This window comes from Dyella soli (genome assembly GCF_054482295.1).
Genome location: NZ_JBTFFU010000002.1, coordinates 337704 through 450830 on the forward strand (window position 1 = coordinate 337704; position 113127 = coordinate 450830).

A 113127-nucleotide genomic window follows, 5' to 3' on the forward strand; every position below is an offset into this window, starting at 1 on the left:
CTGTTCGAGATGGTTGCGCGAGCGCTCGGCCTGGGCGTAGAGCCGCTGCTCGATGTCGCCAAGGCAGAGCCGGATGGGTGCCTCCAGCCAGCTGGCGCACAACGCGTGTGCCTCTTCGATCAGGCGTCGCGCACGCGGCGGCCAGCCTGCATTGTCAGGGCGAACGCCTTGATCGGATGCAAGCGATTGACGTCGACCCTGCTGTTCGACATCCATGACAGACCTTGTGTGTTCCCCCCGGATGAACAGAGTCTAAGCCGACACGGGGCCCGCCCGCCATCGGCTGTACGGTGGAGTCAGTCAAGGAAGCTGGCGATCACATCATTGAGGAAGCGCTGGCCCAATGGCGTAGTCCGCAGGAAGGGGGGCGCATCGGCCAGCCAGCCGCGCTCGCGGGCGGTGGCCAGTGCGGCGGCAATCCGCTCGGCCGGCAGGCCGGTGCGCTGGCTGAAGTCGGCCAGGGGCACGCCGTCGATCAGGCGCAGGGCGTTGAGCATGTATTCGAACGGCAGCTCGTCGGCGGCCACCGGGCCGTCCCCGCCGATGCGATCGCTGCCGCCAGGCGACGCCAGGTAGGCCTTGGGGTGGCGGGTCTTCCAGCGACGCCGCACGGTGCCGCTGTCGACGTCGCTGAGCTTGCCGTGGGCACCCGCGCCGATGCCGAGGTAGTCGCCGAAGCGCCAGTAGTTGAGGTTGTGTTCGCAGCGGCGGTCGGGCTGCGCATAGGCCGACACTTCGTACTGGCCATAGCCGGCCTCGCCCAGCCGCTGCTCGCAGGCCTCCTGCATGGCCCAGGCATGGTCGTCATCGGGCAACGGCGGCGGGTTGGCCGCGAACGCCGTATTGGGCTCCAGCGTCAGCTGGTAGTGCGACACGTGGGTGGGCTGCAGGGCAACCGCACGCGCGACATCGGCCAGTGCACCTTCCAGCGATTGCTGCGGCAGGGCGTACATCAGGTCCAGGTTGATGTTGGCGTAACCCGCGTCCTGGGCCGACTTGACCGCCGCCTCGGCCTCGCTGGCCGAATGGATGCGACCGAGCCGGCGCAGCTTGTCGTCATCGAAACTCTGGATGCCGAACGACAGGCGATTCACGCCAGCGGCGAGATAGCCGTCGAATCGCCCGTGCTCGACCGTGCCGGGGTTCGTCTCCAGCGTGATCTCGGCCTGCTCGGCCACGGCCACGCGCGAACGCACGCCGTCGAGGAAGCGGTCGATCAGGTCCGGCGCAAACAGGCTGGGCGTGCCGCCGCCGAAGAAGATGCTGTGCACGGTGCGCCCGGAGACGGCGGCGCCGAAATCCCGCAGATCGGCATCGAGGTCGGCGAGCAGGGCGTGCACGTAGTCCGCATACGCCGGCGGCTCGCCGCGCAGGCCGTGCGAGTTGAAGTCGCAGTAGGGACACTTCTTCACGCACCACGGCATGTGGACGTAGAGCGACAGAGGCGGCGCGATCAGGGACATGGTCAGGGATGTGGCATGTCCAGGCGGTGGCGCAACTGCGCCAGCGCCCGGCCGCGATGGCTGATGCGGTTCTTCAGGCCCGGCGGCAGTTCGGCGGCGCTCACCGTCTCGCCGTCGGGAAGAAACAGAGGGTCGTAGCCAAAGCCATGCGTGCCGCGTTGCTCGGTCAGCACGCGACCGTACCAGCGCCCCTCCGCAATCAGCGGGGCCGGGTCGTCGGCGTGTTGCAGGAGCACCAGCACGCACATGAAGAACGCGCCGCGCTGTTCGCCCGGCACGCCGTCCAGTTCACGCAGCAGCCTGGCGTTGTTGGCCGCGCTGTCGCCGTGGCCGCCGCTGTATCGCGCCGAGTAGAGACCGGGAGCGCCGTGCAGGTGGTCCACGCACAGCCCGGAGTCGTCGGCCAGCGCGGGCAGGCCGCTGATGCGGGCAGCATGGCGTGCCTTGAGCAAGGCGTTCTCCACGAAGCTGAGGCCAGTCTCTTCCACGTCCTCTACATCGTACGCCGACTGCGCCACGAAACTGCGCCCGCTGTCGGCGAGCAGGTGGTTGAACTCGGCCAGTTTGCCGGGATTGCTGCTGGCCAGGACGATGCGCGACATGCGTGGCTTCCGGGTGCGTTCAAGGCAGTTCCAGCGCGGTGCGCTGGGCGGCGACGAGTTCAGCGATGCCCTTTTCCGCCAGGGCGAGCAGGGCGTCCATCTCATCGCGGCGGAATGCATGGCCTTCGGCCGTGCCCTGCACTTCGATGAAGCCGCCGCCGTCGTTCATCACCACGTTCATGTCGGTGTCACAGTTGGAATCTTCGGCGTAGTCCAGGTCCAGCACCGGCACACCCTGGTAAATGCCCACGGAGACCGCGGCCACAGCGCCGACCACCGGATTGCGCCGGAGGTTCTCGCGCTTCATCAGCAGCCGTACAGCGTCGACCAGCGCGATGTAGGCGCCGGTGATGGCGGCAGTACGGGTGCCGCCGTCGGCCTGGATCACGTCGCAATCGAGCGTGATCACGCGCTCGCCCAGCGCCTGGCGGTCCACGCAGGCACGCAGGCTGCGCCCGATGAGACGCTGGATTTCCATGGTGCGGCCGCCCTGGCCGCCGCGCGCGGCCTCACGCTGCATGCGGGTGTGGGTGGCGCGCGGCAGCATGCCGTACTCGGCCGTGACCCAGCCTTCGCCCTTGCCGCGCAGCCACGGTGGCACGCGGTCCTCGATGCTGGCGGTGCACAGGACCCGCGTGTCGCCGAAGCTGATCAGGACGGAACCTTCGGCATGGCGGGTGAAATGGCGTTCGATGGTGATGGTGCGCAGCTGATCGCTGGCGCGGCCACTGGGGCGGCTTTGGGAGCTCATGGGATGCGTGGCCTTAGGAATTGGGCAAGGCAGGGCGGGAGAGTTTACCATTGCGCCTTTCCCAGCATTCGCAGGCCCTCGATGATCCGCAGCATGACGGCTTATGCCTCCGCCGAGTCCACCGGCCCCGCCGGCACGCTAAGCTGCGAACTGCGCACGGTCAACCACCGCTATCTCGAGCTCAGCCCGCGCCTGCCCGACGAGCTGCGCGTGTTCGAGTCGGCGCTGCGCGAACGCACGGCCGCCCGCCTTTCGCGCGGCAAGGTGGATATCACGGTGCGCCTGCGCGGCGATTCACGCGGCGATTCGCTGCAGCTCAATGCGGGCATGCTGGCACGGCTGTCCGACGTGGCGCTGGACCTGGAGGCCCGCTTTCCGCGCATGGCCATCGAATTCACCGAACTGCTGCGCTTCCCGGGCGTGCTGCAGCAGGCGGAGATCGACCAGGACACGCTGCAGGCTGCGCTGCTGGAGGTGCTCGATCGCGCGCTCGATGCACTGACCGCCACCCGCGAACGCGAAGGCGCCAAGCTGGGCGAATTGCTGAAGGATCGCCTGGACGCCATCGAGCGCATCGTGGCCGATGTGCGCACCTGGATGCCGCAGATCCGCGAGGGCCTGCGCGCACGCCTGGAATCGCGCCTGGCGGATATCAAGCAGCCCGCCGATCCGGGGCGCCTGGAGCAGGAACTCGTGCTGCAGATCACCCGCAGCGACGTCGACGAAGAGCTGGACCGGCTGGCCACGCACATCGCCGAGACACGTCGCGTGCTTGGCATGAAGGAGCCGGTCGGCCGCCGCCTCGATTTCCTGATGCAGGAATTCAACCGCGAGGCCAATACGCTCGGCTCCAAGGCAGTCGACGCGCGCAGCACCAACGCGGCGGTGGAACTGAAGGTGCTGATCGAGCAGATGCGCGAACAGGTGCAGAACATCGAATGAGCGCGAGCACGCCAGCCCGGCCCGAAGGCACCCTGTTCGTGGTGGCCGCGCCCTCCGGCGCGGGCAAGTCCACCCTCGTCAATGCCTTGCTGGAGCGCGAGCCGGCGATCTCGCTGTCGATCTCGCACACCACGCGCCCGCCGCGACCGGGCGAGGAGTACGGCCGTCATTACTATTTCGTGGAGCGGGCGGAATTCGAGCGTGAAGTCGCCGAGGGCATTTTCCTCGAGCACGCGGAAGTCCACGGCAACCTCTACGGCACGTCGCGCACCACGGTGAACACGCTGCTGGAGCAGCGCCGCGACGTGCTGCTGGAGATCGACTGGCAGGGTGCCCGGCAGATCCGCCGGAGCAAGCCCGATTGCGTCAGCGTGTTCATCCTGCCGCCGTCGCGCGTCGAGCTGGAACGGCGCCTGCGTGGGCGTGGCTCGGACAGTGCCGAGGTGATCGCGCGCCGCCTGCACAACTCGCGCGAGGAAATCGCGCATGCGCACGAGTTCGACTACATCATCGTCAACGACCGCTTCGAGGACGCCCTGGGCGACCTGCAGGCGATCGTGCGCGCGGTGCGCCTGCGCACCGGCCTGCCGTGGCAGCGCCACGAGTCGCTGATTGCCGAGTTGCTGGCCTAGGTGACCGGGCCTGGGCGACCGGCCAGGGCGACCGGCCAGGGCGGCAGGGCCGTCGCCCGGCGCGGGCAGCGCCACCCATTCCTTCCCTGGGCGCCGGATGCGGCTGCCGGGCAGGAGAGACCGCAAGTCCTTGTTTCGTTAGCGCTGGCTGAGCGCCAAGGGGTTCGGTGCATGGCCTTCAATGGCGTATTCAGCTAACGTGGCCGCTTTCCCAAGCGCAGCCTGCCCATGACCGACCCCGTTAGTGCCAAGCCCGACGACAACGCCCTGGTGCGTGTCCGTGGCCTGACCACGGTCCTCAATGGCAAGAAGGTGTTCGACGCGCTGGACATGGACATTCCGCGCGGCAAGATCACCGCGATCATGGGTCCCAGCGGCACCGGCAAGACCACGCTGCTCAAGCACATCACCGGCCAGATGCGCGGGAACGCGGGCGAGGTGTGGGTGGACGGGCAGAGCGTCTCGGCGCTGTCGCGCGAGAAGCTGTTCGAATTGCGCGAACGCATCGGCTACCTGTTCCAGAATTCCGCGCTGCTCACCGATTTCGACGTGTTCGAGAACGTGGCGTTCCCGCTGCGCCAGCACACCCGGCTGCCCGAAGTGCTGATCCGCAACATCGTGCTGACCAAGCTGCAGGCGGTAGGCCTGCGCGGCGCCGCCGCCCTGATGCCGTCCGAGCTTTCCGGCGGCATGGCGCGTCGCGTCGCGCTGGCCCGTGCGATCGTGTTCGATCCGATGCTGATCCTGTACGACGAACCCTTCGTCGGCCTCGACCCGATCGCGCTGAACCAGGTGCTCAAGCTGATCCGCACGCTCAACCAGACGCTGGGCATCACCAGCGTGCTGGTCGCCCATGAGCTCGAAGCGATCAAGCAGGTGGCCGACCACGTCTATCTCATCGCCAACGGCAAGGTGGTCGCGCAGGGCGACCCCCGGACCATCGCCAACGACGGATCGCCGTGGACGCGGCAGTTCTTCGGCGGCGAGGCGGACGGCCCGGTGCCGTTCCAGTATCCGGCGGGCGACTACGCCACGTCGCTCGGCTTTCCGGGGAGTGGCGCATGAGCGCTTCGATGAGTCGCGAAAACATCGTGTTGCGGTCGCTGTCCCAGATCGGCGATTGCGGCCTGTTCCTGCTGCGCATCCTGGCGGCAGTTCCCCGCAGCATGCGGCATGTCCGCGAGACGGTGAGACAGTTGTGGTTCGTCGGCGCGATGAGCCTGATCATCATCATGGTCTGCGGCCTGTTCGTGGGCATGGTGCTTGGCCTGCAGCTGTACGACGTGCTGTCGATCTTCGGCGGTACCTCGGCCACCGGTACCGTGGTGGCGCTGGCGATCTATCGCGAGCTTGGCCCGGTGGTGACGGCGCTGCTGTTCGCCGGTCGTGCGGGCACCTCGGTGACGGCCGAGATTGGCCTGATGCGCGCGACCGACCAGATCGCCGCGATGGAGATGATGGCCGTCGACCCGATTGCCTACGTGGTCGCGCCCCGCTTCCTCGCCGGCGTCATCGCCATGCCCCTGCTGTGCTGCGTGTTCTGCGCGCTGGGCATTTTCGGTGGCCACCTGGTGGGCGTGAGCTGGCTCGGCATCGACAACGGCACCTTCTGGTCGAACATGACCGCCACCGTCGAACTGGTGAAGGATGTGATCAACGGCGTGCTGTGGAAGAGCGTGGTGTTCGGCATCGTGGTGTCGCTGATCGCCGTCTTCCAGGGTTACACCACGCCGCCGACCAGCGAGGGCGTGGCCTATGCCACGACCCGTACCGTGGTGGCTTCGTCCATTGCCATCCTGGCGCTCGACTTCGTGCTCACCGCGTTCCTGATGTGAGCACCGACATGCGCGCCGCCCTGACCGTTTCCACCACCTATTCATTGAGGATCGTGCCGTGAGCCAGAGACAATCCTATGCCGTCGGCACCGGCCTGTTCATCGTGCTCGGCTTCGCCGCGCTCGGCTATCTCGCCACCCAGACCACCTCGGTGGCCAATACCAGCCGCGGTCCGAGCTACACGATCGAGGCGCACTTCGCCAACATCGGCCAGCTCAAGGAGCGCGCGCCCGTGAAGGTGGCAGGCGTGCGCATCGGCCAGGTGCAGTCGATCATGCTCGATCCGGGCAAGGAGACGGCCGACGTGAAGCTGTCCATCGACAACCGCTACAACCAGATTCCCGACAACTCGGTGGCCACGATCTTCACCAGTGGCTTGCTGGGTGACCAGTACGTGGGCGTCCAGTACGGCAATTCGAAGAAACTCGTGGCCGACGGCGGCACGCTGGCGCTGACGCGCCCGGCGCAGCAGCTGGAGGAGATGCTTGGCAAGTTCTTCGGCGCCGGCAGTGCGGCGGACAACCTCTCCGGCAGCTACGTGGTCAAGGCCCGTTTCACCAACGTGGGCGCCTTGTCGGCGGGCTCGCCGGTCAAGATGGCGGGCGTGGCGATCGGCAGCGTGCAGTCCGTGCAGGCCGACCCGGTCAAGCTCGACGCCGAAGTGACGCTCGCCATTGACAAGAAGTACGACCAGATTCCCGACGACTCGGCCGCCGCCGTGTTCACCAGTGGTTTGATCGGCACCCAGTACGTTGCCATCCAGCCCGGTGGCTCGCCCGACATGCTGAAGAATGGCGACGAACTGGTGCTGACCCAGTCGGCGCTGCAGATCGAGGATCTCATTGGCAAGTTCCTGGTCAATGGTTCGCCTGGCGACAAGAAGGGCACCGACAGCGGCAAGGCCGGCGACGGCGGCAAGCATTGATTTGTCGCGTCGCGTACCGATATTCCCCACCGATCCATTGCAGGAGTTTCCCCATGTTGCGTAGCCTGGCCCTTGCCACCGCCATCGCCTTCGGTGGTGTGCTCGCCGCCCCCGCTTTCGCCCAGAGCGCCCCGGCCGCGGCGGACGCCCAGCAGTCGCCCGTGCAGGTCGTGCAGTCCATTTCCGACCAGCTGGGCAACGCCATCGACGGCCACCAGCAGCAGCTGAAGAACGATCACGAGAAGCTGATCTCGGTGATCGACGACATCTTCCTGCCGCACTTTGACATCGACTACGCCTCGATCCTGGTGCTGGGGCAGCATGCCCGCGATGCGACGCCGGAACAGCGCGCCCGTTTCGCCAAGGCGTTCTACAACTCGATCACCCATCGCTATGCCGAAGGCCTGCTCAACTACACGCGGGGCCGCGTGAAGGTGCTGCCGTTCAGTGGCGACCTCAACGACAAGCGCACCATCGTGCGCACGCAGGTGGTGCTCGACGACGGCAAGACCGTGGCCGTCGACTACGCCTTCCGCAAGAGCCGCGACGGCAGCTGGAAGGCCTACGACGTGATCATCGAAGGCATCTCCTACGTCACCAACTACCGCAACCAGGTTGACGCGGAGATCCGCAAGGCCGGCATCGACCAGCTCATCTCGAACCTGGAGACCCAGGGCGAGAAGGCGCTGGAGACGATGGAGAAGGACACCAAGGCCACCAAGTGATGACAGCCCAGGCCACGCCGCTGCAGATCGACGACAGCGCGCCCGACAGCGTGCACGTGTCGGGCGCCCTGACGTTCGCGAATGCAGCGTCGGCGCTGGATGCCATGACAGCGGCGGTGGCGCGCGACGGGCGCCAGGCGATCGACCTGGCGGGCGTCACGCGCAGCGACAGCGCCGGCCTGGCCTGCCTGCTGGCCGTGCTGGCCGGGGCAGCCACGCAGGGCCGGAAGCTCACGGTGCGCAACATGCCGGCCGGCATGCACCTGCTGGCCAGTGTCTGCGAAGTGGAAGCGTTGATGCGTTGAGCACGCGCGCAAGCGCGGCGACAAGCAACAAAAAGGGGCCTTGCGGCCCCTTTTTGTTGCGCGGGTTGGTTGCGTCACTTCTTTTCCGGCGGCGGATTCTGCTTCGGCTGGTCGGACTGCTTGTTTTCCCAGGTGTGCTGCTCTTCCAGCAGCTCGTCCGGGTCGAAGTTCTTTTCCTTCAGGCCCTGCATCTGCTCGATGATGTCCGCCGGCGGATTGCCGTCGTAAATCTGGTACAGGCGCTGCTGCCGGTAGGCGTCGCGCAGGAACACGTAGGGGTCGTAGGCCGACTGCAGGAAACCTTCCGCATCGATGCCGCGCGAGCGCAGCGTAACGAGGTAGAACACTTCCGGCAGGTATTCCGCGTTGTACTGGAAGTCGTGGTTGCGCGAGTAGTAGCTCAGCGGATCGAAGAAATAGCTGTCCACCGGCAGGCGCCAGACATCGCGCACGGTGGTGGGGCCAACGAACGGCAGCACCAGGTAGCCGCCTTCCGGAACACCCCAGCGGGCCAGGGTGATGCCGAAGTCGGTGTCCTGCAGCGGAATGCCCAACTGGCTGGCCGGATCAAAGAAGCCGCCGATGCCGATGGTCAGGTTGACCAGGAAGCGTCCGCTGCTCTGGGCCGCCTGCAGGGGACGGGCCTGCAGCAGGTCGTTGGCGACCGTGATGGGCAAGCGGATGTTGGTGTAGAAGTCGCTGAATGCGCGGCGCACCATCGGACTGGTCACCTTCCGGTAGCCCACAGCCACCGGCCGGATCACGGCCTTGTCCAGCGAGTCGTTGAAACTGTAGACGTCCCGGTTGAACTTCTCATAGGGATCGTCGGTGCGGGGCTTGGCGATGCTGCAGCCGGCCAAGAGGGCCAGTGCGACCAGCGGCAGGCATCGCACGAGGAGTGAGCGGAGGGCGGACGGCATCGGTGGCAACAGTCCTTTGGAGGGCAAGCACAATATTGTACTTGCTGGTTTTATATTGTGTATAGCCCTGCAATTCTCTGGAAGCTGCACTGCAGGCTGGCTGAACCACGCATCATAAGCGTTGCTGCATTGCCAGCAAAGCGCCCTCTGGCTACACTGACCCACGATAAGTCGCTTTATTCTTTAAGGATTTCAGATGGCCCGCATTACTGTGGAAGACTGCCTGCAGGTGGTCGACAACCGCTTCGAACTGGTGCTGATGGCGACCAAGCGCGCCCGCCAGCTCTCCAAGGGTGCCGAGCCGGCAGTCAACCCCGACCATGACAAGCCTACCGTGCTTGCCCTGCGTGAAATCGCCGACCGCCGCATCGACCAGGCCACCATCGACGAGATCGACAAGGCCGAGCGCGAGCGCGCCGAGCGCGAGGCGCTGGAATGGGCCGCCGCCGAAGTGGACGACGACCTCTCCAAGGGTGGGGACGACTGATGGAAGGCGGCGGCTGTAGACAGCAAGCGACACGGTCCGGCAATTCCGGACTGGCCTGCTTGCACCTTCGTGCCGCCAACCTCGCCACCGTCAAACCCGGCGAGGCGGTCGCCTGAGCGGGGACCGAACATCCATGCCGGCCGTCACGGATTCCTCGCCCCTGGATTCCTCGACGCTGCCGCCGTACGTGCTAGCCCTGAAGGAACGCGTGGCCTACCTGCCCGAAGCGCAGGTGGCGCGCGTGATCCGCGCCTACGACGTGGGCGCGCGGGCGCACGAGGGCCAGGCCCGCAAGAGCGGCGAGCCCTACATCACTCATCCGGTAGCCGTCGCCGGCATCCTGGCCGAACTGGGCCTGGACGCCGAGACCATCATTGCGGCGATCCTGCACGACACGCTCGAGGACACCGAGCTCAGCCGCGTCGAGCTTGCCGGCGAATTCGGTGAGACGGTGGCCGAGCTGGTCGACGGCGTCACCAAGCTGGACAAGATGAGCTTCAGCAGCCGCCAGGAGGCGGACGCGGAGAGCTTCCGCAAGATGCTGCTGGCGATGGCGCGCGACCTGCGCGTGATCCTGATCAAGCTGGCCGACCGCCTGCACAACATGCGCACCCTCGGTGCCAAGGACGGGGCGTCACGCCGCCGCATCGCGCGCGAGACGCTGGAAATCTACGCGCCGATCGCCCAGCGCCTGGGCATGAACAAGTTCAAGGCGGAGCTGCAGGACCTTGGCTTCCGCGCCTTGTATCCCGATCGTTATCGGGTGATCAGCGAACGCATCCGCGCCGCGCTGGGCAACCGGCGCGAGGCGATGGGCAAGATCGAGACCGCGCTGTCCGCGCGCCTGACCGCCGAGCACCTCGCGGCGCGCGTGGTCGGTCGCATCAAGTCGCCGTGGAGCATCTATTCGAAGATGCGCAGCGAGCACAAGAGCTTCGCGCAGCTGATGGATGTCTACGGCTTCCGCGTCGTGGTCGAATCGGCCATGAGCTGCTACATGGCGCTGGGCGCCGTGCACAGCCTGTACAAGCCGGTGGACCGCCGCTTCAAGGATTTCATCGCGATTCCCAAGGCCAACGGCTACCAGTCGCTGCACACCGTCCTGCTCGGGCCCTTCGGCGCGCCCATCGAGGTGCAGGTGCGCACGGCGGAAATGGACTCGGTGGCGGAACGCGGCGTGGCGGCCCATTGGGCCTACAAGACCGATTCGGGTCCCGCCAACAGCGCGCAGGCGCGGGCACGCGAGTGGCTTTCCTCACTGGCCGACAGCCAGGCCAACACGGCGTCGTCGTCGGAATTCATCGAGAACGTCAAGATCGACCTGTTCCCGGACGAGGTCTATCTGTTCACCCCGCGCGGCGACATCCTCGCGCTGCCGCGCAACGCGACGGCGCTGGATTTCGCCTACGCCGTGCACACCGACGTGGGCGACCATGCGGTGGCCGCGCGCGTGGACAAGAAACTGCTGCCGCTGCGCACGCGGCTGGAATCGGGCCAGCTGGTGGAGATCATCACCGCGCCGTCGGCGGTGCCCAATCCGGCCTGGCTGGAATCGGTGGTCACCGGCAAGGCGCGCACCGCCATCCGCCAGTACCTCAAGCATCTGCAGCACGAGGACGCCGTGGACTTCGGCCATCGCATGCTGGATCGCGCGCTCGATGCGCTCGGCACCAGCCTCGATGCGATTCCGCCGGCCGTGCTCGATCGCTTCCTGGAGACGTCCAAGCTCAAGCGTCTCGAGGAGCTGCTTTCCGACATCGCGCTGGGCAATCGCATGCCGCACCTGGTGGCCAGCCAGCTGGTGGCGGCGCGCGGCAAGAAGTCCTCCGAAGTGCACTCGGCGCCCCATGCCGCCGAGAAGATCCGCATCACCGGCGCCGAGCGCGGCGTGCTCAGCTTCGGCAACTGCTGCCACCCGTTGCCGGGCGACGAGATCATCGGTTATCTGTCGTCGGGCAAGGGCATCGTGGTGCACCGGGTCGAATGCCCCAACGTGGTCGAGCTGCGCAAGTCGCCCGAGCGCTGCGTGGCCATCGAGTGGGACCACGACGTGCAGGGCGACTATCGCGCGGAGCTGCGCATCGAGGTGATCAACCGCCCGGGCGTGCTCGCCACGGTGGCGGCGGCCATCGCGGCGGCCAATTCGAACATCGAGAACGTGGAATACGTGGAGCGTGACGCCGCGGCGGCCACGCTGCTGTTTGCGCTCGAAGTGAAGAACCGCAAGCACCTGGCCGAGGTGATCCGCCGCGTGCGGCGCACCGGCGTGGTCAGCGGCGCGTACCGCTATCCGCTCTAGGCGGCAGCGGGACAGCGCGTCCCTCCTCATCCCTCGCGTCTCGCTCTAGACTGTCGGGCCTGTGCAACCACGAGGCCACCCCATGTCCCGCAGCATCATCGCCACCGACAAGGCGCCGGCCGCCATTGGCCCTTATTCGCAGGCCGTGCGCGCCGGCAACACCGTGTACTTCTCCGGGCAGATCCCCCTCGATCCGGCCACTGGCCAGATGGTGGAAGGGGACATCACCACGCAGACCCGCCGCGTGTTCAACAACCTCAAGGCCGTCGTCGAGGCAGCCGGTGGTTCCATGGACAAGATCGTGCGCGTGGGCATCTACGTGACCAACCTGGGCCACTTCGCGTCCGTCAACGAGGTGATGGGCGAGTATTTCCAGGCGCCATTCCCCGCGCGTTCCACCATCGAGGTATCCGCGTTGCCGAAGCTCGCCGACGTCGAGGTCGATGCGGTCATGGTGCTCGACTGATCCCTCGCATGCGCGTGCACCGACAGACGGCCGGCTGCCGCCCGCTGCGCAGCGGGCGCTTGCTCGGGTAGGCTTCGCCGATGCCGCCCAGCAGCGTACGTACCGTGAGCAAGCCGATGTCCGATCCCGGCGCCACGCCGGTATCGGCGCTGCCCGGCGTCGGCCCCGCGCTGGCCGAAACGCTCGCGCGGCTGGGGCTTGAGCGGGTGCAGGACCTGTGGTTCCACCTGCCGCTGCGCTACGAGGACAAGACACGCGTCACCGCCATCGCTGACCTGAGGCCCGGTGAGCGGGCGCAGGTGGAGGGTGTAGTGGAGGCCGTCGAGCGTGGCTTTCGCTACCGCCCCCAGCTCCGGGTGGCCATCACCGACGATTCGCGCCAGACGCTGGTGCTGCGTTTTTTCCATTTCCGGCGCAGCCAGTCCGACCAGCTCCAGCCAGGCACCCGGCTGCTGTGCTACGGCGAAGTGCGGCAGGGCACGCAAGGGCTGGAGATGGTGCATCCCCAGTACCAGCGACTGAGCGGCGACGAGCCGGCGGCGGTGGACGAACTGCTCAGTCCGGTCTATCCGACCACCGAGGGACTCGGCCAGAAGCGGCTGGCCGGCGTCATCGCCAAGGCGCTCGCGCTGTTGCCGCCCGACGCGCAGCTCGAACTGATTCCGCCCGCGCTGTGCGTCGAGCACGGGCTTACCTCGTTGCGCGAGGCGCTGCTCTACGTGCACCGGCCGCCGCCGGATGCACACCTGGGCCAGCTGACCACGGGGCGCCACCCGTCGCAGCAGCGCCTGGCGTTCGAGGAACTGCTCACCCAGCACCTCAGCCTCAAGCGCATGCGCGAAGCCGTGCGTCGCCGCCATGCGCCGAGCCTGCGGGGCACGGGCGAGCTGCGTGATCGCCTGCTGGCGAACCTGCCATTCGGGCTCACCGGGGCGCAGCAGCGCGTCACCGCCGAGATCGCGGGCGACATCGCCCAGGCCAGTCCGATGCTGCGCCTGGTGCAAGGCGATGTCGGCAGCGGCAAGACCATCGTCGCGGCGCTGGCGGCGCTGGCGGCGGTGGAATCGGGACAGCAGGTGGCGCTGATGGCGCCTACCGAACTGCTGGCCGAACAGCACCTGCAGCACTTCCGCCATTGGCTCACGCCGCTGGGCATCGAGGTGGCGTGGCTGGCCGGCAAGCTGACCGGCAAGGCGCGTCAGCAGGCCTTGCAGCGCGTGGCTGGCGGCGCGCACGTGGTCATCGGCACGCATGCACTGATGCAGGAGGGCGTGGCGTTCGCCCAGCTGGGACTGGTGATCGTGGACGAACAGCACCGCTTCGGCGTGCAACAGCGCCTGGCGCTGCGCGACAAGGGCGCCGACCACGGCAGCGGCCTCGTGCCGCACCAGCTCGTGCTTACCGCCACGCCGATTCCGCGCACGCTGGCGATGAGCGCGTACGCCGACCTCGATGTTTCCGCCATCGACGAACTGCCGCCCGGGCGCACACCGGTGCAGACGATCGCCATTTCCAGTGCGCGACGGGTCGAGGTGATCGAGCGCATCCACGCGGCGTGCCTCGAAGGCCGGCAGGTCTATTGGGTCTGCACGCTGATCGAGGAATCCGAACAACTGCGCGCGCAGGCTGCCGAGGTCGCGCACGCCGAACTGTCGGCATCGCTGGCCGACTGCAAGATCGGCCTGGTCCACGGCCGCATGAAGCCCAGGGACAAGCAGGCCGTGATGGATGCCTTCAAGGCGGGCGAGCTTTCGGTCCTGGTGGCGACCACGGTCATCGAGGTCGGCGTCGACGTGCCCAACGCAAGCCTGATGGTGATCGAGAACAGCGAGCGCCTGGGCCTGGCCCAGTTGCACCAGTTGCGCGGGCGCGTGGGGCGTGGCGCCGTGGCGTCCAATTGCGTGCTGCTGTACCAGCCGCCGCTCGGGCAGCTGGCGCGCGAGCGGCTGCAGGTGATGCGCGAAACCAACGACGGCTTCCGCATCGCCGAAAAGGACCTGGAGCTGCGTGGCCCGGGTGAGGTGCTCGGCACGCGCCAGACAGGGCAGTTGAGCTTCCGCATCGCCGACCTGTCGCGGGACGCGCACCTGCTGCCTGCCGTGCAGGAAGTGGGCGCGTCCCTGCTGTCGAAGCATCCCCAGCAGGCGGAGCAGCTCATCACGCGCTGGATCGGTGGTGCGGCCCGTTTCGCCCACGCCTGAAGCGCGCGTGGTTTGCGCGATGGCACCGCGCTTCCTAAGCTAACCGGCTCCGTCCCATCGACAACTCCCCATGAGCAAGCCGCTGCTGCTGATCGATACCGACCCCGGCGTGGACGACGCGCTGGCCATTCTCATGGCGCACGCCAAGGCCGACGTGGCAGGGCTCACGGTCGCCGCGGGCAATGTCGGACTGGGCCATACCGTGCGCAACGCGCGCACGCTGGTCGACCTGGTGGGTGCGGCCACGCCGGTCTTCCCGGGCTGTCCGACGCCGCTGGTGCGCATGCCCGACGAGGATGCCGTGCACGTGCATGGCGTCGATGGCCTGGGTGACGTCGGCTTCCCGGAACCCAGGGCGCAGGCGTCGGACGAGCATGCCGTACAGGCCATCCTGCGCCTGAGTCGCGAACACCCGGGCCTGACCCTGGTGGCACTCGGCCCGCTAACCAATCTGGCGCTCGCCGTGCGGCTCGATCCGAGCCTGCCGCAGCGGGTGGCGCGGCTGGTGATCATGGGCGGCGCGGTCACCGGCCAGGGCAACACCGGCAAGATCCCCGCCGAGTTCAACATCGGCTTCGATCCGGAGGCGGCGCATGTCGTGTTCGAGGCCTTTCCGGCCTTCGACCTGGTCGACTGGGAGGCGGTGTTGCGACATGCGTTTACCGAAGAGGAGTTCGACGGCTGGCTGGCCGCGGGCGACCGGCGCGCACGTTTCTTCGAGCAGGTGTTCCGCACCGCGCGCACATTCAACCTCAAGCGTGGCCGTCGCGGCGTCATCGTGGCCGATGCGCTGGCCATGGCGGTGGCGATCGACGCGTCCATCGTCACCCGCAGTGAGACACGCCACGTGGCGGTCGAAATGGATGGGCGCCTGACCCGGGGTGCCACCGTGGTGGACTGGTCCGCACGCCTGGGACACCCCGCCAATGCGCGGATCGTGATGGAGGTGGATCAGGCCCGCTTTGGCGCCATGGTGCGGCTCGCGCTGGGCGCATGAGCGGCCCGGCGGCATGCCCGGCCAGGCCAAGTCCCTGAGCGACTTGCCAATGGTCGGTTCTGTGGTTAAAATGCCGCTCTTTTCACCCACCGCTTTGAGTCAGTCATGAAGCCCGATACCCATCCGAATTATCGCCCGGTGGTGTTCCAGGACCTGTCGTCCGAGTTCGCGTTCCTCACGCGTTCGACGATCTCCACCAAGGAAACCGTCAAGTGGGAAGACGGCAACGAGTACCCGCTGATCAAGGTGGATATCTCCAGCCATTCCCATCCGTTCTACACCGGCAAGCAGAAGACGCTGGACACCGGCGGCCGCGTCGACAAGTTCCGTCGCCGCTACGCGCAGAAGTAAGAGCGCGGGCAAGGCTTGCTGTAACGCCTCGGTGACGGGGCGTTGACATGCACATCGCACGGGGCGAGCCCAGGCTCGCCCCGTGTTTTTTTGTGCCTGCCATCCGACCATCCGCTAGGGCATGTGCGCGGAACCTTGTGCGATAATGCGCGCTGAGGTGTCGCAGTTTTCTCCCCAGGGCGGCATCAACCCTACCTCGTCGGCTGTCGCGCTAACGCGATATGTCGGCGACGACATTTTTGTGAAGGAGGTTTTCCGTGTCCGATTCCAAGATCGTCAAGTTGGTGGATGAGTCGACCAGCCGCAGCAGCGAATTGCCCCTGCTCAGCGGCACGCTCGGTCCCGCATGCATCGACATCGGAACGCTGTACAAGGACACGGGCCACTTCACCTACGACCCGGGCTACGGCAGCACCGCCAGCACCAAGAGCGCGATTACCTACATCGACGGCGACGAAGGCGTGCTGCTGTACCGCGGCTACCCGATCGAGCAGCTGGCCGAAAAGTCGAGCTTCCTCGAGGTAGCCTACCTGCTGCTCAACGGCGAGCTGCCGAAGAAGGAAGAGTTCTCCGCCTTCGAGCACCAGATCACGCATCACACGATGATGCACGAGTCCCTGAAGGACTTCTTCAAGGGCTTCCACCATGACGCGCACCCGATGGCCATGCTGGCCGCTTCGGTGGCTTCGCTGTCGGCGTTCTACCATGACGACATCGACGTCGATAACGCGGAAGACCGCAAGCTTGCCGCGATCCGCCTGATCGCCAAGATGCCGACCATCGCCGCCGCGTGCTTCCGCTACTCCATCGGCTGGCCGTTCCGCTATCCGCGCAACAACCTCGAGTACGTCGACCGCTTCCTGCACATGATGTTCGAGGTGCCGAGCGAGCCGCTGGAACTGAGCCCGGTCGCCGCCAAGGCGCTGGACCTGCTGTTCATCCTGCACGCCGACCACGAGCAGAACGCGTCGACTTCGACGGTGCGCCTGGTGGGTTCCACCGGTGCCAACCCGTACGCGTCGATCGCCGCCGGCATCACCGCGCTGTGGGGCCCGGCACACGGCGGCGCCAACGAGGCGGTGCTGAAGATGCTCGAGGAAATCGGCTCGGCGGACAAGGTCGAGACCGCCGTCAAGCGCGCCAAGGACAAGAACGACAACTTCCGCCTGATGGGCTTCGGCCATCGCGTGTACAAGAACTTCGACCCGCGCGCCAAGATCATCCGCGAGATGACCCACAAGGTGCTCAATGAGCTGGGCATCAACGACCCGCTGCTCGACGTGGCGATGAAGCTGGAAGAGGCGGCGCTGAAGGACGATTACTTCGTCGAGCGCAAGCTGTACCCGAACGTCGATTTCTACTCGGGCATCATCTACAAGGCGCTCAACATCCCGACCGAGATGTTCACCGTGATGTTCGCCATCGCCCGTACGGCCGGCTGGATCGCCCACTGGATCGAACAGCACGAAACCCCGGGTGCGCGCATCGGCCGTCCGCGCCAGATCTACACCGGTGCCGACGTGCGCAACTACATGCCGGTGGACAAGCGCTAAGCGCAGTCTGGCGGATGGCAAGACGAAAACGCCCCGGCATGCCGGGGCGTTTTTTGTTGGGCGTCCTCAACGGCGCGACAGGCCGTCCGGGAACTGCCTAGCGCAGTGCCGAGGACAGCATCCGCTCGAACTCGTCCTCGTCCTCCCCGGACGCCAGCAGTTCCTCGACCATGGCCAGCGAGGCACGGCGCATGGGTTTCTCGTCGATGCGATCGAGCGGCGGTTGGCGCAGGGCATCGCGTGGCAGCACGGTGATGTCGAACGGCACGCCGTCGGCGGCAAACAGCAGTACCGGATATTCCTCCTGCTCGTCGCGCGTGGTGCGCAGGCGCCGCGTCTGCTGGGTCAGCGGCACGCCGCGCTCGTGCAGGAACAGCACGACCGACTCGGGTGTATCGCTGAACAGGTGCAGGCAGACGGCCGAATGGGCGTCCGCGGTGCCGTCCAGCACGGCGCCCACCAGTCGTGGTTCGAAACGTTCCAGGAAGCGCATGGCCTCGACGGCGGCCTCGCGGCGCTCCTGCAGCAGCTGCGGCTGGCTGTCTGCATGGAAAATGCGCTGGTGCTCGCGCAATGCCTCTTCGATCTCGTTGTTGCGCGGCAGCGCCTGCGCATCGAGGATGCCAAGCCGCTCGGCGGCCTTGACCTTGGCGTGGTGGAAGTCGCGGATGCCGTGCTCGCTCATCAGTCGCGCCGCCTCTTGCGCGACGCGCCGGCGGTTGCGCTGAAGACGGTCCTGCGCGTGGATGCGATGGTGTTCGCCTCGTGCCATGCCTCATTCCTCCGTGGGACGGGCGCTCGTCGCAACGAGCGCGGGCGGCGCGGCGGGCTGCCTGGCGGATTCCCGCTGCCGACGATCAGAAGATGTCGTAGGCGTGCTGCTGGTCCTGATCCTCCTGCTGTTGGCTGGCCTGGTTGCGCAGGCGGTCCACGTCTTCCACCTTGAAGTACTCGGACATGCCATTCGGGTCGCCGGCACCGGCCGGCAAACCGTTGGCGCGGTCGATTTGCACCGTACTGATACCGGGCGGCATCGGCAAGATGGCCGACGGCTGGTCCTTCAGCGCCGTGCCCATGTAGGTCATCCAGATCGGCAGCGCCGCCTTGGCGCCGAACTCGCCCTTGCCGAGGGAGCTGAAGTCGTCGAAGCCCACCCACACGGTGGTCACCAGGTTGCCGTTGAAGCCGGAGAACCATGCGTCGCGATGCTCATTGGTGGAGCCGGTCTTGCCGGCCAGGTCATCGCGACCCAGTGCCATCGCGGCCGCGCCGGTGCCGCGCTTGATCACATCCTGCATCAACGAGGTGAGCAGATAGTCGTTGCGGACATCGATGACCCGCGGGGCCAGCACCGGCGGGTGCGAGCCGTTGCCGTGGGCGTCCGCTGGCAGGACGGCCTCGCCCACGCCGGTGACGCTGCCCGAGGCGGCCGGTGCGCCGGCCGAGCCGGCAACGGCCATGGCCATGCCGGGTGCCGCCGCGGTGGCTGCCGGCGGCGGGCCGGGCGGGCGCGTATCGAGCAGGCGTTCGGCGCAGGTGCGGCAGGCGCGGGCCGGGTTGGCGGCGTACACGGGCTTGCCGTCGCGATCGTCGATTTCGCTGATGAAGTAGGGCGTGACCAGGTAGCCGCCGTTGGCGAACACGGCATAGCCGCGCGCCATGCTCATTGGCGACACCGAGGCGGTGCCCAGTGCCATCGACAGGTTGCTGGGCAGGGAGTCCAGCGAGAAACCGAAGCGGGTGGCGTAGTCGCGCGCGAAACGCACGCCGATGGCGTCGAGCAGGCGGACCGAAACGAGGTTCTTGGACTGGACCAGCGCCTCGCGCAGGCGGATCGGGCCGTCGAACTTGTCGTCGTCGTTGGACGGCGTCCACAGGCCGCCCGGGCGCGACGGATCGGGCAGGGCCAGCGGCGCGTCATTGACGATGGAAGCCGGGGTGAAGCCGCGCTCGAACGCCGCCGAATAGATGAAGGGCTTGAAGCTCGAGCCGGGCTGGCGGGCCGCCATCACCGCGCGGTTGAACTTGCTGCGCAGGAAGTTGAAGCCGCCGACCAGCGCCTGCAGGGAGCCGTCTTCCGGGTTGATCGAGGTCAGCGCCGCCTGGGCAGCGGGGATCTGGGTCAGCTGCCACTGGCCCTTTTCGTCGCGGGCCAGGCGCACCACGTCGCCGCGCTTGAGCACCGCCGAGACGCTCTTGGGGGTCGCGCCGACGCGGGTATCGTCGATGCGCGGACGGGCCCACTCCACGGCATCCAGGCCCAGCTTCACTTCCTCGCGGGTGCCGAGGTAGATGCTGGCCTCGCTTGCCGTGGCGGCGGTGACGATGCCCGGCTCCATGCCGGAGATGTCCGTATAGCCGGCCAGCGCGCGGTCCAGGTCCTCGTTGCTGGCCTCGGCGGCCAGTTCCTGGTGGGCCTCCGGCCCGCGCCAGCCATGGCGGTGGTCATACTCGACCAGGCCCGAACGCACGGCGTCCACGGCCGCCTGCTGGCGGGCGCCCTGGATCGTGGTCTTGACCACGTAGCCTTCCGTCAGCGCGTCGTTGCCCAGGCGGTCGAGCACCTGCAGGCGCACCATTTCGGCCAGGTAGGGGGCATCCACCTCGATCGGCGGCTCATGCGGGGAGGCGTTGTTGGGCTCGGCCAGGGCTTGGTCGTACTCGGCCTTGCTGATGTAGTGGTTCTCCAGCATCTGGCCCAGCACCCAGTTGCGACGGGCCACCATGCGCCTGGGGTTGTTCAGCGGATTGACCACCGAGGGCAGCTGGAAGGTCGAGGCCAGGGTGGCGCTTTCGGCCACGCTGAGCTGGTCCAGGGTCTTGCCGTAGTAGAAGGAGGCGGCCGCGGCCACGCCATACGAGCGATGGCCCAGGAACATCTTGTTGAGGTAGAGCTCGAGGATCTGGTCCTTGCTCAGCTCGCTCTCCATGCGCAGGGCGATGAAGATCTCGGTCAGCTTGCGCGAGTAGAGCTTCTCCGGGCTCAGGAAGAAGTTGCGCGCCACCTGCTGGGTGATGGTCGAGCCGCCCGGGCCCTTGTCGCCGCCGGAAACCACGACGTGCCAGCCGGCGCGGGCGATGCCGTGCCAGTCCACCCCGGGGTGCTGGTAGAAACTGGCGTCCTCGGCGGCCAGCACGGCGTGCTTGAGCCGGTCGGGCACGTTGCCGATGGCCACCGGGATGCGCCGGGTCTCGCCGAAGCTGGCAATCAGCTTGCCGTCGGCGGTCAGCACCCGCAGCGGCACCTGCATGTGGTAATCCTTGAGGACGGCAACCGAGGGCAGGCGAGGGGAAATAAGCCAGTAAGCGACGCCTACGGCTGCCACGCCCAGCAATAACCCGGTGAAAGCGAGAATCAGGATCCAGCGCAGCAACCGCTTGAGAATTTGCATGATTTGGGTGTTTGCGAGACGTGAGTCAAAACAATACAGAGTATAGATGTTGCAGTATCCACGGCATGAACCGAGCGCGTCACAGCAAGAAACAGGCCATCGGCCGCATTGGCCCAACTGTGCATGCCGTCACGCGAATCGTTCGAGAAAAAGCTCGTAGGCCGTTGCCAATACATTAATTTTTGGTTTTAATGCCGATGCGCACTTGCCAGTCACTGGTACAGGCGCACAGGGGCAAGGGGGAAAATCGTGGGGCTCTTTACACCCAAGAAGCCGCCGCTTGTTGGCGTCGACATCAGTTCGACCGCCGTCAAGCTGCTGCAGCTCAGTCAGGCCGGTGGCCGCTATCGCGTGGAACATTACGCGGTCGAGCCACTGCCCCCCAACGCGGTGGTCGAAAAGAACATCGTCGAAGTCGAGGCGGTGGGCGAGGCCATCCGGCGCGCATTGGCGCGATCGGGGTCCAAGCTCAAGCACGCGTCGGCGGCGGTGGCCGGATCGGCCGTCATCACCCGCGTCATTCCGATGCCGAGTGAGCTGTCCGACGACGACCTCGAAGGCCAGATCCAGGTCGAGGCCAACCAGTACATCCCGTATCCGATCGAGGAAGTCAGCCTCGACTACGAGGTACTCGGCCCGGTCCGCGACAACCCGGAAATGAACAACGTGCTGCTCGCTGCCTCGCGCACCGAGAACGTCGACATGCGCGTGGCCGCGCTGGACCTGGGTGGCCTGTCCGCCAAGGTGGTCGACGTCGAAGCCTTCGCGATGGAAAACGCCTTCGCGATGGTGGCCGACCAGCTGAATGTGGGCCGCGATGCCCTGGTGGCGGTGGTCGACATCGGCGCCACCATGACCACGCTGTCGGTGCTGCGCAACCAGCGCACCATCTACTCGCGCGAGCAGGTTTTCGGCGGCAAGCAGCTCACCGACGAAATCATGCGCCGCTACGGCCTTTCCTATGAGGAAGCCGGACGCGCCAAGCGCAAGGGTGGCCTGCCGGACTCCTACGAGAGCGAGGCGCTGGAGCCGTTCAAGGAATCGCTGATCCAGCAGATCAGCCGCCTGCTGCAGTTCTTCTTCGCCGGTAGCGAATACAGCAAGGTGGACCAGGTCGTGCTGGCCGGCGGATGCGCCTCCATCGAGGGTATTGGCCCGATGCTGGAAGACCAGCTGGGGGTCCCCTGCGTGGTGGCCAACCCGCTGGCGCGCATGTCGCTGTCGCCCCGCGTGCAGGCCCAGTCGCTGGCACAGGACGCCCCCGCGTTGATGATCGCGGTCGGCCTCGCGCTGAGGAGCTTCGACTGATGGCACATATCAACCTACTTCCGTGGCGCACCGAGCGCCGCAAGCAGCGCGAACGCGAGTTCTTCATGCAGCTGGCCGCGACCTTCGTGGCGGCGGTGCTGGTGCTGTTCATCTGGATGTTCTGGATGGACCAGCGCATCGACAACCAGAACGAGCGCAATGCTTACCTGCAGGGCGAGATCAAGCAGCTCGACGAACGCATCGCCAAGATCAAGGACCTCGAGAAGGTCCGCGCGCGCCTGCTGGCCCGCAAGCAGATCATCGAGCAGCTGCAGGCCAACCGCTCGCAGATGGTCCACCTGTTCGACGAGCTGGTGAAGACCATCCCCGCCAGCGCGCGCCTGGGTGGCCTCAAGCAGACCGGCGAATCGATGACGCTGGACGGCGTGGCCCAGTCCAACGCCAGCGTGGCCGAATACATGCGCAACATCGAGTCCTCGCCCTGGATGGGGCATGCCGACCTGCGCAAGACCGAGAACACGCATGGTGACAGCCGCATGCCGTATGCCTTCGGCCTGGACGTGGCCCTGAGCCGGCCCAAGTCCGACGACAACGCGGACGGCGCCGACAGCGACCATACGCCGATCCTGCCGGCGGCTACGCCAGCACCGGCGTCATCCAGCCCGGCCTCGGCCCGCCCCGCATCGACGGCGACGCAGCCGGCTGGTGCGGCCACGGCCGCCACCGCGGCGACGGAGACCAGGCCGACGAGCGCGGCGGGCAACGGGGGGAGCAAGCCATGAAGTTCCTCAGCGACCTGCAAAACCTCGATCGCAACAACATCGGCGGCTGGCCGAAGTCGATCAAGATCTTCTTCACCGGCTTGCTGTTCGCGCTGGTAGTCTTCCTGGGCTGGTACCTGTACATCAGCGACCAGCAGGCGTCGCTGGAGCAGGCGGCGGCCAAGGAAGAACAGCTGAAGCAGGAGTTCTCGCAGAAGCAGGCCAAGTCGGTCAACCTCGAGGCCCTGCAGCAGCAGCTCGACGAAATGCAGGACATGCTGCGCCAGTTGCTGCGCCAGCTGCCCAGCAAGACCGAGATGCCCGAACTGCTGGTCGACATTTCGCAGACGGCGCTTTCGGCGGGCCTGGAGACCGAACTGTTCCAGCCGGGTCCGGAGTCGCCGAAGGACTTCTACGCGGAGAAGCCGATCCAGCTGCGCATGGTGGGCACCTACCACCAGTTCGGCACCTTCATCAGTGGCGTGGCTTCGCTGCCGCGCGTGGTGATCCTGACCCTGCACGACGTCTCGCTGACGCCGAAGAACAAGGACGCCAAGGATCCCAAGGGCGCCGCCGCGGCTGCCAATGGCCTGCTGGTGCTGCAGGGAACGGTCAAGACCTACCGCTATCTGGAAGACGATGAGAGTGCCGCGGCCAAGGAAGCCAACGCCAAGTCGTCCAATGGCAAGCCGGCCAACGGCAAGCCGGCCGCGAAAACAGGGGGGCAGAAATGAGCAAGTTCGCTGCCATCCGGCCCGCCCGCGTGATGCGTGTCCTGCTGGTGCTCACTGCCGCGCTGGTGCTCGGCGGTTGTACCCGCGGCATGTCGGACCTGCGTGACTGGGCCGACCAGGAAAAGCACAAGAAGGGCGCGCCGATCCCGCCGCTGCCCGTCATCAAGACCTTCGAGACGTTCCAGTACAACGACCAGGATCGCCGCGATCCGTTCAGTCCGAGCACGGCCGAACTGCAGCAGAACAACGCCAACAGTGGCCCGCGCCCGGATGAGAACCGGTCCAAGGAGCCGCTGGAAATGTTCGCGCTGGACAGCCTGAAAATGGTCGGCACCGTGGGTGCCGCCGGCGGCATGGAAGTACTCGTGAAGGACCCGGGTGGCGTGATCCATCGGGTTCATCGCAATGAATACATGGGCCAGAACTATGGTCGGGTCACCGCTGTCAGCGAGGACCACATCGACCTGGTGGAACTGGTATCCAACGGAAATGGTGGCTGGATGGAACGTTCCGCCAGCATCGCGCTCAGCGAGAAATAAGAAACACAGGGGCTGATGCAATGACCAACCAAATCAAACCTGTTCGGGGCCGAGTCATGCGCCAGGCAAGCCGTTACGTGATCGTGGGCCTGCTGACGCTCGGTGCCGCCTGGTCCAATGCCGCAGCGGCTGCCACCAGCACCCTGAAGGAGATCAGCTACGACACCCTGTCGGGTGGCCGCGTCGAGCTGCATCTGAACTTCGCCCAGGGGCCGGTGCCGGAGCCGAAGATCTTCACCACCGGCAATCCGCCGCGCATCGCGGTCGATTTCGCCGACACCGATAACGCGGCGCCGCGCCATATCGACATCGGCAAGGGCTCGACCACGGGCGTCTCCGCGGTGTCGGCCGGTGGCCGGACCCGCGTGGTGGTCGAACTCGTGCGCGACTCGACCTATCGCTCGCGCGTCGAGGGCAACAGCCTCGTGCTGACCGTGAACAACGGCACCGAGGCGGCCACCACGACCACGGCTGCCACCATCGACCCGTCCAAGGCGCTGCCTTCGACGGCCAATGGCCCTGCGGTGTCCAACATCGATTTCCGGCGTGGTCCGAACGGCGAAGGCCGCGTGCTGATCGACTTCAGCGCCGCCGGTGCCAGTGCCGACCTGAAGCACCAGGGCGACAAGGTGGTGATCGACATCGACCACGCGACCCTGCCGTCGAACCTGGCGCAGCGCCTGGACGTGCTCGACTTCGCCACGCCGGTGCAGTCGATCGTCACCAAGGCGGGTGTCCGCGGCGGTGCGCACATGGAGATTGCAGTGAAGGGCCAGGTCGACACGTCGGCCTACCAGAGCGGCAACCAGTACGTGGTCGAGATCGCGGCGAAGAAGAAGGACCCCAAGGGCGCCGACGGCAAGCTGGCCAAGGGCCAGGAGCCGGTCTACAACGGTAACCGCGTCACCTTCAACTTCCAGGACATCCCGGTGCGTTCGGCGCTGCAGCTGCTGGCCGACATCTCCGGCCTGAACCTGGTGGCTTCCGATACGGTGGGTGGCAGCGTCACCCTGCGACTGGTCAATGTGCCGTGGGACCAGGCCCTCGACGTGGTGCTGCGCGCCAAGAGCCTGGACAAGCGTCGCAACGGCAACGTGATCTGGATTGCGCCGCAGGAAGAACTGGCCAAGTACGAGCAGAGCATCGCCGATGCCCGCCTCAAGGCCGAGGACAATGCGGAACTGGTCACCGACTACGTGCCGATCAGCTACGGCAAGGCCAAGGACATCGCCAAGCTGCTGACCCAGGGCAGCATGCAGGCCCAGAGCGGCGGTGGCGGCGGTGCCAGTGCCTCGCGCGGGTTCCTGTCCACTCGCGGCAGCGTCTCCTTCGACGAACGCACCAACACCTTGCTGATCAACGACAACCCGCAGAAGGTCCGCGAGTTGCGCGAGCTGATCTCGGTGCTGGACAAGCCGGTGCAGCAGGTGTTGATCGAGTCGCGCATCGTGATCGCCACCGACAACTTCACCCGTGAGCTGGGCGCCAAGTTCGGCGTGCAGGCCACGCGCACCAATCCGAGTGGCCAGGTGCTCTCGACCGGCGGCAAGTCCAATGGCGATGGCACGGCCGGTGGCATCAACGTCAACCTGCCTGCCACCACCAATGGCGGCAGCTTTGCCCTCGGTATCCTCGGCAAGAACTACGCCCTGGACCTGGAACTGTCCGCCGCACAGACCGAAGGTCGTGGCGAGGTGATCTCCAGCCCGCGCGTGATCACGGCCAACCAGCAGGAAGCGGTCATCCGCCAGGGTCAGGAAATCGGCTACGTCACCTACCAGAACAGCTCCACAGGCGCGGCCGGCAGCGGTACCGCCACCGTGCAGTTCAAGGACGCGGTGCTGGAACTGAAGGTGACGCCGACCATCACGGCCGACAACCGCGTGTACCTGATGATCAACGTGAAGAAGGATGCGCTGGCCGCGTTCATCACCGTACCGGGCAGTGGCCAGGTGCCGCAGATCGATACCCGCGAGATCAACACCTCGGTGCTGGTCGACAACGGCCAGACGGTGGTGCTGGGTGGCATCTACGAGATCACCAAGCAGAACAGCGCGACCAAGGTGCCTGGCCTGGGCGATATCCCGGGTGTCGGCATCCTGTTCCGCCACACCTCGCGCCAGAGCGACAAGGCCGAACTGCTGATCTTCGTGACGCCACGCATCCTCAGCGAAAGCCTGCAGTAACCAGCTCCCTTCGGGGCAGGGAAAAAGGGCGGCCTCGGCCGCCCTTTTTCGTGGGCGGTGCCGGGCGAGGTGGCCAGAAGTCATGGGCGCTAAACTTCCGTGGCGCGTTAAGGTCTGACTTAGCGCCAACCACGATGGACGATTTGATGGACATGCCCGAGGCCCAGCCCACGTCACGCCTGCAGCAGGCGTTCCTGCACGTTCGCGAGGAGCTGCAGCGCAGCGTGATCGGGCAGCCGCACCTGATCGACTGCCTGCTGGTCGCGCTGCTCGCCGACGGCCACCTGCTCGTCGAGGGAGCGCCTGGCCTGGCCAAGACAACCGTCGTGAAGGCGCTGGCGGCCTGCATCGAGGCGGACTTCCACCGCGTCCAGTTCACGCCTGACCTGCTGCCGGCGGACCTCACCGGCACCGACGTCTTTCGCCCGCAGGCCGGCAGCTTCGAATTCGAGCGCGGTCCGCTGTTCCACAGCATCGTGCTGGCCGACGAGATCAACCGCGCGCCGGCCAAGGTGCAGTCGGCGCTGCTGGAGGCGATGGCCGAGCGCCAGATCACGGTGGGGCGCAGCACCTGGCATCTGCCGGAACTGTTCATGGTGATGGCGACGCAGAACCCGATCGAGCAGGAAGGCACGTTCGCGTTGCCCGAAGCCCAGCTCGACCGCTTCGTCATGCACGTGACCATTGGCTATCCCGATGCCGCGGCGGAACTGGCGATCCTCCAGCTTGCCCGCGAACAGGCGCGTCGCAGCCTGCATCCGACGCCCGCACCGCGCCCGATGTTGACCCAGGCCGACGTCTTCAGCGCACGCGACGCAGTGCTGGCGGTGCACATGGCGCCGGCGCTGGAGCAGTATCTGACCCAGCTGGTGCTGGCCACCCGCAACGCCGGCGCCTATGGCCCGGAGCTCAAGCGGTGGATCGCCTGGGGTGCAAGCCCGCGCGGCACCATCGCGCTCGATCGTTGTGCGCGTGCGCATGCATGGCTGGCGGGCCGCGATTACGCGCTGCCCGAAGACGTGCACGCGATCGCGCACGAAGTGCTGCGCCACCGCGTGTTGCTCAGTTACGAGGCCGAAGCCGAAGGCATCCGCAGCGACCAGGTGATCAAGCGGGTGCTGGACCTCGTGCCGTTGCCGTGAGCGCTGCCGTGGACATGCCCGTCAACGGCGACGGCCGCACGCGCGTGAGTCTCGCCGAGTTGGTGGCCTTGCGCGCGCGCGTGGCGAAGGCGGCGCTGCCGCGGCTGGAAAGCCGCGCGCTGCGCTCGGGCGAGCAGGTCAGCCGTCTATACGGCCGAGGCATGGATTACGCCGAGTCGCGCGCCTACCAGCCGGGCGACGACATTCGCCGCCTCGACTGGCGCCTCACGGCACGTAGCGGACGGCTGCACACCAAGTTGTTCCAGGAGGAACGCGAGGGACGCCTGCTGATCCTGCTGGATACGCACGAAAGCATGCGTTTCGGTACGCGCGTGCGCTTCAAGTCCGTGCAGGCCGCGCGGGCCGCCGCGCTGGCGGCGTGGTATGCCGTGCGCGCCGGCGAGCGGGTGGGCGTACTGGCCTTCGGCCGTGGCGACCAGTTGCTGCGCCCGCAGGCGGGAACGCGTGGTGCGCTGGCCTTGTGCGGTGCGCTGGCGGAGTGGGATGCCGCGGTGGCTCCGCCGGGGAACGAAGCGTTGTCCGATGCCTTGTTGCGCGCGAGGCGTCTCATGCATGGCGCCAACCGCGTCCTGTTGATCAGCGACGGCCTCAGCTGTGATGGGGCGGCCCGCCACCGCTTGCTCGAGCTGTCGGGCAAGGCGGCGGTCCGCGTGCTGGTGGTGGCCGATGCGCTGGAGCTGGCACCGCCACCGCCGGGCCGTTATCCGCTGGAACATGACGGCGAACGTCGCGAGGTGGTCCTGTACGGTGAGCGCCAGCGCCGGGAGTTCCAGCAGCGCCTCGGTGCGGGACAGGCCCGCTTGAACGAACTCGCCGAAGGCCTGGGCCTGGTGCACGCCACCATCGACACGGCGGCCGATCCGCTCGAGACGGTGATGCGCTTGCTGGCGCCGCGGGGACGTCGATGAGCAGCGCCTTGCACATGCGCCCGCCGACGACCGGTCCGGAATTGCGCGACATCCACTTGCCGCCGGGTCCTTCATGGTGGCCGCCGGCGCCAGGCTGGTGGTTGCTCGCGCTGGCGCTGCTCGCGCTGGCCTTCACCCTCGCCTGGTGGTGGGGTCGGCGTCACCGTCGTCGCGTGGCAGAGCACGCCTTGTCGGCCGAGGTGGACGCCCTGCTTGCCCGGCACCGTGGGCAGCCGCAGCGGCTCGCCGCCGGCCTGCACCAGTTGCTGCGTCGCGGCGCGCTGCGCCATGACACCGGCGCGGCCCGTCGCCAGGGCCCGCAGTGGCGCAACACGCTGGCGATGGTGCCGATGGACGCAGCGACGCTCGATCGCCTGATGTCGCTCGAGTCCGCCATGTACCGTCCCGATGCCTCGTTCGACATCGATGCCACCGCGGCAGCGACGCGCCATTGGCTGGTGTTGTCGTGGCGCCATCGCCAGCGTGGCAAACCTGCATCGAAGGCGGCCACGCCGGTGGTGGCGGAGGAGTCGCCGCATGCCTGAGTTCGCGTGGCCATGGGTCTTCGTGCTGCTGCCGTTGCCGTGGCTGGTCAGGCACTGGATGCCGCCAGCGCAACTCGGCGTGGCCTTGCACCTGCCGCATCCGGGCCTGCGCCTGGCCGCGGCGGAAGGCCAGCGGGCCGGTGGCTGGCGGAGCTGGCTCCTGCTTCTGGCCTGGGCCTGCCTGGTGGGCGCGGTGGCGCGACCGCAGTGGGTGGGGCAGCCACAGGCGCAACATCGCAGCGGTCGCGCGCTGATGCTTGCGGTCGATCTTTCCGGCAGCATGCGCACCGACGACATGCAGCTTGGCGGCGAGCCCGTGAGCCGCTTTGGCGCGGTCGAGGCCATCGCCGGCGACTTCATCTCGCGCCGCGGTGGCGATGAAATCGGCCTGGTGCTGTTCGGCAGTCGAGCGTTCCTGGTGACACCACTGACCTACGACCTCGCTGCCGTGCGCGCGCAACTGCAGGGTGCGGCGGTTGGCCTGGCCGGCACCGAGACGGCCATCGGCGATGCGATCGCGGTGGCGGTCAAACGACTTGCCGGTCTGCCGGAGCAGGCGAGGGTGGTGGTGTTGCTGACCGATGGCGTGAACAACGCCGGCAGCATCGCGCCGCTGGATGCCGCGCATGCCGCCAAGGCCGCAGGCGTGCGCCTCTACACCATCGGCATCGGTGCGACCGAGATGAGTGTTCCCGACCTGTTCGGCACGCGCACGATCAATCCCTCGGCGGATCTGGACGAAGGCATGCTGCGCTCGCTGGCGGAGCAGACCGGCGGGCACTACTTCCGTGCCACCGACGCCCGGCAACTGGCCGACGCCTATCGCGCGATCGATGCCCTGGAGCCCATGGCGCAGCAAGGGCCGGCCCTGCGTCCGCGCCACGAGCTGTTTCGCTGGCCGCTCGCCTGGTCGGTGCTGGCCTGGCTGCTCGCCGTGGCGCCGAAGCGCCGCCCGCGGGAGGCGCTGGCATGATCGACGCCTGGACGCAGTTTCATTTCCTGCGGCCGGCCTGGCTGCTGGCCCTGCTGGCGCTGCCCTTGTTGATGGCGTTGGCCGCGCGTCGGTATGCGGGGCGCGATGCCCTGGCGCGACTGGTCGATGCGGAACTGCTGCCGCACCTGCTGCAAGGCCGCGATACCCGGCAACGGCTGCCGGGCACGCTGCTCGCCATCGGCTGGATCCTGTGTTCGCTGGCCATGGCCGGCCCGACCTGGAGCCGTGTGGCGCAACCGCTCTACGCCAGGCGCGCAGCCCAGGTGGTCGCGCTGTCGCTGTCGCAGCACATGCTCGCGCGAGACGTGGCGCCGAGCCGCCTCGATCGTGCGCGTTACAAGGTGCGCGACCTGTTCGCCGCCAACCATGACGGACTCAATGGCCTGGTGGCCTACGCCGGCGAAGCCTTCGTGGTGGCGCCCCTCACTACCGATGCCGGCAGCCTCGATGATCTGCTCGACGCATTGGCGCCCGACACGATGCCCACCGATGGCGACAACGCCGCGCAGGCCATCGAACGTGGCGTGGCGCTGATCCGCGATGCCAAGGTCGGCCGTGGCTCGATCGTGCTGGTCACCGACGATGCGGGTGCGGCGGCACGCGTGGCGGCGCGCAAGGCGAGTGACGAAGGCGTTCGCGTGTCGGTGCTCGGCGTCGGCACGCCCCAAGGTGGCCCTGTGCCGCTGGCGGACGAAAGTTTCCTGCGCGACGAACATGGCGCCTTGACCATGGCGCGGCGCCAGGACAGCGCACTGCGCGCGCTGGCGGAAGCCGGTGGCGGCCGCTACGTACCTCTGGGCGAAGATCGTGCGGACATCGACAGCTTGCGCGCCGCGTTGCGTGCCGACGGTCCGGCGACGTTGTCGACCGACCAGCAGGGCGACGAATGGCAGGACCGGGGGCCATGGCTGCTGCTGCCCCTGCTGCCCCTGGTGGCGATGAGCTTTCGCCGAGGCTGGGTCATGCTGCTGCCGCTGGTGTTGCTGCCCTGGGTGCCGGGCACGGCCCGTGCCGATGCATGGCGCGACCTGTGGCAGCGACCGGACCAGCAGGCAGCCACGGCGCTCGAACGCGGCGACGCCAGGCAGGCGCAGCAACTGGCCCGTGATCCTGCATGGCGCGGCGCGGCGGCCTATCGCGCCGGCGATTACGCGGCGGCTGCCGCGACGCTGCAGGACATCGCCACCACCGATGCGCAGTACAACCTCGGCAACGCCCTGGCTCGGCAAGGCAATTTCCAGGGAGCACTGGATGCCTATGCCCACGCGTTGAAACTCGACCCCGGCAATGCGGACGCGCGTGCGAATCGCCAGGCCGTCGAGGATTGGCTGCGCCGTCAGCAACACAACCAGCCCAACGACAAGAGTGGCCCCAACGACAAAGACAAGTCGAACAAAGGCAAGCCGACGACGCCACCGGACCAGGCGCAGGGCCAGAGCGGCCAGCCGCAAGACAATCACAACCCGGACGAGGGCGAAGGCCGGCCTTCGTCGGAGACCCATGGTGATGCGCAGGGCAAGGACCGCGACGCCCGTGGGCAGGCGCAGGATCCGCGCGATGCCACCGGGCAACACGCGCCGATGAAACCACTGACCGCGCAGGAACAGGCCGCGCAGCGCGCACGCGAGGAGCAGGCGCAGCAGGCCCTGCAAAAGCAGATGGACCAGGCGCTTGGAAAGCCCGGGCAGCGTCGCCAGCCTGCGGCCCACGAACTGGGCGCAGTGGCCGCCGACGACCCGCAGTCCCGCCTGCCCGCCGATGTCCGGCAGGCGCTGCAGCGCGTGCCGGATGATCCGGGTGCACTGCTGCGCCGCAAGTTCGAGCTGGAATATCGGCAGCGCCACGGTGGCGCGCCGGAGGAAGACTCGCCATGAAGTCCCCGCTGCTGCTTGCCTTGTTATGGCTGGTCACCTGCCTGGTGCCGGCGGTGACGCATGCGGCCGACGTGCAGGCCACGCTGGACCGCACGCGCGTCGCGCTGGGCGAAACGGTGACACTCAACCTGCGCCTGAACGGTACCGGCATGGTGCAGACACCGGACCTTGGCGTGCTGTCGCATGACTTCGCCGTGCTGGGCACGTCGAGCAATTCGAGCATCAGCATCGTCAACGGGCAGCGCACGGCCCAGGTCACCCTCGGCGTGGCCCTGCGACCCTTGCATGTAGGCACGTTGCGCATTCCGCCGCTGTCGTTCGGCGGAGGCACCACGGCACCCCTGCAACTGGAAGTGGTGGAGCCCGATCCGCAGGATGCGGCGGCCGGACGCCAGGACGTCTTTCTCGAAGCGACCGTCGAACCTTCCGCGGGCTACGTGGGGCAACAGCTGGTCTACACGCTGCGCCTTTACTTCGTCGCCAGCCTCACCAATGGCGCGCTGGAGGATCCGCAACTGGCGGGCGTGGATGTGCGCCGGCTGGGCAATGAGACCACTTATCAGGCCGAGCGCGGGGGACGGCGATACAACGTCGTCGAACGCCGTTATGCGCTGACGCCGCAGCGCGAAGGCCACCTGGAGATACCGCCGGTGCCGTTCCAGGGCGAGATGGTGGACATGGCCGACGTGAACGCGTTCTTCGGCAATGCCGCGCCGGTGTCCGCCTCTTCGCCGGCCGTACCCATCGACGTGCGGGCGGTGCCTGCCCAGGCCGCGCATGCGGCGTGGCTGCCGGCGCGGGATTTGCAGCTCAAGCTGGACGGCGGTCCTACCCATGGCGACTTGCGCGTGGGGCAGCCGCTGAATCTCGTGATGACGGTCCAGGCCACCGGCCTGCCTTATGAGGCGCTGCCGGCGCTCAGCCTGCCGGCCCTGGAGGGCGCGACGGTCTATCCGGACAAACCGGCCAACGGCACCAGCGACGACGGGCATTGGCTGGTGGGGCATCGACAGCAGGGATTCGCGATCGTGCCCAGTCGCGCGGGCACGCTGGCGATCCCGGAGACCACGATGACGTGGTGGAACGTGGTGACCAACCGCGCCGAGGTGGCGCGCATCCCGGCGCAAAGCTTGACCGTGCTGCCGGCCCTGGGCGCACCTGCTGCCCCGGCCATCGCGCCGCCCGCGGTATCCGCGGCGCCATCGCCAGCCCCGGCGGCGCCGGCATCACCCGCCCGCCCGGCGCCACCCTGGCGCCTGATTGCGCTGGGCAGTCTGGCCCTGTGGCTGGCCAGCCTGCTGGCCTGGCTGGGGTGGCGCTGGCGTCGGGGGCGTGCCGCACCGCGTGCGAGCACGGCGCCGCCGGAGCCGGCTTCGCCGTCACGCCTGCGCACGGATTTCCTGGCGACGACGCGGGGCACGGATATCGCCATGCAGGCCCGCAGCCTGCTGGCCTGGGCACGGGCCGAGCGTCCGGAATTGCCGAACCTGGGCGAGGTGTCGAGGGCGCTGGCGTCGGAGTCGCAACGCGACGCCATCGAGGCCTTGCAGCGAGGGCAATACGCCGGCACGCGGGAACAGCTACCGGGTGAGCGGCTGCAGGCGGCTTTCCGTGACGGCTTCGACTGGCGCCGCGACGGCGAGGCCGGCCAGCCGTCGCCGCTGGCGCCGCTGTACCCGTTCAATCTTGAGCGCTGAGGGCCGATCGCCAGATCCGGGCCATGGCCTCACTGAAGCAGCAGACCGATATCTGCAGCGGCGCATCGGTGTCCTGCGCCTCGCGCAGGCTGCGCAGCGCCAGCGGTGCGGCCAGTTCGGGCGGGTAGCCATAGACGCCGCAGCTGATCGCGGGAAACGCGATGGACTGCAAGCCATGGGCGATGGCCAGGCGCATACTCCGGTGGTGGCAGCTGGCAAGCAGGTCCGGCTCGCCATGCGAGCCACCACGCCAGACCGGGCCAACCGTATGGATGACATAGCGTGCGTGCAGCCGGTACCCCGGCGTGATGCGCGCGTCGCCGGCAGGACAGCGCACGCCGGGCCGCACTTCGGGCAGTTCGCGGCAGGCCGCCAGCAGCGCCGGGCCGGCCGCGCGGTGGATCGCGCCGTCCACGCCACCGCCGCCCAGCAAGGTCGCGTTGGCGGCATTGACGATGGCGTCGACCTGCAGCCGGGTGATGTCGCCCGTGACGATCTCGATGGACATGGGTCGTGGCTTCGCGGAATCCTGCGACGTATGCTTGACGTTACTCCTGATCGGTGCGGACTGACATCATTGCCATGACCAAGGCCGAAGACATTTCGTTTGGCTATCTGCTCAACGATGTGACCTTGCTGTTCCGCAAGCACTTCGACCGGCGCGCCGTGAAATTCGGGCTGACCCGCGCGCAGTGGCGGGCCACCAAGATGCTTTACCACCGGGAAGGCCTGCGCCAGACCGAGCTGGCCGAACTGCTCGAGATGGAGCCCATTGCGGTGGGACGCGTGATCGATCGCCTGCAGGCCGCGGGCTTCGTCGAGCGACGCCCGGACCCGAAGGATCGCCGCGCGTGGCGACTGCATATTACCGACCAGGCCCGTGGGGTCATGGCCGACATGGAGCTTATCGCCCAGGGCCTGCGCAAGGACGCCACGCGAGGCATCGACGTGTCCGAGATGGAACAGGCCATGGCCGTGCTCAACCGCATCAAGGAAAACCTGCAGGCGCTCGATGGGTCGGCCTTGCCGGACGAGCGGGAGGCCCCGGCCGCTTTGCGCCCGCCGGTGTGATGTGACATCCAGATGACGGACGCCCGGCCTTCTGGCCGGCTGGACGTCCCGTTTCGTCCACCAAAATTTGCGTTCGCCCGACGCACTCCGCGTGGCGCGCGAAATGCAAGTGCTTTCGGTCCTGCCATCCGCCGGCATGGCCTGCGGTCACAATGTCGGGCGCAGCGCGCTGGTGGCTTGCACGGTGCGGAGCCCATTCCCCCGTGACACACTCTGTGCCGACATCGTGACGCCCCGGCGCATGGTCGGCACAACGCCTGCGACCGATGGCTGGAGAACCCATGCAGCGCAAGTCCTGGAAGAAACCCGCACTCATCGTCGCAGTGCTCGTGGCCGTTGCCATGGTCACGTCGTTCTGCCGGTCGCGCGAAACGGCGCCGGCGCACGGCAATGGCGCGCCGGCCGCGGTGCCGATCAGGGTGGCGGCCGCGCATCGCGGGGACCTGGACCTCACCCTCAAGGTGATCGGTCGCGCCGAGGCTTATTCCACCGTCAACGTGCAGGCGCGCGTCAGCGGGCAGTTGCAGGAGCTGCTGTTCAAGCCCGGCGGCCACGTGAAGCAGGGCGACACGATCATCCGCATCGACCCGAGCCTGCTGCAGGCGCAGCTTGACCAGGCGCTGGGCAACCTCGCCAAAGACGAGGCGCAGCTGGTCAACGCGCAGGCCGTGCTCAAGCGCTATTCGCTGCTGATCGGCAAGGGCTACGTATCGCAATCGGACTACGACACCTACAAGGCCAACGAAGGGCTGTACCTGGCCTCGGTAAAGGCGGACAAGGCGGCCGTGGAGCTGGCGCGAACCGAGCTCAGCTATGCGCAGATCCAGGCGCCGTTCGATGGCATCGCCGGCGCGCCGCTGGTGTACCCGGGCGCGCAGGTCACGGCGAACGATACGTCCATCGTGGTGCTCAACCAGATCCACCCGATCCACATCACGTTCTCCATTCCCGAAACCGGGCTCGCAGGGACACAGGCAAGCATGGCGCGCGGCACGGTGCCGGTGACTGCCACGCTTCCGGGCACGAAGCTGCCGCCGATGCAGGCGGAGCTGGACTTCATCAACAACGCCGTGGACATCACCACCAGCACGATCCAGCTGAAGGCGCGCTACGACAACCACGATGATCACCTCACGCCGGGCCAGTTCGTCGAAGTGGTGTTGCCGACCACGCGGCTCACCAACGTGGTGACGGTGCCGGTGGTGGCCTTGCAGAACTCGCCGCTCGGCAGCTTTGTCTTCGTCGTCAACGCCGACGACACCGTGCAGCAGCGCATGGTCAGCGCCGGCCCCAGCAGCAACGGCCAGATCGTGATCGAGAAGGGCCTGAGCGGCGACGAGCGCGTCGTGACCGATGGCCAGCTGTTGCTGGTGGACGGTGCGCGTGTGCGCATCGTGACCGGCAACGGTTGAGCGCGCCCATGAACATCACTGGCGCCAATGTCGTGATCGTGCCGCGGGCGAGGGGCCAGGCATGAACCTGCCCGCACTCTGCATCCGCCGGCCGGTGATGACCACGCTGCTGATGATCGCGCTGTTGGTGTTCGGCGTCGCGGCCTACCCGAAGCTGCCGGTGAACGAACTTCCCAACGTCGATTTCCCGACCATCACGGTGAATGCAGGCCTGCCAGGCGCGGCACCGGAGACGATGGCCACGGCGGTGGCGACGCCGCTGGAAAACCAGTTGTCGACCATCGCCGGCATCCAGTCGATGACTTCGACCAGCGCGCTGGGTTCCACCTCGATCACGCTGACCTTCGAGCTGGACCGCAGCATCGACGGTGCGGCGCAGGACGTACAGGCGGCCATCTCCGCGGCGCTGCGCCAGCTGCCGACCAACATGCCTACGCCACCCACCTTCCGCAAGGTGAATCCGGCGGACGCGCCCATCCTCTACCTCACGCTGCGCTCGGCGACGCAGCCGCTGTCGGTGGTGGACGACTATGCCGAGACCCAGCTGGCGCAGCGCCTGTCGATGATCGACGGCGTGGCCCAGGTCAACGTCTACGGCTCGCAGAAATACGCCGTGCGCATCAGCGTCGATCCGCAGAAGCTGGCGGCGAGCGGCATTGGCATCGACACAGTGCAGGCGGCAGTCGCCAATGCCAACGTGAACCTGGCCACCGGTTCGCTCAACGGCAGCCGCCAGTTGCTGTCGATCCGTTCGGACGGCCAGCTGCAGCGCGCAAACCTCTACAACAGCATCATCGTCGCCTATCGCAACGGTGCGCCGGTGAGGCTGTCCGACCTTGGCAAGGCCGAGGACAGCGTGCAGAACGACCAGGTGGCGAGTTGGTACAACAAGGATCGCGCCATCATCCTGGCCATCCAGCGCCAGCCCGGCTCCAACACCGTGGCCACCATCGATCGCATCCGCGCCGCGCTGCCGCAATTCGAGGCCACGCTGCCGCCGTCGATCAGGATGGCCGTGCTGTACGACCGTTCGGAGTCGATCCGCGCCTCGGTGGATGACGTGCAGTTCACCCTGCTGCTGGCGGGCGTGCTGGTGGTGCTGGTGATCTACCTGTTCCTCGGCAATGCCTCGGCCACGCTGATTCCCGGCCTGGCGCTGCCGGTATCGATCGTCGGCACCTTCGGCGCGATGTTCGCGCTGGGTTACAGCCTGGACAACCTATCGCTGCTGGCGCTGACGCTGGTGGTCGGTTTCGTGGTCGACGACGCCATCGTGATGCTCGAGAATATCGTGCGCCATGTCGAGGAAGGCATGGACCCCTACGAGGCCTCGCTCAAGGGCGCCAGCGAAATCGGCTTCACGATTTTCTCCATGACGCTGTCGCTGGTGGCCGTGTTCCTGCCGGTGATGTTCATGGGCGGCATCGTCGGCCGCCTGTTCCATGAGTTTGCCGTCACCCTGAGCGTGGCCATCCTGATCTCGGGCTTCGTCTCGATCACCCTGACGCCGATGCTTTGCAGCCGCTTCCTCAAGCATGCGGAGCATGAGAAAAAGGCGCGCGTGGTGCTCTGGTTCGATGCCGGCTTCGAGCGGGTGCGGCGCGGATACGCCACTTCGCTGGCCTGGGCCGTGGGCCATCCGCGCTTCGTGCTGGGCGTGTTCTTCGGCAGCCTGCTGGCAACCGCGCTGCTGTTTGTCGTGGTCGACAAGGACTTCATCCCCGCCGGGGATTCGGGCCAACTCAACGTGAATATCGAGGGGCCGGACGACAGCTCGGTGGCCAGCATGGCGGTGCGCCAGCAGGCGCTGACCGCCATCGTGGCCAAGGACCCCAACATCGAGGCCTACATGTCGTCGGTGGGCAGCGGCGGCGCCCGCACCACCACCAACAACGGCTCGATCCTGCTGCGGCTCAAACCCGCCAGCGAGCGCAAACTCGATCCCAACGGCATCATCCAGGAGTTGCGGGCGAAGTTTGCCGAAGTGCCGGGCATCCGCGCCTATATCCAGAACCCGCCGTCGATCCAGGTGGGTGGCCGCCAGTCCAAGGCGCAATACCAGTACACGCTGCAGTCGATCGACACGGCGGCGCTCTACGGTTCCGCGGGCAAGGTGATCACGGCCTTCAGCAAGCTGCCTGGTTTCCAGGACGTCACCAGCGACCTGGACCTCAATGGCCCGTCGATCGTGGTCAAGGTGGACCGCGACAAGCTGGGCACGCTGGGCCTGACCATGGACCAGGTGCAGAGCGCGCTGGGTTCGGCATTCGGCGCCAACCAGATCTCCACCATCTATGGCGCGTCATCGCAGTACTGGGTGATCCTGCAGGTGTATTACGCGTTGCAGAACGATCCGGACGTGCTGTCGCAGCTCTACGTCACCTCGGGCAGCGGCACCCTGGTGCCACTCAATGCCGTGGCGAGTTTCGAGCGCCGGCCGCAGGCGCTGACGGTGAACCACCAGGGGCAGATTCCCGCCGTGACCGTGTCGTTCAACCTGGCACCCGGCGTCAGCCTGAGCGAGGCGGTGCAGAGCATCGGCGGCGCGATGAGGAAGCTCGACCTGCCCGCGTCGGTCACCGGCAGCGTGCAGGGCACGGCGCAGGCCTTCCAGGAATCCATGCAGGGCATGGGCCTGCTGCTGGTGCTCGCGCTGTTCGTGATCTACCTGGTGCTGGGCATCCTCTATGAAAGCTTCATCCATCCGCTGACCATCCTCTCGGGGCTGCCATCGGCCGGTGTCGGTGCGCTGCTCACGCTGATGATCTTCCGTGCGCCGCTCGACCTGTTCTCCTTCGTCGGCATCGTGATGCTGATCGGCATCGTGAAGAAGAACGCGATCATGATGATCGACTTCGCGCTGGAGCGGCAGCGCAATGGCGGCATGACGCCTGCCGCCGCCATCGTCGAGGCGTGCCACGTGCGCTTCCGTCCGATCATGATGACCACCATGGCCGCCTTCGCCGGCACCTTGCCGATTGCGCTGGGGCTTGGCGCCGGTGCGGAGACGCGGCGCCCGCTGGGCCTGGCCGTGGTCGGCGGCCTGCTGGTGTCGCAGGTGCTGACCCTGTACCTGACACCGGTGATCTACCTCTACCTGGATCGCCTGCACGAGCGCTTCTCGCGCAGCCGCGCCGCTCCGCAGGTCGATGCCGTCAACGAATAAGGGCTGACGCAGGCGACAGGCAAAAAAAGGGCGGCCCGCGGGCCGCCCTTCTGCGTGCGAGGGAGGGCGGATTATTCGCCCGCGCCGTCCTTCGCAAAGGCACCCGGCGCCGAGCCGAAGTCGCCGTTCGCTTGCGCGGCCATGTACGAGAACGCCGCATACACGGCCACGTTCTGAGCCAGCTCCTTCGGATCGATCTTGTCGAGCGTGTCGTTGGCGGTGTGGTGGTAGTCGAAGTAGTCGGTGCCATCCTGCGTCAGCGAAAGCGCGGCCATGCCCTTGCCGTGCATCTGCGAAAGGTCGGAGCCGCCGCCACCCGGCATCTTGGCGTCGTAAGCGACACCCACAGGCGCCAGCACCTGCGCGATCTGGTCGATCGCGCCACGCGCTTCCGGCTTCACGCTGGCGCTCATGCGCCAAACCTTGCGCGCGCCGAAATCCGATTCCGTGCCCAGCTGGAACTTGCCCACGTCCTTGGCATGCTTTTCCGCGTAGGCGCGGCCGCCCCACAGCCCCATTTCCTCGTTGGCGAAGGCGATCACGCGAATGGTGCGATCGGGGCGCTGCGGCAGTTCGCCGATCAGCTTGGCGGCAGCCATGGCGATCGCCACGCCCGCGCCGTCATCGATGGCGCCGGTGCCCGGGTCCCACGAGTCGAGATGACCGCCGATGGCCACCACCTGGTCCGGGTGCTTCCGTCCGGTGATCTCGCCGATCACGTTGGCGCCGGTGTACATGCCGGTGATGCCGCAATCGAGGTCAAGCTTGATGGAGACTGGCTTGCCGTAGGCCAGCACGCGCTCGAGCTGGTCGGCATCGGGATTGGACAGCGCGGCGGCGGGGATCGCTTCCTTGGGATCCTTGAAACCGGTGACGCCGGTATGCGGCGTGCGGCTGTTGGCATCGGTGCCCGCCGAGCGCAGCAGGAAGCCGGCGGCTCCCATCTGCGACGCGAGCACCGGCCCGCCCACGCGGATGCCCGAACCGATGCCGTAATCGTGGCCGTCCCGGTGGCGCTCCATGCGGGTGCCGACGTAGACGATCTTGCCCTTCACGCTGGCCGGGTCGGCATGCTTGAGGGCTTCGAGGCTGTCGAACTTCACCACTTCGGCCGTGAGGCCACCCTTGGGCGTGCCGGCCGAGTAGCCCAGCGCGATCAGGTCCAGCGACTGCGGGAACGGACCGACGATCTCGGCATGCTCGCTGCGACGCTGCCACAGCGGATAGCTCACCTGCTCGGTATAGACCTTGTCGAAGCCCAGCGCCTTGAACTTGGCGATGGCCCACTCGCGGCCGCGTTCGTCGGCCGGGCTGCCGGCCAGGCGCGCGCCCACTTCCGTCGTCACCGACTGGACGATGTCGAAAGCGGTGTTGTCACCCATCGCCTTGTCGCGAAGCTGTTCGGCCGTCTTTACGGCTGCAGCGGGGATGGTGGTCTGGGTGGCGGCACTGGCCGTGCCGATGGCGAGCATCAGGCTGGCGGCGAGCAGGGAAAGCGGGAGGCGGCGCATCGGGGACTCCTTGGGCGGAAACGTCGATTATGGCGTGCCCGGCCCGATGCGCTTAGGCCAGAAGTCATGCTGCCCGCCATACGCAGGCGGCCAGGCACGAGGCCTGGCCGACTGGCATGAACGGCACGGGCTACGGCCTGGTCTTCAGCAGGTCGCGGATCTCGGTGAGCAGCACGACGTCGGCCGGCGGTGGTGCAGGCGCGGCTTCCTCGCGGCGCGAGAGCTTGTTGATCGCCTTCACCACCAGGAAGATCGCAAACGCGATGATGACGAACTGGATCAGCGTGTTGATGAAGGTGCCGTAGCCAATCGCCACCTCGGCTATCTTGTGCGCCGGGTCACTGTTGTCCGCGGGCTTGAGCACCCATTTCATCTGCGAGAAGTCGATGCCGCCCGTGATGTAGCCGATCGGCGGCATGATGATCTGGTCCACCAGCGACGTGACGATCTTGCCGAAGGCGCCGCCGATGACCACACCGACGGCGAGATCGATGACGCTGCCGCGCATGGCGAATTCTTTGAACTCTTTGAGCATGCTCATGCTTCACTCCCTCGATACGCTGCGGATGGCGAGGGAACTCTAGCTCAGCACGGCCCGCGGGCGACAGGACCTTCGCCGGGTGGGGCCGTGGCAGGGCTCAGGCGACGCGGCCGTCCAGCGTGGCCACCCCCGCCAGTTCGGCGTGGAAGCTGTCGCCGCGCTGTAGCGCCGCGACACCTGCCGGCGTGCCCGTGAAGATCAGGTCACCGGCCTTCAGTTCGAACAGCGTCGACAGGATGGCGATCACCTCGGCCACGCCATGCACCATGTCGCCCAGCCGGCCCTGCTGGCGCGGCTGGCCGTTGACCGTCAGGCTGATCGCCGTATCGTCGGTCAGCGTCACCGCGCCGGCCGGACGCAGCGCCGAGACCGGCGCGGAATGGTCGAACGCCTTGGCCACGTCCCAGGGATGGCTCTTGACCTTGGCCACGGCCTGCAGGTCGCGACGGGTCAGGTCCAGGCCCACGCCGTAACCCCAGACCAGGCTGGCCGCCTGCGACAGCGGAATGTCGCGGCCGCCGCCGCCCAGCGCCACCACCATTTCCACCTCGTGGTGGAGATCACCGGTGGCCTGCGGGTAGGGCACGTCGGCGCCGTCGGTGACCACCGCGTCGGCGGGCTTGCAGAAGAACAGCGGCGTGTCGCGGTCGACCACGGCGCCCATTTCGCGGGCGTGCTCGGCGTAGTTGCGGCCGATGCAGAAGATCCGGCGTACCGGAAAACGCTGGTCGCTGCCAATGATCGGCAGGCTCGGAACCGTCGGGGGCGTGATGGCGTAGGACATGGTCGCCAAGGGTACCAGTTTGCCCCGGCCCGCCCCATACGGGACACTCAGGTGCCGCGTCAGCTTTTCTCCGGGGGCGCTTGCGAGTAAAACCGGGCGGGCCAGGGAGCGGCCTGGGGCCGCGGGTGACAGCTGTCATCGTCAATGGCTGATGGGGGGCTCTGGCCGCAAGGCGGTGGCTCCGTCATCGTGTGATGCATCGTGCAACCGGCGCGTGCCGGCAGGGAGCGACTGTGGCGAATGCGGATCTACTGAAGGAACTGCGCATAGAGAAACACCAGCGCGAGGAACATGGCCATGGACCGGGCCGCTGGCCCTGGATCGTTGGCGGCGTGTTGCTGGTGCTGGTGCTGGTCGGACTGGGTGGCTGGCTGTTGACCGGGCATCGTGCGCTGGAGGTACAGACCGCCACCGCGCAATCGCCTGCCGCGAACGCCGCCGCCGGCGCCGTGCTGCAGGCCACCGGCTATGTCACGGCGCGGCGGCAGGCCACGGTGTCGGCGCAGATCACCGGGACGTTGACCCAGGTGCTGATCGAGGAAGGCGACCATGTGAAGCAGGGGCAGATCGTGGCGCGTCTGGACGACTCGCAATACAAGGCGGCGCTGGAAGCCGCGCGCACCCAGGCCGATGCCGCGCACGCGCTGGTTGCGCAGTACCAGGCGCAGGTCACGCAAAACTCGCGCGACGCCGTGCGCATGGAAGCACTCGCCGACCGGGGGCTGGTCGCCAGGCAAGTCGCCGAGCAGGCCCGCACCCTGGTCGACAGCACGCGCGCGCAGTTGCTCTCGCAGCAACGCAACGCGGCCTCGGCCGAGGCGCAGGTGGTGGAGGCACGCGTCAACTACGACTACTGCGTGATCCGCGCGCCGTTCGACGGCGTGATCACCACCAAGGACGCGCAGATCGGCGAAATCGTCTCCCCGTTTTCCGCCGGCGGCGGCTTCACCCGCACCGGCATCGGCACCGTCGTCGACATGGATTCGCTGGAGGTGGACGTGGACGTCAACGAGGCCTATATCGGCCGCGTGAAGCCGGGCATGCCGGCCGATACCGTGCTCGATGCCTATCCGGACTGGAAGATTCCGGCGCACGTCATCGCCATCGTGCCGGCGGCCGACCGCGGCAAGGCCACGGTGAAAGTGCGCGTGGCGCTGGAGCACAAGGACGCGCGCATCGTGCCCGACATGGGCGTGCGCGTGTCCTTCCTCGAATCGAAACAGGCGCAGCCGAGCGCGCAGGCCCCGCAGGGCGCGCTGGTGCCGTCGTCGGCCGTCGTCCAGCGCGACGGGCACGCGGTGGTGTTCGTGGTCAGCGGCGGCACGGCGCAGCAGCGCACGGTGGCGCCCGCCGCATCGAACCAGGGCGACCTGCGCCTGCTGCCCGCCGGGGTGCAGGTGGGTGACACGGTGGTGGTTTCGCCACCGGAGGCATTGAAGGACGGCTCGCGCGTGGCCATGCCCGCGAAGCCGAAGGAGTAGGCGGATACCAGGCCGCAGCGCATGACTGAGCGCATCGCAGTGGGCGATGCCACGCCAATCGACTCGGGAGCATAAGCATGGGCACGTTGATCGAAACCCGCGACCTTTCCAAGGTGTACGAGCGCGGCAGGCAGAAAGTGGAAGTGCTTCACCACATCAACCTCGACATTGCCGAAGGCGATTTCCTCGCGCTGATGGGGCCGTCGGGCTCGGGCAAGACCACGCTGCTGAACCTCATCGGTGGGCTGGATTCGCCGACCGGCGGCAGCATCACGGTGGCCGGACAGCGCCTGGACCAGCTGGGCGGCGGTGCGCTGGCGAAGTGGCGCGCCTCGCACGTGGGCTTCGTGTTCCAGTTCTACAACCTGATGCCGATGCTGTCGGCCCAGCGCAACGTCGAATTGCCGTTGCTGCTGACCAAGCTGTCGTCGGCGCAGCGGCGCAAGAACGCTTCCATCGCCCTGCAGCTGGTGGGCCTTGGCGACCGTACCTCGCACAAGCCGAGCGAGCTTTCCGGCGGCCAGCAGCAGCGCGTGGCGATTGCCCGTGCCATCGTGTCCGACCCCACCTTGCTGGTCTGCGACGAGCCCACCGGCGACCTGGACCGTCAGTCCGCCGAGGAAGTGCTGGGCCTGTTGCGCGTGCTCAACCGCGAGCACGGCAAGACCATCGTGATGGTCACGCACGATCCCAAGGCGGCCGAGTACGCCAACCACACGCTGCACCTGGACAAGGGCACGCTGGTTGAGCAGGCCATGGCGTGAGGATGCGGCGATGAAATATCTCCATCTCATCTGGGCGGCGCTGTTCCGGCGCAAGGCCCGCACGATACTGACGCTGGTGTCGATCATTGCCGCGTTCCTGCTGTTCGGCATGCTCGACGCGGTGCGTACGTCATTCAACCAGGCCGGCCAGAGCGCGAACGGCGCGCAGCGCCTCCAGACCGGTTCCAGGCTTTCCTTCATCCAGACGCTGCCGCAGTCGCTGGAATCACAGATTGCCCAGGTGCCGGGCGTCAAGATGGTCACCTACGCCAACTGGTTCGGCGGCGCCTACCAGGACCCGCACAACCAGGTGTTCAGTTTTGCGGTGGAACCGAACTACATCGACCTCTATCCCGAGATCGAAGTGAGTGCGGCCGAGCGCAAGACGTTCGATGACACCCGCACCGGCGTGCTGGTGGGTGAGACGCTGGCCAAGCGCTTCCACTGGAAAGTGGGCGACAAGATTCCGCTGCAGTCGACCATCTTCCCGAATCGCCAGGGCAGCAAGAACTGGACCTTCGACATCGCCGGCATCATGCATTCGAAGGACAAGAAGGCTGGCGGCTTCTACGACCAGCTGCTGCTGCTGCACTGGAAGTACTTCGACGAGACCACGCCGTTCAATCGTGGCACCGTGGGCTGGTACGTGACGCGCGTGGCCGACGTGAACCAGGCCGACCGGGTGGCCAAGGCCATCGACGCCATCTCGGTCAACTCCGACCACGAGACGCGCACGCAGACCGAGCAGGCGGCCACCGCCAACTGGATGAAGCAGCTGGCCGACATCGGCCTGATCGTCGGTTCCATCATGGGCGCGGTGTTCTTCACGCTGCTGCTGCTCTCGGGCAACACCATGATGCAGGCGGTGCGCGAACGCACCAGCGAGCTGGCCGTGCTCAAGACGATTGGCTTCTCCAACCACAGCGTGCTGGCGATCGTGCTGGCCGAGTCGGTATTGCTGCTGCTCATCGGTGGCGTGATCGGGCTGGGCCTCGCGACGCTGCTCATTCCCATCGTGAGCGCGGGCAGCGGCGGCATGCTGAACCTGCCTGTCGTGGGCGGTGGCAGCTGGGCGCTGGGCCTGCTGCTGATGATCACCATCGGGCTGCTGGTCGGTGCGTTTCCGGCGCTGCGCGCCATGCGCCTGAACATCGTCGATGCATTGGCAGGACGCTGAGGAGATCCCCATGAACATAGTGACCAATATCCTCCTGGTACTGCTGATCGTCGCCGTGCTGGCCGTCTGGATCCTGCTGCCGTGGTACGCCGTCGCGGCGCTGGTGGTGTTGTTTGCATGCTGGATGGCTTTCACCCGTCGTGGCCATCAGGCCGCATCGGTGGCGAGCGTAGGCATCAGCACGCTGGGCCAGCGGCTGGGTTCGTCGGCGGTCATCGTCATCGGCATCGCCGGCGTGGTGGGCGTGCTGGTGGCGCTGCTGGCGATGGGCGAGGGTTATGCCGAGACCTTGCGCAAGACCGGCAGCGTCGACACCGCCATCGTGATGCGCGGTTCGTCTGCCGCCGAGGTGATGTCGGTGCTCGATCACGACAGCGTGACGCTGATTCCCCAGGCCCACGGCATTGCCCGCGATGCCAAGGGGCAGCCCATCGCCTCGCCCGAAATCGTCGTGGCCGCCAATCTTCCGATCAAGGGCGGCACCGCGGACGACGAAGGCAGCGTGCAGTTGCGTGGCGTCGGCGAACAGGCATTCGCCGTACGCCCCGACGTGAAGATCGTGCAGGGACGCAACTTCCAGCCGGGCATGCGCGAGCTGATCGTCGGCAAGGGCGCGGCCAAGCAATTCGCAGGACTCGAGCCGGGCCATACGATCCAGCTGGGAAGCCAGCAGTGGAACGTAGTGGGCGTGTTTGCTTCGGGCGATGCGATGGAATCGGAAGTGTGGGGCGACGCCAGCGTGGTCGCCGACACCTACCGCCGCGGCAGCAGCCGTGCCTCGGTGACGGTGCGCCTTGCCGACCCGAAGGCCTACGACGCGTTCAAGGCCGAACTGGACGGCAATCCGCAGCTGAAGGTGGACGTGAGCACTACGCTCGACTACTTCAGCAAGCAATCCGAAGGCATGACCAAGGTGATCCGCGTCATGGGCATTACCGTGGGCCTGATCATGGCCATCGGTGCCATGTTCGGCGCGCTCAACACCATGTTCGCGGCGGTGGCCGCGCGCGCCAGGGAAATCGCCACGCTGCGGGCGATCGGCTTTCGCGGCCTGCCGGTCGTGGTGGCCGTGATGCTGGAGACGATGTTGCTGGCGCTGATCGGCGGCGTCATCGGCGGACTGCTCGCCTGGCTGATCTTCAATGGCTACAGCGCCTCGACCCTCGCCGCAGGCACCGTCGGCAAGCTCAGCTTCGAGCTGAAGGTCTCGCCTGCGTTGCTATGGACCGGACTGAAATGGGCGCTGGCCATCGGCTTCATCGGCGGCCTGTTCCCCGCGGTGCGCGCGGCACGCTTGCCGGTGACCACCGCACTGCGCGAGTTGTAAGACCGAAGAGCCCCTCTCCCCATGGGAGAGGGGTTGGGGTGAGGGTGCGGGGCCTGCGCAGTCTTTACTACTCGCGCTTCGCCCGAACCCTCATCCGCCTGCCGGCACCTTCTCCCGGCGGGAGAAGGGTTCCTTCTTTTGACGCTGCCTTAGCCCCTCTCCCTCGGGGAGAGGGGTTGGGTGAGGGTGCGGGTCTTGCGCAACCCCCACCAGCCCTACGGCATCACCGGCGGCACATACGTCAACGTCAGCCCCAGCGCCCACAGCAAGCCCAGCACCAGCGGCACATGCACCAGCAGCTGCATGAAGGTGAAGCCGACCACGTCGCGCGCCTTCAGGCCCAGCACGCCCAGCAGCGGCAGCATCCAGAACGGATTGATCAGGTTCGGCAGCGCCTCGGCCGCGTTGTACACCTGCACGGCCCAGCCCAGGTGCACGTGCAGGTCATTGGCCGCCTGCATCACATAAGGGGCCTCGACCAGCCACTTGCCACCGCCGGAAGGCACGAAGAAGCCGAGGATGGACGAATAGACGCCCATCACCAGCGAGAACGTTTCGGTGGACGCCACATGCACGAACAGGCCCGAAAGCCGGTGCGACAGCGTCGCATCGCCCGCACCCGGTGCCTGCGTCAGCAGCGCGGCGATACTGCCATAAAGGGGAAACTGGATGAGCACACCCGCCGTGCCCGGCACCGCCCGCGCCACCGCATTGAGAAAGCTGCGCGGCCGCCAGTGCAGCAGCAGGCCCAGCGTGAGAAACAGGAAGTTGTAGGTGTTGAGGCTGGCAATCGCCACGACTGCCGGCTTGCTGGCGAATTCATGACCCAGCCAACCGAGGCCGAGCAGGCCGATCAGCAGCGACAGCAACGGGCTGTATTCCAGCCACTCACCGGGACGCTGGCGCGGAGGCAGCGTGGGCGTGGCGGTTTCCACGACGCCGAAATCCTCCGCCGTGCGCGCATGCTGGTCGGATGGCGCGGTCAACCAGCAGACCAGCAGTGACACGGCGATCAGCACCGTCGTCAATGCGATCGACTGCCACAGGAAAATGGTCTCGCTGAAGGGCAGCACGCCGGTGATCTTGAGTAGTCCTGGCGGCATGCTCTTGGGGTTGGCCTGCAACTGGGCCGCCGACGAAGAAAGGCCCATGGCCCACACGGCGCCGAGCCCCAGGTACGCGGCCGCCCCGGCCGCGCGGTAGTCCATGCGCAGATCGCTGCGGCGGGCCAGCGCCCGCACCAGCAAACCGCCGAACACCAGCGAGAAGCCCCACGACAGCAGCGACGCGAGCATGCTCACCAGCGCCACATAGCAGATCGCGCCGCGGCCCGTGCGCGGCACGCGCGCGAGCACGTCGATGAGGCGGGCGATCACCGGCGCGGTAGCGAGGACATAGCCGCCAATCACCACGAAGGCCATCTGCATGGTGAACGGGATCAGGCTCCAGAAGCCGTCGCCAAACGCGTTCACCGTCACGCCCGGTGTCGCGCCACAGGCCAGGGCGGCCACCGCAACGATGTCCACGCCCAGCGCGGCGAAAACCCAGGCGTCGGGAAACCAGCGTTCCGACCAGGCCGCGCTGCGCAATGCGGCGCGCGCCATCAGGCCATCGTTCGTCGCGTTCATGGGTGCCCCCGACCAAGGATCGGGCCATGGTGAGCGCCGCGTGCAGGCGCGGCAAGCCGACGATGGTCGAACGGGTTGTTGCCGCCGCTCAGCGGGCGCGACGCTGCCGTGCCAGCGTGATCGCGCCCACGCCGAGCAGGATGATCGCCATGCCGGCCAGATCGTAGGGACCGACATGCTCGCCGGCGAGCATCACGCCGAACAGCACGGCCACCGGCGGGTTCACATAGGCATAGCTGGTCGCCAGCGCCGGGCGCGCATGCTTGAGCACATAAAGGTAAGCGCTGAAAGCGACGATGGAGCCGAACACGGCGAGGTAGACGACGGCCGCCGTCGCGCGCACGGTGGGATGCGCCGGCAGCTGTTCGCCGGTGACGAGGCCAACCAGCAGCAGTGCCACGCTGGCGCACAACATCTGCGCCGCGGTGTTCATCGGGCCCGACGGCATGTCCTGGCGGCGGCTCCATGCCGAGCCGAAGGCCCAGCTCATCGCCGCCACGAGCAAGGCGAACGCGCCGATGCGCGAACCGGACAGGCCACTGCCCAGATTGAGCACGACCACGCCGACGAAGCCGATGACCAGGCCGACCGTCTCGCGGCGGTTCGGCCACTCGCCGTACATGCCGGAGAACAGCGCCGCAAACAGCGGCATGCTCGCGACGGCCACGGCGGCGATGCCGGAACTCACATGTTGTTCCGCGAAGCAGACCAGCCCATTGCCGAAGCCCAGCAACAGCACGCCGGTGCACGCGGCGTTGCGCCATTGGCGGCGTGTCGGCAGGGCGGCGCCACGCAGGCGCAGGAAAGCGATCAGCGCGATGCCGGCACCGAGAAAGCGAATGCCCGCCAGCAGGAACGGCGGGTAGCTTTCCAGCGCGAAGCGGATGCCCAGGTAGGTCGAGCCCCAGATCACATACAGGGCCAGCAGCGCCAGCGGCACCAGCACGCGCGCATCGGCAACAGGAGTGGGCGCCGCCGTGGCAGCGGAGGTCGTGGCAGTGTCGGTCATGGGTCGCAAGAAGGAGGCATCGCGGGGTGGATGCACCGCATAGTTTACAGACACAGCGAAGATAGTCCGGTCACCACGCGGGCAGAAGCGAGGCTTCTGCAAGGCTGCGTTGAGCCAAGCTCAACCCGTGGTCGCGTCTACGCGGCGACAGAGCGCGAGCGGCGGGCATCGTCCCGCCGTTCGCTCGCCAGTAGCGCGCGCTTGCGTTCCACGCCCCAGCGCCAGCCGCCCAGTGAGCCGTCCTCGCGAATGATCCGGTGGCAGGGCACGATCAGGGCCAGGCGATTGTTGCCGCACGCGTTGCCGATAGCCCGGGCTGCCCCGGGCATGCCCAGTTCGGCAGCCAGTTCGCCGTAGCTCTTGGTGACGCCGGCGGGGATGCGCGTCAGCGCCTCCCATACGCGCCACTGGAACGCGGTGGCCGCGACATCGAGCGGCGGCAGGGCAGGTGCCCGCGCATCGCTCCAGCCCAGGTCGCTGGCAATGCGTGCAATCACCGCGTCGAGCCATTCCTCGCGCCCGGCGTCGATGCGCTGGCGGGCCGCGTGCGGAAATTCATCGGCCAGGCGTTGCTCGAGCTCGGCATCGGTATCGCCCAGCGTGACGGAGCAGATGCCGCGGGTGGTGGTGGCGACCAGCAATCGACCCAGTGGCGTGCCGGTCGTGGTGTAGCGGATGTCGGCGCCAGCGCCGCCGGCGCGATAACTGGCCGGCGTCATGCCCAGCAGGCGGTCGCTGTGTTCGTACACGCGGCTGCCGGAGCCGAAGCCGGCGTCGTACACCGCGTCGGTCACGGCGGCGCCTTCGCGCAGTGCCGCCTTGAACTGGCCGAAGCGGCGGGCGCGGTGGTATTCGGCGGGGCTCATGCCATAGCGCCGCCGAAATGCGCGCTGCAGGTGGCTCGGGCTCAGCCGCGCCTCGTGCGCCAGCGCCTGCAGGGTGGGCGCTTCGTCGGCGCACTCGATCAGCGAGCGGACATGTTCCAGTGCAATATCGGTGGCGTTGCGGGCAGTCATGTCGTCGTCCGGAAAGCGAATGGGTTCAGCCTAGTGGCCGCCCGACATGACGGCCATCCGGATCTTGCTCTCGACGGTGGGCTGCAGGCCCGGACACGGCACGCGCTTGCCGCCGGGCGACGCTCAGTGCGTGGCGTGGCGGTTCTGGTGCAGCACCACGAACTCGCCTTCGATGACTTCCGGCGCACGGGTGCGACGTCCGGCCGGCGACAGCGAGGCGCGCGAGCGGGACCACTGGCGCAGCGCATAAACGAGGCTGCCGCCCACCAGCAGCACACCGGCCACCACCAGGCCAAACACCATCAACACGCCAACCAGGGCCAGTCCGATGACCAGCGACAGGGCACGAACCAGCGGATGACGGGACCGGCGCGGCAGCGGTAGCGAAAAATGCATGTGTTAAAAATCCGTGTGGTAAAATCAAGGACTTACCTGCGTAACGATGGAGCCTTGAGGCTCAAGAGGCAAGTGCCGATGGATACAGCTGCACCCGACCAGGCGCTCTGCCGGCTGGACGATATTCCCGACGGTGGCGCGATTGCCGTCGATGCCGTGCTGCGCGATGGCGAGGAAAACGTGATCGTCATTCGACGCCATGACGGCGTGCGCGCCTATCTCAACATATGCCCGCACGCCGGTCGCCGACTCGACTGGGCGCCCGGCAAGTTCCTCATCAAGGACCACCTGCTGGTCTGCGCGGCACACGGCGCATCCTTCAATGACGACGATGGACTGTGCGTCGGTGGTCCATGCCGCGGCGAGCATCTCCGTGCAGTCGGCGTGCGCGTCGCCGACGGCGAGGTGTGGCTCGACGGCTGAGCAGGCCCGTCCAGCGGAGACGGCCAGCTCAGTGATACATCAGGTTGATTGCCACCAGGGTAATCACCAGTACCAGCGCGGTCAGCGGCAGGCCCACGCGCAGGAAGTCCTTGCCGCGATAGCCGCCCGGACCCGCCACCATCATCAGGGCAGGGTGGCCGGAGCTGAGCAGGAAGGTGTTGGACGACGAGATGGCGACGATCAAGGCATAGGCGGACGGATTGCCGCCGGTGGCCACGGCGACGCTGATCGCGATCGGCACCATCATCACCGTCGCGCCGACGTTGGACATCACCTGCGAGAACAGCAGGGTCAGCACGGCCAGCGACAACTGCAGGATCCAGTGCGAGGTATGGCCCAGGTGCTGCAGCACTTGCTGCGCCAGCCATGCCGCGGCACCGGTGGCGTCCATCGACCAGCCCAGCGGGATCAGGCAGGCGGTGACGAAGATGGTTTTCCAGTTGATCGCCTTGTAGGCCTCGTCCATGTTCAGCACGCCGGTGAGCAGCATGCCGATGGCGCCGGTCATCATCGCCACCGAAAGGTCGAGATGGGTGAACAGGGCCAGGCACTTGGCCAGCACGAAGAAGCCCACGGCCTGCCAGATCTTGCCGGGGCGCTGTTCTTCCTTGGGCGTGTCGGTGACGACCACCAGGTCCTTGTCTTCGCTGGCCAGTGACAGGTCACGCCAGCTCGAATGCAGCACCAGCGTGTCGCCGGCGCGCAGGCTCACCGAGCGGACGTCGTCGCGGTAGACCTGGTCGCCGCGATTCACCGCAAGCACCGAGATGCCGTAACGCTTGCGCAGGCGCAGGTCGCCCACGGTCTGCTTGAGGAAGCGCGAGCTGGGCGGGATCACCGCCTCGGAAATGCCGGCCCGCGTCGGATTGAACAGCTCGCCGAGCTGGCGCATGCGCGGCGACAGCTTGCACAGCTGGTTGTTGGCAAACTGGTTGAGTTGCTCGCGCGGGCCCAGCACGCCGAGCACGGAGCCGACCCAGATGACGTGGTCGGCGGGCGGCGCCATGCGCGCATCGTTGCCGCTCTTGATGGCGAGGATCAGCGGCGCGCCATACAGCTGCTCCACCTCGCCGATGCTCATACCCACCAGCGGGCTTTCCGCCGTCACGGTGAGCTCCGCCGTTTCGCCGACAATGCCGTAGGTATCGGCGAAGTAGCTCTCGGTACGGCCGGGCGTCACCTTGAGGCGTTCGTCCTCGCGTTCGGGCAGCAGCTTCTTGCCGAAGAAGTAGAAGAAGCCAACGCCGGTCAAGGCCAGCACCAGGCCCACGGGCGTGACGCTGAAGAGGCCGAACTTCGGGATCGTGTGCGCACCGGCCGGCAGGTTGGCGTTGGCGCTGGCCACCAGGTCGTTGAGCACGATCAGCGGCGAGTTGGCGATCAGCGTGGTGTTGGTGGCGGTCAGGATGCAGAACGCCATCGGCAGCAGCAGCCGCGAGATGGGAACGCCGGTGCGCGCGGCCAGGCGGCTGGTGACCGGAATCATCAGCGCCGCAAGCGCCTGGCTCGGAATCACCGCGCTGAACAGGCTGGTCACCAGGTTGATCACCAGTCCCAGTCGCGACTCCACGCCGCGCGCCATGCGCATCACGAAGCTGGCCGTGAGGGTCAGGACGCCGGCCCGGTCCAGGCCCGCGCCCATGATCATGATCGCGATGATCGCGATGACGGCGTTACCGGCGAAGCCGTTGAACACCCGCTCGGAAGGAATCAGGCCGGTGAGGCCGATGACCACCACCACCAGCAGGGCCACCATGTCGGCGCGGATCCATTCCAGCACCAGCATCAGCATGGTGAAGGCCACCAGCCCGAGCACCAGGACCATTTCGGGGGTGAGGGCGAGTCCCACTAGCGAGCGCCCCCCGGTGGGGCGTCCTGGCGACGGATGGATGCGGGCAGTGGGAGCTTCACGCTGCGATGACTCGTCCCTGTTTGAGTCGGGAGTATAAGCGGGTCGCTGCGATGACTGGTGAACCGCGTCGTTATTTGGAATGCAGCGCCTTGATTCCCTCTCGCCGGCGGGGAGAGGGTTGGGGTGAGGGGTGGGTGCTCGCCTTACGGTGCCATCCGATCCGTCGTCCCGGTGCAGGGCGCGACCCGGTTTCGTCAGTGGTTGGCAGTCGTCTCGTGCGATCCCGCGAGTTTGCCGCCTACGCGGCGGGCGTTTCGATCGCCTGCCGGCGCTCGAGTCACTTTTCTTTTGCTGGCCCAAAAGAAAAGTAACCCAAAGAAAATGGCCTTAAAGGCTGGCAGCACTCTGATGGGATAAGCCCGAACGCTTGAGGGCGGTTGTTGCTTGGCAACCTCCGCCGCGACAGAGCAGGTACACCGTAGCGCTGCGCAACGCGCCGTCGCGAAGAGGACTTAAAGCGGAACGTCGCTACGCCCTCTTGGCTGGAAGCCTTGGATTTCTGCGAGGCACCACACTTCTCCCTCTCCCCGTCGGGGAGAGGGCTGGGGTGAGGGGCGGGTGCTCGCGGTACGTTTGCCTGAGGCGGTGGTTCGCTCGCAGGGAGGGTGAGGCTAGCGTGGCCCCTCACCCCAACCCTTTCCCCGCAGAGGCGAGCGCGTCGACGCGCCCTTACACTTTTCGGTACAGCAGATCCCACACGCCATGGCCGAGCTTCAGCCCGCGCCGCTCGAAATGCGTTTCGATGCGCCATGCGGGTTTTTCAGCGTATTGCCCGGCCGCAATCGCATTGCGCCAGGCGGGCGCGGCTTCCATGACTTCGAGCATGTGCTCGGCGTACGCCTGCCAGTCGGTGGCCAGATGCAGCAGGCCATCGGGTGCCATGCGCGAGGCGAGCAGGGCGACGAATTCGGGCTGGATGATGCGGCGCTTGTTGTGGCGCTTCTTGTGCCACGGGTCGGGAAACCAGATGCGCGCCTCGGCCAGCGTGCCCGGCGCGATCTCATGCTCGAGCACTTCCACCGCGTCGTGCTTGTACAGGCGCACGTTGCCGGCGTCGCGCGCGGCCAGTGCATTCATCAGTCGTCCGACGCCGGGGCCATGGACTTCCACGCCGATGAAGTCGCGTGCCTGGTCGTGTTCGCTGGCCCACGCCAGCGCCTCGCCATTGCCGAAGCCGATCTCCAGCACCAGCGGCGCCGTACGGCCAAAGCGGGCGGCAAAGTCCTGCGTGGTACCGGTGTAGTCGATGCCAAAACGGGCCCAGTGCGCGTCGAACGCGCGTTGCTGCGCCGGCGTCATGCGGCCCTCGCGCAGCACGAAGCTGCGGATGCGCCGCATGTAACCCGGCTGCTGCCCGTCCTGGTCGTGGTCGTGCGTATCGCTCATGCGCTCAATCAGCCGATGGTGCCGTCGATCGGCGACGAGGCCGAGGCGAAACGCTTGCGCGGAATGCGCCCGGCCTTGAATGCCGCGCGCCCCGCCTGGATCGCGAGTCTCATGGCGTGGGCCATCAGCACCGGGTCGCGGGCACCGGCGATGGCGGTGTTCATCAATACGCCGTCGCAGCCCAGCTCCATCGCGATCGCCGCGTCCGAGGCCGTGCCCACGCCAGCGTCGACGATGATCGGCACCTTCGCGTTTTCGATGATTTCCAGCAGGTTGTAGCGGTTCTGGATGCCCAGCCCGGAACCGATCGGCGCGGCCAGCGGCATCACCGCTACGCAGCCGATCTCCTCCAGGCGCCTGGCCAGGATCGGGTCGTCGCTGGTATAGACCATCACGTCGAAGCCATCGGCCACCAGGGTCTCCGCGGCCTTCAGCGTTTCCACCACATCCGGGAACAGCGTGCGCTGGTCGCCGAGCACTTCCAGTTTCACCAGCTTATGGCCGTCCAGCAGCTCGCGCGCAAGCCTGCAGGTGCGCACGGCGTCCACCGCGTTGTAACAGCCGGCGGTGTTGGGCAGCAGGGTGAATTCATCCGGCGGCAGCGCATCGAGCAGGTTGGGCTGGCTGGCGTCCTGGCCGATGTTCACGCGGCGGATCGCCAAGGTGACGATTTCCGCGCCGGCAGCCTGGGTGGCGCGGCGGGTTTCGTCGAAATCCTTGTATTTGCCGGTGCCGGTGAGCAGGCGCGAGCCATAGCTGGTGCCGGCGATGACGAGTGGATCGGCGGAATCGAACGTCTTGGTGTTCATCGTGGGTGTCTTGGGCTGCGGGCGACGCCCGGTCGGCGCCGCGTGGGAGCGGAAAGCGCGGCGATCAACCGCCGCCGATGGCGTGGACGATCTCGACCTGGTCACCCTCGGCCAGCCCGTGGCTGGCGTGCAGGCTGCGCGGGACAATCTCGTGGTTCACTTCGACTGCGACGCGGCGGGTGCCGTAACCGGCTTCCTGCAGCAACTGGGCGACGGTCAGGGCGGGGGCGCAGTCGCGCGGACTGCCATTGAGCGTGATGTGCATCCGAACATTGTAGCGGCTGGCGCCCCGGATGCCGGGGCCGGCAAGAAAAAAGCCCGGCGCGGGCCGGGCTCTTGGGGCTGATGCGAAGGTCGCGTCAGTGTTGATCGTCCTTGTGGGGCGGGCGACGGTCCTCGTGTCCCGATGATTCATGCTGGCCGCCGTTCTGCGCCGGGTGCGGCTGCGGCTGCGGTTGCGGATTGCCGCGGGGCGGTTCGTAGCCCCGCTGCGGTGGCTGATAGCCGCCTTGTGGCGGTTCAAAGCCGCGCGGCTGCGGCACGTTGCGCGGCTCCTGCGGCATGGGCCGTGCGACCGCGTTGTCGCGCTGGAAACGCGGCGAGCTTTCCTGGTTCATCGGGGCGCGGGCGCTTTCCTGCGCGGGCTGCGGCGGCTGCATGGGGCGCGGCTCCTGCATCACCGGGCGTGCCGCGGCGTTGTCGCGCTGGAAGCGCGGCGAGTAGTCCTGATTGACCGCTCCGCGGGCGCGCTCCTGCACGGCGGGCTGGCCCTCCGTCGCGCGCTCAAAACGCGGCGGGTTGGGCAGGGTGCCCGGGCCAGGCTGGTTTCTCGCTGCGCGATCAGACTCGGCGCCTGGGATATAGCTCACCCCCGGCCGCGGCTGGTTGCCGGGAGACGGGCGGTCCGCCGGTGCCGGCCGATCGCCCGTGGCCATGTCGCCACGCGGGCGGGCAAAGCGGGCCGAAGGCAGTTCGCCCGGGCGCATGGCGGGGCGTTCGTTGTCCGACGGCGCGGGCTGGCGCACAGCTGGCGCGGCGAAGGCCCCGCGCTCCTGGGGACTGGAGCGATCGAAGCCCGGCCGGTCACCGGCGCGACCGGCTCCGCCCGGGCGATTGTCCGCCGACGGGCCATTGAGCATGCGCACGTTGGACGGCCCCTGGAAGGCGCGCGGATTGTCCGCCCGGTTGTTCATCGGGCCGCGGCCGGACATGGGCGCGGCCGGCGTACCGCGGGCCACCACCTCGCGCTGGAATCCGCCCGGCGGCAGCCTGCGGGCAGACTCGGCGCGCGGCGGCGCAAAGCTGGCGCGTTCCGGCTGCACGCCTGCGCCACGCGGCATGATGGCCGCCGACGCAAACCGGTGCGGGTCGACCGCGACCATATGGCGCTGCGCGTTGCGCGCCTCGGCGAAATCGCGCCCGGACATGGCGGTGAAGGCGTGCGGCGCCTCGCGGTTGAAATAGCGCTCGTTCGGCATCGGCCGGCCGCCGCGGAAGTAGTTGTAGTGGTTGTTGATGTTGTTGATCACCACGTTGCGGTTTCCGCGCACGTAGATGTTGGTGATGTTGACGTTGGTGTAGTAGCCGCGGCTGGCGTGATACCACGGGTTGTAGACCTCGCCCGGGCCGAGCGGGAACCAGCCCACCGGCGCGCCGCCGACGCCGACGGACACGCCGAATCCGGCGCCGCCGACAAAGGCGACCAGGGCAGGGGCATACACCGGGCGCACGGCGATCGGTCCCGGCACCCAGCCCCAGCGACCGCGCATATAGGCCCAGCGGCCGTAGTGGTACGGCGCAAAGCCCCACGGCGAATCGTCCACCCAGGTCCAGCCCCAGGGCCCGATATAGGCCCAGTGGCCGTTGCGATACGGCGCCCAGTCCGCAGCGACGTTGGACGGATACCAGACCTGTCCGTAGTCGGGTTCGGCCTGCCAGTTGCCGTACTGGTCCAGGTCCTGGTAGCCCACCACGTCGTTGGAGACGTACTGGCCGGCCTGCGGGCGCTCGTAGCGATGGTCGCGGCTGTTGCACCAGGCGTCGAAGTCGTCGCCGCCGTCGACGTCGCTGAGTACGACGTTGTCGAGCGACGCATCGGGAAATTCGTAGCTGCGGCCCGCATTGACGCTGCGCTGCGCGCCGTTCTCGCCGTACACGGTGGCGTGCCCTTCCAGCGCCATCACGCGCGTGGACTTGCCGTTGTCGCTGATATCCACGCGGAACGTGCCGGGCTGGTCCACCACCAGCGCGACCGTAGGCGTGTCGATCTCGTAACTCTGGCCTTCGGCCAGGCCGCGCACGGCGAGGTTGAGCGTGCCCTTGGTGACCTCGACCTGGGTCCGCTGGTCATCGAGGGTCAGGAAGCCGAAGTCCGAATCGTCGGCCATGCGCAGGGTTCCACCGCCCAGTTCGAGCTCGGCGCGCGAGCCCTGCCCGGTGGACAGGCGGTCGCCCGTGGTCAGCGGACGGTTGAGACTGGCATCGCCCCAGTCCTGCGAGCCGGCCGGCAACAGGCCCACATCGCCGCTGCGGTACGACAGGCGCGCCACGCGGGCCGGCGGATCGCCGGCGCCGCCATCGTCCGGGCCCTGGTCCTGCGCCTGCACGAAGCTGCAGACGCCGATCATCAGCGCCGCCGCCAGCCATCGCCAGCCGCGCGGCGACGTGGGGGAAGCAGGAAACACACGCATCGGGTTCTCCGGAGCAAGGCGCGACGATGTCGCGCGGGCGAGTTTGTCAGTCCGTAAAACGTGTGGGAGTACCCGGACGCTGACGGCAGCATTATGAGTACGGGCGTGGCCAAGTGGGCAGGTATTGGCAAGCCTTGTCCACGCGATGATTCAGCGGGCCGCCATGTCCGGTTCATGCCGTGTTCGGCTGCGCGGCCGGTTCCAAAGGCATGCAGTCCCGGGTTACCATCGCCCGGCGTTGCGGGTGTAGCTCAATGGTAGAGCTGTAGCTTCCCAAGCTACTGACGAGGGTTCGATTCCCTTCACCCGCTCCAACTTGCTCCCGACCCCACCGAGCTCCCTTTCACGTAACCCTGCGGCGTGCGCTGAAAATGGCGGATGTGATCACCCTCGGCTGGCGGGAGCGCCTGGCGTTGCCGGCTCTTGGCATCAGCCTGCTCAAGGCCAAACTCGATACCGGCGCGCGCAGCAGTTCGCTGCATGTGGACGCGCTGGAGACGTTCGAGCGCGATGGCGAGACCTGGCTGCGATTCGCGGTGAACGTGGGCGGCCGGCATCGCCTGGGCGTCTCATGCGAAGCGCCGGCGCTGGACCGGAGGGCCGTGACCGACACCGGCGGCCGTCGCACGCTGCGCTGGTTCATTCGCACCGACGTGTGGCTGGCCGGCCAGCGGTTTGCCGTCGACATCAACCTGACCGACCGGCGGCATATGCTGTTTCCCATGCTGCTGGGCCGCACGGCGCTGCACGGCCGGTTTGCCGTCGATCCTGCGCTTTCCTATACACAGCCCCGGCCGGTGACGGCCGGGCAGACGGGTGTTTCATGAAGATTGCCATCCTTTCCCGCAACACCCGCCTTTATTCGACGCAGCGCCTGGTCGACGTTGCACGCGAGCGCGGCCATGTCGTGCGCGTGCTCGACCCCTTGCGCTGCTATGTGCGCATCGCGCCGGGCAACATGTCCATCCGCTACAAGGGCAAGGCGTTGCGTGGCATCGATGCGGTGATTCCCCGCATTGGCGTCACCAGCACGTTCTATGGCACGGCCGTGTTGCGACAGCTCGAGATGATGGGCGTGTACACGCCCAATTCATCCGATGCGGTGTTGCGCGCGCGCGACAAGCTCCGCTCGCTGCAGATGCTCGCTGCCAAGGGGCTGGACATGCCCGCGACGGTATTCGGCGACAACCCCGACGACACCGCCGACGTACTCGCCATGCTTGGCGAGCCGCCGCACGTGATCAAGCTCAACGAGGGCAGCCAGGGCACCGGCGTGGTGCTGGCGGAAAAGAAGAGCGCGTCGCAGAGCGTGATCGAGGCATTCCGTGGGCTCTACGCCAACTTCCTCGTGCAGGAGTTCGTGGCCGAAGCCAAGGGCAGTGACCTGCGTTGCTTCGTGGTCGGCAAGAAGGTCGTCGCCGCCATGCAGCGCGACGCCAGCCCCGGAGAATTTCGCGCCAACCTGCATCGTGGCGGCACCGCCAGCAAGGCCATCCTGAGCCCGGAAGAGCGCCGCATCGCCGTGCAGGCAGCCGGCGCTCTTGGCTTGGGCGTGGCAGGCGTCGACATGCTGCGCTCCAAGCGCGGCCCGCTGATCCTCGAGGTCAATGCCTCGCCGGGCCTGGAGGGCATCGAGGCAGCCACGGGCGTGGATGTGGCCGCGGCGATCATTGCCCTGCTCGAAACGGAGACGGTCCAGGCCGAGGCGGCCCCGCTGCCGCGGCGGCGCGCCACGCGCACGGAGTGATCACCGGACGTGAATATTCCGTGATGACTGGAGACACTTTCCTGCGGCCATCGCGGCACATACCATCGGCCGTTCCTGCGAAGCGTGCCCCAAGGGGGGGTACGGCAGGTCCGGGAGGAAGTACATGAAGCGCAAGCTCTGGTTGCCGCTGGTGGCGGCAATGATGGTTCTGATGCAGGTGGCCGCCGTACAGGCCAAGGAAGCCAAGCCTGATGTGAAGGCCAACACCAAGGACGAATTCGCCGCCGTGGCGGACCATGTGCGCCAGCAGATGACACCGGGCGGGCGTTTCGAGTTCGTTGGCAAGACCGAGCACGAAACGGTCGAGCGCGACCTCAGCAACATGCAGTCGCTCTACGAGAAATTCGGCACCGTCGACGCGATGGATTCCGCCTCCAAGGTGGAGCTGTACAACAACCAGTCGGAAGTCAACGCGATCCTGACCAGGAGCGATGCCAACCGCGAGGTCTGCGAGCAGGTCAAGCCGATGGGATCGAACATTCCCAAGACGGTGTGCCGTACCAACCGTGAAATCCAGCTGGAAAACGGCCAGGCGCAGCGCTACCTGCAGAACAGCAAGCAGGTGCAGAACGCCGTTGGCGGTCATTGAGGACCCGGTCCGGGGTTAACGCCGAAGTGAGTACGGGTTAACCACCCTGTAACCGTGGCACCCCTATAAAGCTTGCACTGCAATTTGCTCGGCACTTCAACCGCAAGGTCTGGTGACAGCAGATTTCGGTATCGGGGCAGTAGCTTGGGCCCAGGCGCACGACGTCAAGTCGATCCGCCTGGGCCTTTTTCTTTGCCCGGCCCGGCCTTATTGGGCCCGGGCCCCCTTTCCCCCGTGCAAGCTTGTTAAGCTTGACACCTCGGCCGGCCATCCGCCGGCTGCGTATGGAGGACGCATGCGCGTACTGGTGATCGAAGACAACAGCGATATCGCGACCAACATCGGCGATTATCTGGAAGATCGTGGGCACGTGGTCGACTTTGCCGGCGATGGCGTGACCGGTCTCCACCTGGCGGTCGTGCACGACTTCGACGTGATCGTGCTTGATCTCACCCTGCCTGGCATGGACGGCCTGGACGTGGCACGCAAGCTTCGCCACGAAGCGCACAAGCAGACGCCCATCCTGATGCTGACCGCGCGCGATGCGCTGGAGCAGAAGCTGACGGGTTTCGAGTCGGGTGCCGACGATTACATGACCAAGCCGTTCGCGCTGCAGGAACTGGCCGCGCGCCTGGAAGTGCTGGCCCGTCGTGGCAAGGGTCCGCAGAGCCGCGTGCTGAAGGTGGGCGATCTCACCTACAACCTGGACACGCTCACGGTCACCCGCGAAGGCAAGTCGATCCAGCTCAACCCGATTGGCCTCAAGCTGTTGCAGGCGTTGATGGAGGCCAGTCCGTCGGTGGTGACGCGCCAGGACCTGGAGCAGCGCGTATGGGGCGAGGAACTGCCCGACAGCGATTCGCTGCGCGTGCACATCCATGGTCTGCGCGCAGCCATCGACAAGCCGTTTGACAAGCCGCTGATCCACACGCGGCACGGCATTGGATATCGGATGGTCGAACCGGATGCGGTCCAGGCGTAAGCTCAGGTTTCGCCTGATCGTTTCATTCGCGCTGTTCGGCTTTGGCCTCAGCGCGCTGTTTGCGTTCGCGGCGCTCAACATCCGCAGTCGCGTGGAAGACCAGCTGGTCAACGCCAGCCTGCTGGACGATGCGCGCTGGGCCAACCAGCAGGCGCACGACCACCCCGGCGCGCCCAGCGGCTCGCGCTTGCTGACCGGCACTGTGCTGAGCGATCGCACGCTCTACAAGGCGCCGCTGTCGTGGCAGAACCTGCCCAACGGTGTCCACGACATCTACGAAGACGACACCGACGGCCAGCGCCATCACTACAAGCTGGCCGTCTTCCACGAAAACGGCATCATCAGCTTCATCCGCTACGACGTGTCGCGCGAGGAGCTGGGCAAGCAGCAGCTGCTGATCAGCGTCATCGGCGCGGTGTTCCTGTTCGGCCTGCTGTCGCTGGCGCTGGGCTTGTGGCTGTCACGCAAGGTGCTCAAGCCGGTCAGCGACCTGGCGCGCCGCCTGCGTGACTTCCGCAAGAACGGCAAGGCCGAGCCGCTGGCACCGCATTTTGCCGACGATGAAGTGGGCGAGCTGGCGCTGGCCCTGGACGAATACTCGTCGCGCCTCACCGCGATGGTCGAGCGCGACCGCGAATTCAATTCCGACGTGAGCCATGAGCTGCGCACGCCGCTGGCGGTCATTTCCAGCACGACGGAACTGCTGCAGGGTTCGCCTGACCTCACCGACAAGCTGCGCGAGCGCCTCAAGCGCATCGAGCGCGCGTCGCGCCAGGCCACCGAGCTGATCGAGGCCTTGCTGTTGCTGTCGCGCGCCGAGCGTCGTGGCCCCACGCGTGGTGAAACCACCGACGTGGGAAAGGTGGCCGGCGACGTGATCGAAAGCCAGCGTCCGCAGATGCGTGACAAGCCGCTGGAAGTGGAGCTGGCGGTCAGGCAGCCGGTCAGCGTGAACGCGCCGGCCTCGGTGCTGTCGGTCGCCCTGACCAACCTGATCGGCAACGCGATCAAGTACACGCTCGAAGGCAATGTGACGGTCGTCGTCAACGACAACCGGATCGAGATCATCGACACGGGTCCGGGCATCAAGCCCGAGGACGCCGAGCGCCTGTTCCAGCGCGGCGTGCGCGGCGAAGGCGCGGGTGGCAGCGGTGCCGGTCTTGGCCTGGCGATCGTGCGCCGGCTGTGCGAACTCTATGGCTGGGACGTGTCGATGCGTCCGCGCACCGACACCAACGGTGCGATCGCCAGCATCGTGTTTTCCTGAGGCGCCCCGGCGCGAGCGTCCTTCGGGCGGTTGCTGCCGGAAGGACGCCTGGCCCGGGTCGGCTCGAGCCCGGGCTTAGAGCGGCTCCAGCCAGCCCCACTGGTCGTTGGTCTTGCCATTGAACAGGCCGAAGAACAGCTCCTGCAGGCGACGCGTGACGCGTCCGGCCTTGCCGCTGCCGATCTGCTTGCCATCCACCGACCGGATCGGGGTGATTTCCGCCGCAGTGCCGCACATCAGCAGCTCATCGGCCAGGTACAGGTATTCGCGCGGGATGTCGCGCTCGATCACCTCGATGCCGTCTTCGCGCGCCAGCGTCTTGAGCGTGTCGCGCGTGATGCCGGCGAGGATCGAGGCGCTGGCAGGCGTGGTGTGCAGCACGCCGTCGAACACCAGGAACAGGTTTTCACCCGCGCCCTCGCTGAGCAGGCCATTGGCGGCCAGGGCGATGCCTTCGCCAAAGCCCAGGCGGCGCGCTTCACGCGCGATCAGCTGGCCCGAAAGGTAATTGCCGCCGGCCTTGGCGCCGGCCGGAATGGTGTTGGGCGCGAAACGCTGCCAGCTCGACACGCAGGCGTCGATGCCATTTTCCAGCGCCTCGGGGCCGAGGTACGGACCCATCGGCCAGGCAGCCACGGCGACATCGATCGGCGTATCGGCGGAGAGGCCGAATCCGCCCAGGCCCCGGTACGCCACCGGGCGCAGGTAGGCTGCGCCCAGGCCATTCTTGCGCACGACCTCGCGACAGGCGACCGTCAGCTCGTCCTGCGAGTAGGGCAGCACCATGTCGTAGATCTTGGCCGACTGGTACAGGCGCTTGAGGTGGTCGGTCAGGCGGAAGATGGCTGCGCCGTCGGGCGTGGCATAGCTGCGGATGCCCTCGAACACCGAAGAACCGTAGTGCAGCGCATGCGCCATCACATGGGTGGTCGCTTCCTGCCAGGGCTTGATGGCACCGTTCTGCCAGATCCAGTCGGGGTACTTCTGCGCCATGTCGGTTCTCCGGAAAAATCGCGACATGATAACCCGGAGTGCCTCAGCTCGGCTTCGCGGCCCGGTCCGGATTCACCATCGGGCAGGTGCGGCCGTTGCAGGCGGGCCCGCGCGGCAGCGTCAATTCCCGCCGTGCAGCCACAGGCAACCGGCACGCCTGACCACGCTGAAGCGGGTTTCGCGCGGCACGCCACTGCCGTCGCCTGCCGCCGTGCGCACGACGATCTCGCGGTCGCCGGCCGGTGGCCGTGGTGCTGCGGGAGGCGCATTGCCGGCTGCCAGCGGCTGGTCCGGGTTCGCGGCATCCCCGCTGGTTGCAGCCTCGGCAGGCTGCGGCTCGTCGGATGATGCCCCGACGTCCAGCAAGGGCTGCTGCATCAGCGTGCTCATGGAACGGATGTCCGCCACCACCGCGTCGCGCCCGTGTCCGCCCCAGAGCATCAAGCCCGCCAGCCGGTTCGGGTTGCGGCTGGCAAAGGCGTCCAGCACGCTCTGCCGCAGCTCGGCCACGCTGGTGGCGCACAGCACCGGCGCAGGCGTTTCGACCAGGGGCATGGAAGCACCCGGCGGCGTGGTGACGGGTGCCGTTGCGCGCGCCGGGGCCACGGGCGTTGCCTGCAATGCCGCGCACGGCTGGTCGGTGAACAGCGGATTGCCATCGGGGCCGATGCAGCGATGAATGCCATCCTGCGCGGCCGCAGCCATCGGCAGAAGCAGCAGCACCAGCCATGCGAGGAAGGGCGAACGAAGCATGGGGCGAGCATACGCCCGCCCCGGCAGGCTAACCGTGCAGCCGGTCGAGAATCGACTGCGTCGCCTTGGCGCGGTTCAAGGTGTAGAAGTGCAGGCCAGGCGCGCCGCCTTCCAGCAGGCGGCGACACAGCTGCGCCACCACGTCGGCGCCCAGTTCACGGATCGACTCGGCATCGTCGCCGTGCGCCTGCATGCGCTTGGCGATCCAGCGCGGGATCTCGGCGCCGCAGCCATCCGAAAAGCGCTTGAGCTGGGTGAAATTGGAGATCGGCATGATGCCCGGCACGATGGGAATGTCGACACCCAGCCGGCGCGCGTCGTCGACAAAACGGAAATAGGCATCGGCGTTGAAGAAATACTGGGTGATCGCGCCATTGGCCCCCGCGTCCACCTTGCTCTTGAAATGCCGCAGGTCGGCGAGCGCGTCGTCCGCCTGGGGATGGATCTCCGGGTAGGCCGCCACCTCGATGTGGAAGTAGTCGCCCGAATGCTGGCGGATAAACGCGACCAGCTCTGCCGCATAGCGGAAATCGCCGGGCGAAGCCATGCCTGAAGGCAGGTCGCCGCGCAGCGCAACGATGCGCTGGTAACCGGCGGCACGGTAGCTGTCCAGCAGCTCCGCCAGCTCGGCGCGCGTGCCGCCGACGCAGGACAGGTGCGGCGCCACGTTCAGACCGTGCCGGCGATGCAGGCGATGCACGGTTTCACTGGTGTAGCTGAGGGTCGAGCCACCGGCGCCAAAGGTCACCGACACGTATTCCGGCGCCAGCGGCTTGAGCAAGGCTGCCACCCGGTCGAGCTGGGCGCGCTGTTCGTCGGTCTTGGGGGGAAAGAACTCAAAGCTGATGGACGGCATCGCAAGGGGTCCCGGACGGTTGGCGGGCCGATTATATATCTCTTTCTCGCGATATAGAGATGTCTCGCCTCTCACCCTTTGACCTGCGACAAACCGCGACAGCCTCCGACCCGACCATCGTTGATCTGGATCAACTGCGGCCGCAGGCCCTCCCCACAGACTTCCCGCCGTTCAGTCAAGCCTGGGAGTGGGCCTCATGGTGGGCGTCGAGGGGAGTTATAGCGACAAGGTCGTACGGCAATTCGCCGTGATGACCGTGGTATGGGGCGTGGTCGGCATGCTGGTCGGGGTGATCATCGCCGCCCAGCTGTACTGGCCGGGCCTCGATTTCGATCTGCCGTGGCTCAGCTACGGACGTCTGCGCCCGCTGCATACCAATGCGGTGATCTTTGCCTTCGGCGGCTCGGCGCTGTTCGCCACCAGCCTCTACACCGTGCAGCGCACCTGCCATGTCCGGCTGATCTCGGACAAGCTGGCCGCGTTCGTGTTCTGGGGCTGGCAACTGGTGATCGTGGCCGCCGCGGTCACGTTGCCAATGGGTCTCACCCAGGGCAAGGAATACGCCGAACTCGAATGGCCGATCGACCTGCTCATCACCGTCGTGTGGGTGGCGTACGGCGTGCTGTTCTTCGGCACCATCGCCAAGCGCAAGGTGAAGCACATCTACGTCGCCAACTGGTTCTACGGCGCGTACATCATCACCATTGCGCTGCTGCACGTGGTCAACAACCTGGCGATTCCGGCCGGCTGGTTCAAGTCGTACTCGATCTACTCGGGTTCGGTCGACGCGATGGTGCAGTGGTGGTACGGCCACAACGCAGTCGGCTTCTTCCTGACCACCGCCTTCCTCGGCATGATGTATTACTTCGTGCCCAAGCAGGCCGGACGTCCCATCTATTCCTATCGACTGTCGATCGTGCACTTCTGGGCGCTGATCGCGGTGTACATGTGGGCCGGTCCCCACCACCTGCAGTACACGGCACTGCCCGACTGGGCGCAGTCGCTGGGCATGGTGTTCTCGCTGGTGCTGCTGGCACCGTCGTGGGGCGGTGCGATCAACGGCATCCTCACGCTGTCGGGCGTGTGGCACAAGCTGCGCACCGACCCGATCCTGAAGTTCCTGATCGTCTCGCTCTCGTTCTACATGATGAGCACGTTCGAGGGACCGATGATGTCGATCAAGACGGTCAACTCGCTCAGTCATTACACCGACTGGACCATCGGCCACGTGCACTCCGGCGCCATCGGCTGGGTCGCGATGATCTCGATCGGCTCCATCTACGCGATGCTGCCGCGCCTGCTGAACCTGTCGAAGATGTATTCGACCAGGTTGATCGACCTGCACTTCTGGCTGCATACGATCGGGCTGGTCGTCTACATCGCGTCGATGTGGATCGCCGGCGTCACCCAGGGCCTGATGTGGCGTGCCACCGATCCCGAGAACGGCACGCTGGTCTACTCGTTCGTCGAAGCACTCAACGCCACCAAGCCGTACTTCCTGTTCCGCCTTGGCGGCGGCCTGATCGTGCTGAGCGGCATGCTGGTGATGGGGTGGAACGTGCTGCGGACCTTCCAGCTTTCCGCCGATAGCACGGCGCTGCAGCCGGTGCTGCCGCCCGACGCTGCCGATGCGCGTGCCTGAGGGAACAGACATGAGCCATATGCACGCAAAGATCGAAAAGAACATCGGCCTGATGGCTATCCTGGTGGCCGTGGCGGTGTCGTTCGGTGGTCTCGCCGAAATCGTGCCGCTGATGTTCCAGGCCGAGACCATCAAGCCGTTGCCGGGCATCAAGCCGTATCCGGCGCTCGAGCTGGCTGGCCGTGACGTCTACATCCGCGAAGGCTGCTACAACTGCCATTCGCAGATGGTGCGCACCTTGCGCTTCGAGACGGAGCGTTACGGTCACTACTCGCTCGCGGGCGAATCGGTGTACGACCATCCGTTCCAGTGGGGCAGCAAGCGTACGGGTCCCGACCTGGCGCGCGTGGGCCTGCGCGGCTACTCCGACGACTGGCACCGGGCTCACCTCAACAACCCGCGCGACGTGGTGCCCGAGTCGAACATGCCGGCCTATCCGTGGCTGGCCAAGGCCACGCTAGACGGCGCGGAAGTTGCCCGGCACATGCGCGCCCTCAAGCGCATCGGCGATCCGTACAGCGATGACGAGATCGCCGCCGCGCCGGCAGCCGTCGAGGGCAAGACGGAGCTGGATGCCGTCGTGGCCTACCTGCAGAGCCTCGGCACGCACGTGTCGCAGGCCGACATGCAGGTTGCAGAGGGGGCCGAGTGACATGATCCCCGGTCTTATCACCGCCTTCCTGCTGGTGCTTTTTGTCGTGGGCTGCATTTGGCTATGGAGGCCGGGCGTGAAGCCCGTGCTGGATGCCGCTGCCCGCATGCCTCTGGATGACGAGAAGGAGGAAAGGGCATGACTTCCGCATGGACGTGGTATGTAGTGGCCATCACGGTGTTGAACCTGCTGGGCTGCGTCTGGCTGCTCAGGAGCAACATCAAGCGCCGCCCCACCGGTCCCAGGCCGGATGAAACCGGCCACGTGTGGGACGGCGACATTACCGAGTACAACAAGCCGTTGCCGCGGTGGTGGATCAACCTGTTCTACATCACCCTGGTGTTCTCCGTCGGTTACCTCCTCTGGTACGGCGTGGGCACGCTGAAGGGCTGGGGGCACTGGAGTTCGCGGTCCGAGTGGGCGATGGAGACGGCGGCCGAGAACGCACGTCTCGATGACACGCTTAAGCTGTATGCGGGCAAGCCTATCGACGAGCTCGCCCAGGACGCGGGCGCCGTATCGATCGGACGCGCGATCTTCATCAATCGCTGCGCCGCCTGCCATGGCTCCAGCGGGCACGGTGCCACCGGTTATCCGGATCTCACGGACGACATCTGGCACTGGGGCGGCACGCCGGCACGCATCCTGGACACGATCCAGAATGGTCGCCATGCGGTGATGCCCGCCTGGGCCAGTACGCTCACCGCGCAAGGTGGCGCGACGGCGGTGGACGACACGATTGCCTATGTGCTTTCGCTGTCGCGGCCCGATCAGCCCAAGGATGCCGTCGAACGCGGCGAGAAGATGTTTGCCGGCATCTGCAGCGCGTGCCATGGTCCACAAGGCAAGGGCAACCAGGTGATGGGCGCGCCTGACCTCACCGACCATTACTGGCTGTACGGGAGCAGCACGGCGTCGCTGCACAAGACGCTGGACGAGGGTCGCCAGGGCGTGATGCCGGCCTGGAAGGAGCAGTTGGGCGATACCCGCACCCGCCTGGTGGGCGCCTATGTCTGGACCCTGTCGCCGCACAAGGATCCGTCTCCCGCTGGCGCCGTGGTTGCCGAGTGATGACGGAACCTGACGCCAAGCCTCCGGAACGGGAGCCGACGCCTGCCTCGCAGCGCGTCGGCGCCATCCTCTGGCCGAGCTTCTTTGTCGCCGGGGTCATCTCGACGGTGTTCTTCACCATCGTGGACCCCGAGCGACTCAGGGACATCACCTTTCCGGCGCTGCGCCTCAGCCGTGAGCTGGGTTATTCGCTGGGCTTCTTCCTGTTCTGGCTGGCCACGGCCTCGTCGAGCCTGTTCACCTGGATCCTGCTGCGGCCGTCCCGGCTGGTGAAGCGCGGATTCCATTGCGGTAGCGCCCCATGAATCGCCGCATCCCGCTGCACGTCGTCGACGACGAGAGCAGTTCGTACTACGTCAGCGAGCGCAAGGTCTATCCGCGCGAGGTGTCGGGTACCTACAACCGCTTGCGCGTGGCGGCCGTGATCTGGCTGCTCGGCATGTACTACCTGTTTCCCTGGCTGCACTGGAACGGCAGGCAGGCCGTGCTGCTGGACCTGCCGGCGCGCAAGTTCCATGTGTTCGGCTGGATGTTCCTGCCGCAGGACTTCCTGTTCCTCTCCACGTTGTTGATCATTGCGGCGCTGGCACTGTTCTTCTTTACCGCGCTGGCCGGCCGGCTGTTTTGCGGCTATGCCTGCCCGCAGACGGTGTGGACCGAAGTGTCGCTGTGGATCGAGCGCTGGTGCGAGGGGGATCGCAACCGGCGCATGAAGCTCGATGCGGGCCCGTGGACGCGGGAGAAGATCCTGCGCAAGACGTGCAGGCATGTGTTGTGGGCGCTGTTCTCGCTGTGGACCGGCTTCACCTTCGTGGGCTACTTCAGCCCGATCGTGGACCTCGCACATCGCACGCCGTCCGGCTGGGGCGGTTGGGAGGCCTTCTGGATCCTGTTCTATGGATTCGCCACCTGGGGCAATGCAGGGTTCCTGCGCCAACAGGTGTGCAAGTACATGTGCCCGTATGCGCGCTTCCAGAGCGCCATGTTCGATCGCAACACGCTGATCATCGCCTACGACCCGATGCGCGGCGAGCCGCGCGGTCCGCGCAAGCGCGGCCTGTCCAGCGTGCTGGAGCGGGCGCGCGGTCTGCTCGACAAGGTAACGGCCTACGACTACGTGTTCCGGGCCAGCCAGCATCCGTCGGCCGCCGACAGCCGGGCGCAGGCGGGCGGAACCATTGCGCTGGCAAGCTCCGGCACGGTGGCCCAGCCGCTGCCGAAATTCACCGCCGAACTGCTGGGTGACTGCATCGACTGCACCATCTGCGTGCAGGTATGCCCGACGGGCATCGATATCCGCAATGGACTGCAGTACGAATGCATCGCCTGTGGTGCCTGCATCGATGCCTGTGACGACGTCATGGGCAAGCTGGGATATCCGAAAGGGCTGATCCGTTACACCACGCAGAACCAGATCGGCGGCAAGGCGGCCCGCGTGATGCGCCCGCGCATCTTCGTCTATGCCTGCCTGCTGTTGGCGTTGCTTGGGGGCTGGGTGTATGGCGTGACCCATCGCAGTGTGCTGCTCGCCGACGTGCTGCGCGATCGCAACGCGATGTACAGCCAGGCCAGTGACGGCTGCATCGAGAACAGCTACACGCTCAAACTGGTCAACAAGGAGCAGCAGACGCACCATTTCGTGATCGACGTGACCTCGGCGGACCTGCCGGGCATCGCGCTTCGTGGCGGTGCGCGGACGGTGCTGGCCCAGAGCGGTGAAGTGCTGTCGGTTCCTGTCACCGTCAGTGCTTCCGCCGAAGTGACGGGGCGACACGAGGTGCAGTTCGTCGTGCGCGGCACGGACGTGGACGCGGGCGTCACCATCAACAGCAGTTTCTTCGGACCTTCCCCATGAACACGACACGAAGCGCCTGGCGCGAGCCCATGGTGTGGATGCTGGTGGGCTTGCCGCTGGCGTCCGTGGCCATCGGCTTCGCACTCTTGTTTGCCGCCGTCCATCCGGGACGCGAAGACATGGAGACGGTCGGCCGGGTCACCAGGGTGGGCAAGTTGCTGGTCTCGGCGGAGGCCGCGGCACCGGCGACGGAAGTGGATACGCAAGGCGTGGTGTTGCGCACCAGGGGTGACATGCTCGAAGTGTTGCCGATGGACGGGGATTTCCCGCGTGGCGGCAAGCTCATCTTGACCCTGTCCGACGCGTCGGGTGGTGGACATACCTTCCACCTTTCGCCGAGTGAGCTGGGCTGGCGGGGCGTCGGCTCGTTGGAGGGCGATCGCGACTGGACGGTGCAGCTGGCGCCTGACAATGCGACGTGGCGCTTGCATGGACGCTGGATGCCCCGGGCCCGCTCGACCCGACTGATGCCCTGATCGTGGACGGCACGGTCGACGCTTTCAGTCGGGCGGGCATCGAGGCCTGCTATCACTGCGGCGAGGCCTTGCCGGCTTCGCCCGTCCTGCTGGATATCGACGGCTGCGTCAAAGGCTTCTGCTGCCACGGCTGCCTGGCTGCGGCCCAGTGGATCCGGTCGTCCGATCTTGGCGATTACTACCGTCTCCGGAGCGCCGCCGGCGCCCGCGTGGAGGGCGATGCGCCCGATCTGGGGGCGTGGGATCGCGATGACCTGCTGGCCGATCACGCCTTCCCGGTCACCGGAGGGCTGGAGATCACGCTGCTGACGGACGGCATGCGCTGCGCGGCCTGTGCGTGGTTGATCGACCGCGCCCTGCAGCGCGTGCCCGGCGTGTTCGACGTGGGAGCGAATGCAGTGACCGGTCGCGTGCGCATCGCCTGGGACCCAGCGCACGTACGGCTGTCAGCCGTGCTGGAGCGGCTCGCCTCGCTGGGTTATCGGCCCTATCTGGCGCATGGCGCGGCCAAGGAGCGCGAGCGGCTGGCGGAGCGTCGGCGCTGGCTGCTGCGGCTGGGCATCGCCGGGCTGGGCGCGATGCAGACCATGATGCTGTCCGAGGCGCTGTACCTGGACTTCGGCCATCACATGGCGCTGTACACGCGCGACTTTTTCCGCTGGGTGACCTTGCTGGTCTGCACGCCGGTGGTGTTCTACTCGGGCTGGCCCTTCCTGCTCGGTGGCTGGCGTGAACTGCGCCAGCGCCGTCCCGGCATGGACACGCTGGTGGCCGGCTCGACCCTGCTGGCCTATCTGGCGAGCGCGGTGGAAACGCTGCGCGGCGGCGTGCACGTGTGGTACGACGCAGCGGCGATGTTCGTCTTCCTGCTGCTGTGCGCGCGTATGCTGGAACAACGGGCTCGGCGCATCGCCAGCTCGCAGGTGGATGCGTTGGCGCGGGCGCGACCGGCCCTGGCGGTGCGGGAGCGCGCCGACGGCTCGCGCGAGTCGGTGCCGCTCACCACGTTGCAGGTGGGCGACATTGCCTGCGTGGCCGCGGGCGACGCGGTTCCGGCGGATGGCGAGCTGCTGGATGCACGGGCGTTGTTCGAGGAAGCCCTGCTGACGGGGGAGTCGCGTCCCGTCGAGAAGACGCGGGGTGCCCCGGTCTTTGCGGGCACGGTCTGCCGCGAGACGCCGGCGCGCATCGGGATTACCGGCATCGGCAGCGCCACCCGCCTGTCGCAACTCACGCGCCTCGTCGAACAGGCGCAGGCGCACCGACCGCCGATCGCGCGCCTGGCGGATCGCGTTGGCAGCGGGTTCGTGGTCGCGTTGCTGCTGGTTGCCCTGGCGGTCTACATGGGCTGGCGCATCCACGATCTTTCGCGCGCCTTCGAAGTCAGCTTGTCGCTGCTCGTCATCAGCTGTCCCTGCGCGCTGTCGCTGGCGGTGCCGGCGGCGCTCGCGGCGACGCATGGCGCGCTCGCGCGCCTGGGCGTGTTGTCACTGCGCGCCGAGGGGCTGGATACGCTGGCACGCGCCACGGACGTGGTGTTCGACAAGACCGGCACGCTCACGCGCGTGGAACCCGCCGTGGGTGAAGTCCACGCATGGGGCGACCTGTCGACGGACGAGGCCTTGGGCATCGCTGCTGCGCTGGAGCGCGACAGTGGGCATCCCATCGCCGCCGCGTTCGCCTCGGTCGTGACATCGCAGGTGGCGAGTGGCCTGCAGGTGCATGCCGGCCAGGGCTTGAGCGGCCTGGTCGATGGCGTGGCATGGCGGCTGGGCCGTGGTCCGTTCGCGGCGGGGCGCGATGACGATGGCCGGCTTTGGCTGGGTGACGGGACACGAGCCACCGCTTGCTTCGTGCTGGAAGAACGCCTGCGCACCGATGCGCAGGCGGCGGTGAAGGCGCTGCGTGGGCTGGGTCTGCATATCCATCTGGCCAGCGGCGACGCCATGGGCGCCGTGCAACGCTTGGGCGACCAGCTCGACATCGATAATGCGAACGCGCGCCAGAGTTCAGAGGACAAGCTGGCGCTCGTGCGTGGACTGCAGGCGCAGGGACGCATCGTCGCCATGGTCGGCGACGGCCTGAACGACGCGCCGGTGCTGGCGGGCGCGGACGTGTCGATGGCCATGGGCGAGGGCGCCTCGCTGGCGCAGCGCGCAGCCGACATGGTGCTGACGGCGCCATCGTTGCTGCGCATTCCCGCTGCGGTGCAACTGGCACGGCGCACCCAGCGCATCATTCGACAGAACTTCGCCTGGGCGGTTGGCTACAACCTGCTGGCGCTGCCGTTGGCGGTGACGGGACAGGTCACGCCGTCGCTGGCGGCGCTGGGCATGGCGGTGTCGTCGCTGGTGGTCACCCTCAATGCGCTGCGCCTGAGGCACGTGCCTGCGCCGGAGTCCTCGACATGATCATCCTGCTCCTGCTCATTCCCCTGAGCCTGATGCTGCTGGCGGTGGCGATCGGCGCGTTCGTGTGGGCCGTGCGCAAGGGGCAGTTCGACGACATGGATACACCGGCGCTCGACATCCTGCGTGATGACCGCGCCGTACCGCCGGACGTGCGTGACGCGACCGAAGGGCGACGGCATGGTTAACGGTGTGGCCCTGTCCGCGGTGTTTTTGACCAGCCTGCTGGGCGGCGTGCATTGCGCCGCGATGTGCGGGGGTATCGCCACCGGCTTCTCGGTGTGGTCGCCACGCATGGGTTGGGGTAATGCGTTGCAGCTGAACCTCGGGCGCGTGGCGGGCTATGTGCTGGCCGGCGCCGTGGTGGGCGGCATCGGTGATGGCGTGCTGCGCGTGTTCGAACTCGACGCGCTGGCCTTGGTCATGCGTACGGCGGTGGGGCTGGTCCTGGTGGTGATGGCGTTGCGATTGCTGGACCGCAGCGGGCGACTGGGCTTCCTGGCGCGCCCGGGAGCGAAGCTGTGGACCTGGCTGCAGCCCCTGCAGCGGCGCTTGTTGCCCGCCAACACCCCGGTGAAGCGGGTGGCTGCGGGCATGGTGTGGGGATGGCTGCCGTGCGGACTCAGCACCACGGTGCTGGTCGCCGCCTGGCTGTCGGCGAGTGCGCGTGAGGGCGCGCTGATCATGGCCGCGTTCGGCCTGGGCACCTTGCCGGTGATGCTGCCGCTGACCTGGTCGGGTGCGCGCATGGGGCGCTGGCTGCAGCGTCCCGCATGGCGATGCGCTGCGGCCTTGCTGGTGATGTCGGCCGGCGTGCTGACCCTGGCGGCGCCATGGCTGATGCAGGTGCGGGCGCTGCATGGGGTGCTCGGCATGCTGGGCTGCGGGCCGGCGCACGGTTAGGGGAGCGCTTGCGCACAGGGTGCGCTCGATGGGCGCGCGCCCTGTGCGCGATGCGTCCGGGCAAAGAAAAGGGCCGCCTGATGGGCGGCCCTTTCTGTCTGCGACACGAGGTCGATGCGACTCAGTAGCGGTAGTGGTCCGGCTTGTACGGGCCGTCCACCGGCACGCCGATATAGGCGGCCTGTTCCGGGGTCAGTCGGGTCAGCTTCACGCCGATCTGCTCAAGGTGCAGGCGAGCCACTTCCTCGTCCAGCTTCTTCGGCAGGCGGTACACCGTCTTGTCGTAGAAGTCCTTGTTCGCCCACAGGTCGAGCTGGGCCAGCGTCTGGTTGGAGAAGCTGTTGGACATCACGAAGCTCGGGTGGCCGTGGGCGCAGCCCAGGTTCACCAGGCGGCCTTCGGCCAGCATGTAGATGCTGCGGCCGGTCTGCTCGAACGTGTAGCGATCCACCTGCGGCTTGATGGTTTCGCGCGACACGCCCTTGGCGGTGTTGAGGCGATCCATCTGGATTTCGTTGTCGAAGTGGCCGATGTTGCACACCAGGGCATTGTTCTTCATCGCCGCCATGTGCTCCAGCGTGATGATGTCCTTGTTGCCGGTGGTGGTGACGTAGATGTCGCCCAGGCCCAGGGTGTCTTCGATGGTGGTGACCTGGAAGCCTTCCATCGCGGCCTGCAGGGCGTTGATGGGGTCGATCTCGGTGACGATCACGCGCGCGCCGAAGCCCTTGAGCGAATGGGCGCAACCCTTGCCCACGTCGCCGTAGCCGCACACCACGGCGACCTTGCCGGCGACCATCAGGTCGGTGGCGCGCTTGATGCCGTCGGCCAGCGATTCGCGGCAACCGTACAGGTTGTCGAACTTGGACTTGGTCACCGAGTCATTGACGTTGATGGCCGGCACCAGCAGCTTGCCGGCTTCGGCCAGCTGGTACAGGCGATGCACGCCGGTGGTGGTTTCTTCGGACACGCCCTTCCATTCGGCGGCGATCTTCTTGAACCAGCCCGGACGCGCGGCGGCGGTGCGCTTGACCAGGTCCTTGATGACCTGCTCTTCGTGGTTGCCGCTGGGCGTGTTCACCCAGTCGCTGCCGTCTTCGAGTTCCACGCCCTTGTGGATGAACAAGGTCGCATCGCCGCCGTCGTCCACGATCAGCTGCGGACCGAGCTCACCCGGGTGGGTGAGCATGTCGAGCGTGCACTCCCAGTACTCTTCCAGCGTCTCGCCCTTCCAGGCGAACACCGGCAGGCCGCCGGCGGCCAGCGCGGCCGCTACGTCGTCCTGGGTGGAGAAGATGTTGCAGGAAGCCCAGCGCACCGAGGCACCCAGCTCGCGCAGGGTTTCGGCCAGCACGGCGGTTTCCTTGGTGCAGTGGAGCGAGCCGGACAGGCGCACGCCCTTGAGCGGCTTGTCCTTGGAATAGCGGGCGCGGATCTGCATCAGGCCCGGCATTTCCTCTTCCGCCATGCGGATGCGGCGGCGGCCCAGCTCGGCGAGCGAGATGTCACGGACCTTGAAGTCCTGCGAAGCGTCGTTTTTCGTGACTGCGTTCATGTAAAGCTCCGGTTTTATCAAGATGGCCGGCGATGCTCGGCCGGTTGCTGCGATCGAAATCGCCATAAAGCCGGGCGCCGTTCAAGAACGTGCCACGTCGAGCCTGGCCGTGTCGTCACGGTCGCAGCGCCCCTCGACGGGCAGGCCCGATATTCTAACCGCAATGCCCCTCGTCCGAGAAAAGCGCGGCGGGGCGGGCGCTGCGGGCGATGTCAGCCGAGGGTGAGATGCCGCCCGGCGGCGCCCGTCCTGGCCGCGGGTCGCGTGGTTCGCGAAGGCTATTTGCTGCATTTGGACGTCCAAATGCACCATGCGGCCGCACAATTGGTTAGTCTTGGCGTTCCATCCGGGGACGCAGCCATGCCAGACCATCGCGATACCGAATACCTGCTGCACGATGGCCCGCTTCGCGAGGACGTCAGCCGACTCGGCGCGATGGTTGGGAAAATGCTGGCCGAACAAGGAGGCACGGCGTTCTACGAGCGGGTGGAGGCGGTGCGCACGGCAGCCATCCGCCGCCGCCGCGAGGGCCGCGCGGTGGACGCGCTGGCCGCGTCGCTGGCCGGGCTGCAAGCCGATGACGCGCAGGCGCTGGCGCGGGCCTTCGCCACCTATTTCCAGGTCGTCAACATCGCCGAGCGCGTGCACCGCATCCGCCGCCGCCGCGATTACCAGCGCGAGGAAGGCGCGCCCCAGCCGGAGTCGCTGCTCGATGCGCTGATGCAATTGAAGGCACAGGGCGTGGACGCGGCCGAGTTGCTCGAATGGCTGGAACGGTTACAGGTGGAACCGGTTTTCACGGCGCATCCCACCGAGGCCGTGCGCCGTTCGTTGCTGGAGAAGGAACAATCGATCGTGCGCGCCCTGGTCGACAACTTCGACCCCACGCGTACGCCGCAGGAGCGCAAGGAGGACGACGACCGCATCTTCATGGCCCTCAACGCCGGCTGGCAGACGGCCGAGGCATCACCGGTGCGCCCGACGGTGCAGGACGAACACCATCACGTCGGCTTCTACCTGGCCAATCCGATCTACCGCATCGTCCCCGCGGTATACGAATCGCTGGCCGATGCCCTGCAGGCGGTCTACGGCGTGGCCGTGCCGCTGCCACGCCTGCTCGGCTTCGCCACCTGGGTCGGCGGTGACATGGACGGCAACCCGAACGTGGGCGCCGCGACGATCGCCAGCAGCCTGGCCACGCAGCGCGCCCATGTACTCGAGCACTACATCGAGGACGTCGCGGGCCTGGCGCGCCTGCTCAGCCAGACCGAGGGGCGCGTGGCCGTCGATAGCGCGCTGGCACGGCGGCTCGCCGACTATCGCGTGCGCTTTCCCGAGGCTGCCGCCCAGGTGCGCCCGCGGCATGCGGACATGCCGTATCGCGGCCTGTTGACGGTGATCGGCGCGCGCCTGGAGGCGACGCATGACGACAATCATCCGGAAGGCTATACGTCCACGCGCGACTTGCTAGACGACCTGCACCTGATCGCCGGCAGCCTGGTCGATCATCGTGGCCTGCATGCCGGGGCCTATGCCGTGCAGCGCCTGATCTGGCGCGTCCGCACTTTTGGCTTCCACCTGGCCAGGCTCGATGTACGGCAGGATTCGCGCGTGCACGACGACGCGCTGGGCTTGCTGCTTGGCGACAGCGCCTGGGCCACGCGCGACATCGGCGAGCGGGTGGAGCGGTTGCGTCCGCTGGCGGGTGGGCTGCAGTCGCTGGCGCCCAGTGACGAACCCGCCGCGGCAGCGCTGCGCGACGTGTTCGCCACGCTTCATGATGCACGCGGGCGCTATGGCAGCGAGGCGATCGGGCTTTACATCATCAGCATGGCGCGTTCGGCCGCGGACGTGTTGACGGTGCTGGCGCTGGCCCGGCACGGCGGGCTGGTCTGCGATGGTGGCGTGCCGCTGGACATCGCGCCACTGTTCGAGACCGTCGACGACCTGGCCAATGCACCCGCGACGCTGCGGGCGTTGTTCGACGACCCGGTTTACCGCGCGCACCTCGCTTCGCGCGGCGGCCGCCAGTGGGTGATGCTGGGCTACTCCGATAGCGGCAAGGACGGCGGCACCCTGGCATCGCGCTGGGGCTTGCAGCGCGCCCAGGTGGAGTTGCTGGACGTGGCCGCGTCCGCCGGCATCCGCCTGTCGTTCTTCCATGGCCGCGGCGGCTCGGCGAGCCGGGGTGGTTCGCGTATTGCGCCGGCATTGATGTCGTCGCCGCGCGGCTCGGTGGCGGGCGTGCTGCGCGTCACCGAGCAGGGCGAGGTGATCCATCGCAAGTACGGCATCCGCGCGCTGGCGCTGCGCAACCTGGAGCAGACCATTGGCGCGGTATTGCGCGCCTCGTTGCGGCCTCGCGAGCAGGAGGCGCGCGAGGAAGCCTGGCGTTCGCGCATGGCCGGGCTGGCGGCGCGCAGTCGCGAGCACTACCGCGCCTTTGTCGATCGCGAAGGCTTCGTCGACTATTTCCGCGCGGCCACGCCGATCGACGTGATCGAGCGCATGACGCTGGGCTCGCGTCCGTCGCGTCGACGGAGCATGCGGGGTGTGCAGGACCTGCGCGCGATTCCCTGGGTGTTCGCGTGGACGCAGTGCCGCTCGATCCTGCCCGGGTGGTATGGGCTGGGCACGGCGCTCGAGTGGGGCGCGGCGCAGTACGGCGAGGCCGCGATGGCCGAGATGGCCGGCCAGTGGCCGTTCTTCGCCAACATGCTCGACGACGTGGCAATGGTGCTGGCCAAGTGCGACCTCGACATCGCCGAGGCCTTCTCGCGCCTGGCGGGCCCGTTGCACGAACCGTTCTTCGGCCTGATCCGCACGGAGTTCGAACTGACCCGGCGCTGGTTGCTGCGGCTCAGGCAGGGTGATGTCCTGTTGCAGAATGAGCCGCGACTGGCGGTGTCCATCGGTCTGCGCAATCCTTACGTGGATCCGATGAGCCTGCTGCAGCTTGACCTGCTGCAACGCTGGCGTGCAGGCGGCGAGTCGGACGAAGCCTTGCTCGGCGCGCTGGTGGCCTGCGTCAATGGCGTGTCGCAAGGCCTGCAGAACACCGGTTGAGGTCGAAGGAACAGAGTCGTTCAACAAGCAACAGGGGGATGGAGATGATGTTTTTACGTCGGTGGTTGGTTGGCGTCGTGCTGGCGCTTGCCTGCGTGGGTGGCGCCCATGCGCAGAGTGACCTGCCGGATCCGCAGGGCGATGACGTCCAGCTCAGGCGCCTGCTGGTGGATTTCCGCATGGTGCAGATCCTGCGCGTCGGCGTGGCCAGGGACGGGGCGAAGCTCAACGGCACGCCACTGGCAGGCCTGTTCGACCAGCTCAACTCGACGCCCGAAGAGACGCTGGCCGAAGTGATCGCACCGTCGCTGCGCGGCCACGTCAGCGAAGACGATGCGCGCAAGATCGGCGACTTCCTGGAAACCGAATCGGGCCGTGCGCTCACCCAGTGGATGCTGCAGCGCGTGAGCAATCCGGGCGACTTGACCTCGAAGCCGCCCAAGGGCAATCCAAAGGAAATGAAGGCCTTCATGGCCAACGGCGGCTATGCCGCGATGGGTGCCTTTTCGACCTACCTGCAATCACAGGAGTTCCAGCGCAAGGCGGTCATTGCGCTGCTGCACTACCTGACCCGGCCGGAAGCGAACAACTAAGCACGTGGCGGAGCGGGCGCCTCAGGCGTCCAGCTCCGCCCAGCGCGCATAGGCGGTGTCCAGCTCGGCCTGCAGCCTGGCCAGCGCCTCGTTGGCCTTGAGGATGGCGGTGTTTTCCTGCTGATAGAAGGCCGGATCGTTCATGGCCTCGCTGTGTGCCGCGATGTCCGCTTCGAGCTTCTCGATGCGCAGCGGCAGCTGCTCGAGTTCGCGCGCGTCCTTGTAGCTGAGCTTTCGCTTCGGCTCGGCAGGAATGCTCGCCACCGGGGCCACCTTGTTGCCGGCCCTGGCGGGAGCGACCGATGCGGCGGCCGGCGCCGCCTTCTGCCGCACCCAGTCGCTATAGCCGCCCACGTACTCGCCGATCCGGCCGTCACCTTCCAGCACCAGCGTGCTGGAGACGACGTTGTCGAGGAAGGCGCGATCATGCGACACCAGCAGCAGGGTGCCCTGGTATTCGGTGAGCAGTTCTTCCAGCAGCTCCAGCGTCTCCACGTCGAGATCGTTGGTCGGTTCGTCCATCACCAGCAGGTTCGACGGCTGGGCGAACAACTTGGCCAGCAGCAGGCGATTGCGCTCGCCGCCCGAGAGGCGGGTGATGGGGGCGCGCGCCCGCTCGGGTGAAAACAGGAAATCCTGCAGGTAGCCGATGATGTGCTTGCGGCTGCCGTTGAGCTCGATGTACTCGCGGCCCTCGGCGACGTTGTCCAGCGCGTTGAGCTTGTCATTGAGCTGCACGCGGTGCTGGTCGAAGTAGGCGACCTGGATGCCGGTGCCGAGCGTGGCGTGGCCGCGCTGCGGCGCGAGCTCGCCCAGCATGATCTTGAGCAGCGTGCTCTTGCCGGCGCCATTGGGGCCGATGATGCCCACGCGATCGCCGCGCATGATGGTGGTGCTGAGGTTTTCGATCAACACGCGCCCGTCGTACGACTGGTGCACGTGTTCCAGGTCGATCACTTTCTTGCCGGACGCCTGCGCGCTGGCGGCGGTCATCCTCACGTTGCCGGACAGCTCGCGGCGCTGGGCGCGCTCCACGCGCAGCGCCTTGAGCGCGCGCACGCGGCCTTCGTTGCGCGTGCGACGCGCCTTGATGCCCTGGCGGATCCACACTTCTTCCTGCGCCAGCTTCTTGTCGAACAGCGCATTGGCCTGCGCCTCGGCATGCAGGCGCTCTTCGCGGCGGCGCAGGTAGTTGTCGTAGTCGCCCGGCCAGTCGGTGAGCTGGCCGCGGTCGATCTCGACGATGCGCGTGGCCAGCGCACGCAGGAAGCTGCGGTCATGCGTGATGAAGATGATGCTGCCGTCGAACTGGCGCAGGAATCCTTCCAGCCAGTCGATCGCCTCGACGTCGAGGTGGTTGGTCGGCTCGTCCAGCAACAGCACGTCGGGTTTGCGCACCAGTGCCTGCGCCAGCAGCACGCGGCGCTTCATGCCGCCGGAGAGGGCATCGAAGTCGGTCTCGGCCGGAAGCTCCAGCCGGGTCAGCACATCGGTGACGCGTCGATCCAGGTCCCAGCCATTGCCGGCATCGATCAGCATCTGCACATCGCCGGCGGCATCCATGTCGCCTTCGGCCAGCAGGTGGTGATAACGGGCCAACAGGTGACCCAGGTCACCAAGGCCTTCGGCGACCACATCGAACACGCTGCCGGCCGTGTCCTGCGGTACTTCCTGGGCCATGCGCGCGACGACCACGCCGCCCTGCAGGCGTATTTCGCCGTCGTCGGGCTTGAGTTCGCCGGCGATGAGTTTCATCAGGGTGGACTTGCCTTCGCCATTGCGACCGACAATGCACACGCGCTCGTTCGCTTCGATCGACAGATCGACGTGTTCGAGCAGGAGGGGGCCGCCGATGCTGAAATCGACGCGCTGAAGCTGGATAAGAGACATCGCTCTATTCTAGGCGATCGGGACGGTCAGCGCCGGAAAGCGGACGCATGCGCATGCGGACGCACGACGCACAAACGAAGAGGGCCGCACGTGGCGGCCCTCTTCATGAAGCACGGCGATGGTTGGCCTTACTTCAGCTTGGCATCGGCGCGCAGCGCCTCGGCCTTATCGGTCTTTTCCCACGAGAACGCGGTGTAGGTCTTGCCGTCCGGACCCTTCACTTCGTACGGGGTGCGGCCGAAGTGACCGTAGCTGGCGGTCTGCTGGTACATCGGGTGCACCAGGTCGAGCATCTTGATGATGCCGTACGGGCGCAGGTCGAAGTGCTTGCGGATCAGCTTCTCGATCTTCTCGTCGGCGATCTTGCCGGTGCCGAAGGTGGTGACCGAGATGGAGGTCGGCTCGGCTACGCCGATGGCGTAGCTCACCTGCACTTCGCAACGGTCGGCGATGCCGGCGGCCACGATGTTCTTGGCGACATAACGCGCGGCGTAGGCAGCCGAACGGTCGACCTTGGACGGATCCTTGCCCGAGAACGCACCACCACCGTGACGGGCCCAGCCGCCGTAGGTATCGACGATGATCTTGCGACCGGTCAGGCCGCAATCGCCCACCGGGCCACCGATCACGAACTTGCCGGTCGGATTGATGTGGAACTTGGTGCCCTTGTGCAGCAGCTTGGCCGGCAGCACGGGCTTGAGGATGTGCTCGCGCACGGCTTCGATCAGATCCTTCTGCTTCACGCTAGGATCGTGCTGGGTCGACAGCACCACGGCGTCGATGGCGGTGGCGACACCGTCTTCGTAACGCAGGGTGACCTGGCTCTTGGCGTCCGGACGCAGCCACGGCAGCGGCGAGTTCTTCTTCTTGCGGACCTTGGCCTGCTGCTCGACCAGGCGGTGCGAGTAGTAGATCGCAGCCGGCATGTAGTCCTTGGTTTCGTTGGTCGCGTAGCCGAACATCAGGCCCTGGTCGCCAGCGCCCTGTTCTTCCGGCTTCTTGCGGTCCACGCCCTGGTTGATGTCCGGCGACTGCTTGCCGATCAGGTTCAGCACGCCGCAGGTCTCGCCGTCGAAGCCGACCTCGGAGGAGTCGTAGCCGATGTCGACGATGACCTTGCGGGTCAGCGCTTCCAGGTCGATCCAGGCGCTGGTGGTGATTTCGCCGGCGACGATGGCCACGCCCGTCTTCACCATCGTTTCGCAGGCCACGCGCGCACGCGGATCCTGCGCGATGATCGCATCGAGGACGGCATCGGAGATCTGGTCGGCGACTTTGTCCGGGTGGCCTTCAGAAACCGACTCGGAGGTGAAGAGGAAGTTGCTCATCGCGGGTTATATCCTTCCTTACGGATAGAAAGATGAAAGGGGTGGGGCATGATACACGGGGTGTCCCCGTTTTGCAGCCTCAGCATGGGGGCCGGACATGACGATTTCATGCCGATTCAGCCATTTGGACGGCTTTGCGGCCCGCTGGGGTGGCGGGCGCCGCCGTTGCGCCGCGGCGGGGCAGCGAGCGCCGGCGGAGCATAACCCACGCCGGTCGCAGCGGGCCCGAGGCGGCCTGGCGCCGCGGGCGAGGGAGGGAGTCCGCGTGGCGGCTCAGGTCCGGGGCAGGCGGGTGAAACCGTCGTCGCTCCAGCCTTCGCTGCCCACGCCATGCCGCACGAAGAACAGGCCCTCGGGGTCGTAGCGCTGCTTGGCGGCGGCCAGCCGCGGGTAATTCGTGCCCCAGAACGAGGTTTGCCAGTCGCGTTCGAAATAATTGCTTTCCGAGACGTAGGAGCCGGCGCCGGGCGCGGCCTGCAGCAGCGCATCCATCGACTGGTCGATCCGCGCCGCCTCGGCACGCGCCTCGGCCAGATCGGGTTTCGCGCCGGGCATGCCCGGGAAGGCGGGGTCGCCCTCGCCCGCGATGATGGCCAGCGCAAACGCGTCCAGCGAGGCGGGGTTCATCGCGGTGTCGCGCGAGCGTTCCAGCGCGTCGGCCGGGGCGCCGGCGAGCCCCTTGTTGAAATGCAGCGAGGTGCCCCAGTGGCGGGTGGCGGCAAACAGGGCGTCGACGAGGGCGCCCTGTCGATCCGCGCGCAGCAACGACTGCGGCAGCCAGGCCGAACGGTAGCCATGGATGAACTGGCCGACCTGGCCCTGGTCGCCCGCCCACAGCACGTGGTCGCGCGGGGCGCCGGGACGATCGTCGGAGACGATCAGGCTGGGTGCGTGGGCGCGGAAAAATTCCGCATCCCAGAAGTGCCGGGCCGGCAGCACGATCACGCGCGCCTCGTCCTTGAAGCGATACGCCTTGCGCGCCCGCACCCAGTCGAGGAACGGCGCCCAGGTCTGTTCGGCCTGCTGCTGGCTCAGTCCCTGGAACACCATCGACAGCCGCAGCGTGTTGTCGCGATGGAACACCAGTTGCTCGCCCCAGTGCGGATTGAACAGTGCATCGCGGTAGAAGCCGATGACCTGGGCCATGAGTGCGCGGTAGGCCTCGTCGGAATCGGCCTGGATCTCGCCAAACACCGCGCCGAACGTGTCCGGCAGCGCGTGGGTGCGCAGGGTGAGCCGGGTTACCACGCCCAGGCTGCCGCCACCGCCGCCCTTGATGGCCCAGAACAGCTCAGGGTCCTGCTTCGCATTGACCACGCGCACCTTGCCGTCGGCAGTGACCACTTCCGCCTCCAGCAGGCCGCCACTGGCGCTGCCGAAGTTCTTGGAGAAGCTGCCGAAGCCACCGCTCTGCACCAGCCCGGCAACGCCCACCGTATTGCAGCCGCCGCCCTGCACGTAGCGCCCGGTCCGGGTGGTGACGGCGTCGTAGGCATCGATCCACATGGCGCCGGCCTGCACGGTGACCGCCGGCAGCGGTTCCTGGATGCCTTCGCAAGCTTGCGGCACGAACGCGTCATGCAGGTCCACGCGGTTCATGTGGCGGGTCCAGATCAGCAGCGAATCGGGCGCATCGGAGGTGCCCTGGTAGCTGTGGCCGCCGCCTTTCACCACCAGCCGCAGGTGATGGTCCCGCGCGAAGTTCACCGCGGCCACCACGTCGCCCGTGCTCTCGGCAGCCACGGCATAGGCGCTGGGCCGCGACGTCCAGGCATCGACCCAGCCGCTGGTTTGCGTGAGGGCCGCTTCGTCGCCGAGGTAGTAGGGGTTATTGATCTGCGCCAGCGCCTGCTGGCAGGCCGGGTCGTTCGGTGTGCAAGCCTCGAACGGCGAACGCAGGGCCTGCAGCCGCCCGCCCACGGTCTTTTTCAGCTGGTCCCACTGCGCCACGGTGGGCCAGCCGGGCTGGCCCGGCCGCACGCGTGAGCGCAGGACGCCGAGGCGGCCCGCGGCCTGCGTGGCGGCGGTGAACGTGGGAGCCACCAGCCACGGCAGCACGGGCAAGGTGAGGGCGGCTTTGAGCAGATCGCGACGACGCATGGCCAATTCCTTTTCGGTCGGAGGCAGTCACTGTGCTACGCCCAGCGTATGGGACAAGGGCGCGGTGATGAAAGGTCGTCGCGCGGGGACGAGTGGCGGGATCGCAGGGACGGCGGCCAGGCCGCGGCGACGGCAGGCGTTGGCGCTGGCCGGGGCGGCTCGCATAATCGGCAGCCTGACGGCCGAAGCTTGCGGAGGACACGCGGTGACACGACTCAGCTGGCGTGGGCTGGCAGGCTGGCTCCTGCTTGGCGCCGTGTCGTTCGGCGCGCTGGCCGGCGATGCCGGCCCGGCGCACTGGAAGCCGGACATCGACGCCTTCGCCGCCGGCGACCGGGCTCAGGCTCCCGCCACCCGGGGCGTGCTGTTCATTGGCAGCTCCTCGGTGCGCCTGTGGACCACGCTCGCCGCGGACTTCCCCGGCGTGCCGGTGATCGACCGTGGCTTTGGCGGCTCGACCATCGCCGATGCCACCTATTACGCCGACCGCATCGTGTGGCCGTACCAGCCGCGGCTGATCGTGATGTATGCCGGCGACAACGACATCGCCGCGGGCGTCGCTCCCGCGCAGGTGCTGGCCGCGTTCCGGGCCTTCGTCGCGCGGGCGCGCCAGGGCGTGCCGGGCGTGCCCGTGGTCTATGTGTCGATCAAGCCCAGCCTGGCGCGGCTGCCGCTGTGGCCGTCGATGAAGGAGGCGAACGAGCGCATCCGCGCCTGGGCCATCACGCAGCAAGACGTGCGCTTTGTGGACATCGCGCCGGCCATGACGGATGCGCAGGGCAGGCCGCGCGCGGAGCTGTTCCGTCCCGATGGACTGCACATGACGCCGGCCGGGTACGCGCTGTGGGTGGCTGCGCTCAAGCCCGTGCTCGCCGAGTACGGATTCGCGGCAGGTCCGCCGGCTCAGTAAACCGTCGCACGCGCCTGCACGAAGGCGAAGAAGAACACCGCGTCGGGATCATTGCGCACCGCCTGCATTTCCTGGCGCATGCCTTCGACGGTGGCGGTGTCGACCTTGCCGGTGGCCACCAGCTGGTCGGAGGCCGAGAGCAATAGTTCTTCCCAGAACGCGATCATCTGCTTGCGCTTGCCTGGCTGGCGGTTGTCCAGGTGGAAGCTCTTCACCTCGGTCTGCACGTCGCGATAGCCGCCGGCCAGCAGCAGGTTGCCCAGCTTGGCGCCGATGAACGGGTCACCGCCGCTGTCGTACTGGTGATCATTGAAGGCCATCCAGTAGCGCAGCAGGTTCGGCGAGTACGGATCGAGGAAGAACGACGTATTGAGCACCTCGGTCACGTACACCACCGCGCCCGGACTCAGCACGCGGCGCAGCTCGCTCAGCACGCTGGCCGGGCTGGGCATGTGTTCCAGCACCCAGCACAGGTAGGCCGCGTCAAAGCTGCGGTCGGGGAAGGGCAGGTCGGTGGCGTCGGCCTGCTGCAGCGTATAGCGCGAGCTGCACCAGGCCGTCTGCGCCAGATTCTGTTCGGCGGCCTCCAGTTGCGCCTCGGAGCGATCCACGCCGGTCACCTCCAGGTTCGGAAAGCGCCGCAGCAGGATTTCCGTCTGCGCACCCACGCCGCAGCCCACTTCCAGCAATCGCGTGGCCTCGCTGTAATCGATGCGACTGAACAGGATGGTCTCGAACATGCGCGCCTGCCGGATCAACCGCGACTGTTCGTCGGCAGAGAAGCCGTGGATATAGGGGAATTCCCCGGTGACGATGCTGTTCATGCCAAGCACTCCACTGCCGGTCGGCCCGGAGAGCCACCATACCCCGGCGACCGTGCAGGGAAAGTTGCCGAAGGCCGCCCGGCAGGAGCACGCCGGGCGCGCGGACGGGCCGGTACCTCAATCCCCGGCATGCCCCGGATGCGCCCGCACGAACGCCACGATGTCATCGAGCGTATGGATCGCACCACGCGTGGGGCGCGCCAGCGCAAACAGCAACGACTCGTGGCCGACGCCGGGATACAGCGTCAGCGTTGCCTCTCCGTGGCGGAGCAGCACGGCGCGATACAGCGACTGCGAGTTGGCGACACCGACTTCGCGGTCATCCAGGCCGTGCAGCAACAGCATGGGCGGTTCGGTGCCACGCACGAAGGAGATCGGTTGCGCCCGGCGTTGCTCGTCCGGCGTGCGTCCGAACGCCATCAGCATCTCGGTCTCGTCGTCCGCAACCGGCACGAAGTCATAGCAGCCGGCCACGCCGATGAAGCCGGCGAGGTCGGTCGGGCGCATGCCATGGGCGCCCAGCCACGCCGGGTCGGTCGCGAGCAGCGCCGCGATCTGCCCGCCGGCCGAGTGGCCCATCACGAACACATCCCCCGGCGCGCCACCGAACTCGCCGGCGTGCGTGCGCGCCCAGGCGACCGCGTTCGCGGCGTCCTGCATGAAGCCTGTCATCGATACCTGCGGCACCTTGCGGTAGTCGGGAATCACCACCACCACGCCCTCGGCCGCCAGGGCCGTTCCCACGAAGCGATACCAGGCGCGCTCGCCACGCGCCCAGTCGCCGCCATAGAAGAACACCAGCACGGGGGCGTGTTGCGCGTGCGCCGGCGCATAGACATCGAGCGCGAGCCGATGGTCGCGATCAAACACGATGTCACGCTGCTGCTCGATGCCCTTGTGCTGGTTGGTGGCATTGAGGCCGGCGAACAGCGTGCCCGCGCAGCCAGCCAGCAGCAGGGTGGCGCAGAGCACCAGCAGGCGCAGGAGCGGCGAACGGGCAGGGCGGCTCATGGGCATCGGGCGTGTGGTGTGCAGCGATGATGCAACAGAGCTCCACGCAAAGGCTTGCGACTGCCTTTGCAGGAGCGCACTCGCTGCGCTCCTGCAAAGGCAGGGCGTGCTTCAGGCCGCCAGCCGTTCGCCGGCATCCAGGGCAGCGAAGTAGTCGCGCGTCAGCCGCAGTTGATCGTGCGCATTCTCCGCGCGATTGACCACGTCGCGAAACGCAGCATTCTCCGGGCGATCCTTCGCATACCAGCCAAGGTGCTTGCGTGCGATGCGCACGCCCTGCAACTCGCCATAGAACGCGTAGAGCTGCTCGAGGTGATGGACGAGGATGCCGCACACCTCGGCGGGCATCGCCTCGGGCAGGGTCTCGCCGGTGGCGAGGTAGTGGGCGATCTCGCGGAAGATCCACGGCCGGCCCTGAGCGCCGCGGCCCACCATCACTGCGTCGGCACCCGTCGCGTCAAGCACGTGCCGGGCCTGCTGCGGCGTCTGCACGTCGCCGTTGGCGAGCACGGGAATGCGGATGGCCGCCTTGACCGCGGCGATCGTTTCGTACTCCGCCTCGCCCTCGTACTTGTCGGCACGCGTGCGGCCGTGCACGGCCAGCGCGGCGATGCCGGCATCCTCGGCGATCTTCGCAATGGTCAGCGCGTTCTTGTGCTGGCGATCCCAGCCGGTGCGGATCTTCAGCGTCACCGGCACGTCGACCGCGTCGACCACCGCCTTGACGATGCGTGCCACCAGCGGTTCGTCCTGCAGCAGTGCCGAGCCCGACCACACGTTGCAAACCTTCTTGGCCGGGCAGCCCATGTTGATGTCGATGATCTGCGCGCCGTTGTCGGCGTTGTAGCGCGCCGCCTCGGCCAGCATCGACGGATCGTAGCCGGCGATCTGCACGCTCACCGGCTCAGGCTCGCCGGCGTGGTCCATGCGTCGCAGCGACTTGCGCGTCTGCCACAGGCGCGGATCGGCGGTGGTCATTTCCGACACGGCCAGCCCTGCGCCCAGCCGTTTGCACAGCAGGCGAAAAGGCTTGTCGGTGACGCCGGCCATGGGCGCGAGCACCACGGGCGGGTCGATACGGTAGGGACCAATCTGCATCCGCCTATTGTAACCGGGGCGGCGCCGTGGTTCCCGCTCGGCTCAGTGCGCCGATTTGGCGGCCAGCGGACCCTGCGCGGCGGCGGGGTCGTGCCGGTGCCTGAACAGCACCACGAACAGCACCGCCACCACCAGCGAATACAGCGCGAACGTGGTCCAGATGCCGTGCCAGTCCTTGCTGTTGTCCGCGTGCGTGAAGAACGCCTGGATGATCACGCCGCTCAGCGAGCTGCCCAGCACCGCGCCGATGCCATTGGTCATCAGCATGAACAGGCCCTGCGCGCTGGCGCGGATCGAGGGGTCGCTCTGGCCTTCCACGAACAGCGAGCCGGAAATGTTGAAGAAGTCGAACGCCATGCCGTAGACGATGCACGACAGCACGATCATCCACAGCCCCGGACCCGGGTTGCCATAGGCGAACAGGCCAAAGCGCAGCGTCCACGCCAGCATGCTGATCAGCATCACCGTCTTGATGCCGAAGCGGCGCAGGAAGAACGGAATCGCCAGGATGAACAGCGTTTCCGAAATCTGCGAGATGGACATGATGATGGCCGGGTAGCGCACCGCCACCAGGTCCTTGTATTCGTCCATCCTGGCGAAGTCGTGCAGGAACGTGTCGCCATAGGCATTGGTCAGCTGCAGCGCCGCGCCGAGCAGCATGGCAAACATGAAGAACACCGCCATGCGGGTGTCACGGAACAGCGAGAACGAGGTCAGCCCCAGCGTATCGAGCAGCGACTGGTTCGGCTTGCGCTGGAAGCGCGGCGGGCAGGTCGGCAGGGTGAATGCATACAGGCCCAGCAGCAATGCCGCGCCGGAAGCCACGTAGAACTGGCCCGACGAGGTTTCCAGGTGCAACAGGCTCACCGTCCACAGCGCGGCGATGAAGCCCACCGTGCCCCACACGCGGATCGGCGGGTAATCGCGGATGATGTCCTTGCCGTCGCTCTTGAGCGCGTTGTAGGCGACCGCGATCGAGAGCGAGATCGTCGGCATGTAGAACATCATGTTGATCAACATGACCCAGAACATCAGTCCCGGCGACTGCACCATCGGCACGCAGAACAGCACCACCGCGCCACCGACATGCAGCAGGCCGTAGAGCTTCTCCGCGTTGATCCACTTGTCGGCGACGACGCCCATCAGCGAGGGCATGAACAGAGAGGCTATGCCCATGGTGGAGAAGATCGCCCCGAACTGCGCACCCGACCACTGCTTGGTCTGGAACCAGTACGCGCCGATGGTGAGCAGCCACGACCCCCACACAAAGAACTGCAGGAAGTTCATCGCAATCAGGCGGAGTCGGAGGCTCATCAGCGTATTCGTATGGTTGGAGCGGTGGCGGGCGGGTTCCGGTGGACACGCTCGTACCGGCTGGCCGGCCACTGGCGGGCCTTCCTGACGATCCGATGATCCCCTGCAGAGGGCCAGGAGCGTCCCCGGGCCATGCCAAAATAGCGGCAGCGTAGAGGAACGGGTGCGGCGGCGACAAGTTGCACTGCCGCGACCGGCCCTGTCCCATCATCGAGGAGATTCGCGTGAACCTGTTCCTGACCATCGCCGTGGTCCATCTGGTCGCCCTGCTCAGCCCGGGCCCCGACTTCTTCTTCGTGTCGCAGACGGCGGTGAGTCGCACGCGCAAGCAGGCGATGTTCGGCGTGCTGGGAATTACCCTCGGCGTGGTGGTGTGGTCGGCGCTGGCGCTGGCGGGCCTGCAGCTGTTGCTGCAGCAGCTGGCCTGGCTGGAACGCTTGATCGCCGTGGCGGGCGGCTTGTATCTGACCTGGATGGGCGTGAAGATGCTGCGCGGCGCGCTGCGTGCGCCGGTGGCGGCAGGCGAGCCGCGCCAGGTGCTGCAACAGAGCGACTGGGCCACCCTGCGCGCTGGCCTGCTGACCAATCTGTCCAACCCCAAGGTAGTGATCTACTTCGGCAGCGTGTTCTCCGCCTTCCTTGGCAATGGCGTCAGCGCCGGCACGCGCTGGGGCCTGTGGACGATGGTCGTGGCCGAAACGCTGTTGTGGTTCACCCTGGTGGCCGGCGTGTTCGCGCTGCCGGCCATGCGCCGCGGCTACCTGAAACTGTCGCGTTGGATCGATGGCGTCGCGGGCGCCGTGTTCGTGGCCTTTGGCATCCACCTGATCTTCGGTAGTCGCAGCCACTGATCCAGGCGATCGCTCAGGCCAGCTCCTGCCCGGAGGATGCTGCCGCCCTGGCGGCTGCTGCATTGGCCATCAGCCCTCCCCGGCAGGCCAGGAACCAGATCGCACCGAGTGGGAGCGACATGCCCAAGATCATCGGGCCATACGGGTCGGCAAGACCCGAGGCACCCAACAACTGGCATGAGAGCAGCTGAAAATCGAACTCCCCGCTGGTCCAGTTGAAGTGCACGGTGATCAAGCCCAGCAGGGTGAACAGTGCCCACAACCACTTGCGGCGCACGATCGGCGTACGCAGACAGAGCACGAACGCATAGATGCAGAACGCCGGGATGGCGATGCACAGCAGCAACACGATCCAGTGCAGCGGCCCCTTGCCGATGAGCGTGAATGCGTTTACTTGCTCCAGCGGCTGCGCGAGGCGCTGGACATGGAGGCCCTCCACCAGCACGGCATCGCCCGTCCTGGCCAGGCGTGCATGGCCAAGCGCCCAGCCATCCGCGAACGCGTATTCAAAGGTGAGGTCGTAGCGGGTGCCGCTGGCGTTCGTCAGCGTGTGCACCCCGACTACCTTCACGGAGCGGGGCGTGCCTGCCGGAAAATAGGTCGCGAATTGCTGCAGCTTCGCATCGATGTCCGGGGTCTGTCGAAGTTCATCCGACAGCCGGGCCTTGACCGGTTCGATGTCGCCCTGGCGAACCTGTTCAAGGATGGAGCGGGCGATCTCCGCTTCCGGGTGCGGCGTCCACTGGTCGACCAGGACCTGCTGGCTGCAGGCGGCCAGCAGCAGGCACACGCCTGCCAGCATGCTGCGAAGGAGCGAAGTCATGGTTTCCCCTGTTTGCGGCTGAGGCCCGTCGACGCACGTCGCGCCAGGCCACCTGCCGCACATCATGAAACCGCGCACTCAGGGCGGCAACAGCTTTCCCGGGTTGAGGATCCCGTCCGGGTCGAAGGCCGCCTTGACGTTGCGCATCAGGTGCAAGGTCGTCGGCTGCAACGCCAGCGGCATGAACTCGCGCTTGACCAGCCCGATGCCGTGTTCGCCCGACAAGGTGCCGTCGAGCGCGATCACCAGCGCAAACACCTCCCCCAGGCAGGCATAGGCGCGCTCGCGTTCGGCCTCGTCGCGCGGCAGCAGGTTCACGTGCAGGTTGCCGTTGCCGGCGTGGCCGAAGCTGACGATCAGCACGTCGTGCCTTTTCGACAGTTGCTTGATGCCGTCGACCAGTTCGGGCAGGCGGCTGACCGGCACCACCACGTCCTCATTGATCTTGTTCGGCGAGATGGTGCGCTGCGCTGGCGACAGCGCTTTGCGCGCGGACCACAACGCCTGGGTTTCCTCGGCGCTTTCGGCCACGCGCAGGTCCTCCATGCCGTCGCCGCGCGCGGCGCGCGACACCGCCTCGACCGCGCTGGGCAGGGTTTCCGGCTCGCCGTCCACTTCGATCATCAGCATGGCGCCGGCCACCGGCACGCTGTCGCCGCCATGCTCGCGCGCGAGCTTCAGCGCCACGTCGTCGATGAATTCCAGCGCGCACGGCGTCACTGGCTGGGCCATGATCCGCGCCACCGCGCGGGCCGCGGCGCCGACATCGCGATAGGTGGCGCGCATCGTGCGCAGGCCGGACGGCCTGGGCGTGAGCTTGAGCGTCGCCTCGGTGATCAGCGCAAGCGTGCCTTCGGAGCCGATCAGCAGGCGCGTGAGGTCATAGCCCGTCGCGCCCTTGCTTGTATACGTCCCGCAGCGGAAGCCTTCGCCGGTGCCCGCCACGGCGCGCAGCCCCAGCGTGTTCTCTCTCGGGCTGCCGTACTTGACGGTTCGCGGTCCCGCCGAATTGCAGGCCAGGTTGCCACCGATGCTGCACCAGGGCGACGAGGTGGGGTCCGGCGGCCAGAAGAAGCCATGCGGCTTCAGTGCCTGCTGCAGGTCGCCGTTGAGCACGCCCGGTTCCACCACCGCGAGGCGGTTGTCCGGGTCGATGCGCACGATGCGATTCATGCGCTCGAAACTCACCACCACGCCGCCCTCGACCGGCACCGTGGCGCCGGTGGTGTTGGTGCCCCGTCCACGGCCAATCACCGGTACGCGGTGCGCGCGGCAGGCCTGCACCAGCACCTCCACCTGTTCGTGCGTGGTGGGGAACGCCACCGCATCCGGCAAGGCGTTGCGACGCGAGTTGTCGTAGGCGTAGGCGAGGCGTTCGGCCTGGCCGGTCGACAGCGCGGCGCCCTCAAAGTGCGGACGAAGGGCGGCAAGCAGGGCATCGGGCAGGTTCATGCGGGCAGTATCCCACCGTGTGCGGCTGCTACGCCAAGGCCGTCCTAGCCGGCCTCGAAGGCGCCACGCAGCCAGTCCATGCGTGCCTCGCCGTCAGGGCCATCATAGGTCACGACATCGAAGCGGCAGGGGCGGTGTGCATGCCGGGGGTTTTCGGCCAGCCACAGCGTGGCCGTGCGCACGAGCTTCGCCTGCTTGGCCGCGGTGACCGACGCGACCGCGCTGCCGTGCGCGGAGCGAATGCGGTGGCGCACCTCGACGAAGACCGCGGTGTCGCCATCGAGCATGACGAGGTCGAGTTCGCCGTAACGCGTGGTGTAGTTGCGCGCCAGCAGCTTCAGGCCGACGCGTTGCAGTTCCGCGCAGGCGCGTTGTTCGAAGAGGGCGCCGGCCGCCCGCATCAGCCGTTGGTGAGCTGGCCGTTGCTGCTCGATGACGCGCTGCCATCGGGAGGAGCCAGTGCGGGTGCACTGTCCATCTGCAGGCTGCCGTTGAGCGGGCGGGCGAGACCGTCCTGGAACTTGGCCCACACCAGCACGCGACGCACACGGCCGAACTGGTCGGCGGTGAGCTGGCCGCTGGCGCCGGGCAGGTAGCTGCCGGGGTGCGCACGCAACCAGTCGACATAGGGCGCGAGATTCCACGCGTCCATGCCGAACGCAAACAGCCGCGCGGAGGTGCCGCGCGCCGCGGGCAGTTGCGCGGCGATGTCGCCATGATTGGGCAGGCCGGGCTGCACGTCGAACAGCCAGGGCGCGTCGCAGAACTCGACGCCTTCCAGGTCGCGGTTGGCGCCGGCATCGTCGACACCGGCGTAGACGTGCGAGGTGCCGAATACCGGCAGGGTCACGCGCGCCAGCTTGAGCTGGGGCAACAGCAGCCGTGCCTGTTGCGGTCGCATGCTGATGAAGACGCCGGCATCCGTGGCTTCGGCAGGCATGCCCATGCCGTTGATGGTCGAGGCGAAGTTGACGCCACTGCCGGTGAGGTTGGCGGTGCCCGTCGTCTTGCCGCCGCGTGCTTCCAGTTCGGCCTTGAAGGCCTTGGCCGCGCGCTGGGCGAAGTCGTCGTTGCTCACGATCACGTAGGCATTGAGCAGGCCGCGCTCGGCCATGTGGTCGGCTGCCTGCGCGCCTTCGGTCTCCGGCAGCAGGCCGAACTCGTTGACGCCGTTCGCCGGCAGGCTCTTGTCGTCGGGATGGTTGAGCGCAAGCAAGGGCACCGGCAGTTGCTGCAGGCCAAACAGCGCGGAAACCTCGCCGCGGGTGAGCGGACCGATGACCAGTTGCGCGCCGTCGCTCACCGCCTGCTGGTAGGCCTTCACGGCGCCGGCTGCGGTGCCGGTGCTGTCGTACACGCGCACGGGCGGACGCGGCGCGTGGTTGCGTGCGGCGTCAGCGTAGGCGGCAAAGAAGCCTTCGCGGATCGCCGTGCTGGCGGCGGCGAGGTTGCCGCTGGTCGGCAGCAGCAGGGCCACGTGCGCGGGCATCTTGTAACCCTCGCGTACGTTGGCGCCTTCGCCGGGAATCATCGTGCCGACTTCCTGCTCGAGCGCGGGAGCAGGGCGCGCCACCGCGACGCCGAGCTGGCTCAGCGCCTCGTTCACCCACGGCAGCATGCGATCGGCGGGCTGCATCGCGGCAGCGCGCTGCTTCAGCGGATCGATACCCATGCGCACGAGCGTGGCGACGATCTCCTTGCGGTTCTGCGTCTGGTCCAGGCCGGCGAGGCGGCTGTCCATTTCCACGCGCGTGCGGGCGGCGCCCCACAGGTCGCCAGTCTGCTGCATGGCCTGCGAGCGGAGCTCGAGCAGGCGCAGCTGCAGGGCAGGCGACACGCTGACATTGGGTTGCGTGGTCAGCTGCAGTGCACGGCCCGGATCGCGCTGCTTCAAAGCGAGCTCGGCCTGCAGCAGGTCCAGCCTGGAGGGCTCGTCACCACTCAGTCGCGGGCGCCGGATGGCGGCGAGCAGGGGCGCGGCGCGCTCGATCTGTCCTTCCTGCCGATAGGCCTCGGCGGCGAACAGCTGATAGTGGTCGCGATAGCCGGAGGTCTGCGCCAGGGCGAGATAGGCCTGCGCCGCATCCTCGAACTTGCCCTGCTGCACGAGCGCGTCGGCTTGGCGGCTGGCGGCGATTTCGGCTGGCGAGCGCTCCACCGTGGGCGGCACGCAGCCGCTGAGTGCCAGCGAGATCAGCAGGGCGATGCCTGCGGCGCGGTATAGGCGCATGTCGAAATCCCTTCGGGCTTAACGAGATAGGCGGCGGATGCGCGATGATAGCCGATCGGATCGCCGCTCCGCGGTCGAGGAAACTGCCAGATGTCACAGATTCAGCCCGGCCTGCTATGGGTGGTCGCCACGCCGATTGGTCATCGCGACGACTTCTCCGCGCGCGCCATCGAAACCCTGCGCTCGGTGGCGGTGATCGCGGCGGAGGACACGCGCCACAGCCGGCCGTTGCTGATGCACTACAACGTGGCGACGCCGCTGGTCGCGCTGCACGAACACAATGAGCGCGACGTGGTCGACGCCATCGTCCGGCGCCTGCTGGGTGGCGAATCGGTGGCGCTCATTTCGGATGCGGGCACGCCGCTGATCAGCGACCCGGGCTTCCGACTGGTGCGCGCGGCGCGCGCGGCCGGTGTCCGCTGCGTGCCGGTACCGGGCGCGTGCGCGGCGATCGCGGCGCTGTCCGTGGCTGGCCTGCCGAGCGACCGCTTTGTGTTCGAGGGATTCCTGCCGCCCAAGTCCGCCGCGCGCCGCACGCGCCTGCAGGAACTTGCCGGCGATGCGCGCACGCACATCTTCTATGAGTCCTCGCATCGCGTGGCGGAAAGCCTGGCGGACATGCGTGATGTGTTCGGTGCCGCGCGCGAGGGCGTGCTCGCGCGCGAGCTGACCAAGCTGTTCGAGACGGTGCTCGGCGAGCCGCTGGGTGAGCTGGCCGCGCGCGTGGCGGCCGACCCCGACCAGCAGCGCGGGGAATGCGTGATCCTGGTGGCGGGTCGCGGCGAGGAAACCGATGCACGCGAGGCCGAGGGGCGGCGCGTGTTCGCCCTGCTGCGGGACGAGCTGCCGCCGGCGAAGGCGGCCAAGCTGGCGGCCGCCATCACCGGTGCGCCGCGCAAGCTGCTCTACGAAGGCTAGGCAGGCGCCAGGCGTACCGTCGGCGGTGCCTTGCCCCCGCGTCGGCTTCTCAAGCGCTTTGAGCGTGGCTTTCCTCTAGAATGCGCAGCGGAGTCGGCCGGACAGTCGCGTCGCGCGCAAGCGCATCGAGGAAAGTCCGGGCTCCATAGGGCAAGGTGCCAGGTAACGCCTGGGCAGCGCGAGCTGACGGCCAGTGCAACAGAGAGCAGACCGCCGAACGGCATCTCCGGATGCGCGTGGTAAGGGTGAAAGGGTGCGGTAAGAGCGCACCGCGTGCGGGGCTAACGCCGCATGGCACGGTAAACCCCACCTGGAGCAAGACCGAATAGGGGAACGATAACGCGGCCCGCGTTGTTCCCGGGTAGGTTGCTGGAGCCTGGCGGTGACGCCAGGCCGAGAGGAATGACTGTCGCGTCGCAAGACGTACAGAACCCGGCTTACAGGCCGACTCCGCCTCCTTCACGACCGACTGCCATCGCCCTGCGTGGCGATGGCAGTCGCGTGACGGGCATGAACGGGCGATTCATTCCGAACCCTCCCCGGAGGTCCGGAAGCGAGCAACAGGCAATAGAAAAAATCCTAGCCTTTCAAGCACCTTTGGGTGTTTCCTCACAAAGGGCTGGAAATACTGCCAGATCCTCGCCTTTCTCATTGATTCACAAGCGAAATTCCCTTGACAGTCTCAGGGGGCGAGACTATCGTGGGTTCCTGTGTGAAATCGTGGGAATTAGTGGAGCCTAACGACCGTGTTCCAGGGCGAAACCGCCATCACCATCGACGACAAGGGCCGGCTGGCCATCCCGACGACCTATCGGGAGCTGGTCGCGGACGCCTGCGCCAATCGTCTGGTGATCACCTACAACCCCTTCGAGTCGGGCTGCCTGTGGCTGTTCCCGCACGCCGAGTGGGAAAAGGTGCGCGACCAGGTCAACGCGCTGTCCAAGGTCAAGGCCGCCCATCGCGACATGCAGATGAAGCTGGTCGGTGCAGCGGCGGTGGTCGAGCCTGATGGCGCGGCACGCATCCTGCTGCCAGCCAGCCAGCGCGCTACCACGGGCATCGAGAAGAAGGCGGTTCTGCTGGGCATGGGCAACAAGTTCGAGCTTTGGAGCGAGCAGGCTCACCTGGCCAAGATCCGCCAGACCATCGGCGAAGACGAGATCACCAACGAGATGGCGGAGCTGCAGCTGTAACCGGCAACGGTGGCGGCGCGGCGTATTTACGGGACGGGAGCGGGAGTGCGCGGCATGGCCGAGCGGTTGGTGCACATCCCGGTGATGCTGGGTGAAGCAGTGGAGGGACTCGCCGTGCGGGAAGGCGGGCGTTATCTCGATGGCACTTTCGGACGCGGCGGACACGCCCGCGCCGTGCTGTCGCGCCTGGGTCCCGACGGTCGCCTGCTGCTGATGGATCGCGATCCGCAGGCCATTGCCACGGCGCAGGCCGAATTCGCCGGCGATCCGCGCGTGTCGATCCGCCACGCCAATTTTTCCGGCATGGCCGAGTGGGACGAAACCGCCGGCGGCCTCGACGGCATCCTGCTGGACCTGGGCGTTTCCTCGCCGCAGCTGGACGAAGCCGCGCGCGGCTTCAGCTTCATGGCCGATGCGCCGCTGGACATGCGCATGGACACCACCCAGGGCGAGAGCGCCGCGGAATTCCTGGCCCACGCCTCGGAGAAAGAGATCGCCGACGTGCTGTGGATCTACGGCGAAGAGCGCTTCAGCCGCAAGATCGCCCGCGCCATCGTCGAAGACCGCAGCGAACACCCGATCACCCGCACCGGCCAGCTGGCCGGGCTGATCGAGCGCGTGGTGGGCCGCCGCGAGCCGGGCAAGCATCCGGCCACGCGCAGCTTCCAGGCGCTGCGCATCCGCGTGAACGGCGAGCTGGACGCCCTGGCCCAGGGCCTCGACGCAGCCCTGTCCCTGCTGAAGGTCGGCGGGCGCCTGTCCATCATCAGCTTTCATTCGCTGGAGGACCGTGCGGTCAAGCTGTTCATCCGCGACCACTCGGGACGCGTGCAGGGCAGTCGCCGTGGGCCGCCGGTCGTCGCCGCACCGGCGCGACTCGCCGCCGTGGGCAAGGCGCAGTTTCCCTCCGAGGCCGAGCTGGCCGTCAATCCGCGCGCCCGCTCGGCGGTGTTGCGCGTGGCGGAGAAACTCGGATGAAGGTACTGGGCGGCATCTTCATGCTGATCCTCCTCGCGGCGGTGCTTTCCAGCGCCATTGCCGTGGTGTGGACCCGCCATGAGAGCCGCGTGCTGTTCGTCGAGCTGACCCGCCTGCAGAACCAGCGCGACGACCTCAACATCGAATACGGCAAGCTGGAACTGGAACAGGCCACCTGGGCCGAGCCGCGTCGCGTGGATGACGAGGCGCGCCTGAAGCTCGGCATGGTCAATCCCAAGCCGCAAGACATCCAGCTGGTGCGTCGATGAAGCTGCGCCAGCGACAGACTTCCGTTCCCACCCGCCGCCGTGCGGCCCCCAGTCCTCGTCGCCGCATGGTGCTGGTGACCGGCGTGCTGTTGGCCGCTTCACTGGGCCTGGTGGCGCGTGCGTTCGACCTGCAGGTCGTGCGCAAGGAGTTCTACCAGAACCAGGGCGATGCCCGCTTCCTGCGCGTGATGCCGATCGCGGTGTCGCGCGGCACCATCTTCGACCGCAATGGCGAGCCGCTGGCGGTGTCCACGCCGGTGGTCTCGATCTGGGCCAACCCGGCCGAGGTGCTGGACAACGAGGCCAGGCTGCCGAAGCTGGCCGCCGCCATCGGCATGGATGCGGACGCGCTGAAGGAATATCTCGCGCAGCGCTCCGAGCGCGAGTTCGTCTACCTCAAGCGCCAGATGTCCCCGGACGCCGCGCAGACCGTGCTCGACCTCGGCGTGCCGGGCGTCAACGGCCAGCGCGAATTCCGCCGCTTCTATCCGTCCGGCCCGGTGATGGCCCACGTGCTGGGCTTCACCAACATCGACGACCACGGCCAGGAAGGCCTGGAGCTGGCGTTCGACGAATGGCTGGCCGGCAAGCCGGGCGCCAAGCGGGTGATCCGCGACCGCATGGGCCACGTGGTGGAAGACGTCGAGCTCGTGCGCGCGCCGCAGCCGGGTCGCGACATCACGCTGAGCATCGACCGGCGCATCCAGTTCCTCGCCTATAACGAGCTGAAGAACACCATCGAACAATCCGAGGCCGATTCGGGTTCGATGGTGATCATCGACGTGCGGACCGGCGAAGTGCTGGCGATGGTCAACTGGCCCACCTATAACCCCAATGCCTTGCGCGGCAGCAGCCCCTCGTCGCGGCGCAACCGCGCGATGACCGACGTGGTGGAGCCGGGCTCCACCATCAAGCCGTTCGTGATGGCGGCCGCCCTGTCCAGCGGCAAGTACACCCCGAACGGCCCGCTGGTCGACACCGGCAATGGCCACTTCTTCTATATCTCGCACGACATCCGCGACACGCACGCCTACGGCCTACTCTCGCCCACCGGCATCCTCGCCAAGTCCAGCAACATCGGCGCCGCCAAGGTCTCGATGACGCTCGATACCGGCCTGATGTACGACACCTACCGTGCATTCGGCTTCGGCAACAGCACCAACAGCGGCTTTCCGGGCGAAGCTTCCGGCTACCTCAAGCCGGGCAAGAGCTGGGGCATGCTGGAGAAGGCAATCCTTGCCTACGGCTACGGCCTCAACGTGACGCCGCTGCAGCTGGCCAACGGCTACGCCACCATCGCCGACAACGGCGTGATGCACCTGCCCACCTTCGTGAAGGGTTCGGACAACGAAGCCAAGCAGATCATCGATGCGAAGATCGCCAACGAACTGGTGCAGATGATGGTGTCGGTGACGCAGCCGGGCGGCACGGCGGCACCGTACGCATGGATCGCCAACTACGGCGTGGCGGGCAAGACCGGCACGGCGCACAAGGCCAGTGGCGGTACTTACCTGAAGAACAACTACAGCTCCGCCTTCGCCGGCATCGTGCCGGCTTCCGCGCCCCGCATGGCCGCGGTGGTGGTGATCGACAACCCGCGCAAGGGCAGCTACTACGGCGCGCTGGTCTCCGGGCCGGTGTTCGCCAAGGTCATGGACGGCGCGCTGCGGCTGATGGATGTGCCGCCCGACAACATCGGCCGCTGGTACGTGGGCGGTCCGCTGCAGGGCCAGAATGGCCTGACCGGCAACAAGCAGCCCACGGTGGAAGCCGTGGATGACGCACCGGTCGAGGAGGTGACGCCATGAGCGCGCGCCTGGACCAGCTGCTCAAGGGCCTCGCCGACACCCCGGGTGTGGGCGACATCGTCGTTTCGGGCCTCACGCTGGATTCGCGCCAGGCGCGTCCGGGCGATGCCTTCTTCGCGCTGCGCGGCACGCGTGCGCATGGCATCGCCTTCGCGCAGGGTGCGGTGGCGCGCGGCGCCCGGGTCGTGCTGGCCGAAGCGCCGCCGGCCGAGTTCGACGGCCTCGACGTGCCGGTGCTGTGGGTGGATGGCCTGCACGGCAAGGTCGGCGAAATCGCCTCGCGCTTCTTTGGTCGTCCGTCCGAGTCGCTGCGCGTGATCGGCGTCACCGGCACCAACGGCAAGACCTCCACCGTGCAGCTGCTGGCGCAGGCACTGGAACATCTCGGCCACCGCGCGGCCACCATCGGCACGCTGGGCGCGGGCCTGCATGGCCGGATCAGCGAAGGCGAGCGCACCACGCCCGACGCGATCAACGTGCAGGGCCTGCTTGCCTCGTTCCGCGAGGAGGGCGCCACCCACGTGGCGATGGAAGTGTCCTCGCATGCGCTGGAGCAGGGACGCGTGGCCGCGGTGGCCTTTGAAGTGGCCGCCTTCACCAACCTCACGCGCGACCACCTCGATTACCACGGCACCATGGAAGCCTACGGCGCGGCCAAGGCCCGGCTGTTCGCGTGGCCGTCGCTGCAGGCGGCGGCGATCAATGTCGATGACGCCTTTGGCCGTGAACTGGCCGCGCGCCTGCCCGACGGCGTGCGCGCACTGCGCCTGAGCGCCGAGGGCGACGCGGCTGCCGACGTCCGTGCCGTCGACGTCGCCACCTCGGCCGATGGCCTGGCCTTCGAACTGCACACGCCCTGGGGCGCGCACGCCATCCGCAGCCGCCTGTTGGGCCGCTTCAACGTGGCCAACCTGCTGGCCGTGGTGGCCTGCCTGGGCGCACTGGGCGAATCCTTTGGCCGCATCGTCGCGGCCATCGAGTCGCTGCAGCCGATCAATGGCCGCATGAATCGCCTCGGTGGCGCGGCTGGCCTGCCGCTGGTGGTGGTCGATTACGCACATACGCCCGATGCGCTGGAACAGGCGCTCACCGCCCTGCGCGCGCATTGCGAGGGCCGCCTGGTCTGCGTGTTCGGTTGTGGCGGCGAGCGCGATGCGGGCAAGCGTCCGCAGATGGGCGCGATCGCCGAGCGCCTGGCCGACGCCATCATCGTCACCGACGACAATCCGCGCGGCGAAGACGGCGATGCCATCGTGGCCCAGATTGTCGCCGGGCTGCGCCAGCCGGGCGAGGCGGTGATCGAGCGCGATCGCGCCGAAGCGATCCATCGCGCGCTGGCTTCGGCCCGCGCGGGCGATGTCGTGCTGATTGCCGGCAAGGGGCACGAGACTTATCAGGAAGGCGCTACGGGGAAGCGTCCATTTGACGATCTGGCGGTCGCCCGCCAAGCGCTGGAGACCCGTGCATGATGCGCCTGAGCGCCATTGCCCTGTGGACCCGCGGCAGCCAGCTTGGCGCCGACGTGGACGTGAATGGTGTCGCCATCGACACCCGCAAGCTGCAACCCGGCGACCTGTTCGTGGCGATCAAGGGCGAACGCGTGGACGGCCACGACTTCCTGGCCGATGCCAAGGCGCGCGGTGCCTTCGCTGCGCTGGTGACGCGCAAGATCGACTTCGACCTGCCGCAGGTGCTGGTCGATGACACCGGGCTCGCGCTGGGCGACCTCGCCAGTGCCGTGCGCGCGCAAAGCAACGTGCGGGTGATCGGCATCACCGGTTCCAACGGCAAGACCACGGTGAAGACGCTGACGGCGTCGATCCTGTCGCGCCACGGCCGCACGCATGTCAACGCGGGCAACTTCAACAACGAACTCGGACTGCCGCTGACCCTGCTGGCGATGCCCCAGGACACCGAATTCGCCGTACTGGAAATGGGCGCGGGCAAGCCGGGCGACATCGCCTATCTCGCTGCCATCGCGCGGCCCGATATCGGCCTCGTCAACACCATCGCGCCGGCGCATCTTGAGCGCATGGGCAGCGTGGAAGGCGTGGCCGAGACCAAGGGCGCGCTGTACCAGGCACTGCCGGTCGACGGCGTGGCGATCATCAATGCAGACGAGGCGTTCGCGAGCTTCTTCGCCGGCCTGGCTGGCACGCGTCGACAGCTGCGCTTCGGGCTGGACCACAAGGCCGACATCGGCGCGGACATCCTCGACCAGCGCGTCGATGGCTCGCACTTCGTGCTGAGCACGCCGGTGGGCGATGCCGAAGTGCAGCTGCCGCTGGCCGGGCGCCACAACATCGCCAACGCGCTGGCCGCCGCATCGATCGCGCTGGCGCTCGACGTGCCGCTGGACACCATCGTGGAAGGCCTCGAGCAGGTGCCCGGCGTGGCTGGCCGCCTGCAGTTCGAACGCATGAGCGGTGGCTGGATGCTGATCGACGACAGCTACAACGCGAACCCCGGTTCCGTCGGCGCGGCCATCGACACGCTGGCGCTGGCCGAGGGCGAGCGCTGGCTGGTGCTGGGCGACATGGCGGAGCTCGGCGACAACGCCCTGGCCCTGCACGCCGGCATCGGCGAACACGCCCGCCAGCGCGGCATCGACAAGGTGTTTGCCGTCGGCCCGCTCAGCGCGGCAGCGGTCAAGGCCTTCGGCGAACACGGCGAACATTTCGCCGACAAGGCGGCGCTGGTCACTGCGCTGAAACAACAACTGCATGGCGGCGTCGCCTGCCTGGTCAAGGGCTCGCGCTCGTCGGGCATGGACCAGGTGGTCGTTGCGCTGCGCGACAACAAGGAAAAAGGGGAGGGCGCATCCGATGCTGCTTGAACTCGCAGACTGGATGGCGCGGCACTTCACCGCCCTTCATCTGTTCCAGTACATCACGTTCCGCACGATCATGGCTGCGCTGACCGCGCTGTCGATGTCGCTGCTGTTCGGGCCGAACCTGATCCGCAAGCTGGCCGACCTCAAGGCCGGCCAGGTCGTGCGCAAGGACGGCCCGCAGACGCATCTGTCCAAGGCGGGCACGCCGACCATGGGCGGCGTGATGATCCTGCTGGCGGTGGCCATATCCACGCTGCTGTGGACCGACCTGCACAACCGCTACGTGTGGCTGGTGCTGGCGGTGCTGCTCGCCTTCGGCGTGATCGGCTTCTACGACGACTACAAGAAGCTGGTGCTGAAGGACAGCCGCGGTCTCGCCTCGCGCTGGAAGTATTTCTGGCAGTCGGTATTCGGCCTGGCCGCCGCGCTGTTCCTCTACTACACCGCGCCGCAGGCGACCGGCTCGTTGCCAGTGGCCGAGACGGCGCTGTACGTGCCGCTGTTCAAGCAGGTGGCCGTGCCGCTGGGCATCATGTTCGTGGTGGTCGCCTACTTCATGATCGTGGGCTTCTCCAACGCGGTGAACCTCACCGACGGCCTCGATGGCCTGGCGATCATGCCGACGGTGCTCGTTTCCGGCGCGCTGGGCATCTTCGCCTACCTGGCCGGCAACAAGGTGTTCTCCGAATACCTGGGCATTCCCTCGATTCCCGGCGCGGGCGAACTGGCGATCTTCTGCGGTGCGCTGTCCGGCGCAGGCCTGGGCTTCCTGTGGTTCAACACGTATCCCGCCCAGGTCTTCATGGGCGACGTGGGCGCGCTCGCCATCGGCGCGGCGCTCGCGGCCATTGCGGTGATCGTGCGCCAGGAGATCGTGCTGCTGGTGATGGGCGGCGTGTTCGTGATGGAAACCGCCTCGGTGATGATCCAGGTGGCGAGCTTCAAGCTCACCGGCAAGCGCGTGTTCCGCATGGCGCCGATCCACCACCACTTCGAACTGAAGGGCTGGCCCGAGCCGCGCGTGATCGTGCGCTTCTGGATCATCAGCGTCGTGCTGGTGCTGATCGGCCTCGCCACGTTGAAGGTGCGCTGACCATGTTCTTCGACACCACCCAGGCCAAACGACGACAGGGACCCCGCGGCAGCTTCGACCTGCCGCTGGTGATCGCGCTCGTCGGCCTGGCCAGCATCGGGGTGGTGATGGTGGCGTCCAGCTCGATCGCGGTGGCGGAAAGCCAGCACATCGGTGCGTTCTACTTCCTCAAGCGCCACCTGTTGTTCCTCACGCTCGGCATCGTGCTGGCAGGCTTCGCCATGCGCACCGAGCTGAAGCTGCTGGAAAAGCATGCTTACCTGCTGTTCGCCGGCGCCGTCGCCCTGCTGATGCTGGTGTTCGTGCCGGGCATCGGCATGAAGCTCAACGGTGCGCACCGCTGGCTCAACTTCCGCTTCACCAGCTTCCAGCCGGTCGAGGCGGTCAAGCTGATCCTGGTCATCTATACGGCCAGCTACCTGGTGCGTCATCGCGAAAGCGTCGAAACCAGTTTCTGGGGCCTGTTCAAGCCGATCATGGTGGCGGGCGGCTTCGTGGTGCTGCTTCTGCTGCAGCCCGACTTCGGCTCGGCCACGCTGATGATCGCGGTCACCATCGGCATGATCTGGCTGGGTGGCGCCAAGCCGGTGTACCTCGGCGGCATGGGCCTGCCCGTGGTGGCGCTGCTGTGGTTCGTGGCGAAGTTCGAGCCCTATCGCATGCGTCGCCTCACCTCGTTCATCGATCCGTGGGCCGACCCGTTCAACGACGGCTTCCAGCTGACGCAGTCGCTGATGGCCATCGGCCGCGGCGAGTGGACCGGCGTGGGCCTGGGTTCGAGCGTACTCAAGCTTTCCTACCTCCCCGAAGCGCACACCGACTTCATCTTCGCGGTGATTTCGGAAGAACTGGGCCTGGCCGGCATCCTGCTCGTGATGAGCCTGTTCGCGCTTGCCGTGGGACGTGGCCTGGCCATGGGCATCAAGGGCATGGAGCTGGGCCAGCGTTTCCCGGGCTATGTCGCGTTTGGCATCTCGCTGATGCTGGGCCTGCAGACGATGGTGTCCATCGGCGTGAACCTCGGCGCGCTGCCCACCAAGGGGCTGACCCTGCCGCTGATCAGCTACGGCGGCTCGTCCATCGTGCTGACCTGTGCCATGGCCGGCGTGCTGCTACGCACGACCTACGAGATCAACCGTGCGATCGATGCGCGCCACATGGCGCAGCGTCTGCCGGCCAATGCCGTGCCCGATGCCAATGCCGCCGCGGCTGCCGTGCCCGCGCGCGAGGCGGTGACCGCATGAGCGCCCAGGCTCCCGTGCTGATCATGGCCGGCGGTACCGGCGGCCACATTTTCCCGGGCCTGGCGGTGGCCGAGGCCCTGCGTGCGCAAGGCGTGCCGGTGGTGTGGCTGGGCGCGGAAGGCGGCATGGAAACCCGGGTCGTGCCGGCGCACGGCATCGAACTGATCACCGTGCCGGTCGGCGGCCTGCGCGGCAAAGGCCTGAAGACGCGCCTGCTGGCGCCGCTGATGCTGGCGCGGGCGCTGTTCGCGTCGCTGGCTGCGCTGCGTCGGGTCAAGCCGCGCAGCGTGCTGTCGATGGGCGGCTATGTGGCTGGTCCCGGCGGCGTGGCTGCGCGCATGACGCGACGTCCCTTGCTGGTGCACGAACAGAATCGCGTGGCGGGCTTCACCAATCGCAAGCTGGCCGGCTACGCCCAACGCGTGCTGGCGGGCTTCAGCGATGCATTGCCGGGCGCCGAGTGGGTGGGCAATCCGGTGCGCGGAGCCATTGCCGCGCTGCCGCCGCCGGGCGAGCGCCTGGCGCAGCGCGATGGCCGACCGCGCCTGCTGGTGCTCGGCGGCAGCCTGGGTGCGCGCGCCTTGAATCTCGCCTTGCCGCAGGCGCTGGCCTTGCTGTCGCCGGCGCAGCGTCCCGACGTGCTGCACCAGTGCGGCAACCGTGGCCTCGACGAGGCGCGCGAGGCCTATGCGAAGGCCGGCGTCGAGGCGCAGGTCGTGCCCTTCATCGAAGACATGGCCGGGACGTATGCCTGGGCCGACCTGGCCGTATGCCGTGCCGGCGCGCTCACGCTGGCCGAGCTGACCGCAGCCGGTCTTGGCGCCGTGCTGGTGCCGTTCCCTCATGCGGTGGATGACCACCAGACCCGCAACGCCGAGGCGCTGGTCGCGGCGGGTGCGGCAGAGTTGATGCAGGAGAAAGATCTGGACGTACAGCAGTTGGCGCAGCGCCTGGAAGCGCTGCTGGAAAATCGTGGCCGCCTGATTGCGATGGCTGAAGCCGCGCGCACGCTGGCCAAGCCGGACGCGGCGGCGGTGATCGCCCGCGCCTGCATGGAGGTGGCCGCATGACGCCCCGTCGCCTGCTCGCCCACGAAGACCTGATGACCACCTTCCGCCGCGTGCATTTCATCGGCATCGGCGGTGTCGGCATGAGCGGTATCGCCGAGGTACTGCACAACCTCGGCTATGCCGTGTCCGGCTCGGATCGCTCCAATTCACCCACCGCCCAGCGCCTCGCGCAGCTGGGCATCGAAGTGCATGTCGGTCATGCCGCCGAGCACATCGGCGATGCCGACGTGGTGGTGACCTCCAGCGCGATCCGGGCCGACAACCCTGAGCTCGCCGCCGCCCGCGCCGCGCGCATTCCGGTGGTGCCGCGCGCCGAGATGCTGGGCGAGTTGATGCGCTTTCGCCGCGGCATCGCCATCGCCGGCACGCATGGCAAGACCACCACGACGAGCCTGGCCGCCAGCGTGCTGGCCGAGGCGAACTACGATCCGACCTTCGTCATCGGCGGGCAGCTCAACGCGGCCGGCGCCAATGCGCGCCTCGGTACCGGCCAGTACATCGTGGCCGAGGCGGACGAGTCCGACGGCTCGTTCCTGATGCTGTCGCCCGTGATTGCCGCGGTCACCAACATCGATGCGGATCACCTGGAGAACTACAACGGCGACTTCGCGCTGGTGAAGAAGGCCTTCAGCGACTTCCTGCACCGGCTTCCGTTCTACGGCATGGCGGTGCTGTGCGTGGACGATGCGGAAGTGGCCGAGCTGGCCAGGACCACCACGCGCCGCGTGATGACCTATGGCATCGATACACCGGATGCCGACGTGCGCGCGAGCAATCTCTCGCAGCACGGATTCGAAATGCATTTCGACCTGTGGCTGCCGGGCCGCAACGAGGCCCTGCACGTCAAGCTGAACCTGCCGGGCCGCCACAACGTGCTCAACGCACTGGCCGCCGCCGCCATCGGCTGGCAGCTGGGCGTGGAGGCGCAGGCCATCGCGCACGCGCTGCAGAACTTCCAGGGTGTCGGCCGTCGTTTCCACAGTCGCGGTGAGATCGCACTGGATAAAGGAACCGCGTTGCTGGTCGATGACTACGGCCATCACCCGCGCGAACTGGCGGCGGTGTTTGCCGCCGCGCGCGGCGGCTGGCCGGATCGTCGCCTGGTGGTCGGTTTCCAGCCGCATCGCTACAGCCGCACGCGTGACCTGCTCGACGACTTCGCCAATGTGCTGGCCGAGGCCGACGTGCTGGTGCTGACCGACGTCTATGCGGCCGGCGAAGCGCCGATCGCCGGCGCCGACGGTCGCGCGCTGGCGCGTGCGGTGCGTGCGCGCGGCAAGGTCGATCCGGTGCTGATCGAGCATCCGCGCGAACTGAAGGACACGCTGCCGGCGCTGCTGCGCGACGGCGACCTGTTGTTGCTGCTGGGCGCCGGCGATATCGGCGCGGCGGCCGTGGAGCTGGCGCAAGCCGGTCATTTGAGGACGAACAAGTGAGCAAGACGATTACCGATCCCGCACAGTTTGGCCGCGTCGCCGTAGTGATGGGCGGCAGCTCGGCCGAGCGCGAGGTGTCGCTCGATTCCGGCCGCAACGTGCTGGCGGCGCTGCAGACGCGCGGCGTGGATGCGCATGCCATCGACGGCATCCCGGCGCTGCTCGATGCGGTGCGGGCCGGCCACTTCGCCCGCGTGTTCAACATCCTGCACGGCGGTGGCGGCGAGAACGGCGAACTGCAGGGTGCGTTGCAGTCGCTGCGCGTTCCGTTCACCGGCTCCGGCGTGCTGGGCTCGGCGCTGTCGCTCGACAAGATCCGCGCCAAGCAGGTGTGGCAGGCGCTTGGCCTGCCGACGCCGCGCTTCAAGGCGCTGCCGCGCGGTGCGGACGTCCATGCGGCGGCGCGCGAGATCGGTTTCCCGCTGATCGTGAAGCCCGCCTGGGAAGGTTCCAGCGTCGGCATCACGCGCGTGTTCGACGAGAAGGATCTCGATGCGGCCGTGGCGCTGGCGCAGAAGTACCCGGGCGACATGTTGATGGAAACGCTGATCGAGGGTGGCGAGTACACCGTCGGCGTGCTCGGTCGCCAGGTGCTGGCGACGATCAACATCGTGCCCAAGGGCGAGTACTACGACTACAACGCCAAGTACATCGCCGAGGACACCCAGTACATCTGCCCGGGCCTGCATGGCGACGCCGAGCGCGAGATGCAGGCGCTGGCGCTGCAGGCGTTCGACGCGCTGGCCTGCTCCGGCTGGGGTCGCGTCGACGTCATGCGCGACCGCGAAGGCCGCAACTGGCTGCTGGAAGTGAACACCGCGCCCGGCATGACCTCGCATTCGCTGGTGCCCAAGGCCGCCGCGGTGGCGGGCATCGACTACCAGACGCTTTGCTGGCGCGTGCTCGAAACGAGCTTCCGGGAGGGCGTGTGAGGGGAACCATCCGCCTCGTTGCCTGGGTTCTGGCCATCGCGCTCGTGGCGCTGCCGGTCGTCGGCGTGCTGCGCGGATGGTTTGCGGCCAATCGTTGGCCGGTGACCCAGTTGACGGTGCAGGCCGAGTTCAAGCACGTGACCACGGATGAACTCCGTGCCGTCGTGATGCCGCGACTGGGCAAGGGTTTCTTTGCGCTCGACCTCGATGGCGTGCAGAAGGCGGTGGCGGCCTTGCCGTGGGTGGAGTCGGTCGAGGCGCGCAAGCGCTGGCCCGATACCCTGATCCTGCGCATCTACGAGCGCCAGCCATTCGCGCGCTGGAACGAGAAGCAGCTGATCAGCCGCCAGGGCCTGGTGTTTGACGTGCCCGATCCGGCGGCCAGCAGTGACCTGCCCGATTTGCGCGGCCCGGATGCTCGCCTCGCCGAGGTGGTCAGCTTCTATGCCGAGACGCAAAAGGCATTCGCCAACACGCACCTGAAGATCACCGGCGTCTCGCTCACCGAGCGTGGCAGCTGGAGCCTCACCACCCACAACGGCGCGCAGATCGTGCTGGGCGATCGCGACCAGGCCGGTCGCCGCCTGCGCCGTTTCCTTGATGTCTATCCGCAGCTGATGGCCGGCCACACCGAGGGCTTTGCCTATGCCGACCTTCGCTACACCAATGGATTTGCCGTTCGATGGCCGCCGCAGGCGAGCGCCGTGAACGCTGGAGGCACGCCCCGCACATGAAGACCAAGAACGATAAGCAGCTGGTGGTCGGCCTCGATATCGGCACCTCGAAAGTGGTGGCGATCGTCGGCGAGTACGAGCCGGGCGAGCCGATCGAAGTGATCGGCATCGGCACGCACGTCTCGCGCGGCATGAAACGCGGCTCGGTGGTCGATATCGAATCCACCGTGCACTCCATCCAGCGGGCGGTCGAGGAGGCCGAGCTGATGGCCGGCTGCGACATCCGCTCGGTGTACGCATCGATCTCCGGCAGCCACCTGGAAACCAAGAACTCGCACGGTACCGCGGCCATCCGCGACCGCGAGGTGACGCCGGGGGACCTCGACCAGGTGCTGGAGGCGGCCAGTGCCGTGGCCATCCCGGCCGACCGCAAGGTTCTCTACAAGGAGTCGCAGGAGTACCGCATCGACGGCCAGGACGGCATCCGTTCGCCCGTCGGCATGAGCGGCGTGCGCCTGGAGGCGAGCGTGCACCTGGTCACCGGTGCCGCGGCCGCCGTGCAGAACATCAGCAAGTGCATCCAGCGCTGCGGCCTGACCGTGGACGAACTGGTGCCCTCGGCCGTGGCCAGCGCCAAGTCGGTGCTGACCGACGACGAACGCGAACTGGGCGTGTGCCTGGTCGACATCGGCGCCGGCACCACCGACATCGCCATCTATACGCAGGGCGCCATCCGTTACACCAAGTCGCTGCCGGTCGGCGGCGACCAGGTCACCAACGACATCGCCTACGGCGTGCACACGCCGACCGCGCATGCCGAGGAGATCAAGATCAAGTACGCCTGCGCCCTGGCGCAGCTGGCGCACGCCGAGGAAACCATCCAGGTGCCGAGCGTGGGCGATCGCCCGCCGCGCCGCCTGGCCCGGCAGTCGCTGGCGCAGTCGGTGCAGGCCCGTTACGAGGAAATCTTCGAGATGGTGCAGGACGAGCTGCGCCGCTCCGGCTACGAAAGCCTGGTCGCCGCGGGCGTCGTGCTCACCGGTGGCGCTTCCCGCATGGAAGGCGCGCTGGAGCTGGCCGAGGAGATCTTCCACAAGATGGTGCGCATCGGCGTGCCGCAACACGTGAGCGGCCTCGGCGAGGTCGTCGCCAATCCGCTGCATTCCACCGGCGTTGGCCTGCTGCTGCACGGCGCGCGCAACGGCGGCATGCGGGCGAGCGGCCCGGCCGGCGGCAGCGTGGGCGGCCTGGTCGACAAGTTGCGCGGCTGGATTACCAGGAATTTCTGATTTGGGCCGGGCATGAGGCCCAGCCAAGGACGAATGGATGTTCGTCCGCCACCTCGGGGCGACAAGGTCGTCAGCGCCCGCGGTTACAACGACAACGATGCTCTACGGAGGACGGGAAATGTTTGAACTCATCGAAAAACTCGCACCGAATGCAGTAATCAAGGTCATCGGCGTGGGCGGCGGCGGCGGGAACGCCGTGGCGCACATGCTCAATGCAAACATTGAAGGCGTCGAGTTCGTCGTCGCCAACACCGACTCGCAGGCGATGAAGAGCTGCGGCTCGCGTACGCACCTGCAGCTCGGTGCCAATGTCACCAAGGGCCTGGGCGCGGGCGCCAATCCGGAAGTGGGCCGCCAGGCCGCGCTCGAGGATCGCGAGCGCATCGAGGAAATGCTCGACGGCGCGGACATGGTGTTCATCACCGCCGGCATGGGCGGCGGCACCGGTACCGGCGCAGCGCCGGTGGTGGCCCAGCTGGCCAAGGAGAAGGGCATCCTCACCGTGGCGGTGGTCACCAAGCCGTTCCCGTTCGAGGGTCGTCGCCGCATGCAGGTGGCGATGAAGGGCATCGAGGACCTCTCGCAGCACGTCGATTCGCTGATCACCGTGCCCAACGAGAAGCTGCTCTCCGTGCTTGGCCGTGAAGTGACGCTTCTTAATGCGTTCAAGGCCGCCAACGACGTGCTGCAGGGCGCCGTGCAGGGTATTGCCGATCTCATCACCGCACCGGGCCTGATCAACGTCGACTTCGCCGACGTACGCACCGTGATGTCCGAGATGGGCATGGCGATGATGGGCTCGGGCACCGCACGCGGCGACGATCGCGCCCAGGCTGCGGCCGAGGCGGCCATCAACAACCCGTTGCTGGAAGACGTCAACCTCAACGGCGCCTGCGGCATCCTGGTCAACGTGACGGCCGGCCCGAACCTGACCATGCGCGAATTTGACGAAATCGGGCGCATCATCCACGACTTCGCCAGCGAAGATGCCACGGTCGTGATGGGTACCTCGCTCGACCCGGAGATGCAGGACGACGTACGCGTCACCGTGGTGGCCACCGGCCTCAACCGCGCTGCAGCCCGCCAGCCGATGCGCCCGGTGGTGACCCAGCAGGTCGAGATGCGCCAGCGTCCGCGCCCGGTCGTGCTGCGCACGGGCACCGGCAACGAAGTGGTCGACTACGCCCAGCCGGAACAGACCGTCAGCAGCCGCGTCGATGGCAGCGCGCCGAACAAGGGCGCCGATCCGAGCTTCGACTACCTCGACATCCCGGCCTTCCTGCGCCGCCAGGCCGACTGAGAAAACTGACTGGACAGATAATTTGAAGAAAAATTGAACAAAACGCCGGTTTCACTTGTCAGTGACAAATCGCGACTTGGACCACGCAGGTGGTCCCGAGCCCGCGAGGCCTTTCCCGCCAGGGTGCGGGGGCTTGGCTGATGCTGCCCGGCGTGCGTTCTTGTCGTACGCAAGGCTTCAAAGACCGTGCTTCAGGGATGACGCATGACCGGCCCGGGAATGATTCCCAGGCGGGTCCAGCGTCCCGCGACCGGAATCCCGTCCCGGCGCGGGGCGCTGCGTCTGAATCAAGTCATTGAAGATATTAGGAAAATTTCTGTTCGCCCCATGAATGGAACTCGTTCATGAATGAAAGAAACATGAAAGGGTGAACAGAGTGTGTGGTGTGGATTGCCTTTTCACAGGTTAAGACTGTGTTAGCATCCCTCCCCTAATTTGGCTGCTGCCCCTTACAGGTACCAAAAAAATGATCAAGCAGCGTACGCTCAAGAACATCATTCGCGCCACCGGCGTCGGTCTGCATACCGGCGACAAGGTGTACATGACGCTTCGCCCCGCTGCCCCCAACACGGGCATCGTGTTTCGCCGTACCGATCTCAACCCGCCGGTCGACATCCCGGCGCGCCCGGACAACGTCGGCGACACCCGCCTGTCCACCACCTTGGTGAACGGTGACGTGCGCGTCTCCACGGTGGAGCATCTGCTCTCCGCCATGGCGGGCCTGGGCATCGACAACGCCTATGTCGATCTTTCCGCTCCCGAAGTGCCGATCATGGACGGCAGCGCCGGT

Annotated in this window: 103 protein-coding genes, 1 tRNA gene, 1 other RNA gene and 1 riboswitch (2 of these 106 running past the window's edge); of the genes, 70 read left to right on the forward strand and 35 right to left on the reverse strand. The window is 67.2% G+C overall.

Features of this window, described 5'->3' with window-relative positions; genetic code table 11:
- The 4 genes from ACXU4B_RS11945 to rph all read right to left on the reverse strand — a co-directional run.
- Positions 1 to 216 carry the start of a DUF1631 family protein gene (locus ACXU4B_RS11945; RefSeq protein WP_131412256.1) on the reverse strand. Its footprint begins 2097 nt before the window's first position, so only the first 216 of its 2313 coding nucleotides appear in the window; its start codon is at positions 214 to 216; the stop codon falls past the left edge of the window.
- Between the two features lie 80 nt (positions 217 to 296).
- On the reverse strand, positions 297 to 1463 hold the full coding sequence (gene hemW / locus ACXU4B_RS11950; RefSeq protein ID WP_131412254.1) for a radical SAM family heme chaperone HemW: 1167 nt from the start codon (positions 1461 to 1463) through the stop codon (positions 297 to 299).
- Positions 1464 to 1465: 2 nt separating this feature from the next.
- Complete coding sequence (gene rdgB / locus ACXU4B_RS11955) at positions 1466 to 2065, reverse strand: RdgB/HAM1 family non-canonical purine NTP pyrophosphatase (RefSeq protein WP_131412252.1); 600 nt, start codon at positions 2063 to 2065, stop codon at positions 1466 to 1468.
- 19 nt (positions 2066 to 2084) lie between these two features.
- Positions 2085 to 2816, reverse strand: coding sequence for a ribonuclease PH (gene rph / locus ACXU4B_RS11960; RefSeq protein WP_131412249.1), 732 nt, complete (start codon positions 2814 to 2816; stop codon positions 2085 to 2087).
- 81 nt (positions 2817 to 2897) lie between these two features.
- Between rph and ACXU4B_RS11965 the strand changes: the two genes are divergently transcribed.
- The 7 genes from ACXU4B_RS11965 (at position 2898) to ACXU4B_RS11995 (ending at position 8180) form a co-directional block, all read left to right on the forward strand.
- Positions 2898 to 3758 (forward strand): YicC/YloC family endoribonuclease, encoded by an 861-nt coding sequence (locus ACXU4B_RS11965; protein WP_131412247.1) that lies wholly within the window; start codon positions 2898 to 2900, stop codon positions 3756 to 3758.
- Entirely contained in the window at positions 3755 to 4390 is a 636-nt protein-coding gene (gmk, locus tag ACXU4B_RS11970) for a guanylate kinase (protein WP_131412245.1), read from the forward strand. Before ACXU4B_RS11965 ends, gmk begins: the two co-directional genes overlap by 4 nt.
- 228 nt (positions 4391 to 4618) lie before the next feature.
- Positions 4619 to 5455 carry an ABC transporter ATP-binding protein gene (locus ACXU4B_RS11975; RefSeq protein ID WP_131412243.1) on the forward strand — a complete coding sequence of 279 codons (837 nt, stop codon included), beginning with the start codon at positions 4619 to 4621 and terminating at the stop codon, positions 5453 to 5455.
- Complete coding sequence (mlaE, locus tag ACXU4B_RS11980) at positions 5452 to 6225, forward strand: lipid asymmetry maintenance ABC transporter permease subunit MlaE (RefSeq protein WP_131412241.1); 774 nt, start codon at positions 5452 to 5454, stop codon at positions 6223 to 6225. Before ACXU4B_RS11975 ends, mlaE begins: the two co-directional genes overlap by 4 nt.
- 58 nt (positions 6226 to 6283) lie before the next feature.
- Positions 6284 to 7150, forward strand: a complete 867-nt coding sequence (mlaD, locus tag ACXU4B_RS11985; RefSeq protein WP_131412239.1) for an outer membrane lipid asymmetry maintenance protein MlaD — start codon at positions 6284 to 6286, stop codon at positions 7148 to 7150.
- A 53-nt stretch (positions 7151 to 7203) separates the two neighbouring features.
- Entirely contained in the window at positions 7204 to 7875 is a 672-nt protein-coding gene (locus tag ACXU4B_RS11990) for an MlaC/ttg2D family ABC transporter substrate-binding protein (protein ID WP_131412237.1), read from the forward strand.
- A complete protein-coding gene (locus ACXU4B_RS11995; protein WP_131412235.1) occupies positions 7875 to 8180 on the forward strand; it encodes an STAS domain-containing protein in 306 nt (101 codons plus the stop codon). Before ACXU4B_RS11990 ends, ACXU4B_RS11995 begins: the two co-directional genes overlap by 1 nt.
- A gap of 74 nt (positions 8181 to 8254) precedes the next feature.
- Here the strand turns inward: ACXU4B_RS11995 and ACXU4B_RS12000 are convergent, their stop codons facing one another.
- Positions 8255 to 9100, reverse strand: coding sequence for an MlaA family lipoprotein (locus ACXU4B_RS12000; RefSeq protein ID WP_131412233.1), 846 nt, complete (start codon positions 9098 to 9100; stop codon positions 8255 to 8257).
- A gap of 196 nt (positions 9101 to 9296) precedes the next feature.
- Here ACXU4B_RS12000 and rpoZ point away from each other — a divergent pair, with 196 nt between their 5' ends.
- The 7 genes from rpoZ (at position 9297) to ACXU4B_RS12035 (ending at position 17454) form a co-directional block, all read left to right on the forward strand.
- The gene (rpoZ, locus tag ACXU4B_RS12005) at positions 9297 to 9587 is read left to right on the forward strand and encodes a DNA-directed RNA polymerase subunit omega (protein ID WP_038614834.1); all 291 of its coding nucleotides are present in this window, start codon (positions 9297 to 9299) and stop codon (positions 9585 to 9587) included.
- A 133-nt stretch (positions 9588 to 9720) separates the two neighbouring features.
- The gene (locus tag ACXU4B_RS12010; protein WP_131412231.1) at positions 9721 to 11886 is read left to right on the forward strand and encodes a RelA/SpoT family protein; all 2166 of its coding nucleotides are present in this window, start codon (positions 9721 to 9723) and stop codon (positions 11884 to 11886) included.
- A gap of 82 nt (positions 11887 to 11968) precedes the next feature.
- A complete protein-coding gene (locus ACXU4B_RS12015) occupies positions 11969 to 12352 on the forward strand; it encodes a RidA family protein (protein WP_131412229.1) in 384 nt (127 codons plus the stop codon).
- An 80-nt stretch (positions 12353 to 12432) separates the two neighbouring features.
- On the forward strand, positions 12433 to 14553 hold the full coding sequence (recG, locus tag ACXU4B_RS12020; RefSeq protein ID WP_131412227.1) for an ATP-dependent DNA helicase RecG: 2121 nt from the start codon (positions 12433 to 12435) through the stop codon (positions 14551 to 14553).
- A gap of 70 nt (positions 14554 to 14623) precedes the next feature.
- The gene (locus ACXU4B_RS12025) at positions 14624 to 15550 is read left to right on the forward strand and encodes a nucleoside hydrolase (protein WP_131412225.1); all 927 of its coding nucleotides are present in this window, start codon (positions 14624 to 14626) and stop codon (positions 15548 to 15550) included.
- A 105-nt stretch (positions 15551 to 15655) separates the two neighbouring features.
- Positions 15656 to 15901, forward strand: a complete 246-nt coding sequence (locus ACXU4B_RS12030; RefSeq protein WP_131412223.1) for a type B 50S ribosomal protein L31 — start codon at positions 15656 to 15658, stop codon at positions 15899 to 15901.
- A gap of 257 nt (positions 15902 to 16158) precedes the next feature.
- Entirely contained in the window at positions 16159 to 17454 is a 1296-nt protein-coding gene (locus ACXU4B_RS12035; protein WP_131412221.1) for a citrate synthase, read from the forward strand.
- Between the two features lie 97 nt (positions 17455 to 17551).
- Here ACXU4B_RS12035 and ACXU4B_RS12040 read toward each other — a convergent pair whose 3' ends face one another.
- Both ACXU4B_RS12040 and ACXU4B_RS12045 read right to left on the reverse strand, forming a co-directional pair.
- Positions 17552 to 18226 (reverse strand): hypothetical protein, encoded by a 675-nt coding sequence (locus ACXU4B_RS12040; RefSeq protein ID WP_131412219.1) that lies wholly within the window; start codon positions 18224 to 18226, stop codon positions 17552 to 17554.
- An 85-nt stretch (positions 18227 to 18311) separates the two neighbouring features.
- Positions 18312 to 20846: a penicillin-binding protein 1A gene (locus tag ACXU4B_RS12045; protein WP_131412217.1), complete on the reverse strand. Its 2535-nt coding sequence runs from the start codon at positions 20844 to 20846 to the stop codon at positions 18312 to 18314.
- Between the two features lie 249 nt (positions 20847 to 21095).
- Between ACXU4B_RS12045 and ACXU4B_RS12050 the strand changes: the two genes are divergently transcribed.
- From ACXU4B_RS12050 to ACXU4B_RS12100, 11 genes are all read left to right on the forward strand, one after another.
- Positions 21096 to 22154, forward strand: a complete 1059-nt coding sequence (locus ACXU4B_RS12050) for a pilus assembly protein PilM (RefSeq protein WP_131412215.1) — start codon at positions 21096 to 21098, stop codon at positions 22152 to 22154.
- On the forward strand, positions 22154 to 22897 hold the full coding sequence (locus tag ACXU4B_RS12055) for a PilN domain-containing protein (RefSeq protein ID WP_131412213.1): 744 nt from the start codon (positions 22154 to 22156) through the stop codon (positions 22895 to 22897). Before ACXU4B_RS12050 ends, ACXU4B_RS12055 begins: the two co-directional genes overlap by 1 nt.
- On the forward strand, positions 22894 to 23610 hold the full coding sequence (locus ACXU4B_RS12060) for a type IV pilus inner membrane component PilO (RefSeq protein WP_131412211.1): 717 nt from the start codon (positions 22894 to 22896) through the stop codon (positions 23608 to 23610). Before ACXU4B_RS12055 ends, ACXU4B_RS12060 begins: the two co-directional genes overlap by 4 nt.
- Positions 23607 to 24149, forward strand: a complete 543-nt coding sequence (locus ACXU4B_RS12065) for a pilus assembly protein PilP (protein ID WP_131412209.1) — start codon at positions 23607 to 23609, stop codon at positions 24147 to 24149. The genes ACXU4B_RS12060 and ACXU4B_RS12065 overlap by 4 nt, the downstream gene beginning before the upstream one ends.
- Before the next feature lie 56 nt (positions 24150 to 24205).
- Positions 24206 to 26335, forward strand: a complete 2130-nt coding sequence (pilQ, locus tag ACXU4B_RS12070; protein WP_131412207.1) for a type IV pilus secretin PilQ — start codon at positions 24206 to 24208, stop codon at positions 26333 to 26335.
- A gap of 146 nt (positions 26336 to 26481) precedes the next feature.
- The gene (locus ACXU4B_RS12075; protein ID WP_131412205.1) at positions 26482 to 27477 is read left to right on the forward strand and encodes an AAA family ATPase; all 996 of its coding nucleotides are present in this window, start codon (positions 26482 to 26484) and stop codon (positions 27475 to 27477) included.
- 14 nt (positions 27478 to 27491) lie between these two features.
- On the forward strand, positions 27492 to 28406 hold the full coding sequence (locus ACXU4B_RS12080) for a DUF58 domain-containing protein (protein ID WP_131412874.1): 915 nt from the start codon (positions 27492 to 27494) through the stop codon (positions 28404 to 28406).
- The gene (locus tag ACXU4B_RS12085) at positions 28403 to 28951 is read left to right on the forward strand and encodes a DUF4381 domain-containing protein (RefSeq protein ID WP_131412203.1); all 549 of its coding nucleotides are present in this window, start codon (positions 28403 to 28405) and stop codon (positions 28949 to 28951) included. Before ACXU4B_RS12080 ends, ACXU4B_RS12085 begins: the two co-directional genes overlap by 4 nt.
- Complete coding sequence (locus tag ACXU4B_RS12090; protein WP_131412201.1) at positions 28944 to 29924, forward strand: VWA domain-containing protein; 981 nt, start codon at positions 28944 to 28946, stop codon at positions 29922 to 29924. The genes ACXU4B_RS12085 and ACXU4B_RS12090 overlap by 8 nt, the downstream gene beginning before the upstream one ends.
- Positions 29921 to 31819 carry a VWA domain-containing protein gene (locus ACXU4B_RS12095; RefSeq protein WP_131412199.1) on the forward strand — a complete coding sequence of 633 codons (1899 nt, stop codon included), beginning with the start codon at positions 29921 to 29923 and terminating at the stop codon, positions 31817 to 31819. Before ACXU4B_RS12090 ends, ACXU4B_RS12095 begins: the two co-directional genes overlap by 4 nt.
- The gene (locus ACXU4B_RS12100; RefSeq protein WP_131412197.1) at positions 31816 to 33516 is read left to right on the forward strand and encodes a BatD family protein; all 1701 of its coding nucleotides are present in this window, start codon (positions 31816 to 31818) and stop codon (positions 33514 to 33516) included. Before ACXU4B_RS12095 ends, ACXU4B_RS12100 begins: the two co-directional genes overlap by 4 nt.
- On the opposite strand, the gene ACXU4B_RS12105 is transcribed toward ACXU4B_RS12100, so the two are convergent.
- The gene (locus tag ACXU4B_RS12105; RefSeq protein WP_131412195.1) at positions 33500 to 34024 is read right to left on the reverse strand and encodes an O-acetyl-ADP-ribose deacetylase; all 525 of its coding nucleotides are present in this window, start codon (positions 34022 to 34024) and stop codon (positions 33500 to 33502) included. The two genes, ACXU4B_RS12100 and ACXU4B_RS12105, sit on opposite strands and share 17 nt — an antisense overlap.
- Positions 34025 to 34098: 74 nt before the next feature.
- Between ACXU4B_RS12105 and ACXU4B_RS12110 the strand changes: the two genes are divergently transcribed.
- The 3 genes from ACXU4B_RS12110 (at position 34099) to ACXU4B_RS12120 (ending at position 39165) form a co-directional block, all read left to right on the forward strand.
- On the forward strand, positions 34099 to 34587 hold the full coding sequence (locus tag ACXU4B_RS12110) for a MarR family winged helix-turn-helix transcriptional regulator (protein ID WP_131412193.1): 489 nt from the start codon (positions 34099 to 34101) through the stop codon (positions 34585 to 34587).
- Between the two features lie 281 nt (positions 34588 to 34868).
- Positions 34869 to 35999, forward strand: coding sequence for an efflux RND transporter periplasmic adaptor subunit (locus ACXU4B_RS12115; RefSeq protein WP_165583226.1), 1131 nt, complete (start codon positions 34869 to 34871; stop codon positions 35997 to 35999).
- A gap of 61 nt (positions 36000 to 36060) precedes the next feature.
- A complete protein-coding gene (locus ACXU4B_RS12120; RefSeq protein WP_131412191.1) occupies positions 36061 to 39165 on the forward strand; it encodes an efflux RND transporter permease subunit in 3105 nt (1034 codons plus the stop codon).
- 71 nt (positions 39166 to 39236) lie between these two features.
- Here ACXU4B_RS12120 and ACXU4B_RS12125 read toward each other — a convergent pair whose 3' ends face one another.
- From ACXU4B_RS12125 to ACXU4B_RS12135, 3 genes are all read right to left on the reverse strand, one after another.
- On the reverse strand, positions 39237 to 40676 hold the full coding sequence (locus ACXU4B_RS12125) for a M20/M25/M40 family metallo-hydrolase (RefSeq protein WP_131412189.1): 1440 nt from the start codon (positions 40674 to 40676) through the stop codon (positions 39237 to 39239).
- Positions 40677 to 40806: 130 nt separating this feature from the next.
- Positions 40807 to 41217: a large-conductance mechanosensitive channel protein MscL gene (gene mscL, locus ACXU4B_RS12130; protein WP_131412187.1), complete on the reverse strand. Its 411-nt coding sequence runs from the start codon at positions 41215 to 41217 to the stop codon at positions 40807 to 40809.
- A 97-nt stretch (positions 41218 to 41314) separates the two neighbouring features.
- Positions 41315 to 42001, reverse strand: a complete 687-nt coding sequence (locus ACXU4B_RS12135; protein ID WP_131412185.1) for a fumarylacetoacetate hydrolase family protein — start codon at positions 41999 to 42001, stop codon at positions 41315 to 41317.
- Positions 42002 to 42234: 233 nt separating this feature from the next.
- On the opposite strand from ACXU4B_RS12135, the gene ACXU4B_RS12140 reads away from it, so the two are divergent.
- The 4 genes from ACXU4B_RS12140 to ACXU4B_RS12155 all read left to right on the forward strand — a co-directional run bounded on the left by ACXU4B_RS12140 (position 42235) and on the right by ACXU4B_RS12155 (position 46750).
- On the forward strand, positions 42235 to 43482 hold the full coding sequence (locus ACXU4B_RS12140) for an efflux RND transporter periplasmic adaptor subunit (RefSeq protein WP_131412183.1): 1248 nt from the start codon (positions 42235 to 42237) through the stop codon (positions 43480 to 43482).
- 77 nt (positions 43483 to 43559) lie between these two features.
- Complete coding sequence (locus ACXU4B_RS12145) at positions 43560 to 44246, forward strand: ABC transporter ATP-binding protein (RefSeq protein WP_131412181.1); 687 nt, start codon at positions 43560 to 43562, stop codon at positions 44244 to 44246.
- A 10-nt stretch (positions 44247 to 44256) separates the two neighbouring features.
- The gene (locus ACXU4B_RS12150) at positions 44257 to 45423 is read left to right on the forward strand and encodes an ABC transporter permease (RefSeq protein WP_131412179.1); all 1167 of its coding nucleotides are present in this window, start codon (positions 44257 to 44259) and stop codon (positions 45421 to 45423) included.
- Positions 45424 to 45433: 10 nt separating this feature from the next.
- Positions 45434 to 46750 (forward strand): ABC transporter permease, encoded by a 1317-nt coding sequence (locus tag ACXU4B_RS12155; protein WP_131412177.1) that lies wholly within the window; start codon positions 45434 to 45436, stop codon positions 46748 to 46750.
- 215 nt (positions 46751 to 46965) lie between these two features.
- Here the strand turns inward: ACXU4B_RS12155 and ACXU4B_RS12160 are convergent, their stop codons facing one another.
- The 4 genes from ACXU4B_RS12160 to ACXU4B_RS12175 form a co-directional block, all read right to left on the reverse strand.
- Entirely contained in the window at positions 46966 to 48354 is a 1389-nt protein-coding gene (locus ACXU4B_RS12160; protein ID WP_131412870.1) for a short-chain fatty acid transporter, read from the reverse strand.
- Positions 48355 to 48466: 112 nt separating this feature from the next.
- Entirely contained in the window at positions 48467 to 49387 is a 921-nt protein-coding gene (gene yedA / locus ACXU4B_RS12165) for a drug/metabolite exporter YedA (protein WP_131412175.1), read from the reverse strand.
- A gap of 137 nt (positions 49388 to 49524) precedes the next feature.
- A complete protein-coding gene (locus ACXU4B_RS12170; protein ID WP_131412173.1) occupies positions 49525 to 50403 on the reverse strand; it encodes a methylated-DNA--[protein]-cysteine S-methyltransferase in 879 nt (292 codons plus the stop codon).
- 123 nt (positions 50404 to 50526) lie between these two features.
- Complete coding sequence (locus ACXU4B_RS12175; protein WP_131412171.1) at positions 50527 to 50799, reverse strand: hypothetical protein; 273 nt, start codon at positions 50797 to 50799, stop codon at positions 50527 to 50529.
- 78 nt (positions 50800 to 50877) lie between these two features.
- On the opposite strand from ACXU4B_RS12175, the gene ACXU4B_RS12180 reads away from it, so the two are divergent.
- Positions 50878 to 51222 (forward strand): Rieske (2Fe-2S) protein, encoded by a 345-nt coding sequence (locus ACXU4B_RS12180; protein WP_131412169.1) that lies wholly within the window; start codon positions 50878 to 50880, stop codon positions 51220 to 51222.
- A 28-nt stretch (positions 51223 to 51250) separates the two neighbouring features.
- Here ACXU4B_RS12180 and ACXU4B_RS12185 read toward each other — a convergent pair whose 3' ends face one another.
- The 5 genes from ACXU4B_RS12185 to ACXU4B_RS12205 all read right to left on the reverse strand — a co-directional run bounded on the left by ACXU4B_RS12185 (position 51251) and on the right by ACXU4B_RS12205 (position 58040).
- Positions 51251 to 53068, reverse strand: a complete 1818-nt coding sequence (locus ACXU4B_RS12185) for an SLC13 family permease (protein ID WP_131412867.1) — start codon at positions 53066 to 53068, stop codon at positions 51251 to 51253.
- Positions 53069 to 53824: 756 nt separating this feature from the next.
- The gene (gene trmB / locus ACXU4B_RS12190) at positions 53825 to 54541 is read right to left on the reverse strand and encodes a tRNA (guanosine(46)-N7)-methyltransferase TrmB (RefSeq protein ID WP_131412167.1); all 717 of its coding nucleotides are present in this window, start codon (positions 54539 to 54541) and stop codon (positions 53825 to 53827) included.
- Positions 54542 to 54549: 8 nt separating this feature from the next.
- A complete protein-coding gene (locus ACXU4B_RS12195) occupies positions 54550 to 55350 on the reverse strand; it encodes a thiazole synthase (RefSeq protein ID WP_131412165.1) in 801 nt (266 codons plus the stop codon).
- Positions 55351 to 55414: 64 nt separating this feature from the next.
- Complete coding sequence (thiS, locus tag ACXU4B_RS12200) at positions 55415 to 55615, reverse strand: sulfur carrier protein ThiS (protein ID WP_131412163.1); 201 nt, start codon at positions 55613 to 55615, stop codon at positions 55415 to 55417.
- Positions 55616 to 55709: 94 nt separating this feature from the next.
- Entirely contained in the window at positions 55710 to 58040 is a 2331-nt protein-coding gene (locus tag ACXU4B_RS12205; RefSeq protein WP_131412161.1) for a FecR family protein, read from the reverse strand.
- 240 nt (positions 58041 to 58280) lie between these two features.
- On the opposite strand from ACXU4B_RS12205, the gene ACXU4B_RS12210 reads away from it, so the two are divergent.
- The 6 genes from ACXU4B_RS12210 (at position 58281) to ACXU4B_RS12235 (ending at position 62646) form a co-directional block, all read left to right on the forward strand.
- Positions 58281 to 58354, forward strand: a tRNA-Gly gene (locus ACXU4B_RS12210).
- A gap of 57 nt (positions 58355 to 58411) precedes the next feature.
- A complete protein-coding gene (locus ACXU4B_RS12215) occupies positions 58412 to 58867 on the forward strand; it encodes an ATP-dependent zinc protease family protein (RefSeq protein ID WP_131412159.1) in 456 nt (151 codons plus the stop codon).
- Positions 58864 to 59787 carry a 30S ribosomal protein S6--L-glutamate ligase gene (gene rimK, locus ACXU4B_RS12220; protein ID WP_131412157.1) on the forward strand — a complete coding sequence of 308 codons (924 nt, stop codon included), beginning with the start codon at positions 58864 to 58866 and terminating at the stop codon, positions 59785 to 59787. The genes ACXU4B_RS12215 and rimK overlap by 4 nt, the downstream gene beginning before the upstream one ends.
- Positions 59788 to 59911: 124 nt before the next feature.
- Positions 59912 to 60397, forward strand: a complete 486-nt coding sequence (locus tag ACXU4B_RS12225; RefSeq protein WP_131412155.1) for a hypothetical protein — start codon at positions 59912 to 59914, stop codon at positions 60395 to 60397.
- 295 nt (positions 60398 to 60692) lie between these two features.
- Positions 60693 to 61379: a response regulator transcription factor gene (locus tag ACXU4B_RS12230; RefSeq protein WP_046972192.1), complete on the forward strand. Its 687-nt coding sequence runs from the start codon at positions 60693 to 60695 to the stop codon at positions 61377 to 61379.
- Positions 61363 to 62646, forward strand: a complete 1284-nt coding sequence (locus tag ACXU4B_RS12235; protein WP_131412153.1) for a sensor histidine kinase — start codon at positions 61363 to 61365, stop codon at positions 62644 to 62646. Before ACXU4B_RS12230 ends, ACXU4B_RS12235 begins: the two co-directional genes overlap by 17 nt.
- Positions 62647 to 62721: 75 nt before the next feature.
- On the opposite strand, the gene ACXU4B_RS12240 is transcribed toward ACXU4B_RS12235, so the two are convergent.
- The 3 genes from ACXU4B_RS12240 to metF all read right to left on the reverse strand — a co-directional run bounded on the left by ACXU4B_RS12240 (position 62722) and on the right by metF (position 65248).
- Positions 62722 to 63639 (reverse strand): branched-chain amino acid transaminase, encoded by a 918-nt coding sequence (locus tag ACXU4B_RS12240; RefSeq protein ID WP_131412151.1) that lies wholly within the window; start codon positions 63637 to 63639, stop codon positions 62722 to 62724.
- A 120-nt stretch (positions 63640 to 63759) separates the two neighbouring features.
- Positions 63760 to 64392, reverse strand: a complete 633-nt coding sequence (locus ACXU4B_RS12245; RefSeq protein ID WP_131412149.1) for a DUF4124 domain-containing protein — start codon at positions 64390 to 64392, stop codon at positions 63760 to 63762.
- Between the two features lie 28 nt (positions 64393 to 64420).
- Positions 64421 to 65248 carry a methylenetetrahydrofolate reductase [NAD(P)H] gene (metF, locus tag ACXU4B_RS12250; RefSeq protein WP_131412147.1) on the reverse strand — a complete coding sequence of 276 codons (828 nt, stop codon included), beginning with the start codon at positions 65246 to 65248 and terminating at the stop codon, positions 64421 to 64423.
- Between the two features lie 196 nt (positions 65249 to 65444).
- Here metF and ccoN point away from each other — a divergent pair, with 196 nt between their 5' ends.
- From ccoN to ACXU4B_RS12300, 10 genes are read left to right on the forward strand one after another with little or no spacing between them, the layout of a single operon-like run.
- Positions 65445 to 66890, forward strand: coding sequence for a cytochrome-c oxidase, cbb3-type subunit I (ccoN, locus tag ACXU4B_RS12255; protein WP_131412145.1), 1446 nt, complete (start codon positions 65445 to 65447; stop codon positions 66888 to 66890).
- Between the two features lie 10 nt (positions 66891 to 66900).
- A complete protein-coding gene (gene ccoO / locus ACXU4B_RS12260; RefSeq protein ID WP_131412143.1) occupies positions 66901 to 67542 on the forward strand; it encodes a cytochrome-c oxidase, cbb3-type subunit II in 642 nt (213 codons plus the stop codon).
- 1 nt (position 67543) lies between these two features.
- Positions 67544 to 67684 carry a cbb3-type cytochrome oxidase subunit 3 gene (locus ACXU4B_RS12265; protein ID WP_131412141.1) on the forward strand — a complete coding sequence of 47 codons (141 nt, stop codon included), beginning with the start codon at positions 67544 to 67546 and terminating at the stop codon, positions 67682 to 67684.
- The gene (ccoP, locus tag ACXU4B_RS12270) at positions 67681 to 68613 is read left to right on the forward strand and encodes a cytochrome-c oxidase, cbb3-type subunit III (protein ID WP_131412139.1); all 933 of its coding nucleotides are present in this window, start codon (positions 67681 to 67683) and stop codon (positions 68611 to 68613) included. Before ACXU4B_RS12265 ends, ccoP begins: the two co-directional genes overlap by 4 nt.
- Positions 68613 to 68918 carry a hypothetical protein gene (locus tag ACXU4B_RS12275; RefSeq protein ID WP_131412137.1) on the forward strand — a complete coding sequence of 102 codons (306 nt, stop codon included), beginning with the start codon at positions 68613 to 68615 and terminating at the stop codon, positions 68916 to 68918. Before ccoP ends, ACXU4B_RS12275 begins: the two co-directional genes overlap by 1 nt.
- Entirely contained in the window at positions 68915 to 70468 is a 1554-nt protein-coding gene (locus ACXU4B_RS12280; RefSeq protein ID WP_131412136.1) for a 4Fe-4S dicluster domain-containing protein, read from the forward strand. The genes ACXU4B_RS12275 and ACXU4B_RS12280 overlap by 4 nt, the downstream gene beginning before the upstream one ends.
- Positions 70465 to 70944, forward strand: a complete 480-nt coding sequence (locus ACXU4B_RS12285) for a hypothetical protein (RefSeq protein ID WP_131412133.1) — start codon at positions 70465 to 70467, stop codon at positions 70942 to 70944. The genes ACXU4B_RS12280 and ACXU4B_RS12285 overlap by 4 nt, the downstream gene beginning before the upstream one ends.
- Positions 70887 to 73355, forward strand: coding sequence for a heavy metal translocating P-type ATPase (locus ACXU4B_RS12290; protein ID WP_240734152.1), 2469 nt, complete (start codon positions 70887 to 70889; stop codon positions 73353 to 73355). The genes ACXU4B_RS12285 and ACXU4B_RS12290 overlap by 58 nt, the downstream gene beginning before the upstream one ends.
- A complete protein-coding gene (ccoS, locus tag ACXU4B_RS12295; RefSeq protein ID WP_131412131.1) occupies positions 73352 to 73540 on the forward strand; it encodes a cbb3-type cytochrome oxidase assembly protein CcoS in 189 nt (62 codons plus the stop codon). Before ACXU4B_RS12290 ends, ccoS begins: the two co-directional genes overlap by 4 nt.
- Positions 73533 to 74255, forward strand: a complete 723-nt coding sequence (locus tag ACXU4B_RS12300) for a sulfite exporter TauE/SafE family protein (RefSeq protein ID WP_131412129.1) — start codon at positions 73533 to 73535, stop codon at positions 74253 to 74255. The genes ccoS and ACXU4B_RS12300 overlap by 8 nt, the downstream gene beginning before the upstream one ends.
- A gap of 121 nt (positions 74256 to 74376) precedes the next feature.
- Here ACXU4B_RS12300 and ahcY read toward each other — a convergent pair whose 3' ends face one another.
- Positions 74377 to 75810 carry an adenosylhomocysteinase gene (gene ahcY, locus ACXU4B_RS12305; protein ID WP_131412127.1) on the reverse strand — a complete coding sequence of 478 codons (1434 nt, stop codon included), beginning with the start codon at positions 75808 to 75810 and terminating at the stop codon, positions 74377 to 74379.
- Between the two features lie 65 nt (positions 75811 to 75875).
- A riboswitch (S-adenosyl-L-homocysteine riboswitch) is annotated at positions 75876 to 75951 on the reverse strand.
- A 219-nt stretch (positions 75952 to 76170) separates the two neighbouring features.
- On the opposite strand from ahcY, the gene ppc reads away from it, so the two are divergent.
- Together ppc and ACXU4B_RS12315 are read left to right on the forward strand one after the other, a co-directional pair.
- Positions 76171 to 78876, forward strand: a complete 2706-nt coding sequence (gene ppc / locus ACXU4B_RS12310; protein ID WP_131412125.1) for a phosphoenolpyruvate carboxylase — start codon at positions 76171 to 76173, stop codon at positions 78874 to 78876.
- A 44-nt stretch (positions 78877 to 78920) separates the two neighbouring features.
- Positions 78921 to 79469 (forward strand): hypothetical protein, encoded by a 549-nt coding sequence (locus ACXU4B_RS12315; RefSeq protein WP_131412123.1) that lies wholly within the window; start codon positions 78921 to 78923, stop codon positions 79467 to 79469.
- A gap of 21 nt (positions 79470 to 79490) precedes the next feature.
- Here ACXU4B_RS12315 and ACXU4B_RS12320 read toward each other — a convergent pair whose 3' ends face one another.
- The 3 genes from ACXU4B_RS12320 to ACXU4B_RS12330 form a co-directional block, all read right to left on the reverse strand.
- Positions 79491 to 81359, reverse strand: coding sequence for an ATP-binding cassette domain-containing protein (locus ACXU4B_RS12320; RefSeq protein ID WP_131412121.1), 1869 nt, complete (start codon positions 81357 to 81359; stop codon positions 79491 to 79493).
- Between the two features lie 128 nt (positions 81360 to 81487).
- Complete coding sequence (gene metK / locus ACXU4B_RS12325) at positions 81488 to 82687, reverse strand: methionine adenosyltransferase (protein WP_046972210.1); 1200 nt, start codon at positions 82685 to 82687, stop codon at positions 81488 to 81490.
- 273 nt (positions 82688 to 82960) lie between these two features.
- The gene (locus ACXU4B_RS12330; RefSeq protein ID WP_131412119.1) at positions 82961 to 84787 is read right to left on the reverse strand and encodes an FAD-binding protein; all 1827 of its coding nucleotides are present in this window, start codon (positions 84785 to 84787) and stop codon (positions 82961 to 82963) included.
- 205 nt (positions 84788 to 84992) lie between these two features.
- Between ACXU4B_RS12330 and ACXU4B_RS12335 the strand changes: the two genes are divergently transcribed.
- Positions 84993 to 85697 (forward strand): GDSL-type esterase/lipase family protein, encoded by a 705-nt coding sequence (locus ACXU4B_RS12335; protein WP_240734151.1) that lies wholly within the window; start codon positions 84993 to 84995, stop codon positions 85695 to 85697.
- On the opposite strand, the gene ACXU4B_RS12340 is transcribed toward ACXU4B_RS12335, so the two are convergent.
- The 4 genes from ACXU4B_RS12340 to ACXU4B_RS12355 form a co-directional block, all read right to left on the reverse strand.
- Positions 85691 to 86521 (reverse strand): class I SAM-dependent methyltransferase, encoded by an 831-nt coding sequence (locus ACXU4B_RS12340; RefSeq protein WP_131412115.1) that lies wholly within the window; start codon positions 86519 to 86521, stop codon positions 85691 to 85693. The genes ACXU4B_RS12335 and ACXU4B_RS12340 overlap by 7 nt on opposite strands.
- Before the next feature lie 117 nt (positions 86522 to 86638).
- Positions 86639 to 87532: an alpha/beta hydrolase gene (locus ACXU4B_RS12345; RefSeq protein WP_131412113.1), complete on the reverse strand. Its 894-nt coding sequence runs from the start codon at positions 87530 to 87532 to the stop codon at positions 86639 to 86641.
- Positions 87533 to 87643: 111 nt separating this feature from the next.
- Positions 87644 to 88630: a tRNA dihydrouridine synthase DusB gene (gene dusB / locus ACXU4B_RS12350; protein WP_131412111.1), complete on the reverse strand. Its 987-nt coding sequence runs from the start codon at positions 88628 to 88630 to the stop codon at positions 87644 to 87646.
- A 42-nt stretch (positions 88631 to 88672) separates the two neighbouring features.
- A complete protein-coding gene (locus tag ACXU4B_RS12355) occupies positions 88673 to 89944 on the reverse strand; it encodes a nucleoside permease (protein ID WP_131412109.1) in 1272 nt (423 codons plus the stop codon).
- Positions 89945 to 90168: 224 nt separating this feature from the next.
- Between ACXU4B_RS12355 and rhtC the strand changes: the two genes are divergently transcribed.
- The gene (gene rhtC / locus ACXU4B_RS12360; RefSeq protein ID WP_131412107.1) at positions 90169 to 90795 is read left to right on the forward strand and encodes a threonine export protein RhtC; all 627 of its coding nucleotides are present in this window, start codon (positions 90169 to 90171) and stop codon (positions 90793 to 90795) included.
- Between the two features lie 13 nt (positions 90796 to 90808).
- Here rhtC and ACXU4B_RS12365 read toward each other — a convergent pair whose 3' ends face one another.
- From ACXU4B_RS12365 to ACXU4B_RS12380, 4 genes are all read right to left on the reverse strand, one after another.
- Positions 90809 to 91618 carry a hypothetical protein gene (locus ACXU4B_RS12365; RefSeq protein ID WP_131412105.1) on the reverse strand — a complete coding sequence of 270 codons (810 nt, stop codon included), beginning with the start codon at positions 91616 to 91618 and terminating at the stop codon, positions 90809 to 90811.
- Between the two features lie 78 nt (positions 91619 to 91696).
- The gene (locus ACXU4B_RS12370; RefSeq protein ID WP_131412103.1) at positions 91697 to 93070 is read right to left on the reverse strand and encodes an FAD-binding oxidoreductase; all 1374 of its coding nucleotides are present in this window, start codon (positions 93068 to 93070) and stop codon (positions 91697 to 91699) included.
- 44 nt (positions 93071 to 93114) lie between these two features.
- Positions 93115 to 93471, reverse strand: a complete 357-nt coding sequence (locus ACXU4B_RS12375) for a YraN family protein (RefSeq protein ID WP_131412101.1) — start codon at positions 93469 to 93471, stop codon at positions 93115 to 93117.
- Positions 93471 to 95300, reverse strand: a complete 1830-nt coding sequence (locus ACXU4B_RS12380; protein WP_131412099.1) for a penicillin-binding protein activator — start codon at positions 95298 to 95300, stop codon at positions 93471 to 93473. Before ACXU4B_RS12380 ends, ACXU4B_RS12375 begins: the two co-directional genes overlap by 1 nt.
- 90 nt (positions 95301 to 95390) lie before the next feature.
- On the opposite strand from ACXU4B_RS12380, the gene rsmI reads away from it, so the two are divergent.
- From rsmI to lpxC, 17 genes are all read left to right on the forward strand, one after another.
- A complete protein-coding gene (rsmI, locus tag ACXU4B_RS12385; RefSeq protein ID WP_131412097.1) occupies positions 95391 to 96218 on the forward strand; it encodes a 16S rRNA (cytidine(1402)-2'-O)-methyltransferase in 828 nt (275 codons plus the stop codon).
- A gap of 89 nt (positions 96219 to 96307) precedes the next feature.
- Positions 96308 to 96674, forward strand: an RNA gene (rnpB, locus tag ACXU4B_RS12390) — RNase P RNA component class A.
- 290 nt (positions 96675 to 96964) lie between these two features.
- Positions 96965 to 97411 (forward strand): division/cell wall cluster transcriptional repressor MraZ, encoded by a 447-nt coding sequence (gene mraZ, locus ACXU4B_RS12395; RefSeq protein ID WP_131412095.1) that lies wholly within the window; start codon positions 96965 to 96967, stop codon positions 97409 to 97411.
- Positions 97412 to 97465: 54 nt separating this feature from the next.
- On the forward strand, positions 97466 to 98389 hold the full coding sequence (gene rsmH / locus ACXU4B_RS12400; protein ID WP_131412093.1) for a 16S rRNA (cytosine(1402)-N(4))-methyltransferase RsmH: 924 nt from the start codon (positions 97466 to 97468) through the stop codon (positions 98387 to 98389).
- Between the two features lie 5 nt (positions 98390 to 98394).
- Positions 98395 to 98658 carry a cell division protein FtsL gene (ftsL, locus tag ACXU4B_RS12405; protein WP_165583247.1) on the forward strand — a complete coding sequence of 88 codons (264 nt, stop codon included), beginning with the start codon at positions 98395 to 98397 and terminating at the stop codon, positions 98656 to 98658.
- Positions 98655 to 100466: a peptidoglycan D,D-transpeptidase FtsI family protein gene (locus ACXU4B_RS12410; RefSeq protein WP_131412089.1), complete on the forward strand. Its 1812-nt coding sequence runs from the start codon at positions 98655 to 98657 to the stop codon at positions 100464 to 100466. The genes ftsL and ACXU4B_RS12410 overlap by 4 nt, the downstream gene beginning before the upstream one ends.
- Positions 100463 to 101935: a UDP-N-acetylmuramoyl-L-alanyl-D-glutamate--2,6-diaminopimelate ligase gene (locus ACXU4B_RS12415; RefSeq protein WP_131412087.1), complete on the forward strand. Its 1473-nt coding sequence runs from the start codon at positions 100463 to 100465 to the stop codon at positions 101933 to 101935. Before ACXU4B_RS12410 ends, ACXU4B_RS12415 begins: the two co-directional genes overlap by 4 nt.
- Entirely contained in the window at positions 101932 to 103302 is a 1371-nt protein-coding gene (locus ACXU4B_RS12420) for a UDP-N-acetylmuramoyl-tripeptide--D-alanyl-D-alanine ligase (protein ID WP_131412085.1), read from the forward strand. Before ACXU4B_RS12415 ends, ACXU4B_RS12420 begins: the two co-directional genes overlap by 4 nt.
- On the forward strand, positions 103292 to 104392 hold the full coding sequence (gene mraY / locus ACXU4B_RS12425) for a phospho-N-acetylmuramoyl-pentapeptide-transferase (RefSeq protein WP_131412083.1): 1101 nt from the start codon (positions 103292 to 103294) through the stop codon (positions 104390 to 104392). Before ACXU4B_RS12420 ends, mraY begins: the two co-directional genes overlap by 11 nt.
- Positions 104393 to 104394: 2 nt before the next feature.
- Positions 104395 to 105636: a putative lipid II flippase FtsW gene (gene ftsW / locus ACXU4B_RS12430; protein ID WP_205746595.1), complete on the forward strand. Its 1242-nt coding sequence runs from the start codon at positions 104395 to 104397 to the stop codon at positions 105634 to 105636.
- Positions 105633 to 106706 carry an undecaprenyldiphospho-muramoylpentapeptide beta-N-acetylglucosaminyltransferase gene (murG, locus tag ACXU4B_RS12435; RefSeq protein WP_131412081.1) on the forward strand — a complete coding sequence of 358 codons (1074 nt, stop codon included), beginning with the start codon at positions 105633 to 105635 and terminating at the stop codon, positions 106704 to 106706. The genes ftsW and murG overlap by 4 nt, the downstream gene beginning before the upstream one ends.
- Positions 106703 to 108142, forward strand: coding sequence for a UDP-N-acetylmuramate--L-alanine ligase (murC, locus tag ACXU4B_RS12440; protein WP_131412079.1), 1440 nt, complete (start codon positions 106703 to 106705; stop codon positions 108140 to 108142). Before murG ends, murC begins: the two co-directional genes overlap by 4 nt.
- Positions 108139 to 109074: a D-alanine--D-alanine ligase gene (locus ACXU4B_RS12445; RefSeq protein WP_131412077.1), complete on the forward strand. Its 936-nt coding sequence runs from the start codon at positions 108139 to 108141 to the stop codon at positions 109072 to 109074. Before murC ends, ACXU4B_RS12445 begins: the two co-directional genes overlap by 4 nt.
- Entirely contained in the window at positions 109071 to 109808 is a 738-nt protein-coding gene (locus tag ACXU4B_RS12450) for a cell division protein FtsQ/DivIB (RefSeq protein WP_131412075.1), read from the forward strand. Before ACXU4B_RS12445 ends, ACXU4B_RS12450 begins: the two co-directional genes overlap by 4 nt.
- Positions 109805 to 111037 (forward strand): cell division protein FtsA, encoded by a 1233-nt coding sequence (gene ftsA / locus ACXU4B_RS12455; protein ID WP_131412073.1) that lies wholly within the window; start codon positions 109805 to 109807, stop codon positions 111035 to 111037. The genes ACXU4B_RS12450 and ftsA overlap by 4 nt, the downstream gene beginning before the upstream one ends.
- A gap of 118 nt (positions 111038 to 111155) precedes the next feature.
- A complete protein-coding gene (gene ftsZ / locus ACXU4B_RS12460; protein ID WP_131412071.1) occupies positions 111156 to 112337 on the forward strand; it encodes a cell division protein FtsZ in 1182 nt (393 codons plus the stop codon).
- Positions 112338 to 112803: 466 nt separating this feature from the next.
- Positions 112804 to 113127 carry the 5' end (the start) of a UDP-3-O-acyl-N-acetylglucosamine deacetylase gene (gene lpxC / locus ACXU4B_RS12465; protein ID WP_131412069.1) on the forward strand. The gene runs 591 nt beyond the window's last position, so only the first 324 of its 915 coding nucleotides appear in the window; its start codon is at positions 112804 to 112806; its stop codon lies beyond the right edge, outside the window.

Bases quoted from the DNA above. Each gene is read 5' to 3' on its own strand.
- hemW (WP_131412254.1), bottom strand. From the start codon at position 1,463: ATGTCCCTGATCGCGCCGCCTCTGTCGCTCTACGTCCACATGCCGTGG.
- rdgB (WP_131412252.1), bottom strand. From the start codon at position 2,065: ATGTCGCGCATCGTCCTGGCCAGCAGCAATCCCGGCAAACTGGCCGAG.
- rph (WP_131412249.1), bottom strand. From the start codon at position 2,816: ATGAGCTCCCAAAGCCGCCCCAGTGGCCGCGCCAGCGATCAGCTGCGC.
- ACXU4B_RS11965 (WP_131412247.1), top strand. From the start codon at position 2,898: ATGATCCGCAGCATGACGGCTTATGCCTCCGCCGAGTCCACCGGCCCC.
- gmk (WP_131412245.1), top strand. From the start codon at position 3,755: ATGAGCGCGAGCACGCCAGCCCGGCCCGAAGGCACCCTGTTCGTGGTG.
- ACXU4B_RS11975 (WP_131412243.1), top strand. From the start codon at position 4,619: ATGACCGACCCCGTTAGTGCCAAGCCCGACGACAACGCCCTGGTGCGT.
- mlaE (WP_131412241.1), top strand. From the start codon at position 5,452: ATGAGCGCTTCGATGAGTCGCGAAAACATCGTGTTGCGGTCGCTGTCC.
- ACXU4B_RS11990 (WP_131412237.1), top strand. From the start codon at position 7,204: ATGTTGCGTAGCCTGGCCCTTGCCACCGCCATCGCCTTCGGTGGTGTG.
- ACXU4B_RS11995 (WP_131412235.1), top strand. From the start codon at position 7,875: ATGACAGCCCAGGCCACGCCGCTGCAGATCGACGACAGCGCGCCCGAC.
- ACXU4B_RS12000 (WP_131412233.1), bottom strand. From the start codon at position 9,100: ATGCCGTCCGCCCTCCGCTCACTCCTCGTGCGATGCCTGCCGCTGGTC.
- rpoZ (WP_038614834.1), top strand. From the start codon at position 9,297: ATGGCCCGCATTACTGTGGAAGACTGCCTGCAGGTGGTCGACAACCGC.
- ACXU4B_RS12010 (WP_131412231.1), top strand. From the start codon at position 9,721: ATGCCGGCCGTCACGGATTCCTCGCCCCTGGATTCCTCGACGCTGCCG.
- ACXU4B_RS12015 (WP_131412229.1), top strand. From the start codon at position 11,969: ATGTCCCGCAGCATCATCGCCACCGACAAGGCGCCGGCCGCCATTGGC.
- recG (WP_131412227.1), top strand. From the start codon at position 12,433: ATGCCGCCCAGCAGCGTACGTACCGTGAGCAAGCCGATGTCCGATCCC.
- ACXU4B_RS12025 (WP_131412225.1), top strand. From the start codon at position 14,624: ATGAGCAAGCCGCTGCTGCTGATCGATACCGACCCCGGCGTGGACGAC.
- ACXU4B_RS12030 (WP_131412223.1), top strand. From the start codon at position 15,656: ATGAAGCCCGATACCCATCCGAATTATCGCCCGGTGGTGTTCCAGGAC.
- ACXU4B_RS12040 (WP_131412219.1), bottom strand. From the start codon at position 18,226: ATGGCACGAGGCGAACACCATCGCATCCACGCGCAGGACCGTCTTCAG.
- ACXU4B_RS12045 (WP_131412217.1), bottom strand. From the start codon at position 20,846: ATGCAAATTCTCAAGCGGTTGCTGCGCTGGATCCTGATTCTCGCTTTC.
- ACXU4B_RS12055 (WP_131412213.1), top strand. From the start codon at position 22,154: ATGGCACATATCAACCTACTTCCGTGGCGCACCGAGCGCCGCAAGCAG.
- ACXU4B_RS12060 (WP_131412211.1), top strand. From the start codon at position 22,894: ATGAAGTTCCTCAGCGACCTGCAAAACCTCGATCGCAACAACATCGGC.
- ACXU4B_RS12065 (WP_131412209.1), top strand. From the start codon at position 23,607: ATGAGCAAGTTCGCTGCCATCCGGCCCGCCCGCGTGATGCGTGTCCTG.
- pilQ (WP_131412207.1), top strand. From the start codon at position 24,206: ATGCGCCAGGCAAGCCGTTACGTGATCGTGGGCCTGCTGACGCTCGGT.
- ACXU4B_RS12075 (WP_131412205.1), top strand. From the start codon at position 26,482: ATGGACATGCCCGAGGCCCAGCCCACGTCACGCCTGCAGCAGGCGTTC.
- ACXU4B_RS12080 (WP_131412874.1), top strand. From the start codon at position 27,492: ATGCCCGTCAACGGCGACGGCCGCACGCGCGTGAGTCTCGCCGAGTTG.
- ACXU4B_RS12085 (WP_131412203.1), top strand. From the start codon at position 28,403: ATGAGCAGCGCCTTGCACATGCGCCCGCCGACGACCGGTCCGGAATTG.
- ACXU4B_RS12090 (WP_131412201.1), top strand. From the start codon at position 28,944: ATGCCTGAGTTCGCGTGGCCATGGGTCTTCGTGCTGCTGCCGTTGCCG.
- ACXU4B_RS12095 (WP_131412199.1), top strand. From the start codon at position 29,921: ATGATCGACGCCTGGACGCAGTTTCATTTCCTGCGGCCGGCCTGGCTG.
- ACXU4B_RS12100 (WP_131412197.1), top strand. From the start codon at position 31,816: ATGAAGTCCCCGCTGCTGCTTGCCTTGTTATGGCTGGTCACCTGCCTG.
- ACXU4B_RS12105 (WP_131412195.1), bottom strand. From the start codon at position 34,024: ATGTCCATCGAGATCGTCACGGGCGACATCACCCGGCTGCAGGTCGAC.
- ACXU4B_RS12110 (WP_131412193.1), top strand. From the start codon at position 34,099: ATGACCAAGGCCGAAGACATTTCGTTTGGCTATCTGCTCAACGATGTG.
- ACXU4B_RS12115 (WP_165583226.1), top strand. From the start codon at position 34,869: ATGCAGCGCAAGTCCTGGAAGAAACCCGCACTCATCGTCGCAGTGCTC.
- ACXU4B_RS12120 (WP_131412191.1), top strand. From the start codon at position 36,061: ATGAACCTGCCCGCACTCTGCATCCGCCGGCCGGTGATGACCACGCTG.
- ACXU4B_RS12125 (WP_131412189.1), bottom strand. From the start codon at position 40,676: ATGCGCCGCCTCCCGCTTTCCCTGCTCGCCGCCAGCCTGATGCTCGCC.
- mscL (WP_131412187.1), bottom strand. From the start codon at position 41,217: ATGAGCATGCTCAAAGAGTTCAAAGAATTCGCCATGCGCGGCAGCGTC.
- ACXU4B_RS12135 (WP_131412185.1), bottom strand. From the start codon at position 42,001: ATGTCCTACGCCATCACGCCCCCGACGGTTCCGAGCCTGCCGATCATT.
- ACXU4B_RS12145 (WP_131412181.1), top strand. From the start codon at position 43,560: ATGGGCACGTTGATCGAAACCCGCGACCTTTCCAAGGTGTACGAGCGC.
- ACXU4B_RS12150 (WP_131412179.1), top strand. From the start codon at position 44,257: ATGAAATATCTCCATCTCATCTGGGCGGCGCTGTTCCGGCGCAAGGCC.
- ACXU4B_RS12155 (WP_131412177.1), top strand. From the start codon at position 45,434: ATGAACATAGTGACCAATATCCTCCTGGTACTGCTGATCGTCGCCGTG.
- ACXU4B_RS12160 (WP_131412870.1), bottom strand. From the start codon at position 48,354: ATGGCGCGCGCCGCATTGCGCAGCGCGGCCTGGTCGGAACGCTGGTTT.
- yedA (WP_131412175.1), bottom strand. From the start codon at position 49,387: ATGACCGACACTGCCACGACCTCCGCTGCCACGGCGGCGCCCACTCCT.
- ACXU4B_RS12170 (WP_131412173.1), bottom strand. From the start codon at position 50,403: ATGACTGCCCGCAACGCCACCGATATTGCACTGGAACATGTCCGCTCG.
- ACXU4B_RS12175 (WP_131412171.1), bottom strand. From the start codon at position 50,799: ATGCATTTTTCGCTACCGCTGCCGCGCCGGTCCCGTCATCCGCTGGTT.
- ACXU4B_RS12180 (WP_131412169.1), top strand. From the start codon at position 50,878: ATGGATACAGCTGCACCCGACCAGGCGCTCTGCCGGCTGGACGATATT.
- ACXU4B_RS12185 (WP_131412867.1), bottom strand. From the start codon at position 53,068: ATGGTCCTGGTGCTCGGGCTGGTGGCCTTCACCATGCTGATGCTGGTG.
- trmB (WP_131412167.1), bottom strand. From the start codon at position 54,541: ATGAGCGATACGCACGACCACGACCAGGACGGGCAGCAGCCGGGTTAC.
- ACXU4B_RS12195 (WP_131412165.1), bottom strand. From the start codon at position 55,350: ATGAACACCAAGACGTTCGATTCCGCCGATCCACTCGTCATCGCCGGC.
- thiS (WP_131412163.1), bottom strand. From the start codon at position 55,615: ATGCACATCACGCTCAATGGCAGTCCGCGCGACTGCGCCCCCGCCCTG.
- ACXU4B_RS12205 (WP_131412161.1), bottom strand. From the start codon at position 58,040: ATGCGTGTGTTTCCTGCTTCCCCCACGTCGCCGCGCGGCTGGCGATGG.
- ACXU4B_RS12215 (WP_131412159.1), top strand. From the start codon at position 58,412: ATGGCGGATGTGATCACCCTCGGCTGGCGGGAGCGCCTGGCGTTGCCG.
- rimK (WP_131412157.1), top strand. From the start codon at position 58,864: ATGAAGATTGCCATCCTTTCCCGCAACACCCGCCTTTATTCGACGCAG.
- ACXU4B_RS12225 (WP_131412155.1), top strand. From the start codon at position 59,912: ATGAAGCGCAAGCTCTGGTTGCCGCTGGTGGCGGCAATGATGGTTCTG.
- ACXU4B_RS12230 (WP_046972192.1), top strand. From the start codon at position 60,693: ATGCGCGTACTGGTGATCGAAGACAACAGCGATATCGCGACCAACATC.
- ACXU4B_RS12235 (WP_131412153.1), top strand. From the start codon at position 61,363: ATGCGGTCCAGGCGTAAGCTCAGGTTTCGCCTGATCGTTTCATTCGCG.
- ACXU4B_RS12240 (WP_131412151.1), bottom strand. From the start codon at position 63,639: ATGGCGCAGAAGTACCCCGACTGGATCTGGCAGAACGGTGCCATCAAG.
- ACXU4B_RS12245 (WP_131412149.1), bottom strand. From the start codon at position 64,392: ATGCTTCGTTCGCCCTTCCTCGCATGGCTGGTGCTGCTGCTTCTGCCG.
- metF (WP_131412147.1), bottom strand. From the start codon at position 65,248: ATGCCGTCCATCAGCTTTGAGTTCTTTCCCCCCAAGACCGACGAACAG.
- ccoN (WP_131412145.1), top strand. From the start codon at position 65,445: ATGGTGGGCGTCGAGGGGAGTTATAGCGACAAGGTCGTACGGCAATTC.
- ccoO (WP_131412143.1), top strand. From the start codon at position 66,901: ATGAGCCATATGCACGCAAAGATCGAAAAGAACATCGGCCTGATGGCT.
- ACXU4B_RS12265 (WP_131412141.1), top strand. From the start codon at position 67,544: ATGATCCCCGGTCTTATCACCGCCTTCCTGCTGGTGCTTTTTGTCGTG.
- ccoP (WP_131412139.1), top strand. From the start codon at position 67,681: ATGACTTCCGCATGGACGTGGTATGTAGTGGCCATCACGGTGTTGAAC.
- ACXU4B_RS12275 (WP_131412137.1), top strand. From the start codon at position 68,613: ATGACGGAACCTGACGCCAAGCCTCCGGAACGGGAGCCGACGCCTGCC.
- ACXU4B_RS12280 (WP_131412136.1), top strand. From the start codon at position 68,915: ATGAATCGCCGCATCCCGCTGCACGTCGTCGACGACGAGAGCAGTTCG.
- ACXU4B_RS12285 (WP_131412133.1), top strand. From the start codon at position 70,465: ATGAACACGACACGAAGCGCCTGGCGCGAGCCCATGGTGTGGATGCTG.
- ccoS (WP_131412131.1), top strand. From the start codon at position 73,352: ATGATCATCCTGCTCCTGCTCATTCCCCTGAGCCTGATGCTGCTGGCG.
- ACXU4B_RS12300 (WP_131412129.1), top strand. From the start codon at position 73,533: ATGGTTAACGGTGTGGCCCTGTCCGCGGTGTTTTTGACCAGCCTGCTG.
- ahcY (WP_131412127.1), bottom strand. From the start codon at position 75,810: ATGAACGCAGTCACGAAAAACGACGCTTCGCAGGACTTCAAGGTCCGT.
- ppc (WP_131412125.1), top strand. From the start codon at position 76,171: ATGCCAGACCATCGCGATACCGAATACCTGCTGCACGATGGCCCGCTT.
- ACXU4B_RS12315 (WP_131412123.1), top strand. From the start codon at position 78,921: ATGATGTTTTTACGTCGGTGGTTGGTTGGCGTCGTGCTGGCGCTTGCC.
- ACXU4B_RS12320 (WP_131412121.1), bottom strand. From the start codon at position 81,359: ATGTCTCTTATCCAGCTTCAGCGCGTCGATTTCAGCATCGGCGGCCCC.
- metK (WP_046972210.1), bottom strand. From the start codon at position 82,687: ATGAGCAACTTCCTCTTCACCTCCGAGTCGGTTTCTGAAGGCCACCCG.
- ACXU4B_RS12330 (WP_131412119.1), bottom strand. From the start codon at position 84,787: ATGCGTCGTCGCGATCTGCTCAAAGCCGCCCTCACCTTGCCCGTGCTG.
- ACXU4B_RS12340 (WP_131412115.1), bottom strand. From the start codon at position 86,521: ATGAACAGCATCGTCACCGGGGAATTCCCCTATATCCACGGCTTCTCT.
- ACXU4B_RS12345 (WP_131412113.1), bottom strand. From the start codon at position 87,532: ATGAGCCGCCCTGCCCGTTCGCCGCTCCTGCGCCTGCTGGTGCTCTGC.
- dusB (WP_131412111.1), bottom strand. From the start codon at position 88,630: ATGCAGATTGGTCCCTACCGTATCGACCCGCCCGTGGTGCTCGCGCCC.
- ACXU4B_RS12355 (WP_131412109.1), bottom strand. From the start codon at position 89,944: ATGAGCCTCCGACTCCGCCTGATTGCGATGAACTTCCTGCAGTTCTTT.
- ACXU4B_RS12365 (WP_131412105.1), bottom strand. From the start codon at position 91,618: ATGACTTCGCTCCTTCGCAGCATGCTGGCAGGCGTGTGCCTGCTGCTG.
- ACXU4B_RS12370 (WP_131412103.1), bottom strand. From the start codon at position 93,070: ATGAACCTGCCCGATGCCCTGCTTGCCGCCCTTCGTCCGCACTTTGAG.
- ACXU4B_RS12375 (WP_131412101.1), bottom strand. From the start codon at position 93,471: ATGCGGGCGGCCGGCGCCCTCTTCGAACAACGCGCCTGCGCGGAACTG.
- ACXU4B_RS12380 (WP_131412099.1), bottom strand. From the start codon at position 95,300: ATGCGCCTATACCGCGCCGCAGGCATCGCCCTGCTGATCTCGCTGGCA.
- rsmI (WP_131412097.1), top strand. From the start codon at position 95,391: ATGTCACAGATTCAGCCCGGCCTGCTATGGGTGGTCGCCACGCCGATT.
- rsmH (WP_131412093.1), top strand. From the start codon at position 97,466: ATGGCCGAGCGGTTGGTGCACATCCCGGTGATGCTGGGTGAAGCAGTG.
- ACXU4B_RS12410 (WP_131412089.1), top strand. From the start codon at position 98,655: ATGAAGCTGCGCCAGCGACAGACTTCCGTTCCCACCCGCCGCCGTGCG.
- ACXU4B_RS12415 (WP_131412087.1), top strand. From the start codon at position 100,463: ATGAGCGCGCGCCTGGACCAGCTGCTCAAGGGCCTCGCCGACACCCCG.
- ACXU4B_RS12420 (WP_131412085.1), top strand. From the start codon at position 101,932: ATGATGCGCCTGAGCGCCATTGCCCTGTGGACCCGCGGCAGCCAGCTT.
- mraY (WP_131412083.1), top strand. From the start codon at position 103,292: ATGCTGCTTGAACTCGCAGACTGGATGGCGCGGCACTTCACCGCCCTT.
- ftsW (WP_205746595.1), top strand. From the start codon at position 104,395: ATGTTCTTCGACACCACCCAGGCCAAACGACGACAGGGACCCCGCGGC.
- murG (WP_131412081.1), top strand. From the start codon at position 105,633: ATGAGCGCCCAGGCTCCCGTGCTGATCATGGCCGGCGGTACCGGCGGC.
- murC (WP_131412079.1), top strand. From the start codon at position 106,703: ATGACGCCCCGTCGCCTGCTCGCCCACGAAGACCTGATGACCACCTTC.
- ftsA (WP_131412073.1), top strand. From the start codon at position 109,805: ATGAAGACCAAGAACGATAAGCAGCTGGTGGTCGGCCTCGATATCGGC.
- ftsZ (WP_131412071.1), top strand. From the start codon at position 111,156: ATGTTTGAACTCATCGAAAAACTCGCACCGAATGCAGTAATCAAGGTC.